Source organism: Actinosynnema sp. NPDC050801 (assembly GCF_040673975.1).
In the GTDB taxonomy this organism is placed as follows: domain Bacteria; phylum Actinomycetota; class Actinomycetes; order Mycobacteriales; family Pseudonocardiaceae; genus Actinosynnema.
The window spans coordinates 368,126-479,175 of sequence record NZ_JBFAQZ010000004.1; the positions used below are offsets into that span (position 1 = coordinate 368,126).

Below are 111,050 nucleotides of genomic sequence, written 5' to 3' on the forward strand. Positions count from 1 at the left end.
CCAGTGGGGCGGACGCCGCGGCCTCGTAGCGGTGCAGGACCAGTTCGGCCACCTCGGGGTCCGGGCCGAGTGGCGGGGCGATGATCGCGTCCCCGCCGGCCAGCCGGGCCACCCGGTCCGGGAGGAAGCCCGGTGCCAGGAACCACGACGCCACGGCGATGCGACGGGCACCCTGGGCACGCAGGCGCGCCACGGCCGTGGGCACGTCCGGTTGCGCGGCGGAGGCGAAGGCCGCTGTCACGCCCGCCCAGCCGGAACCCGCGGCCCAGCGGGCGGCGATCGACGACACCAGGGCGTTGGCCGGGGGGTGCGACGAACCCGCGCCGGCCAGGACCACGCCCAGCGTGCGATCACGGGACCGGACACCGACCGACGCCAGCCGGCGCAACGCCGCCGACTCCAGCCGGGGATCCGGGCCGAGCACGTCGGAGATCGTCACGTCCAGGCCGGGCAGGCAGGCGTCCGCGACCGCGCTCGGCACGTCCACCCGCGCGTGGAAGGCCTTGCCCAGCAACAAAGGCACCACCACGGCCGAACGGTGACCGTCCGCGTACACACCACGCAGCACGTCACCCAGCAGTGGCACCGAAAGGTCCAGGAACGACCCGCGCACGTCCACCGACGGCGCCAACGCCCGCACCACGTCCAACAGCTCGTGCACGGTCGCCGCCGACCGGGGATCACGACTGCCGTGCGCCACGGCCACCAGCGCGGTCACAGGGCGCCCGTCAATCCGCGCGCCCGCAGCACCGCCCGCTCCAACGGCCGGAACACCAGCAGCTCGATGCCCACGCCCACCAGCAGGATCAGGAAGATCGCCGCGATCACCATCGAGATGTCGTTCAACGCCGACCCGTTGTGCAGGTACTGCCCCAGCCCCTCGCCGAGCTGCGGCGACGTGGCGATGATCTCCGCGGCCATCAGCGACCGCCACGAGAACGCCCACCCCTGCTTCAACCCGGCCAGGTACCCGGGCAGGGCGGCGGGCAGCAGGATGTGCCGTGCCGCGGCCATCCGACCGGCGCCCAACGCCTGACCGACCCGCGGCAACAGCGGCGGGATCTGGTCGACGCCCGACACCAGGCCGTTCGCGATGGACGGCACGGAACCCATCAGCACCACGAAGTAGATGGTCGCGGGCGTCGCGCCGAACCACAGGATGCCCGCCGGCACCCACGCCACCGACGGCAGCGACTGCAGGCCGGTCAGCAACGACCCGATGGCCGCGCGCACCACCCGCACCTTGGCGATCAGCAGGCCCAGTGGCGTGGCGATCACCACGGCGGTGAGGAACCCGAGCACGGCGCGGCTCACCGAGGTCCAGAGCACCTCGAACGCCCGGCCGGTCTCGATCGCCTCGGCCACCGCCGCCCACACCGACCCGGGCGCGGGCAGCTGGTACTCCGGCCAGAACGCCAGCGCCCACAACGCCTGCCACACGCCGAGCAGCAGGGCGAACGCGATCAGCGGCGGCACGGCCGTGCGGAGGAACCGCTTGCGGAACGACGGCCGCTGCTCACCGGACGGCGCGTCGAGCGCGTCCAGACCGGCGCCGACGGCCGCGAGGTCGGTGTCAAGCTGCGGCATGACCGCTGATCACCTCTCGCAGGTGGGTCGTGATGTCCTCGATGACGGCGGGCTCGTCGCAGTCCACGGTGGACCACTCGCGCACCACGCGGCCCGGGCGGGACGACAGCAGCACGACCCGCTGGCCCAACCGGACGGCTTCGCGCACGTCGTGCGTGACGAACACGATCGCCGTGGACGTCTCCCGCCACACCCGCACCAGCTCCGCCTGGAGCACGTCGCGGGTGATGGCGTCCAGCGCGGCGAACGGCTCGTCCATCAGCAGCAGACCCGGCGTGCCGTCCTCGGCGCTGCCGAGCGTGGACGCCAGGGCGCGCGCCAGTGCCACGCGCTGCCGCATGCCGCCGGACAGCTCGTGCGGGCGCTTGTGGCCCGCGCCGACCAGCCGGACCAGCGACAGCAGCTCGCTGGCCTTCTCCCGCCGCGGGCCCCGCTTCAGGCCCGCCAGCCGCAGCGGCAGCTCGACGTTGCGCGCCGCGGTCAGCCACGGCATCAGCGCGGCCTCCTGGAACATCACGGCGGGCCGCGACGTGGTCAGCTCGATGCGGCCGGAGGTGGGCGCGTCCAGCCCGGCGACCAGGTTCAGCAAGGTCGACTTGCCGCAGCCGGACGCGCCCAGCAGGCACACGAACTCGCCCGGGGCGACCGACAGGTCGACGCCGTCGAGCGCGACGACGCCGGCCGAGCCGTGGCCGAAGACCTTCCGCACCCCGGACAAGGTCACCGCGGCGTCCACGTCGGACAAGGCCGCTGGGGTCTCAAGCGTGGCGGTCATGGTGTGCCTGCCTTCCTCGAGTTACTTCTTGTCCAGCCCGGCGGTGTCCACGGTCGGCTTGCCCGCCGCCGAGAGCACCTTGTTCAGCAACGTGAAGTCGGCGAGACCGGCCACGTTCGCGGCCTCCTTCGCCACGCCCGCGGTGACGGCGTCCTGCGCCAACCGCGGGAAGCTCTTGGCCTGCGGGTCCAACGTCAGCTCGATGTTGTCGAACGCCCGGTCCAGCACCGGGTCGCCCAGCGCCTTGCCGGTGAGCTGCTTCAACGCGTTGTTGACGACCTGCTTGGCCTCGACCTCGTTGTTCAGCGCGAAGTCGGTGGCCGCGAGGTGGCCGCGCAGCAGCGCCTCGACCGTCTGCGGGTGCTCCCGCAGGAACTTCGCCCGCACGAGGATCACCGTGGTCGGGAACTCGCCGCCCTCCCACAGGTCCTTCTCGTCCAGCAGCACCTTCGCGCCCGCCTCCAGCACCAGCCGTGACGACCACGGCTCCGGCGCCCACGCACCGTGGATGTCACCGCGCTTGAACAGGTCCAGCGACTGCGAGTTCTCGACGTTGGTCACCTGCACGTCGAGCTTCTCGTCGGCCAGCCACTTCTTGAGCGCGACGTCCTGCGTGTTGCCCAGCTGCGGGCTGGTGAGGATCTTGCCGTTCAGGTCGGCGGGCGAGGTGATCTCGGGCTTGACCACGAGTTGCGCGCCGCCCGACGTGGCCCCGGAGACCAGCCTGACCGCCTCGCCGTTCGACTTGGCGTAGGCGTTGATCGCGGGGCCGGAACCGATGAACGACACGTCCAGCGAACTGCCGAGCAGCGCGTTCACCGCGTCGGGGCCGGCGTTGAACGTCTGGGTGGTGAGCTTGGTGCCGCCGAGTTCCTTGGCGAACAAGCCCTTGTCCACGCCGATCAGGGCGGCGGCGTGGGTGACGTTGGGGAAGTAGCCGAGGCGGACCTCCGCCGCGGCACCCTGGTCCTGGGCGCCGGCGGCGGTCTCCGCGCCGCGGTCGATCCGGGAGCACCCGGCGAGTGCGGTCAGTGCGGTCAGTACTGCCAGTGACGTGGTCAGGAAGCGGCGCTTGGTGTGCACGGGAGACCTCTCAGGGGCCGGGGGACACGAGGGCGTGGCTGTCGGGTTGGGCGGGATCATCGCCCTCGGTACAGCTGTCCACGCCGTCCACCTCCGGCAGCGGAGCACCCACGAGCCCCGCGGCCAGCGTGCTGCCGTCGGCGGCGTCGATGACCAGGAACGCTCCCGTGCGGCGGTCCTTCGTGTAGTCGTCCACCGGGATCGGCTCGGCGGTGCGCACCGCGACCTGGCCGATCTCGTTCAGCGCCAACGAGCCCGGCGCGTCGGTGCTGCCCAGCTTCTGCTCGTCGAACCGGGTGCGCAGCTCGGTGACGATCGCCTGCACGGTCCGGGTGCCGTGCTTGACCAGGACGCGGGCGCCCGGCGTCAACGCCTTCTCCGACAGCCAGCACACCGTGGCCTCGAACTCGTCGGTCACCCTCGGCGGCTGCCCGGCGGTGGCGATCAGGTCGCCCCGCGAGATGTCCAGCTCGTGCGCCAGCAGCAACGTCACCGACTGGCCGGCGACCGCCTCCCGCAACGGGCCGTCGGCGGTGTCGATGCCGGTCACGGTGGACCGCAGCCCGGCCGGGAGCACGGCGACCTCGTCACCGACCCGCACCGTGCCCGCCGCGACCTGGCCCGCGTAACCGCGGTAGTCCGGGTGCTCGGGGGTGCGCGGGCGGATCACGTACTGCACCGGGAAGCGGAACGGCGCGTCGTGCGCGTCCGGCTCAACCGGCACCGACTCCAGGTGCTCCAGCAGCGTCGGGCCGCCGTACCAGGGCGTCCGCGACGAGCGGTCCACCACGTTGTCGCCCGCCAGCGCGGACACCGGGATCCCCACCACAGCGTCCTCGGCGTACCCGAGGGCGGTGGCGTGCGCGGTGAACTCCTTGGCGATGCGGGAGAACGTCACCTCGTCGAAGTCCACGAGGTCGATCTTGTTGACCGCCAGCACCAGGCGCGGCACGCCCAGCAGCGCGAGCACGGCGGCGTGCCGGCGGGTCTGCTCGATGACGCCCTTGCGCGCGTCGACCAGCAGCACGCCGAGCTGCGCGGTGGACGCGCCGGTCACCGTGTTGCGGGTGTACTGCACGTGGCCGGGGGTGTCGGCCAGCACGAACGAGCGGTTCGGCGTGGCGAAGTAGCGGTAGGCCACGTCGATGGTGATGCCCTGCTCGCGTTCCGAGCGCAGGCCGTCGACCAGCAGCGACAGGTCGGGGGTGGTCAGGCCGCGGTCGGCGCTGGCCCGGTGCACCGCGTCCAGCGTGTCGGCCAGCACCGACTTGGTGTCGTACAGCAACCTGCCGACCAGCGTGGACTTGCCGTCGTCCACGCTGCCCGCCGTCGCCAACCTCAACAGGTCGCTCATCTAGAAGTAGCCCTCCCGCTTGCGGTCTTCCATGGCGGCCTCGGACAGCCGGTCGTCCGCGCGGGTCGCGCCGCGCTCGGTGAGCCTGCTGGCCGCCACCTCGGCGATGACGGTCTCGATGTCGGCGGCGTCCGACTCGACCGCGCCGGTGCACGACCCGTCGCCGACGGTCCGGTAGCGGACGGTCTTCTCGACCTTGTCCTCGCCCTCGCGCGGACCGCCCCACGGGCCTTCCGCCAGCCACATCCCGTCGCGCAGGTACACCTCGCGGCGGTGGGCGTAGTAGATCGACGGCAGCTCGATGCCCTCGCGGGCGATGTAGTGCCACACGTCCAGCTCGGTCCAGTTGGACAGCGGGAACACCCGGACGTGCTCGCCGGGGCGGTGCCGGCCGTTGTAGAGGTTCCACAGCTCCGGGCGCTGCCGGCGCGGTTCCCACTGGCCGAAGGCGTTGCGCAGGCTGAAGATCCGCTCCTTGGCGCGGGCCCGCTCCTCGTCCCGGCGACCGCCGCCGAACACCGCGTCGAACTTGTGACCGGTGATCGCGTCCAGCAGCGGCACGGTCTGCAACGGGTTGCGCGTGCCGTCGGGGCGCTCGGCCAGCCGACCGTCGTCGATGTAGTCCTGCACCTTGGCGACTTCCAGCCGCAGCCCGTGCTGGGCCACGACCTTGTCGCGGAACTCGATGACTTCCTCGAAGTTGTGCCCGGTGTCCACGTGCAGCAGCGGGAACGGCACCGGCGCGGGCCAGAACGCCTTGACCGCCAGGTGCAGCAGGAGGGTCGAGTCCTTGCCGCCGGAGAACAGGATCACCGGCCGGTCGAACTCGCCCGCCACCTCGCGGAAGATGTGGATCGCCTCGGACTCCAGGCGGCCCAGCGTGTCGAGAGCTGTCGGGGTCGTCATCCGTGCAACCCGCATTCGGTCTTGGCCTGGCCCGCCCACCGGCCGCTGCGGGCGTCGGCGCCCGGCAGCGGCTTCGCGGTGCACGGCGCGCAGCCGATGGAGGGGTAACCCGCCTGCACCAGGGGGTTCTCCAGGATCCCGTGCTCGGCGATGTAGGTGTTGAACTGCTCGTCGGACCAGGGCGCGATCGGGTTGATCTTCACCAGCCCGTTGCGCTCGTCCCACTGCACGATCGGCGTGTTCGCCCGGGTCGGCGCGTCCACGCGGCGCACGCCGGTGACCCACGCGTCGTAGCTCTTGAGCGTGCGCTGCAACGGGATGACCTTGCGCAGCTGGCAGCACCGGCTCGGGTCGGTCTGGTTCAGCAGGCCGAACTGCGCCTCCTGGTCGGCCACCGACTGCTCGGCCGCGGCGTTGACGATGTGCACGCCGGGGTAGACCAGGTCGACGGCGTCCCGCGTGCCGATGGTCTCGGCGAAGTGGTAGCCGGTCTCCAGGAACAGCACCTCGACGTCCGGCTTGACCTTGGTCGCCAGGTCGATCAGCACGGCGTCCTGCATGTTCGACGCGACGATCCAGCTCTCGCCGAACGTGCGGGCGGTCCACGCGAGCGCCTCTTCGGCACTGGCGTCCGCCAGCTCGACCGAAGCGGCCTCGGCGATCACCTTCAGTTCCTCGACCCTGGTGGGGGCGGTCATCGCTGCACCTCCTGAGGAAGGTTGAGACCAACGAACTTCACGGTGAACACGCGGCGACAGGAGGCGCACAGCCACGAGTAGCCGGGCTCCTCCTGCGGGCGAAGGTCCTCGTCGCCGCAGTAGGGGCAGTAGAAGGGGGTGGCCCTCTCGGTGCTCATGGCCGCTCCTCCGGAGACGGCGGCGCGGTCGCCGGGGAAGTTGGTCGTCCGAGCCCGGTTTCCGCCACCTCCGCAAGCTCCGGCGTCGGAAAGCGGCCTCGGACGACCAACGCGACCGCGCTCACTTGAGGTCACCCTCTTCCGCACGGGCGACCCACTGCGGGAACCGCTCGTCCGGCTCGCGCTTGGCGACGAAGTTGCGCACCACGCGCTCGACGTAGTCCGACAGCTCGGTGGCCGTCACCTTGTGGCCGCGCAGCTTGCGGCCGAACCCGGCGTCCAGGCCCAGCCCGCCGCCCAGGTGCACCTGGAAGCCCTCGACCTGGTTGCCGTCGGCGTCGGTGACGATCATGCCCTTGAGGCCGATGTCCGCGGTCTGGATGCGGGCGCACGAGTTGGGGCAGCCGTTGATGTGCACGGAGATCGGCTCCGTGACCCCCGCCACCACGTCGACCAGCCGGGACTCCAGCGCGGACACCAGGTCCACCGCCCGCGCCTTGGTCTCGACGATCGCGAGCTTGCAGAACTCGATGCCGGTGCAGGCCATCACGCCCCGCCGCCACGGCGACGGCTCGGTCTGCAACCCCAGCTTCGCCAGGTCGGCCTGGAGGTTCTTGACCTCTGCCTCGGGCACGTCCAGCACCACGAGCTTCTGCTGGGGCGTGAGCCGCACGCGGCTCGAACCGGCGCGCTCGACCACCTTGGCGATCTCGACCAGCGTGGAACCGGACACCCGGCCCGCGATCGGGGCCGCGCCGATGTAGAACAGGCCGTCCTTCTGCTTGTGCACGCCGACGTGGTCGCGCGGGATCGCGGGCACCTCCGGCGCGGGGCCGTCGACCAGCGTGCGCTTGAGGTACTCGGTCTCGAGGACCTCCCGGAACTTCTCCGGGCCCCAGTCGGCGACCAGGAACTTGATCCGGGCCCGGTGCCGCAGCCTGCGGTAGCCGTAGTCGCGGAAGACGCTGATCACGCCCTCCCACACGTCCGGCACCTCGTCGGACGGCACCCACGCGCCCAGCCGCTTGCCGATCATCGGGTTGGTGGACAGGCCGCCGCCGACCCACAGGTCGAACCCGGGGCCGTGCTCGGGGTGGTCCACGCCGACGAACGCCACGTCGTGGATCTCGTGCGCCACGTCCGGCAGGCCCGAGATCGCCGTCTTGAACTTGCGCGGCAGGTTCGAGAAGCGCGGGTCGCCGATGTAGCGGCGCAGGATCTCGTCGATCGCCGGCGAGCCGTCGACCACCTCGTCCTCGGCGATGCCCGCCACCGGCGAGCCGAGCACCACGCGCGGGCTGTCGCCGCAGGCCTCCATCGTGGTCAGGCCCGCGTCCTCCAGCTTCTGCCAGATCGTCGGGACGTCCTCGATGCGGATCCAGTGGTACTGCACGTTCTGCCGGTCGGTGATGTCGGCCGTGTCACGCGCGTAGGTCTGGGACAGCTCGCCGATCAGCGCGAGCTGCTGGGTGGTGAGCCTGCCGCCGTCGATGCGGACGCGCAGCATGAAGTACTCGTCGTCCAGCTCCTCCGGCTCCAACGTCGCCGTGCGGCCGCCGTCGATGCCGGGCTTGCGCTGGGTGTACAGGCCGTACCAGCGGAAACGTCCACGCAGGTCGGCCGGGTCGATCGAGTCGAAGCCACCGTGGGCGTAGATGTTCTCGATCCGCGACCGGACGTTGAGCGGGTTGTCGTCCTTCTTGCTCCGCTCGTTCGGGTTCAGCGGCTCGCGGTAGCCCAGCGCCCACTGCCCCTCACCTCGGCGCTGCTTGGTGCGCTGAGGCGTCGTCGTCGGGGGGACCATCCTCGTCCTCCGGGGTTTCGGGGCGCTGGTGCGCGTGCGAGTCCCGGTGGAGCTGTGGTGGGGGTCTCGTCAGCGCACCCGGCGCCGACGGGAACAAAAAGGCAGGCGCGGGTTATGCCGAACGACGGCACATCGCGCTGGAGACACGCCGGAAGTCGACGTGGCGGCGGACCACCAGGCGGACTCCGGTCGATGTCATGTCAGTCAGCGTGCCACGCGTCCACCTCGTGGTCCACCGTCATCCGCATCGTGGGACGGGGTTGCGCTGCTGGTAGATGGGACAATGGGGACCATGCCCTCCGCTCTGCCGATCGGTGATCCCGCGCCCTCCGACGGCTCGCTGCCCCCATCCGCGCTCACCGGTCTGGGTGACCGCCCGTTCGGGGTCTACGTGCACGTGCCGTTCTGCGCGACCCGGTGCGGCTACTGCGACTTCAACACCTACACCGCCGGTGAGCTGGGCACTTCCGCCTCGCCGGCGTCCTGGCTGGAAGGGCTGCGGCGGGAGTTGGACCTCGCGGCCACCGTGCTGGGCGACCCGCCGGCGGTGGACACGGTGTTCGTCGGCGGTGGCACCCCGTCGCTGCTCGGAGCAGCGGGACTGGGCCAGGTGCTCGACGCGGTGCGGTCCTCGTTCGGCCTGGCGCCGGGCGCGGAGGTCACCACGGAGTCGAACCCGGAGTCCACGTCGCCGGAGTTCTTCTCGGCCATCCGTGACGCTGGTTACACCCGCGTGTCGCTGGGGATGCAGTCGGCCGCGCGGCACGTGCTCGCCGTGCTCGACCGCGTGCACACGCCGGGTCGGCCGGTGGCCGCCGCGCGCGAGGCCCGCGCGGCGGGGTTCGAGCACGTGAACCTCGACCTCATCTACGGCACGCCGGGGGAGACGGTCGCCGACCTCCGGTCGTCGCTGGACGCCGTGCGCGACGCGGGTGTCGACCACGTGTCGGCGTACGCGCTGATCGTGGAGGAGGGCACGGCGCTGGCCCGCCGGGTCCGCCGCGGCGAGCTGCCGATGCCCGACGACGACGTGCTCGCGGACAAGTACGAGCTGATCGACGCGGCCATGACCGAGCAGGGCCTGACCTGGTACGAGGTGTCGAACTGGGCCGCGTCGGCCGAGGCCGCGTGCCGGCACAACCTGCTGTACTGGCAGGGCGCCGACTGGTGGGGCGCCGGACCGGGCGCGCACAGCCACGTGGGCGGCGTGCGCTGGTGGAACGTCAAGCACCCGGCGAAGTACGCCGAACTCCTGGCCGCCGGCACCTCACCCGCCGCGGGCCGGGAGGTCCTCGGCGACGACGACCGCCGGGTGGAACGGGTGCTGCTGGAACTGCGCCTGTCCACCGGCCTGCCGCTGGACGTGCTCGACCCCGACGGCCATGCCGAGGCCAAGGCCGCCGCCGCCGACGGCCTGCTCGACCAGACCGCCCTTGACGAGGGCCACTGCGTGCTCACCGACCGGGGCCGCCTGCTCGCCGACGCCGTGGTGCGCCGGCTCACGTGATCACTTCGGCTGTCGGACCCCGTCGGCACCTTCACGCCAGGGGTTCCCCGTGGCGGGGACCTGGGCGAAGCCGTTCTTCGAGCGTGATCGACACCGACTCGCCGATCGTCCGGTAGCCCAACGGCCCGTACAGGCGGGTCACCTTCCCGTCCGGCTCGGTCTCCAGGAACGGCGTGCAGCCCGAGTCGAAGACCCGCGCGGTGAGGTCGGCGCACACCACCGACGCGATGCCCCGCCCCCGGAACGACGGCAGCACCGCGATCCCCGCCACCTGCGACAGCCCGTGCCGCGGCGCGGTGTGCGCGCCCGCACCCGCGGCCACACCGTCCAGCCGGGCCAGCACGACCACCCCGTCGTCGCGCAACAGCGACCGCTGCCGCGCCACGTCCTGCGCCCCGGCCACCCCGCCCACGCCGAACGCCGTGTTCTGCACCACGGACACCGCCAGCAGGTCGTCGTCCGAAGTCACCGCCTCGACCGTCAACCCGGCGGGCACCGGTGGCGCGACCAGCTCGTCGACCGCCATCACCGGCAGCAGCTGGTCCGCGGTGAACCCGGCCGCCGCCAGCGCCGCGTCCACCACCGGCGAGGGCCGCAGGTACTCCAACCTCGGCGTGCGCGCCCGCGCCCGGAAAGCCGTGACCAGGGCGTCCACCTCGGCCCGGGTCGGCGCGGCGCCCTCGTCGGGCACGGCGTAGTTCATGAACGGGCTGTCGCTGTGCGCGTCGAAGCGGACCAGGAACGGTCCGACGCGTTCGGCATCGGCCCTGATCGCGTCGCGCAGGGCGGCCTGGACGAGGGTGAGCACACCGGAAGCTACCGGCCGCCGCGAGCCCGGTGACGGGATTTTCCGATACTGGCCCGAACCTCCGTAAACTCAAGGTGAAGCAGCATGCCCCAGCCCGGAGGTGACGCGCGTGAACGCCGATGAGCGCCGGTTCGAAGTGCTGCGCGCGATCGTCGCCGACTACGTGTCGAACCAGGAGCCGGTCGGCTCGAAAGCCCTGGTGGAACGGCACAACCTGGGCGTTTCGAGCGCGACCGTGCGCAACGACATGGCCTCCCTGGAGGAGGACGGGTACATCACGCAGCCGCACACCAGCGCGGGCCGCGTGCCGACCGACAAGGGCTACCGCCTGTTCGTGGACCGGCTCAGCGAGGTCAAGCCGCTGTCCACGCCCGAGCGCAAGGCCATCCAGAACTTCCTCGAAGGCGCCTACGACCTGGACGACGTGCTGCGCCGCAGCGTCCGCCTGCTGGCCCAGCTGACCCGCCAGGTCGCCGTCATCCAGTACCCGACGCTGAGCCGGTCCACGGTCCGGCACATCGAGGTGCTCGCCATCACACCGGCGCGGCTGATGCTGGTGCTGATCACCGACACCGGGCGGGTCGACCAGCGCTCGGTCGACCTCGGCGACGTGATCACCGAGGAGAACGTGGCCCGCATCCGGTCCATGCTCAACGGGGCCATGGTCGGCAAGCGCCTGTCCGACGCCTCGGCCGAGGTCGCGAAGCTGCCCGACGAGTCGCCGGGCGAGCTGCGCGACATCGTGCTGCGGGTCAGCACCGTGCTCATCGAGTCGCTGGTGGAGCACCCCGAGGAACGCCTGGTACTGGGTGGCACGGCGAACCTCACCCGCAACGTGGCAGACTTCCCCGGTTCGCTGCGGCAGGTGCTCGAGGCGCTGGAGGAGCAGGTCGTGGTGCTCAAGCTGCTCGCCGCGGCCCGTGACCCGGGCCGGATCCTGGTGCACATCGGCGAGGAGAACGAAGCGGCGGAGATGCGCAGCACCTCGATCGTGTCCATCGGCTACGGCAGCCGGGACAACCTGCTCGGCGGCATGGGCGTGGTGGGGCCGACCCGCATGGACTACCCCGGCACGATGGCGGCGGTCCGAGCGGTCGCCAACTACGTGGGGGAGATCTTGACCGGACGGTGACGGCGGGGGAACACCGCGGTCCCGAAGGACGTTTCGCAAGCGAGCGAGCGCGTGTCGAAGCGCGTTCGCAGGAGGAAACACGGTGGCGAGGGACTACTACGGCACGCTCGGGGTCGCCAAGAACGCGACTCCCGACGAGATCAAGCGCGCCTACCGCAAGCTCGCGCGGCAGCTGCACCCCGACGTCAACCCCAACGAGGAAGCGCGCTTCAAGGAGGTGACCGCCGCCTACGAGGTCCTGTCGGACCCGAGGAAGCGGCAGGTCGTCGACCTGGGCGGCGACCCGTTGGAGCCCGGCGGCGGTGGCGGCGGCATGCGCGACCCGTTCGCGGGATTCGGTCTCGGCGACATCATGGACGCGTTCTTCGGCGCGGGCGGCGGTGGCGGGCGCGGTCCGCGCAGCCGCGTGCAGCCCGGCTCCGACGCGCTGATCCGGCTGTCGATGACGCTGGAGGAGTGCGCGGCGGGCGCTTCGCGCGAGCTCACGGTCGACACGGCGATCCTGTGCGACCGGTGCGTGGGCAGCGGGTGCGCGGACGGATCGTCCCCGGTGCGCTGCGACACGTGCGGCGGGCGGGGCGAGGTGCAGTCGGTGCAGCGCTCGTTCCTGGGCCAGGTCGTGACGGCGCGGCCGTGCCCGGTGTGCCGCGGCCTCGGCGAGGTCATCCCGGACCCGTGCCAGCAGTGCGCGGGCGAGGGCCGGGTGCGCTCGCGGCGCACCATCTCGGTGCAGATCCCGGCCGGCGTGGCCGAGGGCATGCGGGTGCGGCTCGCGGGCCAGGGCGAGGTCGGCCCCGGTGGCGGACCGGCGGGCGACCTGTACGTCGAGGTCGAGGAGGTGCCGCACGAGGTCTTCGAGCGTGACGGCGCGAACCTGCACTGCTCGGTGCGCATCCCGATGACCACCGCGGCGCTGGGCGCGGTGCTGCCGTTGCAGACGTTGGACGGCGAGGAGGAGCTGGAGATCGAGCCCGGCACCCAGCCGAACACCGAGCTGGTGCTCACCGGGCGCGGCATGCCCCGGCTGCGCTCCAGCGGGCGCATCGACGGCCGCGGTGACCTGCACGTGCACCTGGAGGTCGTCACGCCGACCAAGCTGGACGCCCGGCAGGCCGAACTGCTGCGCGAGCTGGCCGTCGTGCGCGGCGAGGACGAGCCGACGCTCGCGCACAACGGCAAGGGCGGCGGCGGGCTCTTCTCGCGGCTGCGGTCCGGCCGCAACCACCGGTGACCCTGCCGGTCTTCCTGGTCGCCGCGCTGCCGTCGGGTGACGAGGCCGTCCTGGACGGCCCGGAGGGGCGGCACGCGGCGACCGTGCGCCGGTTGCGCGCGGGGGAGGAGCTGGTGCTCTCCGACGGCACCGGCGCCCAGGCGCGGTGCGTGGTGTCGGAGGCGTCCAAGGACTCCCTGCGGCTGCGCGTGGTCGAACGGTGGGTCGTGCCGGAGCCGTCCGTGCGGGTGGTGGTGGCGCAGGCCCTGGTGAAGGGCGACCGGGGCGAGCTGGCCGTGGAGCTGGCCACCGAGGCGGGCGTGGACGGCGTCGTGCCGTGGCGTGCCTCGCGCTGCGTGACCAAGTGGGAGGACGGCCCGCGCGGGGCGAAGGCCCTCGAACGCTGGCGCAGCACCGCCCGTGAGGCGGCCAAGCAGGCCCGCCGGGCGCGCGTGCCGTCGGTCTCCGAACCCGTTTCCACGTCCGGGCTGGCGCGGTTGGCCTCGTCGTCGGCGGTCACTTTGGTTTTGCACGAATCAGCTTCGGTGGCCATCGGATCGGTTCAGCTGCCCACTTCGGGTGATGTGCTGCTGGTCGTCGGACCGGAAGGTGGCATCACCGACGAGGAATTGTCCACGTTGACCGGGGTGGGTGCGCACGTAGTGCGACTGGGACCTGCCGTACTGCGAGCGTCGACCGCGGCGGCGGTGGCTTTGGGTGCGCTGGGTGTGCTGACCGATCGCTGGCGGTAATTGGGCGTGCTCCCTTCTGGCGAACACCTGACATAGGGGTTACCCTCATGGCAGAGGGGTCGCATTGGTCTACCGTGATCGGCTCCTCGCCAGACTCGCCGGACACCTCCCCCCTCGGTCCGGCGCCGCCGCGTCGCGGTGGGACGACCCCCAGGTCCCACCGCGACGCGGCCTCTTTTTTGCGTCCAAGGGGTTTCGATTGCGCATCGTCTACGGACCGCACCCGAGCCAGTTCGGTGAGTTTTCCACGCCGTCCGGTGAATCGTTTCCGGTCATCGTGGTAATCCACGGCGGGTTTTGGCATCAGCGTTATGGATTGGAACTCGGCCGCCCGTTGGCCGCTGACCTGGTCATTCACGGCGTCGCCGCGTACAACGTGGAGTACCGGCGGGTAACCGCGGGTGGCGGTTGGCCCGCCACCGGTGACGACGTGCTGGCCGCCATCGACGCCCTCGACCCCGCGCTGGGCCCCGTCGTCACGCTGGGTCACTCCGCCGGCGGCCACCTGGGGGTCTGGGCCGCCGCCCGCCACCCCCGGGTCATCGGCGCCGTGGCCCAGGCAGGCGTCCTGGACTTCCTCCAGCACCCGCAGATCACCCGGCGAGCCGCCGAACTGCTGGGCGGCACCCCCGCCGAGGTCCCGGCGCTCTACGCCGACGCCTCGCCGGCCGCCTGCCTGCCCATCCCGAAACCGCTGGTCCTGATCCACGGCGAGGACGACGAGGACGTGCCGTTCGCCCAGAGCGAGGCGTTCGCCGAGTCGTCCGGCGCCGAGCTGATCGCCCTCCCGGCCACCGACCACATGTCCCTGATCACCCCGGGCACCACCGCCTGGACCACCTGCCGCGACGCCGCCCTGCGCCTGGCCCGAACGTAGAACTCGGGGTACCCGAACGTTCGACTCGCGCGACCCGGACGTTCGACTCGCGCGTGTCCTACGTTCGGAACGCGCGTGTCCTACGTTCGGGTACCCCGAGTTCAACGCTCAGGACGGCGTGACCGGCCGGGTGGGTAGCCTGCGGAGCCATGTCCGACTGCCTGTTCTGCCGCATCGTCGCCCACGAGATCCCGGCGACCGTGGTGCACGAGACCGACACCACGCTGGCGTTCCGCGACATCGCCCCCCAGGCGCCGACGCACGTCGTGCTCGTACCCAAGGTGCACGCCCCGGACGCCGCGGCACTGGCCGCCGCCGCGCCCACCGTGCTGGACGACCTGTTCCTGGCCGCGGGCGAGGTGGCCAAGTCCGAGGGCGTCGCCGACAGCGGCTACCGGCTGCTGTTCAACACCGGCGCGGACGCGGGCCAGACCGTGTTCCACGCCCACCTGCACGTGCTCGGCGGACGGCCGCTCGGCCCCCTCGCCTAACCCAGCGCCTGCATCACCGGCGCGTGCAGCCGCGCACGGTCGCCTCCGAGCGCACCCCGCACCATCAGGTCGACGGTCGCCCGGGGCACCACGCCGTGCGCCTCCAGCCACGCCGCCAACGCCGGGTCCCGCACGTCCACCCGCACCGTCGCGCCCACCGCCAGGTCCGCGATCAACTCCGCCGCCCGCCCCGCCGACGGCGCCACCACCGGCCCGATCATCGACACGGCCCCGTTCCGCCACATCGCCGCGAACCCGTCGTCGGCCACCCTGACCTGCGACGCGAACCCGAACAGCTGCTCCCACACCGCCGACCGGTCGGCGCCGAACACCTCGGCGTCGACCGCCACCACCTTCGCCCGGTCACCGGCCTCCAGCGGCCGCGACGTGCCCGACGCCGTCCCGCGGAACGCCCCGACGTGCGCGGTCACCGAACCCACCGAGCGGAACCCGAGCTTCTCGTACAGCGGCTTGCCGTACGAAGTCGCGTGCAGCGACACCACCGGCGTGCCCGCGAACGCCAGGGCGTGCTCCACCAACCGCCGCCCCAACCCGCGCCCACCGTGACCGGTCGCCACCAGCACCATGCTCACCGCCGCGTGCTCGTCACCGAATCGGGTGACGATCGTGGTGCCGACCAGCGCACCACCGTCGAACAGCCCGAAACCGGTTCCAACCCGCAGCAGGAACGCCCACTTGGCCGACTCCTCGGGCCACCGCCGGTCCGACGCCAGGCGGACGCACGCGGGCAGGTCGTCGGGGGTCAGCACGCGCATCGTCACCACGACGTCGAGTACACCCGCCGTGTCCAACCCGTTTCTTACTCCGGTGCGGACTGTCGGTGGGGACGGCTAGCATCGAGCCGGTAGGTCGAATTCACCAGAGCACGGCGCGAACGCGCAGGAAGAGGGCCCGAGGCCACGTGGCCGGTACCGCTGACAACACGCCGCAGGCAGCAGCCACCACCGCGGCCGACGCCCAATCCAAGTTCGCCGTGCCCGACGGCGCGGTGCTCGCCCTGCTCGGGTCGCGTGACGAGAACCTCCGGCTCGCCGAGGAACTGCTGGTCGCCGACGTGCACGTGCGCGGCAACGAGATCACGCTCTCCGGCCAACCGGCCGACGTGGCGTTCGCCGAACGCGTCTTCTCCGAACTGGTCACGTTGGCCAGCCGCGGTCAGCAGGTCGGCCAGGACACGGTCCGCCGCACGGTCGCGATGCTGTCCGCCGGCACCGCGGAGTCGCCCGCCGAGGTGCTCAGCCTCGACATCATCTCCCGGCGCGGCCGCACCATCCGGCCCAAGACGCTGAACCAGAAGCACTACGTGGACGCGATCGACCAGAACACCGTGGTGTTCGGCATCGGGCCCGCGGGCACCGGCAAGACCTACCTGGCCATGGCGAAGGCCGTGCAGGCGCTGCAGGCCAAGCAGGTGAACCGGATCATCCTCACCCGGCCGGCGGTCGAGGCGGGCGAGCGGCTGGGCTACCTGCCGGGCACGCTCTACGAGAAGATCGACCCGTACCTGCGCCCCCTGTACGACGCGCTGCACGACATGGTCGACCCGGAGTCGATCCCGCGCCTGACCCAGGCGGGCACGATCGAGGTCGCCCCACTGGCCTACATGCGTGGTCGGGCACAACCGGTGTTCACCAACGTGCTGACGCCTGAGGGCTTCCGGCCCATCGGCAGCCTCCAGGTCGGTGACCTGGTCGTCGGCTCGAACGGCGAGCCCACGCCGGTCCTCGGTGTCTACCCACAGGGCGTGAAGGACATCTACCGGGTGATGGCCCAGGACGGCGCTTCGACGCTGGCGTGCGGCGACCACCTCTGGACGGTGCGCACCAGGTCCGATCGCCGCCGCAACAAGCCGTGGCGCGTCCTGGAGACCAAGGAGATGATCGGCAACCTCCGCGCCGCCCACGCGCGCCGGTACGAGTTGCCGCTGCTCAGCGCCCCGATCCGCCACCCGGAGCGCGAGGTCCCGATGGACCCGTACGCCTTGGGCCTTCTGCTCGGAGATGGTTGTCTGACCGGATCGACCACACCTTCTTTCGCAACCGACGACCCCGAGTTGGCGGTCGCGCTCCAGTCGGCTCTGCCCGGTGTCGCGGTCAAGTGGAAGGACCGGGTGAACTACACCCTCAACCGGGTGAAGTCGCCGGGTGATGTCGTCACGTTGGAGAACCCCGTCACCGGGGCACTCCGGGCGATGAGCCTGCTGGGCACACGTTCGCACACGAAGTTCATCCCGGAGATCTACCTCGTCAACACGGCCGAGGTGAGGCTGGCGCTGCTCCAAGGTCTGCTGGACTCCGACGGCGGACCTGTCACGCAGGCCGGGCGCACCTGCCGTATCCAGTACACGACCACATCCACCCAGCTCAGGAACGACGTCGTCCGCCTGGTCCGGTCGCTGGGCGGTGTGGCCTACTCGCGCACCCGCGTGGCGGAAGGAAGGCAGCCGGGCTTCGCGAACGGTCGGTCGGTGGGCTACACCCACGACGCGCACGTCGTCGACATCCGGTTGCCCGAGGGTGTCGAGCCCTTCCGTCTCGCACGCAAGCGGGAGAAGTACCGCGCGGCGGGTGGCGATGGGCGTCCCATGCGGTTCATCGACAGCATCGAACCCGCGGGCCGGACGGAGGCGGTGTGCATCCAGGTGGCCGCGGCGGACTCGCTGTACGTCACCGAGGACTACCTGCTGACGCACAACACGCTGAATGACGCGTTCATCATCCTGGACGAGGCGCAGAACACGACGCCCGAACAGATGAAGATGTTCCTCACCCGGTTGGGCTTCGGCTCGAAGATCGTGGTGACCGGCGACGTCACCCAGGTCGACCTGCCCGGTGGGCAGCGCAGCGGGTTGAAGGTCGTCCGGGACATCCTGGAAGGCGTCGAGGACGTCCACTTCTCCATCCTGACCAGCAGCGACGTGGTCCGTCACCGGTTGGTCGCGGACATCGTGGACGCCTACGAGAAGTGGCAGGTCGAGCAGGACGAAGGTGACGCGGCCGACCAGCACCAGCACCACGCCGGACCCGGTGCGAGGTCACGCGGGCAACGCCGGGGACGATAGGCGCCGTGAGCATCGAGATCGCGAACGAGTCGGGCGTGCACGTGGACGAGCCGTCCATCGTCGCCGCCGCCCGGTTCGCCCTGGACCGGATGGGCGTCAGCCCGTTGGCCGAGCTGTCCGTCCTGCTGGTGGAGCTGGACGTGATGGCGGACCTGCACCAGCGCTGGATGGACCTGCCCGGCCCGACGGACGTGATGGCGTTCCCGATGGACGAGCTGGACTCGGCGCGGCGCCCCGACGCGGCGGGCCTCGGCCCGGCGCTGCTCGGCGACATCGTGCTGTGCCCGGACTTCGCCAAGGACCAGGCCAAGAAGGCGGGCCACAGCCTGCTGGACGAGCTGCACCTGCTGACCGTGCACGGCGTGCTGCACCTGCTGGGCTACGACCACGCCGAACCGGCCGAGGAGCGGGAGATGTTCACGCTGCAGAACCGCATCCTGGGCGACTTCCGCACCGCGGCGGCCGAGGCGGAGCGCAAGTCGGCGCAGCGCGAGGCCGACTCGAAGCTCCTCGGGGCGGTCGGCCTGGAAGACGCGGACCGGCCCGAGCCGACAGCCTGAGGCGGGCGAGGTGATAGGCAGTTCCGCCGGCCTGCTGGTGCTGGCCGTGGTGTTGGTGTTGTCGGCCGGCGCGTTCGCGGGTGTGGACGCGGCGCTGGGCACGGTGTCACGGGCGCGCGTCGAGGCGTTGCAGCGGCAGGGCCGGGCGGGTGCCGGGCAGCTGATCCAGCTGCTGGCCGACCGGCCGCGGCACGTGAACCTGCTGCTGTTGCTGCGCCTGGGCTGCGAACTGGCGGCGACGGTGCTGGTGACCGTGGTCTGCCTGGGGCTCATCACCACCGACTGGGTGGCCATGCTGGTCGCCGGGCTGAGCATGCTCGTGGTGTCGTACGTGCTTGTCGGCGTGGGTCCGCGGACGATCGGCAGGCAGCACCCGTACGCGGTGAGCCTGTTGGCGGCCGGCCCGATCCGGGTGCTCGGCCGCGTGCTGGGGCCGTTGAGCAAGCTGCTGATCCTGGTCGGCAACGCGATCACGCCGGGCAAGGGCTTCCGCGAGGGCCCGTTCTCGTCCGAGGTCGAGCTGCGCGAGCTGGTCGACATGGCGCAGGAACGCGGCGTCGTGGACGAGGGCGAGCGGGAGATGATCCACTCGGTCTTCGAGCTCGGCGACACGATCGCGCGCGAGGTGATGGTGCCGCGCACCGAGATCGTGTGGATCGAGCAGACCAAGTCGATCCGCCAGGCGCTGGCCCTGTCGCTGCGCACCGGGTACACGCGGGTGCCGGTGATCGGGGAGAGCGTCGACGACATCGTCGGCGTGGTGAACCTCAAGGACCTGGTGCGGCTGACGTTGGCCGAGGAGCCGAACGGCACGTCGGTCGCGGAGGTGATGAAGCAGGCGTCGTTCATCCCGGACTCGAAGCCCATCGCGGACCTGCTGCGGGAGATGCAGCTGTCCCGCAACCACCTGGCGGTGGTGGTGGACGAGTACGGCGGCACGGCGGGGCTGCTCACCATCGAGGACATCCTGGAGGAGATCGTCGGTGAGATCACCGACGAGTCGGACACCGACGACCGGCCGCCGGTGGAGCACCTGACCGACGGTTCGGTGCGGGTCAGCGCCAGGTTGCCGGTGGACGACCTGGACGCGTTGTTCGGCACGGAGCTGGACGACCACGAGGTGGAGACCGTCGGCGGCCTGCTGGCCCAACGCCTGGGTCGCGTGCCGCTGCCGGGCACGGAGGCCGAGATCGCGGGCCTGCGGATGCGGGCCGAGGGCGGCAAGGACGAACGCGGGCGGATGCGCATCACCACGGTGCTGGTGCGTCCGGCGAACAACGGCGACAACAGCGAGGGGACCAGCGGTGAGTGACCTCGACCCCGAGGACCAGAAGATCGTGACGCTGGCGCGTTCGGCGCGGGCCCGCACGGGCGCGGCGGAGGGCGCGGCGGTCCGCGACACCGATGGCCGGACCTACGCGGCCACCACCGTCGCGCTGCCGTCGCTCAAGCTGACCGCGCTCCAGGCGGCCGTCGCGGCGGCCGTGTCGAGCGGGGCCGAGGGCTTGGAGGCGGCGGCCGTGGTCACTGCGGCGGGTGCCGTCGACGGGGATTCGCTGGCCGCTGTCCGGGACTTGACCGCCGGCGCGCCCGTGCTGCGCGCCGACGCGTCCGGTGTGGTGCAGGAGACCGTGTAGGCGCTCTCAGAGCAGCACGCCCGCGCGGCCGAGGTCGTGGTTGAAGTACGCCGAGAGGGTCGACGCGGACGCCCGGTGGACGATCGCCTGCGAGGCGGGGTCGAGCACCAGGTAGTCCCCGTCGTACCCGGCGACGGTGAGGAAGTGCGGCACGTTGCGGCCGGACCACGGCAGGCTGACCATGTTGCCCGCCATGATCGCCGGACGGCCGTTGCGGACGTGGGTGAGCACCCGGTTGAGGTCGTGGAACACCACGGTCGCGCTCACGCCGTTGCGCGCCAGGGCCAGCTTGACGTCGGACTCGTTCGTGCCGAACTTGTTCGGGTCGTTCCACGTCGGGTCGTAGCCCATGTCGGACCGCGCGCGGTTGATCGCGTCCACCGGGCGGCTCGCGTTCCACGACCGCGGCGTCACGCCCGCCGCGAGCAGCGCGGACACCACGCTGGCCGGCCCGCAGTCCTCGCCCTGGTTGGGCTGGCCGTGGAACTGCGACACCGGCACCAGCCGCCCCGACTGGGTGCCGCAGTCCGGCACGCCCGGGATCCGGTAGTCGTAGCCGGTGGCCATGTAGGCGTCGGCGAGGTAGCCGCGCAGCGCGGGCACGTAGTCCCACAGGTCGCTGGTGAACCCGCGCGTGTTGGTCACCGACTGGCCGCGCACCTGGCACGAGATGTCGACCCGCTGCCCGTCCCACACGAGGCCGAGCGACGAACCGGCCGAGGTCGGCGCGGACCGGACGTTCAACCCGTCGCCGTCGGTGTTGCCGACCGTGGCGGGTGCCGCCGACGCGATGCCCGCGCCACCGACCAGGGTGGTCGCCACCAACACGGGTAGGAGCAGGGAGCGGAGCAGTCGCTTCACGGGTGCCTCCACGCGGTTACCGGCTGATCACGAGGGGTGAGAGTCGGTCCTGCGGTAGGAGGTTCCGCGCTGCACGACGGCGACTTCGTGGTCACGCAGGCGGCGGTTCGTTCCCCGGCGGGCGAGGAACGTGATCGTCGGGGAACGAACCGCCGCGTGCGCGACCGCGCGGGTCAGGCCGGCGGGCCGGCCAGGCCGAGCTGCGTCAGCATGCTCAGGTTGTCGGTGTAGGTGTTGAACTCGGTGATCTTGCCGTTGCGGGCCCTGAAGAAGAACGAGCCCCGGAAGGTGCACTCCCGCCCGGTCGGCGCGACGCGCCGGCCACCGCCGAGGTCCAGCTCGCCGGTGTTGGTGCCGTGGAACTCCAGCTCGCCGGCCACCGCGTCGTCGCCGACGATCCGGTTGGTCACGCGCAGCCGCATGTCCGGGAACGCGGTCCGCCAACCCCGGAGGTACGCGCGCGCCGAGTCCCGGTCGCGGATCGGTTCCGGCGCGGTGTCGTCGATCCACACGAAGTCGTCCGCCAGCGCGTCGACGAAGGCGTCGACGTCGCCCCGGTTGAACGCGTCGTTCTGCTGGTCGTCCAGGCGGGTGAGGTCGGCCGCGGTCATGCCGCCCCCCTCGTGCGCGGGGCCGTCCGGGGCGGTGAGCTGGGTCATCAGCCCGAGGGAGTCCGGGTGGGTGTGGAACTCCCTGATCTTGCCGTGCTCCGTGCGGATGAACACCGTCGCGCGGGTCGAGATCTTCTTGCCGGTCGGCGGGATGCGCTGGTCGCCGAAGTCCAGCGGGCCCCGGTTGGTGCCGGTGAACTCGACCTCCGAGGCGATCGAGTCGTCCCCGATGACCCGGTTGATCTCGCGCATGTGCATGTCCGGGAACGCGGTGAACCAAGACTCGGTGTACCGGCGCGCCTCCTCACGGCTGCGCATCGGCGTCGGCCGGGTGTCGTCCACCCACTCGAACTCGTCCGCGAACAGGCTGAGGAACGCGTCCGGGTCGTGGCGGTCCCACGACGCGATGCCCGCGTCGTCCAGGCGTGCGAGCTCTTCCTTCGTCGTCATGTTCCCTCCTGCGGACGGTCAGGCCGGTGCGGACGAACCCGCGAGGCCGAGCTGGCTCATCATGGTCAGGTTGTCGGAGTGGCTGTGGATCTCCTGGATCTTGCCGCCGCGGGCCTTCATGAAGACGTTCACGCCCGCGCTGATCTTGCGGCCGGTCGGCGCCAGCCGGGTGCCGCCCATGGTGAGCGGCCCGGTGTTGGTGCCCTTCAGCTCCAGCTCGACGGCCATGCCGTCGTCGCCGATCACCCGGTTCTTCTCCTGGACCCGCATGTCGGGGAACGCGGTGAACCAGGACTCGGCGTACCGGCGTGCCGCGTCACGGGAGTGCAGTGGCTTCGGCTCCATGTCGTCGATCACCACGCAGTCCTCGGTCAGCAGGTTCGCGAAGCCGTCCGCGTCGTGCTGGTCCCAGGCTTGGACGCACGCTTCTTCCAGGCGTGCGAGGTCGTTCGTTGGCATCTCAGCCTCCTCGTCGAGGTGCTCGATTGCCCCATCAGGCTCCGCCCGTTCGCCCGTTCGCACTAGTGTCGTAGGTCACATCTTTTCGGCCTGGGTGTGCGGACCACCCCCACCCGCGCGGTGGATCCGGGGTGACCGGGGACAATGGGTGGATGGATGGTTACCGCTCCGGGTTCGCGTGCTTCGTCGGCCGCCCCAACGCAGGCAAGTCGACGTTGACCAACGCGCTGGTCGGGACCAAGGTCGCGATCACGTCGAGCAAGCCGCAGACCACCCGCCACACCATCCGGGGCATCGTGCACCGCGAGGACGGCCAGCTGGTCCTCGTGGACACCCCCGGCCTGCACCGGCCGCGCACCCTGCTCGGTCAGCGCCTCAACGACCTGGTCCGGGAGACGTGGACCGAGGTGGACGTGGTCGGGTTCTGCGTGCCCGCCGACCAGAAGGTCGGCCCCGGCGACAAGTTCATCGCCGCCGAGCTGGAGAAGATCGCCAAGCGGACCCCGGTCATCGGCATCGTCACCAAGACCGACCTGGTCGGCCAGCAGCAGGTCGCCGAGCAGCTGCTCGCGCTGCAGAAGGTGATGGACTTCGCCGACCTGATCCCGGTCTCGGCCGTGGACGGCTACCAGGTCGACGCCCTGGCCGACCTGGTGCTGGGCAAGCTCCCCGAGGGGCCGGCCCTGTACCCGGACGGCGAGCTGACCGACGAGCCGGAGCTGACGCTGGTCGCCGAGCTGATCCGGGAGGCCGCGCTGGAGGGCGTGCGCGACGAGCTGCCGCACTCGATCGCCGTCGTGGTCGAGGAGATGCTGCCCCGCGAGGGCCGCGACGACCTGGTGGACATCCACGCCAACGTGTTCGTGGAGCGCCCGAGCCAGAAGGCGATCATCCTGGGCCACCGCGGCGAACGCCTCAAGCAGGTCGGCATCACCTCGCGCAGGCACATCGAGAAGCTGCTCGGCACGCGCGTCTACCTCGACCTGCACATCAAGATCGCCAAGGACTGGCAGCGCGACCCGAAGCAGTTGCGCAGACTGGGCTTCTAGGAAGGCTGGGGTTGCGGAGGTGGCGAACCTCTACCGGGACACCGGGGTGGTCCTGCGGGTCCAGAAGCTCGGCGAGGCCGACCGGATCATCACGCTGCTCACCCAGAAGCACGGCAAGGTGCGCGCGGTGGCCAAGGGCGTGCGCCGCACGTCGTCCCGGTTCGGCGCGCGGGTGGAGCCGTTCGGGCACGTCGACGTGCAGTTCTACCCCGGCCGGTCGCTGGACGTGATCACCCAGGTGGAGACGCTGGACGCGTTCGGCGTGGTCCTGGTGGACGACTACCAGCGCTACACCGCGGGCTGCGCGGTGCTGGAGACCGCCGACCGGCTCACCCCCGAGGAGGGCGAACCCGTCCTGCGGCTGTACCTGCTGGTCACGGGCGCGCTGCGGGCGCTGGCGGCCAAGGAGCGGGACGCCTCGCTCATCCTCGACGCCTACCTGATGCGGGCCATGGCGTTCGCGGGCTGGGCACCGGCGGTGGACGAGTGCGCGCGTTGCGGCGACCCCGGCCCGCACAAGGCGTTCAACGTGCACGCGGGCGGCATGGTGTGCCCGCGGTGCCGCCCACCGGGCAGCGCCTCGCCGTCGGCCGACACCCTGCGCCTGCTCACCGCGCTCCTGCACGGCCGGTGGGACGTGGTGGACGGCATACCCGTGGTCGCGCGCCGCGACGCGAGCGGCCTGGTCGCCGCGCACTTGCAGTGGCACCTCGAACGGCAGCTGCGCTCGCTGCCGTTGGTCGAGCGAAAGGCGCAGCCGACCGACGGTTAGAGTCGCCTGCCGCACGAAAGCCCTCCCGAAACGCCTTCCGCAGTCCACCCCCTGAGAGGACAGCCATGCTCCGCCGACGGCGGGTCGAGCGCGTCCAGCGCGTTCCCCGACCCCCGGAACCGCACCCCACCGGCGCCACGCCCCCGGTGCTGCCCGCCGACCTCGTGCCCCAGCACATCGCGATCGTGATGGACGGCAACGGCCGCTGGGCCAACCAGCGCGGCCTGTCCCGCATCGAGGGGCACAAGCGCGGCGAGGCCGTCGTGGTCGAGGCCGCCAAGGGCGCCATCGAGATGGGCGTGAAGTGGCTGTCGCTGTACGCGTTCTCCACCGAGAACTGGCGGCGCAGCCCGGAGGAGGTCCGCTTCCTCATGGGCTTCAGCCGTGACGTGATCCGCCACCGCACCGACGAGCTGGACGAACTCGGTGTGCGGGTGCGGTGGGCGGGCCGCCGGCCCAGACTGTGGCGCAGCGTCATCAAGGAGCTCGAAGTCGCCGAGGAGCGCACGAAGGACAACGACGTGCTGAACCTGGCGATGTGCATCAACTACGGCGGGCGGGCCGAGATCGGCGACGCGGCGCGGGAGATCGCCCGGCTGGCCGCGGCGGGCGAGCTCAACCCGGAGAAGGTCGACGAGCGCACCCTCGCCAAGCACATGTACCAGCCCGACATGCCGGACGTGGACCTGTTCATCCGGCCGTCCGGCGAGCAGCGCACCTCGAACTTCCTGCTGTGGCAGTCGGCGTACGCGGAGCTGGTGTTCCAGGACATCCTGTGGCCGGACTTCGACCGGCTGGACCTGTGGCGTGCCTGCGAGGCGTTCGCCATGCGCGACCGGCGCTTCGGTGGCGCCGTGGACAAGCCCGACGTGGAGGATTCTTAAGTGACCGACCTGGACGCCAAGGTGACCGCGGAACTGCTCACCGCGGCCCGCGAGGCGTTGGAGATGTTCCACGAGGTGCACGTCGACGACGACGGCGCGCTGAGCTTCCAGCACGCCGAGGTGCCGTGCGCCGTGCAGGCCATGCGGCTGGCCGAAGGCCTGACCGTGCTCAGCCTGACGTGCGTGGTGGCCTGGGACCTGCCCGACGACGGGAAGCTCGCCGTGTCCGCCGCCGAACGCGCGGGTCAGGGCCTGTTCGGCACCCTCGGCGTCGTGCGCACCGAGCGTGGGATGGATGTGACGTTGCGCTACGCGTTCCCGGCCGAAGGGCTCAAGCCGGAGCCGTTGAGCACGCTGCTGATGTTGGTCGTGTCCACTGCCTCGCAGCTGCGCAACGAGCTGCTGGCCGGAACCGGGGACGGTGCCTGATGGCTGGTGTGATCGTGTACGAGCCCGACGACGAGTCGGACGTGGAGGGCCTGCCGTGGGCCATCACGTTCGAGGCGTCGGCGGGGGAGGAGTGGGCCTCGTTCGTGTGCGGGCCCTACGAGCGGGACTTCGCGGTCAAGCTGGCCGAGGAGGTGCTGGGCGCGAGCCGCGGCGTGACCGCCGTGGTCGAGCCGCTGCTGCCCGTGACGGAGGCGGTGGACGTGCTGGCCACGATCGCCGAGCTGCGTGACGAGGAAGAGGTGTCGCAGTAGTCGCCGGTCCGTGATCCCCCGCTCGCTCGCCGTGGCCGGTCCCCGTCGGTGACCGGTCACGGCGAGCGGCGTTCGGCACAGCTCGATCACGACACCGGTGCATTCGCGTCCGATCGACTACAGAGGACGCATGTCGAGCTTCTTGCGCCTGACGACGGCGGTGTCCACCGCGGTGCTCGCGGTCTGCGCCGTGGTCGTGACGGTCCACCTGCTCTCCGGCGGCGCCGTCCGGGTCGAGCAACTGCGCACCTTCGACGCGCTGGAGCTGTCCACGAGCGTGGCCGCCAGGGTGAAGGAGCAGTACCCCGGCACGGGCCTCGACTGGACCTCCAGCCCGCCGCCCTGCCCGGCTTCCGTGGCGATCAAGGAAGGCGTGACGTTCACCTGCACGTTCCGCGACGACGACAAGAGCCGGCAGGTCCGGGTGGTCGTGAAGGACACGTTGAGCGGCGAGCTCGAGGTCAGCGCCCCGACCTCGTGACCGGGGCTCCTACCCGTCCGCTTGCTCCAGCACCTCGTAGCCGACGAAGGTGAACATGCGCGCGCCCGTGGTCAACGGCCGTGGTTCGCCCCGGAAGCGGTGTGCGCCGGCGCCGTAGTCCTCGGCCGGGTCGGACAGCCAGCGGCGCTCGAAGCCGCGGTCCTCGAACCAGTCGCAGATCGTCGGCACGAGGTCCGGTGCGCCGCGGTGGCGGGTCCAGACGACGGTGCCGCCGGTCGCGCACAGCTGCGCGCAGTGCTCGACGGTCCGCTCGACGTCCTCGTCGGTGATGTTGCCGAACACGCCGCAGACCAGCACGAGGTCCGCCGGCGCGAGGTCCCGGTAGTGGTCGGTGAGCGAGGCGTCGGCCGTCAGCACCTCCACCCCGGTCAGGCCCGCCGCCCGGGCCGCCGCCTCGGCGACCGCCGCGTTGCGCGGGTCCAGCTCCACCAGGAGTGCTCGGACATCACCCCGCCGGGGATGGTCGGCGAGCACCTCCAGCAGGTCACGCCCCTGGCCCGCGCACAGGCTGAGCACCCGCAGCGGGCCGGGCGGGCTGTCGTCCAGCGCGGCCCGGACCTGCGCCTGGACGGCTCGCAGCCGCCGCGCCAGCCCGGAGTCGGGCCGGTCGTAGTCGCCGTGCCACTCGTGCCAGTCCACGGCACGAACCTACCGGCGGTGGCGGTCCGGTGGCCGGCGGTCGAAATCCCGACGTAGGTCGGTGAGCCGTCGGCGTGAGTTCTGGCATCATCTCGAAAGTGACAATCACCGGCGAGATCCGCGGTTCGCGCCAGCGCCGTCCGCCACCGCGCTGGAAGGTCACTTCGCTGGAAGTGCTCTGCGCGCTGCTCGTGCTGGCGCTGCTGCTCCAGGACTGGCTGGTCGGCGTGCTCGACGTGCCGGTGCTGCGCACGGCGTCCACGGTGTTCGTCGCCGTGTGCGTGCAGGCGCTGCCGTTCCTGGTGCTGGGCGTGCTGATCAGCGGCGCGATCGCGGCGTTCATCCCGGCGAGCGCGCTGCGCCGGGCGTTGCCGAACAAGACCGCGCTGGCCGTGCCCGTCGCCGGTGTCGCCGGGGTGGCGCTGCCCGGCTGCGAGTGCGCGTCCGTGCCCGTCGCCCGCCGCCTGATGCAGCAGGGCGTGGCGCCCGCGGTGGCGCTGACGTTCCTGCTCGCCGCGCCCGCGGTGAACCCGATCGTGCTGGTGTCCACGGCCGTGGCGTTCCCCAACGCGCCGATGATGGTGCCCGCGCGGTTCGTCGGCGCGCTGCTCACCGCCGTGGTCATGGGCTGGCTGTGGACCCGGTTCGGCAAGGCCGACTGGATCGCCGAACGCGCGCTGCGCCGCCTGCCCGACCACGACGGCACGTCCCGCTGGGTGGTGTTCGCCGAGACCGCGCGGCACGACCTGGTCGACGCGGGTGGGTTCCTGGTGCTCGGCGGCGTGTTCGCGGCGGCGTTCAACGTCCTGGTTCCGCAGGCGTGGCTGGAGACGCTGGGCGGTCAGCTCGTGCTGGCCGTGGTGGTGCTGGCGCTGCTGGCCGTGGTGCTGGCGCTGTGCAGCGAGGCCGACGCGTTCGTCGCGGCCTCCATGTCGGCGCTGCCGCTGCTGCCCCGGCTGGTGTTCCTGGTGGTCGGCCCGGCGGTCGACGTCAAGCTCATCGCGCTGCAGGCGGGCGCGTTCGGCAAGTCCTTCGCGGCCCGCTTCGCCCCGGCCACGTTCGTGGTGGCGATCGCGTCGGCCCTGGCGGCGGGAGCGGTGTTCCTGTGAGGCGTGCAGACCATGAGGCGTGAGACCCAGAACATCCTGCTGGTGCTGCTCGGCGGCGCGCTGCTGAAGCTGTCGCTGACCGGCACCTACCTGCGGTACGTCAAGGAGTCGTTGCAGCCGTGGCTGGTGGTCACCGGCGGCGTCATGGTGGTGCTCGCCCTGGTGTCGATCGCGCGTGACATCCTCGCCGGCCAGGGGCGGGCCGGCGAGCACGGCGCGGCCGAGCCCAGTGGCGTCGAGCACGCCGGGCACGAGCACGGCACGTCGCGCAGCCCGTGGATGCTGCTGCTGCCGGTGCTCGCGGTGTTCCTGATCAGCCCGCCGGCGCTGGGCGCCGACACGGTCAACCGGTCCGACCGCAACGCCGCCCAGGAGGCCAAGGCGTCGAGCGGGTTCGCGCCGCTGCCGTCCGACGACGTCATCCCGCTCACCATCAGCGAGTTCGTCACCCGCACCGCGTGGGACGACTCCGGTTCGCTCGACGACCGCACGGTCAAGCTCACCGGGTTCGTGGTGCGCAAGGACGGCGACGTGTTCATCGCCCGGCTGACCATCTCGTGCTGCGCCGCGGACGCCTCGCCGGTCAAGGCGAAGGTGGTGGGTCAGGACTTCGCCGCGCTGCCCACCGACCAGTGGATCGAGGCCACCGGCCGGGTGGTGCCCGGCTCGGCGACCAAGGAGAGCGCGTTCGTGCCGACGTTCACCGTCTCGGAGGTGCGGCCGATCGCCACGCCCGAGGACACCTACGAGGGCTGAGCCGCCGGAGGCTGACCGTCCGCGCAGCACTCGCTGCACGTGCCGAAGATCTCCACGGTGTGGCTGACCTCGACGAACCCGTTCTCGGCGGCGACCCGGTCGGCCCACTTCTCCACCGCCGGGCCCTCGACCTCCACCGTGCGCCCGCAGCCGCGGCACACCAGGTGGTGGTGGTGGTGCTGGGAGCAGCGGCGGTAGATGGCCTCGCCGGAGTCGGTGCGCAGCACGTCCACCTCGCCCGCGTCGGCCAGCGACTGCAGCGTGCGGTAGACCGTGGTCAGGCCGATGCCCTCGCCGCGCTTGCGCAGCTCCTCGTGCAGTTCCTGGGCCGAGCGGAACTCGCCGAGCGAGTCGAGCAGCTTGGACACGGCGGTGCGCTGCTTGGTCGAACGCAGCCCGGGGACCGCGGTGGTCGGACGCTCGCTAGTGGTCACATCTCCTCCGTCCGGGGGGTCCGGTCGGTCTGGTTGATACCACGCGGGCCCTCCTCCACGTGCGTCACCGCGTCCACCACGATGTGGGCGAGGTGCTCGTCCACGAGCCGGTAGACGACCTCGCGGCCGTGCCGCTCGCCGTGCACCACACCGGCGGCCTTGAGCACCCGCAGGTGCTGGCTGATCAACGGCTGGGCCACGCCCAGCGCCTCGACCAGCTCGTGCACGCACCGGTCCGCCTCGCGCAGTTGCAGCACGATCGCGATCCGCACCGGTGCGGCGAGCGCGCGCAGCAACTCGCCGGCGGCCGACAGCGTCCGGGTGGACTTCCGCGGCGCCGGTGGTGGTACGCGGCGTTCCGGGGAGTGGACGTGTTCGCCCCGCACTCCGACCGTCACGGCGCCTCCCACGTGGTATGGATTTTCACCACCGATACTACGGCGCTAGAGCACCGACACCGTGATGAGCACCAGCACGGCCAGCACGAGCAGTCTCAACACGCGTGCGCTCGGCGTGAGCAGGGACCAGGTGACGGCCAGCAGCGTCGCCACACCGAGCGCCAGGACGCCCAGCAGCAGCGCCCCCATCGTGCCCCGGAGCCACACGCCCAGCACGAACAGCGCCAGGACCACCAGGAACGCCACCGGCGCGGGAACCCGCGAGAGCGGTCCGGCACCGGGGATCAGGGTCCGCTTCATCTCACCAGCCACCGTGGCATCCTTGCACCGTGCTGCTCGTGTGCCGTTTCACCGTGGCGGAAACCGGGGTCGAGGCCTTCACCGAGCGCGTCGACCGGGCGTTGTCGCTGCTCACCGCCCAGCCGGGCTGCCGGCGGGCCCAGCTGTCGCGGTCGACCGACGAGGCGGACCGGTTCGTGCTGACCGCCGAGTTCGACTCGGTCGTGGCCTACCGGCGGGCGATGTCCCCGTTCGAGGTGCGCGAACACGTCATCCCCCTGCTGTCCGAGGCGACCACCGACGAACCGGCCGCCTACGAGCCGCTGCTGATCGCCGCGGACGGCGAGGTGCGCCGTGAGGTGAGCCTGCTGGCCCACGACGCCGGCACCGTCCGCCTCGGAGAGGCCGCCGGTCCCACCACTCCGCGCTGATCCGGTGGCGGCGCGGGCGTGACCCGGTCGCCCGATGGCGATACGACGGCTAGGACTACCCTGGTAAGCCCGTTTCCCGTCCCTCTTCTGCATCTCCCGATGGAGTGTCCGTGGCAGCCGATCGCATCGAGACCGTCGTCAGCCTGTGCAAGCGCCGCGGGTTCGTCTACCCGTGCGGCGAGATCTACGGCGGCACCAGGTCGGCCTGGGACTACGGTCCGCTCGGCGTCGAGCTCAAGGACAACATCAAGCGCCAGTGGTGGAACTTCATGGTGCGGGGCCGCGAGGACGTCGTCGGCCTGGACTCGTCGGTGATCCTGCCGCGCGAGGTGTGGATGGCGTCCGGGCACGTCGAGGCGTTCGTCGACCCGCTGATCGAGTGCAACTCGTGCCACAAGCGGTTCCGGCAGGACACGATGGTCGAGGAGTACGCCGAGCGCACCGGCAAGCAGGTCGCCGAGGGTGACGTCACCGACATCCCGTGCCCCAACTGCGGCACCCGCGGCCAGTACACCGAGCCGAAGATGTTCAACGGCCTGCTCAAGACCCACCTCGGCCCGGTCGAGACCGACGAGGGCCTGCACTACCTGCGCCCGGAGACCGCGCAGGGCATCTTCACGAACTTCCTGAACGTGCAGACCACGTCGCGTCGCAAGCCGCCGTTCGGCATCGGCCAGATCGGCAAGAGCTTCCGCAACGAGATCACGCCGGGCAACTTCATCTTCCGGACCCGCGAGTTCGAGCAGATGGAGATGGAGTTCTTCGTCGAGCCGGGCACGGACGAGGAATGGCACCAGTACTGGATCGACGAGCGCAGCCGTTGGTACACCGAACTGGGCATCTCCAAGGAGAACCTGCGGCACTACGAGCACCCCAAGGAAAAGCTGTCGCACTACTCGAAGCGCACCGTCGACATCGAGTACCGGTTCCGGTTCGGTGGTCAGGAGTGGGGTGAGCTGGAAGGCATCGCCAACCGCACCGACTTCGACCTGAACACCCACTCGAACCACTCCGGCGTCGACCTGTCGTACTTCGACCAGGCCACCAACTCGCGCTACCGGCCGTTCGTGATCGAGCCCGCCGCGGGCGTCGGCCGGCCGATGATGGCGTTCCTGCTGGAGGCCTACACCGAGGACGAGGCGCCCAACGCCAAGGGCGGCGTGGACAAGCGGGTCGTGCTGCGGCTGGACCGCAGGCTCGCGCCGGTGAAGGCGGCCGTGCTGCCGCTGTCGCGCAACGCCGACCTGTCGCCGAAGGCCAAGGACCTGGCCAACGCCCTGCGCAGGCACTGGAACATCGAGTTCGACGACGCCGGCGCCATCGGCCGCCGCTACCGCAGGCAGGACGAGATCGGCACGCCGTTCTGCGTGACGGTCGACTTCGACACCCTCACCGACCACGCCGTGACGGTGCGGGAGCGCGACACCATGTCGCAGGAGCGGGTGTCGATGGACCAGCTGGAGGGCTACCTCGCCGCCCGCCTGATCGGCGCCTGACTCCGAGCGGTCACCCGGGTCGCGGCAGGCGGTGCACGAGCCTGGCCAGTTCGGCGTCCACGTCGACGTCGAGCAGGCGCAGCTTGCGCTCCGCCTGCTCCCGGACCTCGGGCCCGAACAACGGCTCGTACCAGGGCAGCAGGACCCACATCTCGACGCTCGTGTCGAGTCGCCGCAGCTCCTTGAGCCGCCACAGGCCGTAGGACGGCTGCGGGTCGAGCACGAGGCGGCGCGCGGCCTCCACCGCGCCGTGCTCGACGAGCATGCCTCGGAACACCGTCGCGTCGTAGCCGAGCCGAGCCAGCTCGACCACGCCGCGAGCCATGTCCTGGTGGAAGTGGAGGGCGAGAACCTGTGCGGAGTCGTCCATGCTCCTGCATCGCGCGCGCTGCGCGGTGCGTTGCTCAGGAGGCCGCGCCCGCGCGGTGTTCGGACGGGCTCATGCCGCGTTCCCGTTTGAACGCCGTGCTGAGCGCGAACGCGGTGCTGTAGCCGACCTGGTGGGCCACGGCGGCCACGGTGGTGGTCGGTTCGCGCAGCAGGTCCGCGGCCAGGGTGAGGCGCCAGGTCGTCAGGTAGGCCATCGGCGGTTCGCCGACCAGTTCGGTGAACCGCCTGGCCAGCGCCGCCCTCGACACGCCGACCGCCTCGGCCAGCCCACCCACCGTCCACGGACGGGCCGGGTCGCCGTGCAGCAGGCGCAGCGCGCGCCCCACCACGGGGTCGGCGTGCGCCGAGTACCAGGTCGGCGTCTTCGCCTCCGGCCGGCAGAACCACGACCGCAGCACGGAGATCAGCAGCAGGTCGAGCAGGCGGTCCAGCACGGCCTCCTGGCCCGGTTCGTCACGGGCGATCTCGTCCGCCAGCAGCGGCACCAGCGGCAGTTCGGCGCGTGGCACCACGAGGAACGGCGGGAGCACGGACAGCAGCCGTCGGCTCACCTCGCCGTCCAACTGGTAGGTGCCGCTGAGCATCACCACGGACCCGTCGGCGTTCGCGCCCCACGTGCGCACGCCCAGTCCCCACTGCTCGCACAGCTCCGACCCGTCCGGCGTGGTGCTGATCTCGCCCGGGTGGATCACCGCCTGCACGGGCGTCGCCGGGTCGTCGGCCAGCGTGTACGGGTCGGGCCCGCGCAGCACCGCCACGTCACCGGCGTGCAGCGGCACGGGGTCGTCGTCGTGCGGCAGGAGCCACCCGTCGCCGCGCACCAGCGCTACCGCGGTCAACGGCGCGCGGTCCTCGATGCGCAGCGACCACGGCGGGTCCAGGACGGTGCGCATGAGGAACGCGCCACGGGCACGCGGCCCGTCCAACAACCCGGCAAGAGCGTCCACGGGTACCAGCCTAGAGACGCTCGCGTATGCGTTCGAGCCGTTGAGCAATGGAAAGTCCAGGAACGGTCGACTTGACTGGGCTCATGTTCCCCACGGTGACGATCGTCGCGGCCCTCGGCTGCGGGATGATGGCTGGAGTCTTCTTCGCGTTCTCCGCGATGGTCATGCCCGGTCTGCGGCGGGCCGAGCCCGCGGTGGGCGTGGCCGCCATGCGGGTGATCAACCTCGCCGTGGTGAACCCCGCGTTCATCGGGCTCTTCCTCGGCACGGCGGTCGTCGGCGTGGTCGCGGCGTTCGAGGGCGACCCGTGGGCGTGGGCGGGCGCGGCGCTCTACGTGCTGGGCGGCATCGTGCTCACGGCCGCCTTCCACATCCCCCGCAACAACGAGCTCGAACGGCTCGGCACGGCCGAGTACTGGGCCCGCTACCTCCGCGAGTGGGTGCCCGCGAACCACCTGCGGGCGCTGCTGTCCCTGGCCGCCGCGGCGTCGTTCACCCTGGCAGCCCTCAACTAGCGCCGCAGCCCGTTCACCGGCCCGGGCGGCCGCAGCACTTCTTGTACTTGACGGCCGAGCCGCACCAGCAGGGCGCGTTGCGGGCGGGCGGCCAGTCGACCGTGCCACCCTCCTCGACGATCTCGTTCAGGCAGGCCATGCGTGTGCCCTCGTCGGCGGGATCACCGCCGGTCCTGGCCGCGAAGTCCGCGAGCCGGGCGACGGTCAGCGGCACCATGGTGATCCGGGCTGCACCGGACTCGGCCAGCTCGCGGTTGGCGTCCTCGCGGTTGGCGACGACCACGTCCACGTCGGCGTGCTGCACCACCTGCGGCCAGGTGTCGTGCGCGCGGGCGATCTCGCCGCGAGGCCAGAACAACACCCGCACCTCCTGCGGCGTCGCCCGTGGCGTCAGGGCGGTGGCGAAGTCCTCCGCCCGGTCTGCCAAGGACTTGACCGACTCGTCCAGCTCGTCCGGGGGCATCGCCAGGGCTTGGCGCACGCGTCGCCGGCCGGCCAGCACGTTGTTGGCGTAGGAGGCGAACCCGAACTCGCCCTCCCGCTGCGCCATCTCCTCCTGGGTCAACCGGGACACGGCCATGGTGAACCAGGTCAGCGCCTCGTCGAGCGCCCCGCGTCCCTCCAGCAGCTCGGCGGCCAAGTGGTACGGCGCCGGTGATGGCGGCCGCTCGCGCCGAAGGGTGTCGAGCTGCGTCCGGGCCTGCTCGACCCGGCCGAGGTCGAACAGCACGTCGGCCAGCGCTACGCGGGCCTCGTCGGCGTCCTCACCACCCTCGGCGACGACCTGCTCCAGGAGCGCGACGGCACGTTCGTCATCGCCTGCTCGGCGCCACGTCTCGGCTGCCTCCACCAGGATCTGCGCCCGCTCGTCCGGGTACTGCTCCAGGTCGGCTTCCAGTTGTGCGGCGATGTCCGCGGCCGTGGTGGTCTTCACCTCCCGCAGGATATTGCGGTCACTCACGGTGATTACAGCCCCGGTTGATGATCTGCGTCACAAACCTTCGAGTGAATATTCGGGCGGACTGCACGGAGACGGTTCCGGATTCACCGCCACGTCACCCCGCTTTGTGACACTTGATCGCAGGCGCAGTTCATCGGGGGGTGTCATGGCGCGTGTCGTTGTCGTCGCAATCGCCTTGGTGCTCGTCGCCGTGCTCGCGCCGTCGCCGTTCGGGCACATCGGCGTCGTGCGCGCGGCCCCGGTCGGGCACGCCGTGGTCGGATCGGAGGAAGAACCCGCCCGCGAGTGCCGCAACGGGCCCGAGCCGCGATCTTGGTCCACCAGGTCGTGGCCGGGCAGACCCGCCGCACGCCCTTGTCGCGACGTTCCCGGCACGACCCGCCGCACCACCGCGAGCCCGGCCCCGCCCGTCGGGCGAGGCCGCGAAGAACACCTCCGCTCTTGGACGAGACCATCGGCTCTGCAGGTGTTCCGGAACTGATCGGCACCCCACCGCCGGTAGATCGCATCGTCCGACCACAGACGAGTGGGGTAAATCGAATGGCTTTCCGTCAACAGCTCCAGCCTGCCCGCGCATATCCGCCTCGCGTATCCCGGAAAATGGGACGAGGGTGCGCCGGTCGGGCCGAACCTTTCACCCGAACGCACTCACGCACAGTGAACACCCTGGGGGTTGACGCGTGAGCACCCGGACCGAACGACCGGCGCCGCGGACCCTCTGGCCCGACGTCGGCGCGTCGTTGGTGGTGTTCCTGGTGGCGCTCCCGCTGTGCGTGGGCATCGCCGTCGCCTCCGGCGTCCCGGCGGAACTGGGCATCATCACCGGCGTGGTGGGCGGCCTCGTGGTCGGCCTGCTGCCCGGCAGCACCATGCAGGTCAGCGGCCCGGCGGCGGGCCTGACCGTGCTGGTCGCGGACACCGTCGCGGCGCACGGCGTGCGCGCGCTGGGCCTCATCGTGCTCGGCGCAGGCCTGCTCCAGGTGGCGATGGGCCTGCTGCGGCTGGGCCGCTGGTTCCGCGCCATCTCGCCCGCCGTGGTCCAAGGCATGCTCGCCGGCATCGGCCTGGTGCTCGTGCTGGGCCAGCTCTACCCGTTCGCCGGGCAGGGCCAGCCCGCCTCGACCGGTGAGAAGTTCGCCGGCCTGGCCGACCTCGCCCGGACCGCGCTGACGACGGCGGTCGGGTTGAGCGGCCTGGCCGTCGGCGTGTTGACGCTGGTCGTGGCGTGGTTGTGGAAGCGCACGCCGTGGCGCGCCGTGCCGGGGATGCTGGTGGCCGTCCTGGTCGCCTCGGCGGTGGGCGTGCTGCTCCCGTTGCCGCGCATCTCGGTCGGCTCGCTGACCGACGTCGTGGCCCTGGTCGACTTCTCCCCGCTGGACGCGGGCGTATTGGGCGCGATGCTGACGTTCGCCCTCGTGGCGTCGGCGGAGAGCCTGTTCAGCGCGGCGGCCGTGGACCGCATGCACAGCGGGCCGCGCACGAGGTACGACCGGGAACTGGTCGCGCAGGGCGTCGGCAACGCGCTGTGCGGTGTGCTCGGCGCGCTGCCGATGACCGCCGTGATCGTGCGCAGCGCGACCAACGTGGACGCCGGGGCCCGCACCCGGCTGTCCCGCGTGCTGCACGGCGTCTGGCTGCTCGTGTTCGCCGTGCTGCTGCCGGGCGTGCTGTCGTACGTCCCGCTTGCCGTGCTGGCGGCGTTGCTGGTGCAGGCGGGCTGGAAGCTCCTGTCCCTCAAGCAGGTCCTGACCCTGGCCCGCGCGGACCGGGCGGAAGCCGCCGTCCTGGTGCTCACCGCGGGCTTGATCGTCCTGACGGACCTGCTCACCGGCACGCTCGTCGGCCTGCTGGCGGCGGTGGTCAAGACGGCCTGGGACATGTCCCGCCTGACCGTCACGGTGACCGCGAACGGCGACGACCACCACCACGTGGCGGTGCGCGGCAACGCGACGTTCCTGAGGTTGCCGGGCTTGCTGGAAACCCTGGAGGCCGTGCCGGACAGCAGGCACGTCCGCGTCGACCTGACCGGCGTCCGCCACCTCGACCAGGCGTGCGGCCAGGCGATCGACCACTGGGCCGCGCGACGCGGCAGCGTGGAGCTCATCCACCCGGTGGCGGTCTCCGACTGAGTCGGTCCCCGGCGCGGCGATCCCGCGCCGGGGCCTACAACGCGGTCCGCCGGGCGTGGTTGGCGTGCTTCCGCGCCGCGAATCCGTGCGCCTCCACCAGCAGGGGCCGGATCGCGTCGAGCGTCGCCTCGCCCGGCGACACCACGCAGACCCAGTGCTGCGAGGCGTAGACCGGGTGCGGCATCACGCGATCCCGTTCCGCGTAGTCGAATCCGCTCTGCAGCACGCCGTCGGCGTCGCGCTCGGTCGGCACGGCCCCGAACATCGCCGTGTAAGTCGCTTTGGTCAGCCCGATGTTGAGCCGATAAGCCCCCGGCTCACCCAGCTCGGACACCCGCTCGTAGTTGTCGTCGGTCACGATCGTCACGAACGGCAGCTGGCGCTCCGGCGGAAGATCACCGTCGGGGTCGTAGAGGAAGAACGCGTCACCGGCCGCCTCCACGACGCGGATCCCGGTGAACGTCGAGCTGATGAGCTCCTTCATTTCATCGGCAGTCACACCTTCAACGATATCTTTGAAGTCCTTTGTGAGACTTTGCTCGAGAGCGCCGGACAAGCTGCCTGACAGGCGCGTTGCCCGCTCGCCAAAGCCTCAAGTCGAGGTTGCTGCTTCAGCCGGCTGCCGTGAGCCCGGCCAGCAGGGCCGAGGTGACGGCGGTCAGGCGGTCCTTCGCGGACTGCTCGGCGACACCCGTCTGGACGGACAGGACGGCGACGGCGTGGCGGTCGGCGACGACGCCCGCGCTGTGCAGGTAGAAGTCCGCCGGCAGGTACCACATCCAGCCCTGCTTGGCGTAGGTGCGGGCATCCGCGTCGACGCCGGGCGCGAGCAGGCCGTACGCCTGGTCGAAGCCGTCGGCGGCGGTGGGGGAGGCGGCGGACAGGGCGGTGACGATGAAGTCCCGGTCGGCGGCCGGCAGGTCGGTCGTGATGTACCGGTAGAGCCGGACGACGTCGTTCGCCGACATCTCGACGTCGCCCCACTGCGAGGCGTCCGCCGGGGCACTGGTGGCGGTCAGGCCCGCCTGCGCGGCGACGCGGTCGATCGCGCCCATGCCGTCGTGCAACGTCCACAACGCGTTCATGGCGTCGTCGTCGCTCAGGCCGAGGGCGCGTTCCAGGCGATCGAGGTCGGCCGACGGCACCTCACCGGACGTCAGCACGTCCACGGCCACCAACAGCTTGCTCAACGACGCCGAGCGGAACGGGGTGTCGGCGGCGTGGCCGGCCGCCGCGCCGGTGTCGAGGTCGAGCACGGCCAGCCCGAGGTCGGTGCCGGCGGCGGCCTCGACCGCCCGCGCCACCGCCGCCGAGAGGTCCGGGGCAGGTGCCTCGGCGGTGCGTGGCGCGGCCGGACGCGGGGTTTCCACCGGGGTGGCCACGGGCGGTGACGCCTGTGCGGTGCACTCCGGTTGCCCCGGGTGCACCACCGCGGCCATGCCGGCGATCAGCGCGACCGCGACCACCGACCAGCGTCTTCCCACACCTCAACGGTCCGTTTCACAACCGCCTGATGTCGAGCGATTCCTCCTGTGCGGTTGCTGAAGACTCGTCGCGGGTCACGACGTACGCGCCGCCCGTCGACCGCTCGGACACCGCCTCCACCAGTTCCGTGCCGCGGTAGACGAGCCCCGCGCCGTCGTCGGTGCAGTGCGTCACCGGCAGCGCACCGGACGCCACCGCCGCGTGGATCGTCGGCCGGCGCGCCGCCTCGCTGTCGTAGTGCACGCCGTTGCCGTACGGCAGGAAGCCCAGGCCGTTGGTGATCACCCGCAGCTCCGGGCCGAACGAGTCGGTCGACCCGCCGAGGAACCAGCAGATGGACCCGGCGGACACGCCACCGAGCACGACGCCGTCCTGCCACGCCGTGCGCAGCGCCGACCCCAGGTCGTGCACCGCCCACACGGCCAGCAGGTTCGCCACCGAACCACCGCCGACCCACACCACGTCGTGCGAACCGAGGAAACCCGGCACGTCGGTCGTCGGCGGCATGGTGAACAGGTTCAGGTGCGAGACCTCCCAGCCCGCCAGTTGCCCCGCCTCGGAGAGGTCGGCGTTGAACCACCGCTGATCCCCCGCGGCCGTGCCGATGTGGCACAGCCGGGGCTTGCGGCCGTGCACGCCGGACAGGTCGACGGCGTGGTGGACGAGTCGGTGGAACTCCAGGTGCGTGCGTCGCCCGACGCGGAGCCCACCCGAGGTGGCCACGATCGTCGGCTGGTCTGCTGCCATGGGAGCGATCCTGGCAGCGGTCGCTCCGGAGCGGGTATGGGATTATCCGGGGTGTGACGTTCCTGCCGAGACTCCGCAGGCTGGTGACCCGCGCCGTCCTCGGCGGCCTCGTGATCGGGATCCTCGTGGTCGGCGGCACGGCGTTCCGCGTGTGGCAGGTGGCCCGCGAGGACGACCGCACGCACGCCGACATGGCCGTGGTCCTGGGCGCGGCCCAGTTCAACGGCGTGCCGTCGGACGTGCTGGAGGCACGGCTGGAGCACGCCCGACGGCTGTACGAGCAGGGCGTGGTCGGCTACATCGCCACCACCGGCGGCAGGCAGCCCGGCGACAACTTCACCGAGGGGCAGGCCGGCCGGATCTGGTTGGAGGAGCACGACGTCCCCGCCGACCGGATCCTCGAAGTCGGCGAGGGCACCGACACGCTGGGCAGCATCCGGGCGCTCGCCGCCGCGGCCAAGGCGAAGTCCCTGACCACCGCCGTGATCGTCAGCGACCCGTGGCACTCGCTGCGGGCGCGCACCATGGCCGAGGACGAGGGCCTGTCCGCCTGGACGTCCCCGACCCGCAGCGGGCCGAACGTGCAGACCCGCGAGACCCAGCTGTTCTTCATCCGCCGTGAGACCGGCGCGCTGCTCTACTACCACCTGACGAGGGCTCCGGCGGGCGCGTTCGACGGCATCCTGCTGTAGTGCCCTTACCCTGGGCGGATGAGGCCGGGCACATGATCCAGGGCTACACCGGGCACGACTCCGCGCGGCTGCTCCCGGAGCGGCCCAAGGTGGCGGTGCTGCCCGGAGCGCGCACCGAGCGCCGCTCGCCGTTCTCCCGGGACCGGGCCCGGGTGCTGCACTCCGCGGCGCTGCGCAGGCTCGCGGGCAAGACCCAGGTCGTCGGTCCCGGCGAGGGCGCGGAGGTGACCGGTGTGCCGCGCACCCGGCTCACCCACTCGCTGGAGGTCGCCCAGATCGGCCGCGGCATCGGCGAGGAGCTGGGGTGCGACCCGGACGTGGTCGACACCGCGGGCCTCGCCCACGACATCGGGCACCCGCCGTTCGGGCACAACGGGGAACGCGCGCTGGACGAGCTGGCCGGGCCGTGCGGCGGCTTCGAGGGCAACGCCCAGACCCTGCGCATCCTGACCCGGCTGGAACCCAAGACCGCCAAGGGCCTCAACCTGACCCGCGCGTGCCTCGACGCGGCCACCAAGTACCCGTGGACCCGCCGTCCCGGGATGGTGAAGTTCGGCGCCTACGACGACGACCTCGCCGTGTTCACCTGGGTGCGCGAAGGCGCGCCGGACCGGCGGCGCTGCCTGGAGGCGCAGGTCATGGACTGGGCCGACGACGTCGCCTACTCCGTGCACGACGTGGAGGACGGCGTGCTCGCGCACCGGATCAGCCTGTCCGCCCTCGGCGACCCGGCGGAGCGCGCGGCCATCGCGGGCCTGGCCGCCAAGCACTTCTCCGACGAGCCGGTGTCCGTGCTGGAAGCCACCGCGACCGAGTTGCTCGGCCTGCCCGTCATCGCCGAACTGGCCGAGTACGACGGCTCGCTGCGCGCCCAGGTGGCGTTGAAGCGGCTCACCAGCGAGCTCGTCGGCCGGTTCGCCTCGGCCGCCGTCGGCGCGACCCGCGAGGTGCACGGTGACGGTCCGCTGAGCCGCTACCGGGCCGACCTGGTCGTGCCGCCCCGGGTCGCGGCCGAGGTGGCGCTGCTCAAGGCGGTCGCGGTGCGGTACGTGATGAGCGACCCGTCCCGACTGGCCATGCAGGCGCGGCAGCGCGAACTGGTCGCCGAACTGGTCCACCTCCTGCTGATGCGCGCCCCGGACACCCTCGACCCCGCGTTCCACCCCGCGTGGGCCGCCGCGGGCACGGACGCCGAACGGCTGCGCGTCGTGGTCGACCAGGTCGCCTCGCTCACCGACGCCCAGGCCGTGGCGTGGCGGCGGGCGCTGGCGAACGGCAGCCCCGAACCCCTGTGACCGGTGGCACACTCGACGTCATGGCCGATGAGCCGACCAGACCGCCAGGCCGTCCGTGGCCGTGGCGCCGACCGACCCGCGACCCGGTGCACGTCGGTGGTGAACTGCCGTACGACGGGCGCCCCGGTGGGTGGGACGACGACCCCGACGACGGTTCCGCCGGGGTGCGCGAACCGCGCCACCCCCGGCCGCTCGGACCCACGAGCGGCGCGGGCGAACGTCCGATCCCGGACGACCCGATAGTGGTTAAGGAGACCTCGTGCCTGATCGAGCGCACCTGACGTTCGCCCTCACGCTCCACGACGCCGTCGCGCCCGACCGCACGCGCAACGCCTGCTGGTCGCCGTACTCGGTGGCGAGCGCGCTCGGCATGACCGCGCAGGCGGCGCGGGGCGAGACGGAGGCGGAGCTGGTCGCGCTGCTCGGCGCGGACCACGCGAAGGTACTCAAGGGCGCGGTGGTCGGGGACGACGCCGAGTTCGCCGTGGCCAACACCCTGTGGGCGTGGCAGGGGCTGCCGCTGCACGAGGGGTTCCTCACCGACCTCGCCGGGTGGCCCGGCGCCAAGGCCCGCTCGGCGCCGTTCGCCGAGGACCCCGAGGGCTCGCGCAAGCTGATCAACGACGACGTGGCCGAGACCACGCACCAGCTGATCCCCGAGCTGCTCGACGCGGGCTCGATCACGTCGGACACGGTCGCGACCCTGGTCAACGCGCTGTACCTGAAGTGCGCGTGGCGCGAGGAGTTCCCCGAGCACGACACCGCCGACCTGCCGTTCCGCGGCGCCGGGGACGTCGCGACCATGCGCCGTGAAGGCTCCATGCGGTACGCCCGGCGTGACGGGTGGGAGGCCGTGGCGCTGCCCGCGCGCGGCCAGGTGGAGGCGGTCGTGCTGCTGCCCGACGGCGAGCTCGGCGGCACGGAGGGCGTGCCCGAGGTGCTGGCGGCGTTGGACCACGACCGGGTCGAGCTGTTCCTGCCCAAGCTGGACCTGTCCGTGAACGTCTCGCTCGCCGAGGCGTTGCAGCAGGTCGGCGTGCGCACGATGTTCGACCGCGCGGCCGCCGACCTCACCGGGCTGAGCCCCGACCCCCGGCTCTACGTGGACGACGTGGTGCACGAGGCCGTGCTGCGGCTGGACGAGCGGGGTTTCGAGGGCGCCGCGGCGACCGCCGTGGTGATGCGGATGACCTCGTTCATCCCGGCCGAACCCGCCCGCACCGTCCGCGTCGACCGGCCCTACCTGCTGCTGGTCCGGCACGCCGACACGGGCGCGATCTTCTTCCTCGCCCAGGTCGCCAAGCCGTGAGTTGATCCTCCCGGAGCTGTCACGTCCCGGGCTCCCTCCTCGTCCACCGGGTGAAGACCCGAAACGAGGAGGGGACATGCCCAGGATCCCGGTCGTCACCACCAAGCAGGCCAACCCGCTGGTGCGGCTCGCCTACCGGTTCGCCAAGCGGCGGTTCGGTGCGGTGCCGGAGCCGTTCACGGTGGCCGCCCACCACCGCAAGCTGTTCGTCGCGAGCGCGCGGCACGAGATGGCCTTGGAGAAGGCGGCCAAGACGCTGCCCGCGTCGTTGCGGGAACTGGTGCAGTACCTGACCGCGGTCAAGCTCGGCTGCTCGTGGTGCGTCGACTTCGGCACCATGCTGATCAAGCACGACGGCCTGGACGTCGACCGGCTCAAGGAGATCCACGACTACCGGACCTCGGACTCCTACACCGAGCTGGAGAAGCTGGCCCTCGCCTACGCCGACGCGATGACCGAGACGCCCACCGCGGTCACCGACGAGCAGGTCGCCGAGCTCGACCGGCGGCTGGGGCACCAGGGCCTGGTCGAGCTGACCTACCTGATCGCGGTGGAGAACCAGCGCGGCCGGTTCAACTCGGCGTTCGGCATCACCGACCAGGGCTTCACCTCGGGTGACGCCTGCCGGGTGCCGCTGCCGTAACCGGTCTCAGGGGCTCTCGGGGAACGGCACGTGGCTGAGCTTGTCCGGGTTCGACATGTCGTACACGCCGGCCACCTTGCCGTCCCGCACCACGACCGCCTCGACCCTCGGCGTGAGCTCGCCCTGGGCGCCGAACACCAGCCCGACGTCGCCGTTGACCAGCGCGGGCCGCCCCTCGACCGCGCCGTACCGACGCATCAGACCGAGGATGAAACGCGCCACCTTGTCCGCACCGCTGACCACGCGGGCCGCGGTCCTGGCCTTGCCGCCGCCGTCGCCGACGAGCACCACGTCCGGGTGCAGCAGGCCGATCACCGCGTTGACGTCGCCGGTGGCCAGGGCCCGGAGGAACCGTTCGAGCACCTCGCGCTGCTCCTCCAGCGCCACCCTCGGCGGCGGGTCGGCGTCGGCGGCCGCCTTGCGACCGCGCGAGGCGTGCTGACGGGCCGTCGCGACCGTGCAGCCCAGCGCGTCGGCGATCTCGGCGAACGGCACGCTGAACGCGTCGTGCAGCACGAACGCCACCCGCTGCTCGGGCGTGAGGCGGTCGAGCACGACCAGGGCGGCCAGCCGCACACCGTCGTCGCGCACCACCGCGTCCAACGGGTCGTCCTGACCAGAGGTGACCAGCGGCTCGGGCAGCCACTGCCCGACGTACCGCTCCCGCCGCACCGCCGCGGACCGCAGCCGGTCCAGGCAGATCCGGCCCACCACGGTCGTCAGCCAGCCGCGCAGGTCCCGGATGTCGGCCCGGGCCTCCTGGCTGAGGCCGGTCAGCCGCAGCCACGCCTCCTGCACCGCGTCCTCGGCGTCGGCGACGCTGCCGGTGAGCCGGTAGGCCACGCCGACCAGGTGGGAGCGGTGGCCGGTGAAGGTCGAGGCCAGCGTCTGCCCGGCGGTCAAGGTCTCCTCGCCTGCGGTCACGAGCACCAGTCTGCCAGCACTAGACTCGCTCGACGTGGCAGGACGCATCCGGGAGAGCGACGTCGCACTGGTGCGTGACCGGAGCCGGATCGACGAGGTGGTAGGTGACCACGTCTCCCTGCGCGGAGCCGGCGCCGGCGCGTTGAAGGGCCTGTGCCCGTTCCACGACGAGAAGTCGCCGTCGTTCAACGTCCGTCCCTCGCACGGCACGTTCCACTGCTTCGGCTGCGGCGAGGGCGGCGACGTCATCGCGTTCGTGATGAAGATCGAGCACCTCGGGTTCGTGGAGGCCGTCGAACGGCTGGCCGACCGGGCGGGCATCCAGCTCACCTACGAGGGCGGCGGCGCGACCGTCCAGCGCGACCGCGGCACCCGCAGCAGGCTCATCGAGGCGCACCGGGTCGCCGCCGAGTTCTACGCCGAGCAGCTGGCCACGCCGGACGCCTTGGCCGCACGGGAGTTCCTGGCCGAACGCGGCTTCGACGAGGCCGCGGCCCGCACGTTCGGCTGCGGTTTCGCGCCCGGCGGCTGGGACAAGCTCACCAAGCACCTGCTCGGGCGCGGGTTCGAGCTCACCGAGCTGATCAAGTCCCAGCTGACCAAGGAGGGCAGGCAGGGACCGATCGACCGGTTCCACCGCCGGCTGCTGTGGCCGATCCGGGACATGGGCGGCGAGGTCGTCGGCTTCGGCGCGCGCCGGATCTTCGACGACGACCCCATCCAGGCCAAGTATCTCAACACCAGCGAGAGCCCGATCTACAAGAAGTCGCAGGTGCTGTTCGGGCTGGACCTGGCCAAGCGGGAGATCGCCAAGCGCAGGCAGGCCGTCGTGGTCGAGGGCTACACCGACGTGATGGCCATGCACCTGGCGGGTGTGCCCACCGCGGTCGCGTCCTGCGGCACGGCGTTCGGCGCGGACCACATGAACGTGCTGCGCCGGCTGCTCATCGACGACTCGATGAACGGCGAGGTGATCTTCACCTTCGACGGCGACGCGGCCGGGCAGAAGGCGGCGCTCAAGGCGTTCGAGGGCGAGCAGGCCTTCTCCGCGCAGACCTACATCGCGATCGCGCCGGACGGCATGGACCCGTGCGAGCTGCGGCAGGCCAAGGGTGACGTGGCGGTGCGCGACCTGGTGGCCCGCCGCACGCCCCTGTTCGAGTTCGCCATCAAGACGCGGCTGAAGGACTACGACCTGGACTCGGTGGACGGCCGGGTCGAGGCGCTGAAGGTCATGGTGCCGTTCGTGGCGCAGATCAAGGACCGGGCCAAGCGGGACGGCTACGCGACCCGGCTGGCCTGGTGGGTCGGCTGGGACGACGAGTCGGCCGTGGTGCGCCGGGTGCGGGAGACGGCGACCGGCCGTGCGCCCGCGCCGTCACGTCGTGCCGCCGCACCTGTCGACCCGAACCAGGGCTCGCTGGACGTCGACGGGCCGCCGCGCCCCGACCCGCGCGACCCGGCGCTGTGGGCGCAGCGGGAGGCGTTGAAGGCGGCGTTGCAGCTGCCGGAGATGGCCGGGCCGTACTACGACTCGCTGCCGGACGAGGCGTTCACGCACCCCGCGTACCTGGCGCTGCACCAGGCGATCCGGCAGGCGGGCGGCGCGTCGTCGGGGCTGTCGGGACCGGCGTTCCTGGACGCGGTGTCGCAGGCGTGCAAGCAGCAGGCCGTGCGGTCGGTGCTGACCGAGCTGTCCGTGGAGGCCCTGCGGGTCAAGGCGGACGACGAGTACCGGTACGTGCAGAGCGTGCTGGCGCGGTTGCAGCAGATCCTGGTGGCCGGGCAGATCACCGAGATCAAGTCCCGGCTGCGGCGGGTGTCGCCGGTGGAGGAGCCCGACGAGTACCGGGCCCTGTTCGGCGACCTCATCGCGCTGGAGGACTACCACAAGGCGTTGGGCCAACAAGCGGTGGGCGGGCTGTGATGGGGCTGTTCCGGAGAGTTTTCGGCTCGGGTGCACCGGAGGGGTTCACCGGGGCGCTGGAGGCCGAGGAGCACGTCCTGGCGTCGGCCGCGGTCGGCTCGGACTGGCTCGTGGCGACCTCGTACGGGCTGTGGGTGCCGGAACCGGCCGGCCCCCGCCGGGTCGGGTGGCACCTGATCAGCAAGGCGACGTGGAGCGGGAACGCGCTGGCGGTGATCGAGGCGGTCGAGGACGGCACGGCGGGTGAGGCCGTGCTGCTGCACGACCTCGCGCCGCGGCGGTTCCCGCTGGAGTCGCCGGGCAAGGTGCCCCAGGTCGTGCACGAGCGGGTGACCGGGTCGATCAGGACGCGGGAGCACAACGCGACGGTCGGCGCGTGGTTCGTGCAGCGCAAGGTCGCCGGTCGCGACGGCGTGGTGCTGCAGGTGCGGCCGGACCCCGGCGCCGACGTGGAGCGCATCCGGGAGGTCGCGGCCGCGGTGGCGGCGAAGATCACGCAGCTTCGGGGCTGACTGGCCCGGTTCGCAGTACGCGCGTACTGTTGCAGTACGTACGTACTGTTACTGGGGGTGCGCATGTGGGATCCGGGCAAGTACCTGGCGTTCGCCGACCACCGCTCACGGCCGTTCCACGAGCTGGTGGCGCGGGTCGGGGCCACGTCGCCGCGCCGGGTGGTCGACCTCGGCTGCGGTCCGGGGAACCTGACCGGGACGTTGGCCGAGCGGTGGCCGTCGGCGGTGCTGGAGGCGCTGGACTCGTCACCCGAGATGGTCGCGGCGGCGCGGGCGCGCGGGGTCGAGGCGCGGGTGGGCGACGTGGCGTCGTGGGAGCCGGAGCCGGACACCGACGTGGTGGTGACCAACGCGGTGCTGCAGTGGGTGCCGGGGCACGAGGACCTGCTGCGCAAGTGGGTGCGGACGCTGCCGTCCGGCGCGTGGCTGGCGATGCAGGTGCCCGGCAACTTCTCCGGACCGTCGCACGAGCTGGTGCGGTCGCTGGTGCGGTCGTCGTGGCCCGGGTTGCGCGGGTTGCTGCGGCCGTCGCCGGTGCTCGACCCGAAGGGGTACGCCGAGGTGTTCGACGGCTGTTCGGTGGACGCGTGGGAGACGACGTACCTCCAGCGGCTGGAGGGGGAGGACGCCGTGCTGGAGTGGATCACCGGAACGGCGCTGCGGCCGATCCGGGCGGCGCTGGGGGACGGTGAGTGGGCGGTGTTCCGGGGCCGGTTGGCGCCCATGCTGCGGGAGGCGTACCCGCGCCGGGCGGACGGCACGACGTGGTTCCCGTTCCGCCGGGTCTTCGCCGTGGCGCGGGTGCCGTGACGCGCCGTGGCCGCCCCGGTTCGGGGCGGCCACGGCGACGTCTCGGTGCTCTATTCGGTGCTCCGGTTGGTGCTAGGGCCCTAGTTGGTGCGCGGGATGACGGGGTCGCGCCGGTGGCCGTTGGCGTGCGGCTGGTGCCGGCCGAAGCCCGTCTTCTCGCCCACCTTGGCGCGGACGATGCCGGCCGCGCCCTGTACGGCCGGGTGGTCGGAGAGGGAGCGGTAGGCGCGCACGATCTGGTCGTAGCGCTGGCGTCCGGCGCGCGCCCCCAGGACGTAGCCGACGGCGGCGCCGAGCAGGATGCCCTTCATGTCCGATGTCCTCTCGTGGAGATCGTGCCTGGTCACACCCTTCCTACCCGACGAGGAGGGGGGCGTGCGCGAGCACTGTTCCGGATGCGCTAGAGTTACGTCCTGTCGGGCCGGGCGGCCCGGCCTACAACAGAACATTCCCCCTTAGCTCAATGGCAGAGCATTCGACTGTTAATCGAAGGGTTACTGGTTCGAATCCAGTAGGGGGAGCGCGATGGCACCCCAGGTCGGTCGACCTGGGGTTTTGTCGTCCTCATGGGGTCCGGGTACCCGCGAGTCACCCGATTGTCACTCCCTTCGCGCCGGTTTCTTGGGGCAGGCTGAGCCGCATGGCCGACCGCTTCGCCAACCGTCGCCGGATCACGTCCCTGGACCCCGAGCGGGACCACGTCGAGATCATGCGCATCTCGTCCGGGTACGAGTTCCCCTGGGACTACGTGCGGTCGCTGGAGTTCGCCCTGTTCCGGACCTACTGCGTGCCGTCGATCTCGGCCCTGCTGGCGCGGACGGGCGAGTTCGAGCGCAGGCCGCAGAAGCGGTACGACGACACGGCGTTGCTGATGGCGGAGCTGGTGGAGCACGGCTACGACTCGCCGCGGGGCCGTGAGGCGCTGCGCGTGGTGAACCGGCTGCACGGGCGGTACGAGATCTCGAACGACGACATGCGGTACGTGCTGTCGACGTTCATCTTCGACCCGATCGAGTGGATCACGCGGTACGGCTGGCGGCCCCTGACCGACCACGAGCGGCTGGCCGCGTTCCACTTCTACACCGCGGTCGGCGTCCGTATGGGCATCAAGTCCCTGCCGTCCACCTACTCCTCGTACCTGGGGTTCAAGCGGGAGTACGAGCGGGAGAACTTCACCTACAGCGACACCAACCGCGCGATCGGCCAGTACACGCTGGACCTGTTCTGCTCCTGGTACCCCGCGCCGCGCGCCCTGACCTCCCGGGCGGTGCTGGCGATGCTCGACCGGCCGATGCTCACCGCCTTCGGCTTCCGCCCGCCACCACCGCTGCTCACCGCCGTCGCGCACGCGGCCCTGCGCACCCGCGCCCACACCGTCCGCATGCTCCCGCCGCGCAGGACACCACGCCTGACCAACGACCCGGGGAACCGCACGTACCCGGGCTACCCGACGGGCTACCGCCCGGCCGACCTCGGAGCCCCGTAGCCCTCCAGTGCACAGCTTGGTCACGCCGCCCGGGTTGTCGAGACGCGGCCGAGCTCCCCTCTGTACCCTCCGGAACCGCACGTCAGGGGGCGGTAGCTCAGCCGGTCAGAGCAGCGGACTCATAATCCGTCAGGTCGTGGGTTCGAACCCCACCCGCCCCACTGGTTTGATCAGCGCGAACCCAGCCTAACAAGATCGACTCGCGGAAGTGGTCGTGGTCTTGGTCGTGGGAGTCGCTTTCCGGCGCGCTGGATTCGGGCGGCGTGTTCCGCGACCAGTTTCCGGTTCCGGCGGTGTCCGTTCCTTCGAGAGCAGACCGCCCGACGGTCCGGCCGGCCTTCGGTCGGCCGCACCACCGTCGGCACCGCAGAGTGAGGAGCCACCATGCGAGCGATCCCGCAGGCCGGGGGGACCGACGCCTCGACCCGGACCGAGGACTCGGTCGCGGAGTTGCTCGGGCGGGCGCGGGACGGTGACGGGGAGGCGTTCCGCGTGCTCGTGGAGCCGTACCGGCGGGAGTTGCAGGTCCACTGCTACCGCATCCTCGGCTCGGTGCAGGACGCGGAGGACCTGTTGCAGGAGACGTTGCTCGCGGCGTGGCGGGGGATCCGGGGGTACGAGGAGCGGGCGTCGGTGCGGACCTGGCTGTACCGGATCGCGACCAACCGCTGCCTCAACGCGTTGCGGGCAGGCAGTCGGCGTCCCCACGACTCCGCCGCGTACCAACCGTCGGTGCCCTTGCCCGAGCCGTCGCACCGCCGGGCGGAGCCGAGTTGGCTCGAGCCCTACCCCGACGCGCTGCTCGACGAGATCGCCGACCACGTGCCGGGACCCGAGGCGCGGTACGAGGTCGGGGAGTCGGTGTCGCTGGCGTTCCTGGCCGCGCTGCAGCAGTTGCCGCCCAGGCAGCGGGCCGTGCTGGTGCTGCGGGACGTGCTGGGTTTCCGGGCCGCCGAGGTGGCGGCCATGCTCGACACCACCGGGAACGGGGTGACGAGCGCGTTGAAGCGGGCCCGCGGCGCGCTGGCGCGGGAACTGCCGGTGCACGACCGGGACAGCGCTCCGCTGCCGAACTCACCGCTCGAACGACGCATCGTGGACGACTTCACCCGCGCGTTCCAGGCCGGTGACGTCGACGCGATCGTGGACCTGCTGACGAACGACGCGCGGTTGACCATGCCGCCGATGCCGCTGGAGTACCGGGGCCCGGACGCCATCCGCCTCTTCCTGGCCACGGTGGCGTTGCGCGACGGGATCCGCTACGCGGTGATCCCGACCCGGGCCAACGGCCAACCCGCGCTGGGTTGCTACCTGCGCGACCCGCGGACGCCGATCCCGCACGCGCACGGGGTGCTGGTGCTGACCCTGGCCGGCGACCGGATCGCCGGCCTCACCCGCTTCCACGACAACGCGCTCCTGCCCGTCTTCGGGCTCCCGCGGTCGCTGCGCGCCTGATCGGCCGCGACGGACCGCGAGCGCGAGGACTTCCAACCGAGGGGGAACGGTGGGTACCGAAAGCGGACGGATGACGTCCAAGCAGGTGTGGACCTTGGGGCTCGCCTCACTGGCGTCGTTCATGATGGCCCTGGACAGCCTGGTCGTCACCACGTCGTTGAGCACGATCAGAGCGGACCTGACCGCGTCGGTGGAACAACTCGAATGGGTCGTCAACGCCTACAACCTCACGTTCGCGGTGTTGCTGCTGAACGGCGCGGCCCTGGGTGACCGGTTCGGTCGCCGTCGCGTCTTCACCACCGGCCTGGCGTTGTTCACTGTCGCGTCGGCGGCGTGCGCGCTGGCGCCGGACATCGTGTTCCTGATCATCGCCCGCGCGTTCCAGGGCGCGGGCGCGGCGATGGTGCTGCCGCTCTCGCTCACCCTGATCAGCGCGATCTTCCCGCCGCACCAGCGGGGCCGGGCGATGGGCCTCTACCTGGGTCTCACGGGTCTGGCGGCGTTCAGCGGGCCCTTCGTCGGCGGCGCCATCGCCGAGGGGCTCACCTGGCAGTGGATCTTCTGGCTGAACCTGCCGATCGGCGTCGTCGCGATCCTGCTCACCACGCGGCGGGTGGACGAGAGCACGGGCCCGAACGGCAAGCTGGACCTGGGCGGTCTCGGCCTGGTGACGGCGGGAGCGTTCGGCCTCATCTGGGCGCTGGTCCGGGGCAACGCGGCGGGCTGGGGCAGTGCGGAGGTGATCGGCTCGGCCGTGCTCGGCGCCGTGCTGGTGATCGCGTTCGTGCTGTACGAGAACCGCACGTCCCAGCCGATGGTCCCCATGGGCTTGTTCACGCTGAGGGCCTTCGTCGCGGCCAACTCGGCGAACCTCCTCGTGTTCGCCTCGCTGTACGGCACGATGTTCTTCCTCGCGCAGTACTTCCAGGTCGTGTGGGGTCACGGGCCGCTGGTCGCCGGGCTGCTGGTGATGCCGTGGACCGGCACGCTGATGGTGTGCGCGCCGATCGCCGGCCGCCTGGTCGACCGGGTCGGCGAGCGGAGGTTCGTGGTCGGCGGCCTGTTCCTCCAGGCGGTGAGCACGGCCTGGATCGCCTTCGTGATCGACGCGCACACGAGCTACCTGGACATCGTGCCCGCGCTGGTCATCGGGTCGGCCGGCACCACCATGGCGATGCCCGCGGCGCAGAAGGCGGTCGTCGGCGCGGTGCTGCCGGGGCAGATCGGCCAGGCGTCCGGCGTGTTCATGATGCTGCGGATGTTCGGCGGCGTGTTCGGCACCTCGGTGTCGGTCGCGGTCTTCGGCGCGGTGGGCGGTTACGCGACGGCCGAGGCGTTCAGCGAGGGTTTCTCGGCGTCGATGACGGCGGTCGCCGTGCTCGCGTTCGTCGGCACGCTCGCCGGTCTGGCCATGCCGGGCAGGCGACGGGGGCAGCGCGGCGGTGGTCACCCGGTAGCACCGGAGGTAGCATCGACGGTATGAAAATCAGTGTGAGCCTCCCCGAGGAGGACGTAGAGTTCGTTGATCGCTACCTGCGGCAACACCGGAGCGCCTCCCGATCGTCGGTGATCCACCAAGCGATCACGTTGCTGCGCGAGGCGGGTCTGGAGAACGCCTACGCGAGCGCGTGGGAAGAGTGGGAAGCCGGAGGAGACGCCGAGATGTGGGACGTGACCGCGCCAGACGGTGTCCTCGATGCGGCGAGGTGACATCTACTGGGTGGACCTGGACCCGGCGCAGGGCGCCGAGGCCAACAAGATCCGCCCGGCCGTGGTCGTCAGCAACGACGCGGCGAACCGGGTCGCCAGACGGGGCGGCCGGGGTGTGGTGACCGTCGTGCCCATCACCTCCAACACCGCGAAGGTGTACCCGTTCCAAGTGCTGCTGCCCGCCAAGGACTGCGGGCTCGGCGCGGACTCCAAGGCGCAGGCCGAGCAGGTGCGCACGGTCGCCGCGGCCAGGCTCCGCGCCCGGATCGGCGGTCTGCCGCCCGCGGTGCTCAAGCAGCTGGACGACGCCCTCCGCGTGCACCTGTCCCTCTGAGCGCCACCCATCCTCGCGCCGATCACGCGCGCCGGAAGACCGCACGCCGCTCAACCAACGAATCGCTCACCCGCGCGTTTGCCACGCGCGCCGGAATACCGCCGGGGCCGTCCGGAGACGGCCCCGACAGCCTCCGTCACCCCAGGACGTGGATGGCGCCCGCCGGGCACAGGTGCGCCGCTTCACGCGCCGCCTTCTCGTGCTCGCCGGTGGGGGAGGGTTGCAGCAGCACGACCGTCCCGTCCACCTCGTCCTGGTCGAACACCGCCGGGTCGGTCAACGCGCACATCCCCGACCCCGCGCACCGGTCCGGATCGACTTCGACCTTCACGAGAACTCCACCGGCAGCTCGTGCACCCCGTAGATCGCCATGTCGTCCCGCATCCTGACATCCTCGGCGGGCACCGCGAGCCGCAGGTCGGGGAACTCCCGGAACAGCGCCGAGAACCCGACCCTCATCTCGATCCTGGCCAGCTGCTGACCGAGGCACTGGTGCACGCCGTGGCCGAACCCGATGTGCCCGGCCGCGGACCGGGTGACGTCGAACTCGTCCGGCCGGTCGAACCGCGCCGGGTCGCGGTTGGCGGCGGCGACGGAGATCGAGACCGACTCGCCGGCCCGGACCACCACACCACCGATCTCCACGTCCTCGATCGCGGTGCGGAGCGTGCCGAACTGGACGATGGTCACGTACCGCATCATCTCCTCGACCGCGTTGTCCACCAACGACGGGTCGGCGCGCAGCGCCGCCAGCTGATCGGGGTTGCGCAGCAGCAACAACGTGCCGATGCCCAGCATGTTCGCCGTGGTCTCGTGACCGGCGACGAGCAGCAGCAGCCCCATGTTGGCGACCTCGGAGTCGGTCAGCTCGCCGGTGGCGATCAGCCCGGACAGCATGTCGTCGCCCGGCGTGACGTGCTTGCGCCTCGCCAGCTGGAGCACGAAGTCCTCCAGCCGCTCGAACGCCGCCATGATCTCCTCGAACGTCGAGTCCAGGCTCAGCGCCTTGGCGGTGTCCTGCTGGAACGACTCCCGGTCCTCGTAGGGCACCCCCAGCAGTTCGCAGATGACCATCGACGGCACCGGCAGCGCGAAGTTCGCCACCAGGTCCGCCGGTGATCCGGCGGCGCGCATCGCGGCCAGGTGCTCGGCCACGATCTGCTCGATCCGGGGCATCAGCTGGTTCATCCGCCGCACGGTGAACTGGCCCGTCAGCAGCTTGCGGTACCGGGTGTGGTCGGGCGCGTCCATCCCGATGAACATGCCCGGCTTGGCCGGCGGCCGCTGCGTGACCGGCTGGCCGGCGAGCAGCCGCGGTGAGTGCTGGAGCTCGGACCGGCTGCTGAACCGCCGGTCCGAGTGCACCTCGCGAGCCAGCTCGTAACTGGTCACGAGCCACCCCAGGTGGCCGTCGGGGAACTTCATCCTGCTGATGGGCGCCCGTTCGCGGAGCAACCCCAACTCCGCCGGCGGGTCGAACGGGGTGCTGCGTTGGGTGGGCAGCTCTGAATACAGCGTTTCGGTCATCTCGCACACCTCCCAGTGCGTTAGGGGACCTTCTTCGCAACATACAGAAGTTTCACGAAGCCATGAAGGAAATATGCCGTGGGGGAACGGTCCTAGTACGGCTGATAGCAGGTGTGCTACAAACGGCCCAAGAACTCTGACAGGGGGAGGTGAGGGTCCTTGGTCATCGAGGTGCGCGATCTGCGGATGCGCTACGGCACGACGGACGTGCTGCACGGGGTCGACTTCACCGCGGATCCGGGTGAGGTGGTGGCCCTGCTCGGGCCCAACGGCGCGGGCAAGACCACGACGATCGAGATCCTGGAGGGCTTCCGGCTGCCCTCCGACGGCCACGTCCGGGTGCTGGGCGTCGACCCGGCCACCGGTGACGAGGCCTGGCGCGCCCGGCTCGGCGTGGTGCTCCAGTCGTGGCGCGACCACGGCCGCTGGCGGGTGCGCGAGCTGCTGCACCACCTCGGCCGCTACTACGCGCCCTACGCCACGCCGCACCAGCCGCGGCCGTTCGCCACCGACGAGCTGATCGAGACCGTCGGCCTGACCGAGCACGCGCACAAGAAGATCAGCAGCCTGTCCGGCGGCCAGCGGCGGCGGTTGGACGTGGCGATCGGCATCGTCGGCAAGCCGGACCTGCTGTTCCTGGACGAGCCGACGGCCGGGTTCGACCCGCACGCGCGCCGGGACTTCCACGACCTGGTGCACCGGCTGGCGGACCTGGAGGGCATGACGATCCTGCTCACCACGCACGACCTGGCCGAGGCGGAGAAGCTGGCCGACCGGATCCTGGTGCTCGCGGGCGGCCGGATCATCGCCGACGGCAGCCCCGACCAGCTCGGCCGCCAGGTCGCGGGCAAGTCCGAGATCCGCTGGACGCAGGGCGGCATGCGGCACGTGCACACGGCCGACGACGCGACGGCGTTCGTGCGCGACCTGTTCCGGCAGCACGCGACCGGCATCTCCGAGCTGGAGGTGCGGCGCAGCACGTTGGAGGACACCTACATGGCCCTCGTGCAGCGGCACGAGAGCGGTCATGCGACCGACGAGGAGGTGGCGCTCCGGTGAACGCCAAGGCACAGGCCGTCCGGCTCGGCGTGGACCGCGGGCTGCGCGAGTTCCGCCACTCCATGGGCAGCTCGGACCAGTGGTACAACGTCTTCACCGGGCTCGCGGCGCTGACCGTGCTGTGGTTCCAGCGCGACACGCAGGTCGAGGGCTCCGGCATCACGCTCGCCGCGCTCACGCTGCCGGGGCTGCTCGGCATGGGGATCGTGTTCGGCAGCCTGGTCGGGCCCGCGGGGCAGCTCTCGATGAACCGCGAGGACGGCACGCTGCTGCGCGCCAAGGCGGTGCCCGGCGGCATGGTCGGCTACCTGGTCGGCCGGGCCGTGCAGACGTCGCTGGACTCCCTGTCCGGTCTGCTGGTCGTGCTGGTGCCGGGCCTCTTCCTGGTGAACGTCCTGGCGGACGCGGGCGTGGACGGCGTGCTCGGCCTGGTCGCGGTGCTGGCGCTCGGCATGGCCTCGATGCTGCCCTGGGGCGCGGTCGCCGGGTCGATCACCAAGAGCCCGGGTGGCGCGATGGGCATCACCATGCTGCCGATGATGGGGATCGTGGCGATCTCGGGCATCTTCTACCCGATCACCGCGATGCCGGGGTGGCTGCAGGGCGTGGCGCAGGTGTTCCCGGTGTACTGGGCGGGTCACGGCGCGCGGGCGGCGCTGCTGCCGGACGCGGCGGCGGCCGCGGAGCTCGGCGGGTCCTGGCGGATCCTGGAGATGATCGGCGTGCTCGGGGTGTGGGCGGCGGTCGGCTTCCTGCTTGCACCTACGATCCTGCGTCGGATGGCCCGCCGGGAATCCGGAGCGGACATGGAGCAGCGCCGGCAGGCGGCGTTGCAGAGGGGCGTGGGGTGAGCGAGAGCGTCTACAACCGCATCGCGATGCTGCGCGCGGAACGGGGTGTGTCACGCCGGCAGCTCTCCGAGGCGTTGGGCATCCACTACCAGACCGTGGGCTACCTCGAACGGGGCGAGTACAGCCCCAGCCTGTACCTGGCGCTGCGCATCGCGCAGTACTTCGAGGTGCCGGTGGAGGTCGTGTTCTCGACCGACCCGTTCCCGCGGTTGGGCAGCAACTCCGAGCGATCGGCGTAGGCGGGCCCGGGGGCGGCGCCGTGGCGTCGCCCCCGACGCCACTCACCTCCCGAGCACGCCGCGCAAGGCCGCACGGATCGCCGCGGTCAGCTCGGCCCGGCTCTCCGGCGTGCCCGGTGCCGGTGCGCCCAGCGCGCCCGCGCCGACCAGCCGGTCGAACAGCAGCCCGTCCACGAACGCCACCAGCTCCCGGCTCTGCCGCTGCGGGTCCGGCGCGCCCAACGCGGCCAGCAGCTCCCGCGCCTGGGCCCGGGGCCGTTCCCCGTGGGCCAGGATGCCGCGCAGCTCGGGGTGGTGGGTGGCCTCCAGCAGGCACGCGTACCGGGCCAGCGTGCGCTCGCGGCCGGTCGTCATCCACTGGTCGAGCACGTGCGCGACGCCCTCCGCGAGCCGGTCGGGGTCGAGCGTGACGTCCACCGCCGCCGCGACCACCTCGGCGTTGTCCAAGTCGGCCAGCCGTTGCACCACGCCCTCGACCAGCGCCTTGCGGGTGCGGAAGTAGGCCGAGGTCGAGCCGGTGGGCACGCCCGCCCGGGCGTCGACCGCGCGGTGGGTCAGCCCGCGCATGCCCCTGGTGGCCACCACGTGGATCGCCGCGTCGGCGAGGGCGGCCATGCGCTCCGTCACGGTGTCGTCCTCCTTCTACAGCTGTAGAGTACCGATCTCTACAGCTGTAGAAGGAGCGGGCATGAAAGCGGTCGTGGTGGGAGGTGGCCTCGGTGGGGTCACGGCGGCGGTGGCGCTGAGGCAGGTCGGGTGGGACGTCGTCGTGCTGGAGCGCGCGCCGGAGTTCGGCGAGGTCGGCGCGGGTGTCGGGGTGATGCCGAACGCGATGCGGGCGTTGGCCGCGCTGGGGTTGGCCGACGACGTGCGGCGGATCGGCACGCCCAGGGTGGCGGGCGGCCTGCGCGACCCGGAGGGCCGGACGCTGACGCACGTGGACGCGGCGCGGGTGGAGCACGTCGTGGCGGTGCACCGCGCCGACCTGCACCGGGTGCTGCGGTCCGCGCTACCCGAGTCCTGCCTGGTCACGGACGCCGACGTGCGGTCGGTGGACGACCTGGACGCCGACCTGGTCGTCGCCGCGGACGGCATCCGCAGCCGCGTCCGGGAGGCGTTGTTCCCGGCGTTGCCCCGGCCGGTGTACGCGGGCACCACGGCGTGGCGCAGCGTGACGACGGCCCGGTTCCCGCTCGACCTCGGCATCGGTCAGACCCTCGGTCCGGGGCGGGAGTTCGGCGTGCTGCCGCTGGGCGACGGCCGGGTCTGCTGGTACGCGGCCGCGGTCGCACCCGCGGGCGGGCGTTCGGACGACGAACTGGCCGAGGTGCGCCGGCTCGTCGGCGACTGGCACGACCCGATCCCGGACCTGCTGGACGCCACCCCGCCCGGGACCGTGCTGCGGCACGACATCCACGAGCTGGCCACGCCGCTGCCGACCTACGTGAGCGGCCGCGTGGCGCTGCTCGGCGACGCGGCCCACGCGATGACGCCCTACCTGGGCCAGGGCGCGTGCATGGCGATCGAGGACGCCGTGGTGCTGGCCGCCGCGTGCGCCCGCGCCGACGACGTGCCGACCGCGCTGGCCGAGTACGACCGGCAGCGCCGGCCCCGCACGCAGGCGATGGCCAGGGCGTCGAGGGCGGTCGGTCGGGTGGGGCACAAGCTGCGCAACCCGGTGGCCGTGGCCTTGCGTGACGCGGTGATGCGGGCGGTGCCGGCCGGGGTCGGCCTTCGCGGCATGGCGAAGTTCCTGGCGTGGACCCCGCCGTCGCTGTCGCCCGATAGGGGAGAAATCACTGGTGATGTAAATCACAAGTAACTGCCGCAATTCGAGCGGATAACGATCCAATATCACTCGTTTTCGCAGGATGTGTCACTCTTTTGCGCGATCAAGCACTCACTGTCCGGCACCAGCGGTGCGGGGTGAACCCCACCCGGTGCCCGGCACGGCGGTGCAGCAACCCCGAAAGGGCAACTACGGTGTCCCGCCATGGCCCCCGTCCCCTCGTGTCCGGCTGAAGCCATTCCCCTGCGCGACTCCGCCGCCCCCGTCCACGCCCCCGTCCGCGCCGTCGACCTCGCCGAGGCCGACGAGTTCATCCGCCTGCACCACTCCGAGCACCCCGAGCTCGGCCACCCCGAGCTCGGCCCTGTCGAACACCGCCTCGCCGAGGTGCACGCCGAGGTCGCCGCCACCGGCACGTACCGCCACACGCCCGACGAGCTCACGTTCGGCGCGCGGGTGGCGTGGCGCAACAGCGCCCGCTGCATCGGCCGGCTGTACTGGCGCAGCCTCAAGGTCCGCGACCTGCGCGACCTGCGCGATCCGAAGGAGATCGCGGACGAGTGCGTCGAGCACCTCAAGCTCGCCACCAACGGCGGCAAGGTCCGCCCCGCCATCACCGTGTTCGCGCCGGACGAGCCGGGCAGGCCCGCGCCGAGGATCCGCAACGAGCAGCTGATCCGCTACGCGGGCTACCTCGGCCCGGACGGCGGCGTGCTGGGCGACCGGCGCAACGCCGAGCTCACCGAGCAGGCCATCGGGATGGGCTGGCGCCCGCCCGCTCGACGAGGCCCGTTCGACGTGCTGCCGCTGATCGTGGAACGGGAGGACACCGAGCCCGCCCTGGTCGAACTGCCGCCCGACGCGGTGCTGGAGGTGCCGATCGGCCACCCCGAGCTGCCCTGGCTGGCCGACCTCGGGCTGCGCTGGCACGCCGTGCCCGCGATCAGCAACATGCGCCTGCGCATCGGCGGCATCGACTACCCGGCCGCGCCCTTCAACGGCTGGTACATGGGCACCGAGATCGGCGCCCGCAACTTCGCCGACGTGGACCGGTACGACCTGCTGCCCTACCTGGGCAAGCGGATGGGCCTGGACACCTCGTCGGTGCAGACGCTGTGGAAGGACCGGGTGCTGGTCGAGCTGAACCGCGCGGTGCTGCACTCGTTCGCGGCGGCGGGCGTGACCATCACCGACCACCACACCGAGTCGGACCGGTTCCTCACCCACATCAAGAAGGAGGAGGCCGCGGGGCGCACGTGCCCGGCGGACTGGACGTGGATCGTGCCGCCGATGTCGAGCGGCATCACCAGCGTCTTCCACCGGTACTACGACAAGCGCGAGCTGGTGCCGAACTTCTTCGCCAACGACACCGAAGGCGTCTGCCCGGTCATCCACTGACGCATACACCGACGCGTCCGGGCACGCCCCGGTCTCAGCAAGACGTATGTACGGTTAACGTCAACGCCCACGTGTGGCGTAGATCACCTTCAGCGGTCTAGGGTGACTCTCCGTGAGAGTGGGCATACCCGTCGAGTCGCGGCCCGCCGAGCGCCGCGTAGCCGGTCTACCGGAAACGGTGACCACGCTGATCGGTGCCGGACTCACGGTCGACGTGCAAGCCGGAGCGGGCGCACACGCCCAGGCCTCCGACGCCGCCTACCGCGCAGCCGGTGCGAACGTCATCGCCGACCACCCGGCCGGTCTGTCCGACGTGGTCGTCTCCGTCCAACCACCGACACCCGAGCAGGCCGCCGCCCTGCGGGAGGGCGACATCACGATCAGCTTCCTGCAGCCGAACGGCGAGCCGGAGCTGATCGAGGTGCTCAAGGCCAACAAGGTCACGTCGTTCAGCCTCGACCTGCTACCCAGGGTGACCAGGGCGCAGTCCGCCGACGCCCTGTCCTCGCAGGCCCTGGTGGCGGGCTACCGCGCGGTGATCGAGGCGGCCAACCGGCTGCCCAAGTTCCTGCCCATGTTCACCACGGCCGCGGGCACCATCCCGCCGGCCAAGGTGCTCGTCCTGGGTGCGGGCGTGGCGGGGCTCCAGGCCATCGCCACCGCGCGCCGGCTCGGCGCCGTGGTCGAGGCCTACGACGTGCGCGCGGCGGCCAGGGACGAGGTCAAGAGCCTCGGCGCGAGGTTCCTGGAACTGGACCTCGAAACGCAGCAGGGCGTGTACGCGCAGGCGCAGTCGGAGACGTTCCTGGAACGCCAGCGCGAGCTGATCGCGGACCGGGTCGCCGCCTCCGACGTGGTGATCTCCACCGCCGCCATCCCGGGCCGCAAGGCGCCCGTGCTGGTCACCGACGACATGCTCAAGGCGATGGCACCCGGCTCGGTCGTGGTCGACCTGGCGGCCGAGTCCGGCGGCAACGTCACCGCGAGCAGCCCCGGTGAGGAGATCCGGGTCGGCGAGGTGCTGGTCTACGGGGCGCGGAACATGCCGAGCACCATGCCCGTGCACGCCAGCAGGCTCTACGCGCGCAACGTGGCCAACCTCCTGATGATGATGACCAAGGACGGCCGGGTCGTGCCGGACCTCACCGACGAGGTGCTGGCCGGCTGCTGCCTCACGCACGCGGGCGAGCTGAGGAGGGAGCTGTCGTGATCGACCTGTTGACGATCTTCGTGCTGGCCGTGTTCGTCGGCTTCGAGGTCGTGTCGAAGGTGTCCACGATCCTGCACACGCCCCTGATGTCGGGCGCGAACGCCATCCACGGCGTGATCCTGGTCGGCGCGATCCTGATCACCGGCCGCGCCGAGCACGCGCTGGAGATCGCGCTCGGCCTGGCCGCGGTCTTCCTGGCCACGGTCAACGTGGTGGGCGGCTTCGTGGTGACCGACCGGATGCTGGAGATGTTCAAGGGCCACAAACCGACCAGGGCGATCAAGGCCGAGGCCGACCGGGGCCGGGGCGACGGGCACGGGGGGACCGGGAAATGAGCCCCACCTGGGTCCAACTCGCCTACCTGATCGCCGCCCTGTGCTTCGTGCTGGCGCTCAAGGGCCTGAGCACGCCGAAGTACGCCCGCGCGGGCAACCTGCTCGGCGCGGCGGGCATGGCGCTGGCCGTGGTCACGGCCTACGTCCACGGCGCGGTCCACAACGGACTGCTGATCCTGCTCGCGGTGGCCGCGGGCGTGGTGGTGGGCATCCCGGCGGCGCGGTCGGTGAAGATGACCGCCATCCCGCAGATGGTGGCGCTGTTCAACGGCGTCGGCGGTGCCGCGGCGGCCCTGGTGGCGTTGACCGAGTTCCTCGCGGTGCCGCACGGCTCGGTGTTGTTCCAGCTCGCCACCGTGCTCACGGTGCTGATCGGCTCGGTCAGCTTCTCCGGCAGCGTGGTGACCTTCCTCAAGCTCCAGGAGGTCATGACCACCCGGCCGGTGCTGCTGCCCGCCGGTCAGCTCCTCGGCATCGGCGTGGCCGCGGTGAGCGCGCTGCTGGCCCTGTGGGTCGTGCTGACCGGGAGCGGCGTGGTGCTGGTGCTGCTGGCGCTGGCCGGTCTCGCGCTGGGCGTGCTGTTCGTGCTGCCGGTGGGCGGCGCGGACGTGCCGATCGCGATCTCGCTGCTCAACGCGTTCACCGGCCTGGCCGTCGCCGCGTCGGGTTACGTGCTGGCCAACACCCTGCTGATCGTCTCCGGCACGCTCGTCGGCGCGTCCGGCACCATCCTGACCCGGTTGATGGCCCAGGCCATGGGCCGGCCGCTGACCAACATCCTGTTCGGCGCTTTCCAGACCACCACCGCGACCGCGGGCACCGACGAACAGCGCACCGTGCGCGCCGGCACGGTGGAGGACGTCGCGATCCTGCTCGGCTACGCCCACTCCGTGCTGGTGGTCCCCGGTTACGGCCTGGCCGTGGCGCAGGGGCAGCACGCGGCGCGGGAACTGGCGCAGGTGCTGGAGCAGCGCGGCATCACCGTGCAGTACGGCATCCACCCGGTCGCGGGCCGGATGCCGGGCCACATGAACGTGCTGCTCGCCGAGGCGGACGTGCCCTACGAGAACCTCAAGGAGCTCGACGACGTCAACCCCGGCATCGGCAGCGTCGACGTGGTGCTGGTGGTCGGCGCGAACGACGTGGTCAACCCCGGCGCGCGGGACGAGCCGAGCAGCCCGATCTACGGCATGCCGATCTTCGACGTGGACCGGGCGAAGGCCGTGGTGTTCATGAAGCGCTCGATGCGGCCGGGCTTCGCGGGCGTGGACAACAGCCTGCTCTACAACCCGAAGACCACCATGCTGTTCGGCGACGCCAAGGAGTCGCTGACCAAGCTGCTGGCCGCGGTGAAGCACGTCTGAGCCCCCGCGGGCTCAGGTGCCGGACAGCTCGTAACCCGGCACGGCGGGCGCGAGGTGGTCGCCGAACGCGGCGTCCACCTCGACCCGCGCCCACCACGCCGCCCGCTCCTCCGTGGCGACGTCCGGCACCAGCACGGACACCCCGGACGACCGGACCAGGCCCACCATCCGCGCCACCGCGTCGTGCAGGAACGACTCGGGCCGCTCGGCCAGCCTGCGCACCACCGACGGGTCGAGGACCAGCGCGTCCACCGGCAGCTCGTCCAGCAGCGACAGCTCGGCCTGCCCGCCGTTGAAGCGGGTCAACCCGGCGGCGACCCCGTTGTCCCGCAACACCTGCGCGTTGTCGTCGTCGACGCCGTGCAGCATCGACCGGGCGTCCAGGAAGATCCGCAGCCGGGACGCGGGCAGGCCGGTCTCGGTCAACGTCCGCTTCACCGTGCGCACCAGGTCCTCGTCGCGGGACTGCATCGGCGACAGCTCGAAGTGCAGCGTGCCCAAGCCGGACGACCGCGCGGTGTCGGCCGCCGCCTCGCGCAGCGCCCACTGGCCCAGCGCCAGGGACAACCCGGTCTCGTCGGCCAGCCGCACGCACTCGTCGTGCCCGAGGTCGTCCCAGCGCAGCCTGGCCACGTGCCCGAGCACCCGCCGGTCGGCCAGGGTCACCAGGGGCTGGTACTCCAGTTCCAGCTCGTGGTCGGCCAACGCGCCGGGCATCCGCGCGGCCCGCGCCTGCCGGTCCCGGAACCGCTGGTCGGCGTGCCGGTCGTAGGGCAGCCACTGCCGCTTGCCGGACGCCTTGGCCCGGCGCAGGGTCGCGTCGGCCGCGCGCAGGATCTCGGCGACGTCCCACCCCGCCGGTGGTCGGTCGACCACGCCGATGGTGGCCGACACGGCCACGCCGTCGGCCATCGGCCGTTGCAGCGCCTCGTTGATCCGGTCCACCACGACGGGCACGGACGGCGTGGTCGGCGAGTTGTCCACCACGATGGCGAACTCGTCGCCGCCCACCCGGGCGACCAGCGCGGTCTCGTCGGCCACCGCGGCTTCCAGCCGGCGGCCCACCTCGGTGAGCACCCGGTCGCCGACCGCGTGGCCGAGGCCGTTGTTCACCGCCGAGAACGCGTCCAGGTCCAGGTGGTAGAGCGTGATCCCGCCGCGCGACGTGCCGTGCAGCGCCTCCAACCGGGAGACGACGCGCTGCCGGTTGGACAGGCCGGTGAGCGAGTCGTGCAGCAGCTGGAAGTCCAGGTTCTTGCGCAGCAGGTGCAGCTCACTGACGTCCTCGGCCATGGTCACGTAGTACGCGGGCTCGCCGTCCGCGTCGCGCAGCAACGACACCGCCAGGTGCACCCACACCGGCTCGCCGTCCTCGCGCAGCAGCCTCCGCTGCGCGCGGACCCGCACCGCCCGGCCGTCGCCGACCGCCTGGTACGTGCTCGCCAGCGCCTCGGCGTCGGCCGGGTCGAACAGCTCGACCAGCCGCCGCCCGGTCAGCTCGGCGCGGTCACGGCCGACCATCTCGGCCAGCGCCTCGTTCGCCTCGACGCACTCGCCGTCCAGGTCGGTGATCGCGATGCCGAACGCGGAGGAGTCGAACACCTCCCGGAACCGGGCCTCACTGACCTCGAGCACCCGCTCGGCCCGCCGCTTGGCGGCCATGAGCGCGCGCGTGACCTCCTCCTGCTGGTCGAACGCGTCCATCCGCATCGAGGTGGCGAAGGCGGTGCTCAGGCTGCCCAGGATCGCGACGACCTTCTCCGCCAACCGCGGCACGTCCTGGAGCTCGGGGGTGAACAGCAGGGCGTGCCCGAGCACCTCCACCGTGCGCTGCAACGTCTCCGGGCCGGTGAAGTGCGCCTCGACCAGCCGGTCGCCCACCACGGCGACGGGGTCGACGGTGAACGGCTCGGCCTGGACCGCGTCGGCGATCACGTCCACCAGGTCGAGCAGGTACAGCTCGATCTCGATCGGTGACATCGGCACGTACGCGGTCGGGTAGACCGCGCGCATCCACTCGCGCGCGATGTCCTGCCGCCGGGTCCTAGCGGGTGGTGCCACGTCGGCTCACCTCTTGCGACCCACGCCGGCGAAGATGCCCGCCCGGTCGGCGTCCTCGTCGACGGCGCCTTCCTCGGGCCGCCACCGCGGCAGTGCGACCACGCCCGGCTCGACCAGGTCGAAGCCGTCGAAAAGGGCGGTGATCTCGGCGCGGGTGCGGGGGAACATCGGGTTCGCGCTCGGGCGCATCACGGCCACGATCCCGGCCATCTCGTCGGGCTGGAGGTCGGCGGTGAACTGGGACAGGGCCAGGTAGCTGCCCGGCGCCACGGCGTCGCGGTACGCGGCGATCACGCCCGCCGGGTCGCGCTCGGGCGGCACGAAGTGGAACACCCCGACGGCGAGCACGCCGACCGGCTCGGCGAAGTCGATCAGACCCGTGTCCCGGGCGCCGTCGAGCACCGCGGCCGGGTCGGTCATGTCCTCCTGCAGGATGGTCGTCAGGTCGTCGTGCTCCAGGAGCATCAGGCTGTGCGCGACCGCGATGTCCTCGTAGTCGACGTACACCACGCGTGACCCGGGCGCGGCCTTGCGCGCGATCTCGTGCACGTTGCCGACGGTCGGGATGCCCGAGCCCAGGTCGAGGAACTGCCGCACGCCCGCGTCGACCAGGTGCAGCACGGCCCGGCGCAGGAACGCGCGGTTGAGCCGGGCGATGGTGCGGGCGTTGGGCTGGGCGCGGAGGAACTTCTCCGCGAGCTCGCGGTCAGCCGCGAAGTTGTGGCCGCCGCCGAGCAGGTAGTCGTAGAGCCGGGCGGCGCTGGGCAGGCCGGTGTCGACCTCGTCGGGGACCCATCCCAGCCGATCCACCACCGCCCCCTCACCCGTGTGCGTGCCGGCCCGAGCCTTCGCCCCTGTGGGGCGAGATTACTGATCCGGCCCGGCTCGTGGGCGGCGAGAAGACGCCTTGTCCCCGATCGGCGTAGAGGCCCTCGGCGAGGCGAACACCGAGCGTGCGTCGGAAGATCCGCCAGGCCCGCCCAAGGCTTGCGGGAACAGCGGCACGACCACCGCGAACGCGCTGCGGAGCGCCCGGCGAGGTGCACCGGGCCACCACCTGGTCCAGCGTCACTCCGTGGGAGGACATATCCCGACCCAGTACCATTCGCGCATGTCAGACGAGGCACGCTCGCTCACCGACGTGGTCACGAGGCTCCGGCGGGCACTGCGCACGAGCATCCGGTCGGAATGGCCGTGGGACTCCCTGCCGATGGCGCAGGTCGAGCTGCTCCAGACGCTCGCCGAGCGCCCTCCGATGCGCGTGGGCGACCTCGCGGCCGAGCTGCGGCTGGCGCCGAACACGGTCAGCGGCCTGGTCGGCCAGCTGATCGAGGGCGGCCTGGTCGAGCGGGGCGGCGACCCCAGTGACCGCCGCGTGGCCCGGCTCTCGGTGACGCCGCAGGGGCACGAGCAGCTGGCCGTCTGGCAGGCCGCGCACGAGAAGCGCATCGGTTCGGCGCTGGACAAGCTCGACCCGGCCGAACGCGCCGACGTGGTCCGCGCGCTGGCCGCCCTGGACCACCTGGTGGATTACCTGCGTGCGCACTGAACTGCGGGTCCTCACGGCCGTCGCCCTGGGTGGCGGCATCGGCGGCGTGGCCCGCTACGGCCTGGCCGCGGTGGTCCACGGCCCCTGGGGCACGCTGCTGATCAACGTGGTGGGCTGCGCGCTGATCGGGGTGCTGATGGTCCTGGTGCCGCGCCTGCACCCGCTGGCGCGGCCGTTCCTCGGCATCGGCGTGCTGGGCGGCTTCACCACGTTCTCGGGCTACGCGCTGGACGCCGTGCGGCTGGGCGGCCTCGCCGCCTTCGCGTACCTGCTCGCCACCCTGCTCCTGGCGCTGGGCGCGACCTTCGCCGCCATGGCCGTGACCCGCAGGGTGTCGTCGTGACGGTGCTGCTGGTCTTCGTCGGCGCGGCGGCGGGCGCGTCGCTGCGGTACGCGACCGGCCGGTTGCTCCGCAAGTCGTTCCCCTGGGCCACGTTCGCGGTGAACGTGGTGGGCTCGTTCGTGCTCGGCTGCGTGGCGGGGGCCTCGCCGGACCTGGTCGCGCTCGTCGGCACCGGCCTGTGCGGCGGCCTGACGACCTACAGCACGTTCAGCTACGAGACGATCCGGTTGACCGAGGACGGCCGCCACCGGCAGGCGTTCGCCAACGTGGCCGGCAGCATCGCGGCCGGCGTGGCCGCGGCCGCCCTCGGCTACGCCCTCACCCGATGATGTAGCGGTCCCGCTCGCCCGGTGCAGTCCGACGGCAGGCCTGGGCATTTCGCGAGTATCCATCGTGGACAGACAACCCGATCGGGTGGTCATCCGGGCACTCAGGCTGGGATCGACGGCTCCACGTGGCGGGCCGTCCCGCTCGCCCATAACGTCTGCCGGCAGTGGTCGGGACGGCCGGGCCGGTCGATGGCAAGTCCACTGTGGACTCGAGAGGTGTGGCCATTCGTCCCTGCTCGCACAACACATCTCGATCACCGGGCACACCGGCCGAGTCGTACCGGCCCGGTCGATTGATCGACGGGAAGGCGATACGGATGGATGGCAAACCTGCGGACGCGGTCGTCGGCGAGGCCCGCCGTCGCCGGTGGGTCGCGATCGTGGCACTGGGCGCAATGGTGGCTACCGTGACCATGATCGGCGCGCTGTCGAGACCACCCGAGGCGCACGCTGTCGAGGCGCCGGTGGACCTCGGTGTGGCGGAGACCTTCTCGGTGCTGGGCGGTCAGTCGGTCACGAACACCGGTGAGACCGTCTTGAGCGGAGACCTCGGCGTCAGCCCAGGCACCTCCATCACGGGGTTCCCCCCGGGCACCATCGGTGGAACCAGGCACGAGAACGACGCGGTGGCGGCTCAGGCGCAGGCCGATCTGACGGTCGCCTACAACGACGCAGCGGGACGTGCCCCGACCGGGCAGGCGCTCCCCGCGGACCTGGTCGGGCTGACGCTGGTGGGCGGCGTGTACCAGGCATCCGGGGCGACCGAGTTGAACGGGACGCTGACCCTCGACGGCCAGGGCGACCCGAACACGGTCTGGATCTTCCAGATCCCCTCCACCTTGATCACCGGTTCGGCGAGCGTGGTCAGCCTGATCAACGGCGCCCGCGCGTGCAACGTCTTCTGGCAGGTCGGCAGCTCCGCGACGCTCGGCACGAACTCCGACTTCGTGGGCACGATCATGGCGCTGACCTCGATCACGGTGAACACGGGCGCTGACGTCCAGGGCCGTGCGCTGGCGCGCAACGGCTCGGTCACGTTGGACGACAACACGTTCACCACGGACGTGTGCGAGCCCGTTCCGACGACGACCACAACCACCACGACCACGACGGACACCACCACCACCACCACGACGGACACGACGACGCCGACGACGACCACCACCACGGGTACGACGGCGCCGACGACGACCACCACCACGGACACGACGACGCCGACGACGACCACCACCACGGGTACGACGGCGCCGACAACGACCACCACCACGGACACGACGACGCCGACGACGACTACCACCACGGGTACGACGGCGCCGACAACGACCACCACGACGGGTACGACGGCGCCGACAACGACTACTACGACGACGGGCACCACCACGACCACGACGGGCACGACGACCGGTACGACGGCGCCGACGACGACCACCACGACCGGCACGACGGCGCCGACAACGACTACCACGACGACGGGCACCACCACGACCACGACGGGCACGACGACCGGTACGACGGCGCCGACGACGACTACGACGACGGGCACCACGACAGGCACCACCACGACCACCACGACCGGCACCACGACCGGCACGACGACGACCGCACCGACCTCGACGAGTGCGCCTACCAGCGCGACGAGCACCGACTCGTCGACCGCTACCACCACCACGACGTCGGGTCGTCCAACCACCCACCCCGAAGGTCCGGTACCACCAGGGCACGTTCCGCAGCACCCGACCGAACTCGCCGACACGGGACCGAACACCCCGCTCGGCATGCTGGTCAGCATGGGCGCACTGCTCTTGGCGCTCGGCGCGGCGCTCCTCTGCCTCGGGCGTCGGCGAGCACGGTGGAACAGGTAGCCGTGTGAGCCGGTGATGTCCCGGTCGGTGCCGAGCACGTGCACCGACCGGGCATCTCCCGCTCGGCCCGGCTACGCCCTCACCCGCTAGCCGACAACCTCCGCAGCACGTCCGGCAGGTCGCCGGGGTGCACGACGCCGAGCCGCTGGGTGGCACGGGTCAGCGCCACGTAGAGGTCGCTGGCGCCGCGCGGCGACTCGGCCAGGATGCCCGCCGGGTCGACCACCAGCACCGAGTCGAACTCCAGGCCCTTCGCGTCGGTCACCCCCAGCACCACCACCTGCGCGTCGAGGTCGTCCGAGGCGCCCGGCACGGCGGCGCGCAGCGTCGCCACCGACGCCGACGGCACGATCACCGCCAGCTTGCCGTCGTCGATCTCGGCGAGCTCCTTGTCGACCACCGACGGCAGCGCCTCGGTCAGCGACGGCACCCGCAGGCTCCACGGCTCGAACCCGCTGTCCCGCACCGACGTCGGCGGCACCAGGTCCGGGTCGACCGAGGACAGCACGTCCGCCGCCACCGCCATGATCTCCGACGGCGTCCGGTAGTTCACCGTCAGCTCGGTCAGCTTCCAGCGGTCCATCACGTACGGCGACAGCACCTCGTGCCAGGACGACGCGCCGGCGATGTCACCGGTCTGCGCGATGTCGCCGACCACGGTCATCGACTTCGACGGGCACCGGCGCATCAGCGTCCGCCACGCCATGGGCGACAGCTCCTGCGCCTCGTCCACGATGATGTGCCCGAACGTCCAGGTCCGGTCTGCCGCCGCGCGCTCGGCCGCCGTCTCGTAGCGCTCCGCGCCGTGCCGCTCGGCCAGCCGGTAGGCGTCGACGAGGTCGGTCGCCATCAGGATGTCCGGGTCGGCGTCGTCCTCCAGGTCGAGGATGTCGAGCACGCCCTGCGCGTAGTCGATCGCCTGCCGCCGCTGCCGCTCGGCCCGCGCCTTGGCCTCGGTGTCGTCCTCGCCGAGCAGCTCCGCGGCCTCGTCCAGCAGCGGCACGTCGGCGGGTGTCCACTCGGCGCCGCGCGGGCGGGCCAGCAGTTCGCGCTCGGCGGGCGAGAACTTCGGCGTGGCCTTGGCGATCAGCTTCGGCGTCGCGTAGAGGTCTTCGAGCAGCTGCTGGGGCGACAACGTCGGCCACAGCTTCTCCACGGCGGCCTGCACGCCGGGGTCCTCCCGCAGCTCGCGCCGGATGTCGTCGATGTCGGCCTGGTCCAGCAGGTGCCTGCCGAGCCGGGACACCGCCTGCGACGCCAACGTGGAGATGATCTCCCGCTGGAACGTCCGCCGTGCCTCGTTGTGCGGGCGTCGGGTCCGCCTCGCCCGACCGCGGGCGTCGGTGATCGCCCGCCGGTCCAGTCGCAGCACGTCCTGCTCGAACGGCACCTCGACCAGGCCCGGCGCCTCCTGCCGGTCCCGGATCGCGTGCGCGACCACGTCCGCCATCTCGCTGCGGCCCTTCAGCGCCGCCACCTCGGCCGGCTCGCGGCCGACCGCGGTCAGGCCCGGGAACAGCTCGCCGACGGTCGACAGCAGCACACCCGTCTCACCCAGCGACGGCAGCACCTGCCCGATGTAGCGCAGGAACGTCGCGTTCGGCCCGACCACCAGCACGCCGCGCTTCGCGAGCTGCCGCCGGTGCGTGTAGAGCAGGTACGCGGCGCGGTGCAGCGCCACCGCGGTCTTGCCCGTGCCCGGACCGCCCTGCACGACGACCACGCCGTTCAGCTCGGTGCGGATGATCTTGTCCTGCTCGGCCTGGATGGTCGCGACGATGTCGCCCATCTGGCCGGTGCGGCTGGCGTTCACCGCGGCCAGCAGGGTGGCCTCGCCGGTCAGGCCGTCGGACCGGCGGTCCGGGTCGACCGAGTTGATGTCCAGCACCTCGTCGTCGAAGCCGACGACCTTGCGCTGCTTGGTCCGCAGGTGCCTGCGCATCCGCACGCCCTCCGGCGCGGCGGCGGTGGCCAGGTAGAACGGGCGGGCGGCGGGCGCGCGCCAGTCCATCAACAGCGGTTCGTACTCCTTGTCCTCGTCGAACAAGCCGATCCGGCCGATGTAGAACCGGTCGTCGGTGTCGAAGTCGAGCCGGCCGAAGCACAACCCGTTCTCCACCGCGCTGTACTGCGCCAACTGGTCGGAGTACATGGCCACCGAGGTGTCCCGCTCGGAGCGCATCTGGTGCGTGCCACCGGTTTGCCGCAGCGCGCCGGCCAGGCGCTTCGAGCTCTGGTCGCGGAGGTCGTCCAGCCTGCCGTACAGCATCGACACGTATTCCTGCTCCGACTCGGTTTCCGCGAGCCGGAGGTCATCGGAGGGGCTTGACAACGTGCCTCATTTCTGGATAGCGTGGTTTATCAGCCTGTGTCGCAATCGGCTGACGGTTCCCTGCGCCCGTCATGCGCAGAACGTCTAATCTACTACACGTTCTTCGCGCCGGTGTGTGAACGAGTCCGCTGCCGCGACCGGGGTCCGTGACGTGCGAACGCCGCCGCCGAGCGGGTGCTCGACGACGGCGTCCGGTGTGCGGAGGGGTGCGGCGGGCTACAACCGGGTGGCCACGAAGCGGCCGATGGCGTCCATGCCCTGCGCGTTCGGGTGCAGCGGCGCGGCGGGACCGGTCGGTGCCAGGCCCTCGAACCACCTCGCCCGCGCGGGCGCGCACGCGTCGTGGCCCACGCTCGGCGGCGCGATGTCGACGAACGACGCGCCGTGTGCGGCCGACTCACGGGCGAACACCGCGTTGAGCCGGTTGACGCTGCCCTGGAGGTAGTCCGCGTCCCGGGCCCAGATCGGCTGGTCCGGGTAGCAGCCGCCGGGCCGGATGTAGGTGCCGTAGCCGACCACCACGACCCGCGCCTCGGGCGCCCGGGCGGAGATGAGGTCGAGCGCGGCGGCGAACTCGGCCGCGTAGGCGTCGATCCGCTCGGCCAGCCGGTCCTGCCCACCGGCGGTGAGCCGGTCCCGGCACGACGTCCCGAGCGGCTCGGGCAGCAGGTTGAGGCAGCCCACCGCCTCGCCGACCAGGCCGATGTCGTTGCCACCGATGGTGAGCGTCACCAGGTCGGTCGACGGGCTCAGCGCGTCCAGCTGGGGCTCCTGCGTCCCGTCGGCGGTCGACTGCGGCCCGCCCAGGTCATCGGTCACCGCGCCCGAGCACGTCACGTCGGTGAGCCGGGCGCCGATCCGCTCGGCGAGCACGGACGGCCAGTTGCGCGTCGAGCGCAGGCAGCCCGGCGCGCTCATGTCCTGCTCCGGGATGAGCGGCCCGGCGGCGGCCGAGTCGCCGAGCGCGACATACTCGGCGCCCGGTTCGGCGGTCGACTCGGGAGTCGGTTCGGCGGTCGCCGCGCCGGTGGTCCAGGTGATCGACAACACTGCCAACAACGCCGGTAGCAGTCTGCGCACGACCGCCTCCTCTTCGTGATCGGGTGGTTTCCGGGGACATGATGTGGCCCGCACCGCCGAAGAGGGCCCGGGAGCCGCCGCGGATTCACCCGGGAGGGGCCGGAGAGGACACCAACCGGTCATCAACGGCCGCCCGCCGCACGAGCGCCGCCACGATCGGCTACCGGCCGCACCGGGTAGCGGCGCCGGCCGGTCCCGATTCGACCAAGCCCGCGGACCCGCACCACGTCGGTGCCGCACCGGCGGCACGCCGGGTGAGGACCCGGCCACCCGATGAGCGGCTGTCCGAGGGCACGTGGGTGAAACCCGATCGCGGGCCCTGATCACTCCGGCACGCTGGGAGGGGTGAGGGAGAAGCGCCAGGAGTTCGCGCGGCTGTGCCGGATCGTGGTGGACCGGCCGCGGTGGCAGCTCGGGTTCGCGGTGGTCGTGTCGGTGTGGTCCCTGGCGTGGGTGGCGGGGCAGGCGTTCGGCGGCCCGAGTCCGCTGGAGGTGCTGCCGGTGCGCTGGGCGGGCCTGCCGACGGGGTGGCTGGAGGTGACCCGCGGGTGGTTCGACGGCCGCACCGGGTTCCTGGCCGTGGCGGGTGGCCTGCTGTGGGCGATGACGAGCGCCGGCCGGCAGGCGTCGGCGCTGCTCGGCTGGCTCGCGGTGATGGCGGCGGCCGAGGACGTCGGCTACGTCGCGGTGCGGTGGGCGTTGCTGGTGTTCGCGGCGTTCCTCGCGGTGATGGGGTTGGTGTCGATCGCCGGGCGGCGGGCGTTCGTGGTCGACCGGGTCGCGGTCATCCCCCGGGACGTGGCGCGGGCCGGTGCCACGGCGGTGGCGTTGTCGGCGGTGGTGCCGCTGGTCGCGCCGGGTCTGGTGCTGGCCCGGCTGGTCAGCCCCTACGTGACTCGGCCACCACGCCGCCGGGTGGGGGCGCCGATCGTCCGCGCGGCTTCCACCGAACGGCCGACGGCCGGTGAAACGCCCGGTGAACTGCCCGAACCCGTCCCGGCGCAGCGCGGATCGCGCTGAGCGGCCGGTCTGATTTCGAGATAGGTCAGGGCACGCTAATAGTTTTGCACCCCAACAATCAGAACAGGAAAGCTGAGCGAACCTCACATCACATTCCGGAATCGTCTGTTTGGGCTTACCGGTCCGTATCCATCAAGATGTGCGCGTGCCAGAAAATCCCGCCGAAAACCGCTTAGCCAAGGTGATGCGTCGGCAGCCCGTTCAGCAGCGCGGCGCCGCCACGGTGTCCGCGATTGTCGATGCCTGCGCGACACTGCTCAACGACTACGACTACGACGACATCACCACCGCCCGGATCGTCGAGCTAGCAGGCGTGCCCATTGGATCGTTCTACCAATACTTCCCGGACAAGCGTTCTGTGGTGCACGCGCTGGCGCTGCGAGGTATGGAGGAGTACCTGGGACGGGTCGAAACGCTGTTCACGGAGGGTCGGCTCGCCCACGACTGGCGGGAAGCGGTGCAGCAGGTCGTCGGCATCTACCTGCGGATGCTGGTCGAGCTGCCCGGCTTCGGCCGGGTGCGGTTCAGCGACCTGCTCGACGGCCACCGGCTCGACGCGTCGGTCGACCAGTACGAGTTGATGGCCGAACGGCTGCGCGACCTGTTCCTGGGCCGCTTCGCGGTGCGCGGCGACGCGCCGGTCACGCTGACGTTCCGGATGGCCGCCCAGACCGCCGACGCGATGTTCAAGCTGGCCGAACGGGTCGAACCCGACGAGCGCCCGGTGGTGCTCCGCACCGCCGACGGCGTGATCCTGACGATGTTGGCCGGAGTCTTCGACCCCGCCTGACGATCTCGGCCGAGCCTGACGACCTCGGCCACGCGTGACTTGCCGCGCCGGTCCGAGTGGTGTGGGGTGGACCGGTGAGCGACGACTTCGACGTGATCGTGATCGGCGGCGGCCCGGTGGGCGAGAACGCCGCCGCCCGGACCGCCGCCGGTGGGCTGCGGACCGCGTTGGTGGAGGCCGAGCGGGTCGGCGGCGAGTGCTCGTACTGGGCCTGCATGCCGAGCAAGGCGTTGCTGCGCCCCGGTCACGCGCTCGCCGCCGCCCGCCGGGTGCCCGGTGTGCCGGTCGGGGAGCGGCTCGACCCGGTGCAGGTGTTGAAGCGGCGCAACAGCTTCACCTCCGACTGGGACGACTCGGGCCAGGTGGAGTGGGCCGAGGGCGCCGGGCTGACCGTGGTGCGCGGCCGCGGCAGGCTGGTCGGTGAGCGCCGGGTCGAGGTCGACGTCAGCGGTGTGCAGGCCGGTGGGCGAGTGGACGGCGACCGCCGCGTGCTGACCGCGGCCAAGGCGGTCGTCGTGTGCACCGGCAGCGTGCCGCGCATCCCGTCCCTGCCCGGTTTGTCCGAGGTGCCGTACTGGACGTCCCGCGAGGCGACCGCCGCGCAGGAGGTGCCGGAGTCGCTGGTGGTGCTCGGCGGCGGTGTGGTCGGCGTGGAGATGGCGCAGGCCTGGGCGCGGCTCGGCTCGACCGTCACGCTGGTCGTCTCCGGGGAACGGCCGCTGCCGAAGTTCGAGGCGTTCGCGGGCGACCTGGTCGCCGAGGGCCTGCGGGAGGACGGCGTCCGGGTCGTCACCGGTGTCAAGGCGACCGGCGTGTCCACTTCGGACGGGCAGGTGTCGTTGCGGCTGTCCGACGACACCTCGGTGACCGGCGCGCACCTGCTGGTCGCGACCGGCCGCCAACCGGCCACCTCCGACCTGGGCGTGGAGCAGTTCGGCTGCACGGCGGGCGAGGCGCTGGAGGTCGACGACACCGGCCGGGTGTCCGGAGTGGACTGGCTGTACGCGGCGGGCGACGTCACGGGCCGCGCGTTGCTGACCCACCAGGGCAAGTACGCCGCGCGTGCGGTCGGCACGGCGATCGTCACCGGCGCCACCGACCCCGAGCCGTGGACCGCACCGGTCGCCACCGCCGACCACACCGCCGTGCCGCAGGTCGTCTTCACCGACCCCGAGGTGGCGTCCGTGGGGTGGTCCGAGGCGCAGGCCCGCGAGGCGGGGCTGGACATCCGGGTGATCGACCTCGACATCGCGGTGGCCGGGTCGTCGCTGCACGCGGACGGCTACCGGGGCAAGGCGCGGATGATCGTGGACGAGCGCAAGCGCACGCTCGTCGGCGTCACGTTCGCGGGCCCCGACGTGGCCGAGTTGATCCACGCGGCCACCATCGCGATCGTCGGCGAGGTCACCGTGGACCGGTTGTGGCACGCCGTTCCGGCGTACCCCACCATCAGTGAGGTGTGGTTGCGGCTCCTTGAGGCCTACGGTCTCTGACGCTGCGTGCACGGTGTGTCAGCACATCGTGTACACCTGCGCCGAGTGCCGTAGCGATCGTGCTGCCATAGGGACTCTTAACCTCAAAATGCGGCTTCAGCTCATTACACTGCGGATGTGACCAGGGGATCCGTGGCTCTCGCGCTAGGCGCGGTGCTGTGGTGCGCCTTCGTCATCGCGTCCACGTTCCTGCCCGGTGGGCCCTCGTGGTCGCCGGTCGCGGTGTACCTGCCCGGGTTCCTGATCCTGCCGGTCGTGGTCCACACGTTGTGGCGGGCGCGGTCCAGCGCCTTGCTCTGCCTGGCCCACGTGCCGAGGTCGGTGCTGTTCACCGGGTTCGTGATCGCGGTGGGCGGCTGGATGTTCTCGTTCGGCGCGATCGCGGGCAAGCCGGGCACCGAGACGTTGTGCGCGGTGGCCGGTCTGGTGATCGTGCTGCACGTGTCGTTCGGGTTGATCGGCGTCGGCATGGTGCGCACCGGTCGTTGACCGCGGTCGTTCCCGTGGTGGTGGCGCTGTGGTGGTCGTTCTGTGGTGGTCGTGCGGCGGCCGTCACCGCTGGGTGGCTACTACTGCTGGGTTGCCGGTAGGCGCAACGCCTGCTCGGCGATCTCGGCCAGCTTGGGGTCGGCCGGGTCCTGGTCGCCCTCGACCCACACCACCTGCGTGATGCGCAGCTGCGCGCCCTTCACCGACACGCGGATCGCCGACCGGTCGAACGACGCCGGACCGCCCGCCCAGCCCTTGCCCTCCTTCACCAGCGCGGTGACGCCGCCCGAACCCGCCGCCGACGCGACGGCGTGCAGCTCGCCCGCCCTGGTCGCGTCGGGGAGGCTGAGCTCGGCGATCGCGACGCCCGCCCGGCGACCGTCCACTGTGGTCTCGTACTGGGCGCGCCGCAGCTGCATGCACATGTGCCCGGACAGCCACGCGCGCACGTCGCCGAACGCGTGCCCGGCGCAGTCGTCGGTCCGGTCCGCGCCGCGCGGCGAGAAGTTCCGGCCGTCCACGACGACCGTGGTCGGCTGCGGGGACGGCGTGGTGGACGTCCCGCCGTCCGCGGTGTCGCCCGACGACAGCGAGGCGATCAGCGCGATGATCAGCAGCACCGCGACGACCACACCGCCCACGTACGGCAGCAGCTTGCGGCTGAGAGGCACCGCGGGCGTGATCTTGGGCAGCAGCATGGTGCTGGCCGACGCCAGGTCGGCCGCCGCGTCCGAGAAGCCCTCGGCGATCAGCTGCTGGCGGGTCGGCGGCGCGCCGGTCGGCGCCAGCACGGCGGCCAGCTTGGCGGCGTGCTCGGCCGAGCAGGGCCGGTCGCTGGTGGCCAGTTCGCGGGCGGCGGCGAGCAGCGTGGTCGGCTTGGGGTGCAGGACGCGCACCCCCCGGTTGAGGTCCACGGTCGGTTGCACGACCTGACCGACGTAGGGGCCGACGGCGACCACGGTGGTCACCGGCAGCGGCTCGCCGCGCATGTCCTGGATGCGGCGGGCGACGGCGGTGGTGGCCTCCAGCGCCTCGGCGGCCGGGCTCGTCGCGCCGTCGGGGCGGGTCAGCGGCCAGCCGTCGATCTTCCACTGGCCGTTCAGCGGCGCCTCCAGCCGCATGGCCGGGTCGGGCAGGTCGACGCCGACGACCACGAGGACGCCGCGCGGCAGCACGATCACGGCGTCCAGCTCGCGCGGGCAGTCCGGCGGTCGCACGCCGAGCAGCGCGACACCGCCGAGCACGGCGTCGCCGTTGCCCCACGTGCTCAACGCCGCGCGCACGTCGGCGCCCACGGCCGAGGGCTCGGCCCCGAGTCGGATCATCCGCACAGGATCACCACGAGACCACCACAGGACCACACCGTTCGACGTTCGCCGACGCTCTCCACGGTTGGGCGTTCCACACGGTCGGACACGGTAGCGCCGTTGGGGGACGGCTTCGCGCGCGCATCGCTCGATATGACGTTGCGTGACAACCATCACCTGAACGTGTGACTCGTTAGGGGGTTTGATCACCCTGCATTGGAGGTTCGCCCGTGATGCGCAAAGCCGCCCTGCTCGCGGCGGGAACGCTGGCACTGTCCGTAGCGGTAGCCCCTTCCGCCTCGGCCGGCCTGCTCGCCCCCGTCTCGACGTCGCTCGCCAGTCAGCTGTCCGGTGGTCAGATCGGAGCCGGGCTCCCGAGCACGGTGTTCGTCCACGGCTCCGACCTCGCCGCCGCCGAACGCGCGGTGCGCGACTCCGGTCTGAGCCGCATCACCAGCTTCGACCGGATCGGCGTGGTCGCCGCCCGCGGCACCGCCGCCCAGATCACCGCCGCGCGTGCGGCGACCGGCGTGACCTACGTCGAGGCGAACCGGCCGATCGAGTTCACCGGCTCCACGTCGCACACCGCCACCCGCGGCCTGGCGGCGCGTCAGACGTTGACCGGTGCGAACGGCCTGGCGCTGGACGGCACCGGGGTCACCGTCGCGGTGATCGACTCCGGCGTCGACCCGACGCACCCGATGTTCAAGCAGGCCGACGGGCAGACCAAGATCGTCCGCAGCCTCAAGAGCGTCTGCCTGGACGAGGCGAGCACCGGCACCGGCTGCATCCTCGACGTGCCCACGTCGGTGGACACCGACCTGCTGGCCGTCGGCGGCCACGGCACGCACGTGACCGGCATCGCGGTCGGCGGCGACACCACGTTGACCGACGGCACGGTGGTGCGCGGCGCGGCGCCGGGTGCGAAGGCCGTGGTGATCTCGACCGGCGCGGTGCTGTTCATCATCGGCGCCGACGCGGCGCTGAACTGGGTGCTGGAGAACCACCGTGCCCCGTGCGGCGCGGGTGTCCCGGCGTCGGTGTGCCCGCCGATCAAGGCGGTCAACAACTCCTACGGGCCGTCCGGCGGCGGCGCGTTCGACCCGAACTCGACCACGGCCAAGCTCCAGCGGGCGTTGGCGGCCGAGGGCGTCGTCACGGTGTGGGCGAACGGCAACGACGGCGGCGACGGCAGCGCGAACCTGTCCAACCCGGCCGGGCAGGACCCGACGCCCGGCGTGCTGTCGGTGGCGTCGTACCACGACCTGGGCACCGGGACGCGTGACGGCGCGGTGTCGGAGTTCTCGTCGCGGGGGCTGGTGACCGACTCGTCGACGTGGCCGGACATCTCCGCGCCCGGTGAGGACATCACGTCGGCGTGCCGGCCGTACCTGGTGATCTGCGCGACCGGGTTGCAGCCGCAGAACGGGCCGGGGCTGCTCGACGTCGGCACGTTCAACACGATCAGCGGGACGTCGATGGCGGCGCCGCACATCACCGGCATCGTGGCGCAGCTGTTCCAGGCGGATCCGGCGGCCACGCCGGCGCAGGTCGAGGCCGCGTTGAAGTCGACGGCGCACAAGTACGGCGCCGGGTACCAGGTCGTGGGTCCGTACACGACGAGCCACGACAAGGGGACCGGGTTGGTCGACGTGGTGGCGGCGGCTCGGGCGCTGGGTGCGGCGTGATGCCTGCCGGTCGAGTGGTTGCTGTCGAGCGGTGCTCGTCGGGTGGGTGCTCGTTGAGTGGTGCCGGTCGGTTGGTGCCGGTGTCGGTGGCGGGTGATGTGAGTTCGGCGTGATGTCGGTGACGAGTGATCTTGAGTGATCACGTGAACGTGTCCGGGTGATCCCGGAAAGTGACCTCGCGGTCCGGTCTCGGGCCGCGAGGTCGCCGATTTAGGGTCGAAAGTCCTGTATCTGCCCCGGCCGGGTGAGGAACGGGATGGTTCTTATGGCGGACCGCTGCCGCAGCGGGCAGAATGACCAAGTCGGGAATTCGCAAGATCGTCCGCATCCTCGAGAGGTCGTAGGGGAAGACGTCCCTCGTCGAGTAGCGGAGGTCAGCTGTGAGCACCCGTGGCAGCAGCAGTGGCGTGGTCTACGTCCACTCGTCGCCGTCTGCGGTCTGTCCGCACGTCGAGTGGGCGATCTCGGGCACCCTCGGTGAGCGAGCGGACCTCAAGTGGGCGGCGCAACCCGCGGCGCCCGGTCAGTTGCGCGCCGAATGCAACTGGACCGGCGACGTCGGCACCGGTGCCAGACTCGTGTCCGCGCTCAGGGCGTGGCCGATGCTCAGGTTCGAGGTGACGGAAGACCCGAGTCCTGGTGTGGACGGCGTGCGGTACTGCTTCGCGCCCGTGTTGGGCCTGTGGCATGCGCGTACCAGCGCGAACGGCGACATCGTCGTGTCGGAGGACCAACTGCGCACCCTGGCGGCGCGGAGTAGAGGTGGTGAGTCGTTCGCGCACGGCGTGGACGAGATCCTCGGCGCGGCTTGGGACGATGCGCTGGAGCCGTTCCGGCGGGCGGGCGACGGCGCCCCGGTCACCTGGCTGCACCGCGTGGGCTGAACCCCACCCCCTCACCTCCAACCCCAGCGTGTCCTACGTTCAGAACGGGCGTGTCCTACGTTGGGAACGCGCGAGTCGAACGTTCAGGACCCGCGAGTCGAACGTTCAGGACCCGTGAGTCGAACGCTCAGGACGGGCGAGTCCTACGTTCGGGACGCGCGAGTCGAACGTTCAGGACCCGTGAGTTCTACGTTCGGGAGCAGGGGTGGTGGTTGGGTCCGGCTCGATTTGACATGGGGCCCTTACGGGCACCCCAGGCAGGCCAAAGCCGGGCAGGCACGGCGGGGAAAAGCGTCCCGCCGTGCCTGCCCGGCTTCGTCCAGCCTAAGGCACCCGAACCCATGTCAAATCGGGCCTCGGTGGGGGTGTGCCGGGTCCGTGGTGGTGGTGTTGGTGTGGTTTTTAGGGGGCGGTTGGGGTTGGTTGCCAGGCGGCCATCAGGTCGCGGTAGAGGGGGGAGGTGGCCAGTAGGTCTGTGTGGTTGCCGAGGAGCGGGGGGCCGCCGTCCATGACCAGGACTTGGTCGGCGCGCAGTGCGGAGGAGAGGCGGTGGGCGATGACGATCAACGTGCCGTTCCTCGCGGCGAACGCCTGTTCCACGAGGGCTTCGGCGGCTGGGTCCAGTGCGGAGGTTGCCTCGTCGAGGATCACGACGTCCGCGGTGGAGGCGTAGACGCGGGCGGCGGCCAGTTGTTGGGCTTCGCCGGCGGAGAGGCCGCCCGCGGAGTGGCCGAGGGTGCCGGCCAGGCCGCCCAGTTGTGCCAACAGGTCCGCGGCGCCGACGGCTTCCACGGCTTGCAGCAGTGTTGCGTCCGACGCTGACGGTGCGAACAGCGCCAGGTTCTCCCGCACGGTGCCGGTGAACAGGTACGTCTCCTGCGGAACGAGGGCGATTCGTTGGTGTCGCACCTCCGGCCTCACGGACCGCACCGGCACGCCGCCCAGTCGCACGACGCCGGCCTGGGGCTCCACCAGGCCCGTGACGAGACCGGCCAACGTCGACTTGCCGATGCCGCTCGGACCCACCACGGCGAGGTGCGAACCCTCCGGCAGGACGAGGTCCAGCGAGCGCACCACGGGCTCGGCCGTCGCACTCCAGCCGAACGTCACGCCGCGCAGCTCGATCCCGTACCCCTCGGGCACGGCGTCGCCGGACGGTGGTTCCACCGGTGGCGCGGCTTCCGCCAGCCGCCGCAACGCCACCACGAGTCGCAGCACGATGGAGCTCGTCGTGTCCGCCAGCCGCCGCAACGCGGGCTGCACGCTGGTGCTCAGGTAGACGACCGCGCCCAGCACCTCGCCGACCGTCAACGTCCCGGCCCGCACCATCCCCGGCGCCACCAGGAGCAGCAGCACGAGCGGCGCGAAGCCGCCCAGGGCGATGACGATGCCGCGCAGCGCGGTGGCGAACGCCATCCGCACCGTCGCCGAGGCCTGCGCGTCGACCTGCGTCATCACGTCGCGGTGCGCGTGCTCCGAACCGCCGACGGCGACCACGTCCCGCACGCCCACGAACACGGTCCCGGCTACTGAAGCGGCCTGTTCGTCGGCCAGCACGAGCCGTCGCTGGCCGCGCGCCAACGACGGCAGGAGCAGGCCGAACAGCACCAGCGCCGCCACCACCGGCAGGATCACCAGCCACGCCAACGACGACACCGTCGCCGCCAGGCCGATCAGCGCCGCGGTGGTGGTGACCAGCAGCGCCCGCGCCTGCACCAGCACGCCGGCGGTGGCGTCGCGCACCACCTCGACGTGCCGGGTGATCCGGGCGACCGCGCTCGCGTCCGGCTGCCGCGTCTGCGACCCGGCCCGCAGCACACCGCGCACGACCTCGCGCACCAGCGCGTCGCGCAGCGGCTCGACCACGGCACCCAGGCGCACGAAGACCTGCCGCAACCCGAAACCGCCGAGGACGGCCACGGCGGCGAACAACAGCAGCCACGCCACGCCGACCCCCGGCCGGCCGGCCGCGAAGCCCTGGTCCACCGCCAGCCCGACCAGGCGGCCGGACAGCAGCGCGGGCACGCCCTCCAGCACCGACCAGCCGAGCAGCACCACGATGCCGCGCCGCTGGTCGCGCAACGCCCGCAGGTAAGCCATCAGCCGAACACCGCCCGGTACTCGTCGTCCTCCCACAGGTCGCAATGGGGTCCCGTCGCGCGCACTCGGCCTTCGTCCAGCCAGACGACGACGTCCGCACGGCGTGCGGTTGCCGCGCGGTGCGTCACGACGATCCGCGTCCGACCCGGCAACGCCGTCTCCACCGCACGTTCCACAGTGGACTCGGTGACCATGTCGAGGCTGGCGGTGGCGTCGTCGAGCACGAGGATGGCCGGATCGCGCACGAACGCCCTGGCCAGGCCGAGCCGTTGCGCCTCACCGCCGGACATCGGGGCCGTGGACATCGGCGTTTCGTAGCCCTGGGGGAGTCTGACGACGACGTCGTGCACCTGCGCGGCGCGGCAGGCCGCTTCGACCTCGGTCCGGTCCCGGGAGGTGCCGTACCGGACCGCGTCGGCGACCGTGCCGCCGACCAGCGCGGGCCGCTCGAACGCGTAGCCGACGGATCCTCCGCGCCGCACGTCCCCGGTCGACGGCCGGACCAGCCCGCCGATCACCGCCGCCAGCGCCGACTTGCCCGACCCGGACCGGCCGACCACGGCGACGAACGTCCCGGCCGGCACGGTCAGGTCCACGTCGTGCAGCGCTCCCTGCACGTTCACGCCGGTCAACGCCACCTCACCGGGGGCGGAGCGCACCGGTTCCGGCTGCGGGGCCACGGGCGTCGACAGCACTTCCTCCAACCGCCGCGCGGACGCCCGCGCCCGCTGCAGGGCCGTCAACAGGGTGGTCTGCCCGACCACCGTCATCCCCAGCGCCACGTACCCGAGCGCGGCCAGCACGTCGCCGACGCTCAACCGGCCCGCGACGACGCCGAACCCGGCGGCGGTCAGCACGGCCAGTTCCACCGCGGGCAGCAGCAGTCCCGCTCGCCAGATCATCCTGGCCTGCGTGCGCCACATGCCCACACCGGCGGCGGTCAGCCGGGGCAGTGGGCGCAGCACCCGTTCGGCCTCCTGGTCGGACCGACCGGAGGCGGCGATGGTGCGCAGGCCGCCGACGGCGTCCACCAACCGTGCGGACAACTCGCCGGACACCTCCTGGTAGGTCGCCACGTCCGCGGCCGTCAGCCGCAGGTGCGACCGCACCAGCAGCGCGGCCAGCGGCACGCTCAACAGGAACACCACGGCGAGCCGCCAGTCCAGCAACGTCAACGCGGTGATCGCGCCCGCCGCCGTGACCACGGAGATGCCGAGGTTCACCGCGAGCACCGCGACACCACCCGCGATCGCGCTGTCGCCGGTCAGCCTGCTCACCGCGTCGCCCGCCTCGAACCGCGCCGGGTGACCCAGCGCGAGCAGGTGGGCGGTCAGCCGGTGGCGCAGCCACGCCGCGCCACGTGCGGTGATGGCCGCGGCCAGCACCACACCGATCGCGTCGCCGAGCACTTCCACGCCCGCGAGCCCGACCAGCCACAGCACCGTGCCGCTGTCCAGCCGGCCGTCCAGCGCCATGTCCACGGCGGAGGCCAGCGCGGTGGGCAGCAGCAGCCCGGCGGCGGTGGCCGGCAGCGCGTTCAACGCCAGCAGCAGCCACCGCGGATCGCGCCGGATGACGGTGGACAGCACCACGATCTGGAACTCCTAGCTCATCGCCGCGCTCAGGCGCATCATGTGTCCGGGGGGTCCGGCGATACCCCGCCGAACCCCCCGCGAGGTCGCGTCGACCGTTCGCGTCCTCATTTCCCGGCCATCACGCTCTTCGATCTCCGGGGAACCAGGACGCGGACGGTCGGCTTTCAGGCGACCGAGCCCGCTGCCTGCGAGGCAGCGGCAGTATGCCCGGGTGAGCGGCGCACTTCGATTGCGCCGCTCACCCGGTTGTGTGACAGGTGTCAGCAGAGGACCAGGCTGACGGTGGAGTGGCTGCAGGGGAGCAGCAGGGAGGCGTTGGAAGCGGTCGTGCTGCCGCCGCCACCGCCGCTGCTGCCGCCGGTCGCCATCGCGTTCGACTGGGCCTCAGGGGTCTCGAGGTCCTGCAGGTCGAGGATGAAGTCCATGGTGACTCCTCTGTTCGGGGGATCTAAAAGGGTTGGTGCTACCGACCGGTGAGGGTCGGGGCTGTGAGGAACGGCAGCACGGGTGTGCCGTCCAGGGTGGCGCCGAGCGCCAGCAGCACGCCCGCGCCGCCGGTGTCGACGTCCATCGAGAGCCGCCGCAGCTGGATGCCGGGGAACGCCAAGCCCTCTTGGTAGGGCACGGCGTGCCAGGACAGCGCGGCGAGGTGCCGGTCGATCGCGTGCCGGGGGCCGTTCGCGTGGGCGAGCGTGGCCAGCAGGCCGGCCCGGCCGAGCATCAACGCCGGTTGGATCACGAACTCGCCGGTCGTGCTGCCGACCAGCTCCGGCAGCCGTTCGACCACCGGCAGGTCCGGCGCGGCCAGGCGGAACTCGTTGAGCACCAGGGCGATGCCCGCGCTGCCGACGCCGACGTACGGCAGGGTTCGGAAGTTGCCGTCGCGGACCTGCGTCGAGCCGTCCAGCGCGGTCATGGTCTCGGCCAGGTCCCGCTCCAGGGCGCGGACGCCCAGGTCGAGCCAGCGGCGGTCGTCGGTGTGCTGGAACAGGCGGAGGAACAGCAGCGCCGGACCCGACCAGCCGTGCTCGAAGCCCGCACGTGCCTTCGGGCCGGGCGGCTCGGCCTCCGCGAGCGCGGTGTCGAGCCGTTCGCCCAGTTCCAGCGCCTGGGTGGCGTAGGTCTCGTCGTCACGCGTGCCGGCGAAGTGCAGGAGGTTCAGGCCGATGCCCGCCAGGCCCGCGCTCAGGCCGTGGTCCTGGGTGTCGGGCACCACCTCGGCGTAGGAGCGGACGAGCTCCTCGGCCAGGTCGTGGTGGCCGAAGTTCTCCAGCACGTGCGCGATGCCGTGCGCGCCGGTGAAGAAGCCGGGCTCCTTCGGCGGATCGCGGCGCACCGAGTCCAGCAGCCACTGCTCGTGCTCGGGGAAGCGGCCCATGCCGGTCACGTCCAACGCGTGCAGCACACCCGCCGCGCCGTAGCCGAACCCCGCGCCGCCGATCTCGAACTGCTCCACGTCACCGGGGAACAGCCGGTCCGTGCGCTGGGGCGTGGCGCTGGCCAGGATGCCCGCGGCGATGGACTTGCGCACCACGTTCCAGTCCGGTTCGGGCACGTCCAGCACGGTGGTCGTGGGGCCGGCCTGCGCGTCGCGCCGCGTCAGGGCGCCGAGGATCTTCGCGCAGTACTCGTCGGACAGGCCGAACCGCCGTTGGACGAAGTCCACGTGCGAGCGCAGCTTCGTCGGCGCCAGGTCGATCACCGCGTTGAGCGGCAGGAAGACGTAGAGGCGCAACGCGGCCAGCGCGTGCTCGTCGATCTCGAAGCCGGTGCGGTCCGGCGGCGCCTGGAACCCGGGCGAGCCGAGCGTGGGCTTGCCGTTCTCCTCGATGCCGAACGCCAGCTCGAAGTCGATCAGCGACACCACGTCGTCGTCGTCCACCAGGACGTTGAGCGGGTGCAGGTCGCTGAACACGACACCGCGCTCGTGCACGGCGGCCATGATCCGCTCGACCTCGGCGATCAGCTTCAACGCCCGGCCGGTGTAGGCGGTGATCGCCTCGTCGGTGACCTCGTGGTGGGTCAGCGGGTAGTTGTTGCCCAGCCACTGGCCGAGCGGGCGGCCCGACACCCGCGACATGGCCACGAAGTCGTGCTCCCACGCGGTGAAGTGCTCGTACACCTCGGGCACGCCGGGCACACCGGCCACCTTGGTCAGCATCGCGTGCTCGCGGCGCAGCCGGGTCACCGCGTCGACGTTCTCGCGGTCCAGCCCGGCGTGCGGTCTGGCCTCCTTGAGCACGACCGGTCTGTCGTCGGCCTTGCGGATCGCCTCGTACACGCCGCCGCCGTTGGAGAAGTGCAGCGACTGCACCACCCGGTACGGGAACGCGTCGGCGTCACCGGCGCGCCGCGCGGCCAGGTGCTCCTCCAGGCACGCGGGCAGCTTCACCCAGTCCGGCACCCAGAACGTCGGTTTGCGCTGGTCGGGCACGAGCGCGCCGTCCGGCCCCTCGATGGCCAGGACGCGCTTGCCGTCCTGTTCCAACCACTGCTCGACGAACCCGCCGTAGCGGACGAACAGCGGGCCGGCGCCGTAGCGCAGGTCGCTCAGGATGTACGCGCCGGACTGGCCCTTGAGGATCTCCGACAACTCGACGAGCGTCGATTCCAGTTCGGCGTCGTCGGCCGGGTAGATCGTGATGAGCTTGCCGCTGCCCTCGCGTGGCGCGTATTTCGAGTTGCGGGCCAGCACGATCGACTGGGTGCGCAGGTATTTGAACGGGATGCGGCGCGCGATCAGGTACTCGTAGGACTTCAGCAGCACCTCGCCCGCGTTCAGCACGGTGGCTGAGACGTGCACCTTCCAGCCCTGCTTGGGCAGGACCACACCGTCCGGGTGGATGTGCCGCCAGATGTTGCGGTCGCCCTGGGTCCAGCCGGCGGGCAACGCGGGGAGCACCTGGGAAAAATCGTCTTCGGCGGTTTCCGCGTGGCTTTGCACGTCGTAGAACAGACGGTCCGCGAAGCAGTAGGCCTCATAGCGGAGATCCACGGGTTTTCGCCTCCTTGCGATTTATCCGACCGGCATATTTCCGCACGGGGGAGTGGAAAAGCCAATCCACCATTTCGGGGGGTGTTGTCGTCCGTTCGTGCGAATGAGGAATCCTCGGATCGGCACTACTGGTGGGCATAGGCGATCCGAGGTCACCCGATCGCCATGTTTAACGGCACGGACGTGCGGAGAACGGCTACCGTGGGCGGCTAAACGAAACCCGATCGTTCTTCACGTTGACCGGTGCTCACCTGCGGTTTCAAGGTTATTCCGCCGGACCGCGGAAGCGGTTACGGACCGTGTCGCAAGGGCTGGTCGGGGGCGTGTGTCCACAATTCGGGACGGGGTGGACCCGATATCTCGGGAAAGGGAGTATCACTTCGTGCGGGCCCATTGTGAGTAGCTATATCGGTACGGTCAAACCGCACTCTGCGGGGTTGCCGCTACCCCGTCCGGGTGATTACCCGCGCGTACGGACGCTGTGGCACGCTCCTGTTGTGTCCGCACGCCTGCTGCTGCCCGCCGTGCTCCTGATCGCCGCCGCCACCGCGGGCGTCGGTGTGCTGGCACGCGAGGTCTACCAGCGGCCGGCGGCGGCCCAGGGCGACCAGGTCGCGGCGCCCGGTTCGGGGCCGTCGAGTTCGGTTCCGCGCAGCGCGCAGCCCGGCAACGCCGCGGTGCAGCTGAGCGGCGACGCCTCGCAGCACCCCGACGGGCCACGCGTGCGCGAGGTGCTCCAGCAGTTCTTCGACGCGATCAACGGCCACGACTACGAGCAGTGGGCCAAGACGGTGACCGCGCACCGGGTCCGCGAGACGCCGAGGTCGCAGTGGCTGTCGGACTACGAGAGCTCGCGGGACGGGTCGATCCTGGTGCACCGGATCGAGTCGGTCTCACCGACCAGGCTGCGGGTGCTGATGACGTTCACCAGCACGCAGGACGTCGCCAAGGCACCGGCCGAGCTCCGGGCCGACTGCATCCACTGGCGCGTGGTCTACCCCTTGCAGGAGGAGCGCGGCGCGCTGCGCGTCGACCTGGGCACCGAGGGCTCGACCTCCCAGTTCACGGCCTGCTGACACGGCGGTGGGGTCGCCCCCCGACGGAACGACCCCACCACCGAAACCGGCCCCCTACAGCGGGATGTTGCCGTGCGCGCCCCGACCGGCCGGCGCCGCCGCGAGGGCCTGCGCCAACTTCCGCCGCGTCCTGGTCGGCTCGACGACCTCGTCCACCACGCCGATCGCGATCGCGCGCTCCACGCCGCCCGCGATCCGCTCGTGCTCCTCGACGAGCTGGGCGTGCAACGCCTCGCGCTCCTCGTCCGGCACGGCGGCCAGCTTCTTGCGGTGCAGGATGCCGACCGCGGCCTTGGCGCCCATCACGGCCACCTCGGCGATCGGCCAGGCGAACACGGCCGTCGCGCCCAGCGAGCGGGAGTTCATCGCGATGTACGCGCCGCCGTAGGACTTGCGGGTCACCAGGGTCACCCGCGGCACGACGGCCTCACCGAACGCGTGCAGCAGCTTCGCGCCCCGCCGCACCACGCCGTCCCACTCCTGGCCGACGCCCGGCAGGTACCCCGGCACGTCCACCAGCACCAGCAGCGGCACGCCGAACGCGTCGCACATCCGCACGAACCGCGCCGCCTTCTCCGCCGACAGCGAGTCCAGGCACCCGCCCTTGCGGATGGGATTGTTCGCGATCACGCCGACCGTGCGGCCACCGAGCCGGCCGAGGCCGACCACGATGTTCGGCGCCCACTTGGCCTGCAGCTCCTCGAACGAGTCGACGTCCAGGATCGCCCGCACCAGCGGCTTGACGTCGTAGGCCCGCTGCGGCTGCTCCGGCAGCAACGCCCGCAGGTCGTCGCCGTCGGGCACCGAGTGCAGGTCGAACACGCCGGGCTGGGCGAACAGCCCGGTGATCCGCCGCGCCCGCTGGTAGGCGTCCGGCTCGTCGTCCGCGATCACGTGCACCACGCCGGACTTGCGCCCGTGCGCCTCCGCGCCGCCCAGACCGTCCATGTCGATCTGCTCGCCGGTCACCGACCGGACCACGTCCGGCCCGGTCACGAAGACCTTGCCGGCCGGAGCCATGATCACCACGTCGGTCAGCGCGGGGCCGTAGGCGCCGCCACCGGCCGCCGGGCCGACCACCACGGAGATCTGCGGCACCCGGCCGGACGCCCGGATCATCGCGGCGAACATCTGGCCCATGCCGTCCAGCGACTCGACGCCCTCCGGCAGCCGGGCGCCACCGGAGTGCCAGACGCCGATCACCGGGGTGCGCTCGCGCACCGCGATGTCGATCGCCTCCACGATGTGCCTGCACCCCTCCGACCCCAGCGCGCCGCCCATCCGCGTGGCGTCGCTGCAGTACGCGACGACCTTGGCGCCGTTGATCCGGCCGCGCACGGCGAACATGCCGCTGCCGTCACGCGGCCGCAGCGGCGCGATCGAACCGGGGTCGAGCAGTTGCGCGAGCCGGACCTCCGGGTCGCGCGGATCGGTTTCGCCGCCCGCACCCGGGTTCGCCGGTCGGGACGCAAGGGCAGTCATCGCGAAGCTCCTCGTGTGAACGTCTGCGGCACGGGGTCGTCAGGCCTGGGTGAAGACGAGCGAGACGTTGTGCCCGCCGAACCCGAACGAGTTGTTGACCGCGGCGATCAGGTCGACCTTGCGCGGCTCACCGGTGACGACCTCCAGCTGGACCCGGGGGTCCTGGTCCTCCAGGTTCAGCGTCGGCGGCACGATGCCGTCGCGCACCGACAGCAGCGTGGTGATCGCCGCCACCGCACCCGAAGCCCCGAGCATGTGCCCGTGGTTGCCCTTGGGCGCGGTCAGCACGGGGTGGTCGCCGATCGCCCGGCGCACCGCCTGCGGCTCGATCACGTCGCCCACCTTGGTGGACGTCGCGTGGCAGTTCACGTGGCCGATGTCGGTCGGGTCGACGCCCGCCGAGCGGAGCGCCTTCGTGATCGCCCGCGACTGGCCGATGCCCTCGGGGTCGGCCGCGGTGATGTGGTGCGCGTCGGAGCTCATGCCGATGCCCGCGAGCTTGCCGTAGATCCGGGCGCCGCGCGCGCGGGCGAAGTCCTCGCGCTCCAGCACCACGATCCCGGCGCCCTCGCCGAGCACGAAGCCGTCCCGGTTCACGTCGAACGGGCGCGAAGCGCGCTGCGGCTCGTCATTGCGGCTGCTGAGGGTCCGGGCCTGGATGAAGCCGGCCATGGTGATGGTGGTGATGCACGCCTCGGCGCCACCGGCCACGACCACGTCCGCCTCGCCGGACTTCAGCATCCGGAACGCCCAGGCCAGCGCCTCGGAGCCGGACGCGCACGCCGAGACCGGCGCGTGCACGCCCGCGCGTGCCTTCAGCTCCAGGCCGACGTGCGCGGCGGGGCCGTTCGGCATGAGCATCGGCACCGTCAGCGGCGAGACCTTGCGCAGCCCGGAGGCCTCGATCAGGTCGTCCTGCTCCAGCAGCGTCATCGCGCCGCCGATGCCGGTGCCGATCACGACGCCCAGCCGCTCGGGGTCGACGTCGTCCTCGCCGAACCCGGCGTCCGCCCACGCCTCGCGGGCCGCGACCACCGCGACCTGCTCGCTGCGGTCCAACCGGCGGGCCTCGACGCGCGGCAGCACCTCGGTCGGCTCGACCGCCAGCGGCGCGGCGATCCGCACGGGCAGGTCGAACTTCTCGGCGAAGCCGCCCACCAGCGACTTCACGCCGCTGTGGCCGGCCAGGAGCGCATCCCAGGTGGAGGCGACATCGCCACCGAGCGGGGTGGTGGCACCCAGCCCGGTGACGACGACGTCGTTGCTACCGGTCATGCGTTGCTGGCGATGTAGTTGACCGCATCGCCCACGGTCTTGAGGTTGGCCAGCTCGTCGTCCGGGATCTTCACGCCGAACTTGTCCTCGGCCTGCACGGCGATCTCCACCATGGACAGCGAGTCGATGTCCAGATCGTCCACAAAGGACTTGTCAGCCGTCACGTCGGCCGCCTCGACACCGGCGACCTCCTCGACGATCTCGGCGAGCCCCTTCTGGATGTCCTCGTTGCTCACTGAAAGTCCCTTCCTTCTTGCTTCGCCGGCTGGTTGGTCCCACCGGAGTCTCGAATTGCGGTCACGGCAGTCGGACGACCTGTCCCGCGTAGGACAGGCCGGCCCCGAAGCCGACGAGCAGCGCCACGTCACCGCTGCGCACCTCTCCCGCCGCGCGCATGTGGTCCAGCGCGAGCGGGATCGAAGCGGACGAGGTGTTGCCGGAGTCCACGATGTCACGTGCGATCACGAGGTCTTCACGCGCACCCTTGGCCCGCAAGCGCTTCGCGATGGCCTCGACGATGCGCAGGTTCGCCTGGTGCGGCACGAACACGTCCACATCGGACACCTGGAGGCCGGCCAGCTCGACCGCCTTGAGCGCGATCGGCGCGATCTGCGTGGTGGCCCAGCGGAAGACCGACTGGCCCTCCTGGAAGATGAACGACGCCCGGTCCTTGATGTAGATCATGTCGACCAGGTCGCCCGCGCTGCCCCACGACACCGGGCCGATGCCCGGCTCGTCGGCCGGTCCGACGACCGCCGCGCCCGCGCCGTCGGCGAAGATGATCGCGGTCGACCGGTCGTCGGCGTCGACCCAGTCGGTCAACTTCTCCGCGCCGATGACCAGCACGTGCTTCGCGGTACCCGCGCGGACCATGTCCGACGCGGTGCCCAGCGCGTAGCAGAAGCCGGCGCACGCGGCGTTGAGGTCGAACGCGGGCGCGCCCTTGACCCCGATCCGGTCGGCGACCTGCGCCGCCGCGTTCGGGATCTGGGTCGGCATGGTGCAGGTGGCCACGATGACCGCGCCGATGTCGGTCGGCGCGAGCCCGGCGTCGGCCACGGCCTTGGCGCCCGCCTCGACCGCCATGTCCACCAGCCGCTCGTCCGGCTTGGCCACGCGGCGGTTGGCGATGCCCACCCGGTCGCGGATCCACTCGTCCGAGGTGTCCATGCGCAGGCTCAGGTCGTGGTTGCTGACGATCGTCTCGGGCTGGTAGCTGCCCAGGCCGAGGATCCGGGTGCCGACCGTGCCGGTCGGCATCGAGAAGGTGGTCACCGGGCCACCTCCGCCGGTGTCCCGGTGATCATCGCGACGACCTGGTCGAGCTGGTCGGGGGTCTTGAGGCCCAAGGTGGGGGTGCCCTTCAGTTCGCGCTTGGCCAGGCCGGTCAACGCGCCCGCGGGCGGCAGTTCGACCACCGCGCTCACGGCGTGCCCGGCCAGGGTTGCCTGGCAGGCGTCCCACCGCACGGGGCGGGTCACCTGGGAGATCAGTCGGCTCAGCACCTCGGCGCCGTCGGACACGAGCGTGCCGTCGGCGTTGGACAGCAGCGGCAGCGCGGGGTCCTTCACCACGGTCCCGGCGGCACGGGCGCGCAACGCCTCCTCGGCGGGCGCCATGAACCGGGTGTGGAACGCGCCGGCGACCTGCAGCTTGCGGATCTTCGCCCGGTCGGGCGGCTGTTCCGCGAGCCGGTCCAGCGCCTCCAGCGGGCCGGCGGCCACGATCTGGCCCGCGCCGTTGCGGTTCGCGCCGACCAGGCCCAGCTCGTCCAGCCGGGCCAGCACCTCGTCCGGCTCGCCGCCGAGGACCGCGGCCATGCCGGTCGGCGTCAACGCGCAGGCGGCGGCCATCTCGGCGCCGCGCACGGCGGCGAGGGCCACGGCGTCGTCGCTGCTCAGCACGCCCGCGATGGCGGCGGCGGCCAGTTCGCCGACGGAGTGCCCGCCGACCACGGTGTCGCCCGGCAGCTCGACCCGGCGGCGCAGGTCCTCGAAGGCCAGCAGGGCGAGCGCCACCACCAGCGGCTGGGTGACGGCGGTGTCCTTGATCTCGTCCGCGTCCGCGGTGGTGCCCAGCCGGGCCAGGTCCAGACCGGTCGCCTCGGACCACGCGGCAACGCGCTCGGCGGCCCCCTCGACTTCGAGCCAGGGGGCGAGCATGCCGGGTGTCTGGGACCCCTGTCCGGGGGCGAGGAGCGCGATCACCTGCTCACTGAACACGCTCGCGGTCGTTTCCGGTGATGTCGCCACTGACGAAACCGAGGACCCTGGCTTGTAGGGTCTCTACAAATGTGACTCGTAGATGAACGTAGAACGACGGCCCGTGTTGTCCATCCCCGCCCAAACCGGACATGCGTCGTCCGTCACACCCGGTGGGGCGTCCCCCGCCCGGGTCACCACAACCCGCGGGCGCGGGCCAGCCTCCCCACGGAGAGCGCCACCCGCAGCACCAGCGCGTCACGCGGGTCGTTGGCGTTGCGCCCGGTGAGCTCGGTGGCCCGCTTGAGCCGGTAGCGGACCGTGTTCGGGTGCACGAACAGCTTCCGCGCGCACGCCTCCAGCACACCGCCCACCTCCAGGAAGGCGTCCACGGTCTCCAGCAGGGCGCCGCCCGCGTCCTCCAGCGGCCGGGCCACCCGGTCCACCAGCTGCCACTCGGCCTCCGGGTCGCCCGCCAGCGCCCGCTCCGGCAGCAGGTCGAGCGAGCGCACCGGCCGCGGCGCCGCCGGCCACCCCACCACCGCGCGCAGACCGGACAACGCGTCGCTCGCGCTGCGGTGCGCGTCGGCCAGGCTCGTCACCGTCGGTCCGGCCACCACCGGGCCCGGCCCGAACGCGTCGGAGATCCGCACCAGCGACTCGCCCCGTTCGGTCTCCCCGCCCAGCACCACCACCAGCCGGGAGCCCTGCACGCTCAGCAGCACCGGCCGCCCGATCCGGGCCGCCCGGCTGCGCACCTCGAACACCACCGCGGGCGGGTCGTCCGACGGCGGGTTGCCCACCAGCACGGTCGCCTCCGCGGCCGGGTCCCAGCCCAGCGCGGTGGCCCGCGACAGCAGCGACTCCTCCGCGTCGCCACGCATGATGCCGTCGACGACCAGGGCCTCCAGCCGGGCGTCCCACGCGCCGCGCGCCTCCGCCGCCGCCGCGTAGGAGGTGGCCGCCGAGAACGCGATCTCCCGGCCGTACCGCAGCACGCCCTCGGTCAACAGCGCGCGCTCGGCCTCGTTCTCGGCCAGCTTGGGCAGCAGCTCCTCGAACAGCTCCAGCGCGATCCGCACCAGCTCCACGGTCTGGCGCAGGCTCACCCACCGCGAGATGTCCTTGGGCGCGGAGCGGAACGCCTCGGCGGTCAGCCGGATCGCCTGCTGCGGGTCGTGCAGCCAGGACACGAACCCGGCGACCCCGTTCTGGATCAGCAGCAGCACCCCGGCCCGCTGGTCGGCGGGCATCCGCCGGAACCACGGCAGGCGTTGCTCCATCTCGGCCACGCTCGCCGCGGCCAGGTCGCCCGACGCCCGTTGCAGCGTTCGCAAGGTGGCCCGCGACAACGCGGTTGAGCTGGTCATACCCCACACGATCGCACGGGCGCCGCCGGCCGACACCAACGAGTGACTCGACCTGACGCTCCGCGCCGATCGTCCTACCGTCGGTTCCGTCGTCGCAGACCGGCTCGCTCGGGAGGGTGTTCGTGCGCAGGTACATGTCAGTCGGCCTGGTGGTCGCCGCCGTGCTCGCGACGGCGGTCGTGCCGTCGTTCGGATCGGGTCGCGGCGACCCGCTGGCCGAGTTCCACTCGCAGCAGCTCACCTGGTCGCCCTGCAAGCAGCTGCTGGAGTGCGCCGAACTGGTCCTGCCACTGGACTACACCCGACCGGAGGCCGACCGGATATCCCTGGTCATCAGCCGCCGCAAGGCGACGGACCCGGCGCGCAGGCGCGGTGTCCTGGTGCTCAACCCCGGCGGGCCGGGCGGTTCCGGCCTGGGCATGCCGACGTTCCTGGCCAACACCGAGCCGGCCAAGGTGTACGACCTGATCGGGTTCGACCCGCGCGGCGTCGGCGGTTCGACCGCGCTGACCTGCCGCACGGTAGCCGAACTGGCCACCGTCGACACCCGACCGGCTGATTCGGAGTTCCCGAAGTGGGCCGCCGAGGCGAGCGCCGCCGAGGACGCCTGCCACCGCTCGGCGGGCGGCATCCGGCCGTTCGTCAGCTCCGCGAACACCGCGCGCGACCTCGACGTGGTGCGGGCGGTGCTGGGCGAGGAGAAGCTCAACTACCTGGGCTACTCCTACGGCACCTACCTGGGCGCGGTGTACGGCAGCCTGTTCCCGGCGCGGCTGGACCGCAGCGTGCTCGACTCGTCCGTGCACCCGGAGTGGATCTGGCGCGAGCAGTTCCGCGCCCAGGCGGTGGCCTACCGGCGCAACGTCGAGACGTGGGCGGACTGGGCGGCGCGGCACCACGACCGGTTCCAGCTCGGCACGACCGCCGACGCGGTGATGGACACCGTCGAGGGGGTCGCGACCGCCCTCGCGGCGAACCCGGTCGGCGACCACACCCGCACCCGCTTCGACGCGGCCGTCGGTGTCGGCGCGCGTTACCGTCCACTGTGGGCCGACCTCGCGGCGGCAGTGGTCGAGCTTCGGGCCGGCTCGCCGTCCGAGGTGAGCGCGCTGATGTCCGGCGAGGCGGAGAACGACCTGGTGTCGGGCGTGTTCAACACGGTGACGTGCGAGGTCGACTGGCCGACCGACCTGGAGACCTACTACGAGGACATGCGCGTCTTCCGCGACCGCTACCCGTACGGCTTCGGCGTCCTGCGCGCGGCGCCGACCACCTGCGCGTTCCGCAGCTTCACCCCGCCCGAGCCCGCCGTGGCGCTCAAGCGGGAGGGCTACCCGGTCGGCGTGATCGTGCAGGCCGAGGGCGACACCCAGACGCACTACGAGAGCGGGCCCGCCATGGCGGAGCGGCTGGGGCACAACCTGATCACCGTGCGGGACGAGGGCAAGCACGGCATCTACGGCGGCGGCAACGCGTGCGTCGACCGGCTGGTGAACCGGTACCTGATCGACGGCGTGCTGCCCGCCAGCAGCTCCTACTGCCCCGGCGACCAGAGGCCCGCGGTGAACCAGGCGACGTCGCCGCAGCACGTCCGGGCCTACCTGGACGGTCGGGGCCTGTCCGCCGGGTTCTGACCGGCGAGCCGGTCGGCACCCGGCCCGTGCGAAAACGCCCGGCGCGAGAACATCGCGCCGGGCGTTTCCCTCTCCCCGGTCCCCACCGGTGATTCCACTCTGGACCGCCGACGCGAGAACCGCCACGTCAGTCACCCTTTCGTGCCACCACTTCAGGTTGCCGGGTGATGCGCACTGGGAAACGATCCCGACCACAAGCGAAAAGCGAAGGAGGGGCGTCGTGGGCTCCCAGATCACCGATGGACTCGGACAGGCGTGGACGATGGTGGCCACGTTCGTGCCGAAACTCCTCGGCTTCCTGCTGGTTCTCCTCATCGGGTGGCTGATCGCCAAGGCCCTCGCCAAGGCCGTCGGGTTCCTGCTCAAGCGGGTCGGGTTCGACCGCCTCGTCGAGCGCTCCGGCCTGGGCGGCGCGATGTCGAAGTCCCCGATCGACGCCTCCAACCTGATCGTCAAGCTCGTCTACTACTTCGTGCTGCTGATCGCGCTGCAACTCGCGTTCGGCGTGTTCGGCACTGGCAACGCGGTGAGCGCCCTGCTCAACGACGTCATCGCGTACCTGCCGCGCATCGTGGTGGCGATCGTCCTGGTGCTCGTCGCCGCCGCGATCGGCAAGGCGCTGCGCGGCCTGGTCACCGGCGCGCTGGGCGACCGCCCGTACACCAAGATGCTGGGCGGCATCACGTACGGCTTCATCGTCGCGCTGGGCGTGATCGCCGCGCTCAACCAGCTCGGCATCGCCGTCGCCGTGACCATGCCGGTCCTGATCACGGTGCTGGCCACGGTCGCGGGCGTGATCGTGATCGGCGTCGGAGGGGGCCTGGTCCGCCCGATGCAGCAGCGCTGGGAGGGCTGGCTCAACCGCATCCAGCAGGAGTCGGCGAACATCGCGCCGGCGCCGCGCCGGTCCCAGGACCCCGTGACGGGCCGTTCGCAGGAGCCGGTGACGGCCGCGGCCCGCTCGGCCCGGCAGACCGCCCAGGTGGACCCGCCGACCCCGCCCGCGGGCATGCCGATGCCGCCCGCCGACAGCCGCTGACCTCCCGGCGACGACGCTTCCGCACGCGACAGGCCCCCGCCGAGCACCGGCGGGGGCCTGTCGCGTGGTGCGGATCAGCCCAGCTCGTCCAGCACGTCCGCCCAGCTCACGTACGCGAAGCCGGTGGTCGGCAGGTCGCCCGCCGCCGGGGTGCGCTCGCCGTCGTGCACGACCAGCAGGCCCTCCCGGTAGTCCGGGCCGAGGTCGGCGGTCACCAGGTGCGCGCCGTCGGAGTGCTCGACCGGGTCGTTGCCCCGGCCGCCGCCCACCACGAACTCGCCGACGTAGGAGTTGCGGCCGGTCCGCTCGTAGGCCACGAACCGCGAGTCGCCCTGGCTGGACGCGATCAGGTACCCGTCGCCGACGGTCAGCCCCTCGGCGTCGGCCGTCAGGTGCTCGCCGCCGAAACCGGGGTCGGCGCCCGACACCGAGCACTCCTCGGTCTCCGGGTCGTAGGTCTGCGGCACCCCGAACGAGCGAACCTCGTCGATCAGCACGGGCCTGCCGAACCCGGTCGCCCGCAGCGGCACGCGCCAGATGCCGACGTCCTCCTGCGCCGCGTACAGCACGCCGTGCTCGGAGTCGACCACCATGCCCTCCAGCTGCGGCCGCTCACCCGGCTCGCCGCACGGCGTCCAGGTGGTGCCGTTGGGCAGCCGGAACGACGCGGGCAGGTCCAGCGTGGACACGACCGACGTGCCGACCGAACCGGACGGCCCGGCCGTCACGCGCAGCAGCGCCAGCCTGGTCTCGCTGCGCCGGTTGGTCACGACCACCGGCGTGCGGCCGACGAACCCGGCCGCCAGCCCGTAGGCGGTGCGCTGGTCGTCCACCTCCTCCTCGGACGAGGAGAACACCGGCTGCGCGCCCGGGTCCGTCACGTCCCGCACCACCGCCGCGCCGGCCGCCGCGCCACGTCGGTCGACCTCGTAGACCCGGATCCGGTCCCGGCCGCGGTCACTGACGAACGCCAGGTCACGGGCCCGCCCGCCGACCGGCACCCCGCCGACGCGAACTCCGCTGATCACGTCGACGTTGTTGAACCGGCCCGGCTTCGCGCCCGGCGTCGGCGGCGCGGGCGCGGGGTAGGTGCCCAGCGTCCGACCGGCCAGGTCGAACGCGGCCAGCCCGCCCTCCTTCAGGGTGCCGAGCACGACGCTCTGCCGGGCCGAGCGCGGGTGCACCCAGATCGCCGGGTCGTCGGCGTCGGCGTTGGCCGGCTGCCCCGAGGCGTCGTCGACGAACGCGCGGGTCTGGGTGACCGGCACGACCACGTCGGGCCCGGGTGAGGAGGCGATGAGCAGCGGCACCACCGCGGCCATGAGCAGGATTCGCATTCGGCGGAAGCTACCGACCGGTGGTGTACCGGGCCTGAAGTCGAGGTGACCATCCGGACCCGGGTTCTCGGTTATTGCCCAGGTGTGCGTTCGATCACCTCAGGAACAGCCCGACGCGCCATGATGTTCCGACGCGATGAGAGACATGCGCTCCGGGGCTCGGTGGAAATCCGAACCGGCGGTGATAGCCCGCGACCCGCCCACCAGGGCGGTTGACCCGGTGGAATTCCGGGGCCGACGGTGAAAGTCCGGATGGGAGGCGCGCATGCCGCCTGGCTTGCCATGCCCCGGAACGGCTTGTCCGGGATGGAGTACGTGGTGCACGTCTTGATGGAGCAGGGCTTCACGGTGTTCGGGCAGAAGGTCTCCTGGGCGGAGTTCATCGGCCAGGTCTTCGCGCTGGTGGTGGTCTACCTGGCGCAGAAGCGCTCGTTGTGGACGTGGCCCGTGCAGCTGGCCTCGGTCTCGCTGCTGTTCGTGGTGTACATGTCCGCGCAGCTCGGCGGCACGGCCGCGCGCCAGGTGGTGATCGCGCTGATCACGCTCTACGGCTGGTGGGCGTGGACGCGCCGGCGTGACCCGGTGTTCGGCGTGGTCGTCCGCAAGGGCACCGCGAAGGAGCGCCTCGCCGTGGTGGTCGCGTTCGTCCTGGGCACGATCGGGTTCGCGCTGCTGCTGGACGCGCTGGACGCCTCGTGGGCGCCGTGGCCGGACGCCGCGATCTTCGTCGGCACGGTCCTGGCGTTCACCCTCCAGGGGTTCGGCCTGGTCGAGTTCTGGCTGGTGTGGCTCGTGGTGGACGCGATCGGCGTGCCGTTGCAGATCCAGTCGGGGCTGTGGTTCAGCGCCCTGGTCTACACGATCTTCGCCGTCCTGGTGATCCGCGGCTGGATCGACTGGAACCGCGCCGCCAAGCGCACCACCGCCCGGGTCGGGGCGGCCACGACCTAACGCCGCCCCTGCTCGGCCTCGGCCATGTTCTCGGCGAGCCGGTCCAACGACTCGGTGACCGAGTCCGGGTTCCGCAGCACGTGGTGCAGGCTCTCCTGCATCACGCTGGTCAGCGTGTCGTAGTGCGCGGACGGGCGCCGGGCCCTGGCCGTCAGCAGGCTGTCCCGCAGCACGGGTGGCACCAGGCCCGGCTCCTCGTACAGGGATTCGAGGGTGGGGGCGAACCCGGCGCGTTCGGCCATCAGCCGCTGGTTCTCCACCCCGGTGACGAACGCGATGAACTTGCGGGCGGTCTGCTGGTTGGCCGAGCACCGCGACACGGCCAGGTTCCAGCCGCCCAGCGCGCTCGGACCCGGCAGCTTGGTCGTGGCCCACTTCTCCTTGACCTGCGACGCGTCGCCGTCGAGCCGGGGGCCCGCGAACGGCCAGTTGCGCATGAACAACGCCCGGCCGGCCTCGAACTCGTCGAGGGAGGTGATCTCGTTGTACTCAAGGGCCTCGCGCGGGATCCAGCCCTGTGCGACGCCGTCGGCCAACGCCCGGACGCCGTCCTTCGCCTGCGGCGAGTCCGGGTGTTCCAGCTCGCCCTGATGCGCCCAGATCGCCTCGGCGGCGTTCACGGTCAGGCCCTCGTAGCGGCCGAGCTGGGCCACGTAACCCTTCAGGCCGAGGCGCCGCCCGATGGTGCTCGCCTGCCACCTCAGCTCGGCCCACGTGGTCGGCGGGTCCACCCCCGCTTCGGCCAGCAGGTCCTTGCGGTAGTACAGCAACCCGGCGTCACTGCGCCACGGGACGGCCCACAGCTTCCGGCCGTCGGCCGACGTCGCCGTCCGCACCGCCTCCGGCAGCATCCGGTCCACCTCGAAGTCGGCGGGGTCCAGCGGCACCAGGTGCCCCGCCGCGGCGAACGGGGCCGTCCACACCATGTCCACGGCCATCACGTCGTAGCAGTCCGGACCGCCGCGCACGTCCGCCAGGTCCTGGGCGCGGGCGGTCAACTGGGCTCGGTGGCCGTCCGTGGTGGTCGGCATCTCCACGAACACCGCGCGCTCGCGCCGGTCCGCGCGCTCGTTCCAGCGCTTGACCAGCTCGCGCACCTGTTGGCCCGCGGTGGTGTCGCGGCCGTCCACGAAGGTGATCGGCCCCGTACCGTACTTCGCGTCGTCTTCGACCGGGGTCGTGCAGGCCGCCAGGAGCACCACCAGCGGCACGAGAACTCGGATCACGTCATCCTCCCCATGCGGCGTGCGCTATGGCGTCCAAGGCGTCGTCCTGGCGCTCAGGCGGACCGGAGCCGTTTTTCTCGACGATCTCGTGGCAACGCCCGCCGTGGGCGTTCGCGGCGGCGTAGAGGGCCGCTGAGGGCCCGCACGACCCGTCGGTGAACCCGATGGCGACCACCTCGACCGGACCGCCGACGGTCCTCACCGCCGGGGCCGGAGCTCGGGACGCCAGTACCACGACGGCCGCGCCCCGTTGGACGCCTTCCTCGACCACGCGCTCCGACAGCGGCAGGGCGATCACCTCGTCCTGTCGACCGGCCAGCAGCCGCACCTGCTGGAGGAACAGGTCCGCGTCGGGGGAGCCGTCCCCGGCCACGGCGATCACCCGTCCCTGGCTCGCAGCGGTCCATGCATCGCGCATCGTCCGCGCGTCCAGCTCGACCAGCAGCGTCTGCGGCTGGCCGGGGCGCACCCCCGGTCCCGCGTCCGAGCCGACGTTCCAGTCCACGTCCCGGAACCCCGACCGCCGGAACTGGTCCTGGGCGTGCACCGACAGCAGGTACTCCCGGAACCGGTCCACGATCCCCCGTCGCCGCTCGTTCGCCGGCCGGGTCGGCCGCTCGATCTCCACGAACGGGTGGTCCAGCACCAGCGCGCCGTCCTGCGGGTAGAGCACCCGGCACCCCTTCGTGCCGGTCACGGCCTTCTCCGAGCCGACCAGCACCACGTCACCGGCGCAGGGCTGCTCGGCTGTCGTGCTCCGGGTGGCCTCGTGGAGCCGGCGCGCCGCCTCCGACGTCTTCAGGAACAGCCCGCCCAACTGGTGGTGCGCCAGCGCGGCGGCGGCGACCACACCGACTCCCGACGACGTGTCCACCGCGGCCGGTCGCCCCGCGTACCCCCAGTCGAACTCGTCGTCCGACGTCGCGATCCGGGCGGCCAGCTCCTCCGACGCGCCCAGCACCACCGGCGACACCGCCACACTCCCGCGCGGGCGCAGCACCGTGTCGGTGCGCGTGCGCAGCGCCGCCTCGACGGACCGGACCTCCGCGGTGCTGTCCGGCAACCACACGTGCGGCTCGGGGCCGACGCCGGTGAGGTCGCTCGCCGACCAGCCCCGACCCAGCGCGGCCGCGGCCTTCTCGTCGTCCACGGGGCCGCTGAACACCAGCGCGTCGAGCTCCTTGCACTCGAGGGCGTTGTGCCCCCGCGAGTCCTTCTCGAACTCCAGCGCGATCGAGCGGACCACTCCCTCGGACTCGCGCGACGTCAGCACGTTCAGCTGGACCGGGGACGGGCACGGCGGCACGGCGGGCGGCGCGGTGCCGAACGCGTTCGTCGCACCGGACAGCACCAGCAGCGAGGCCAGCACGAGCCGGGCCCAGGGCGGCTCCGACCGCTTGCGGTGCTTGTGCTTGACGGGCTTCGGCTTCGGCTTCGGCGGTGGCGGCGCCGCGCCGCCGTTCGGCACGTGCAGCCACGCGTGCCCGCGGACCTCCTTGACGTCCACGTCGACCCGGCGGAACGACTCCGGGTCCATCGCCGGGTCGGGCCGCACCACGTCGTCGTAGAACCGGTCGGAGACGATCAGCGCGAACAACGCGGTCGAGCGGTCCAGCGCGTCGCGCAGCGGCTTGGCGTCGAGCAGCCGGAACGCCAGCGTCACCTCGTCGCCGACCACCCCGTGCTCGTCGTGTTGCACCTCGCCCGCCGTGATCGCGATCCGCAGCCGGATCCGGGCCTCCTCGTTGCGGATGGCGTTGTACCGGCGCAACTCGCCCAGCAGGGCGTGCGGCAGGCCGCCGACCACCCGGCTCTTGGGCACGTCGGCGGGCACGAGCACGAACACGCCGTCGCCGCGGTCCTCGTGGTGGGTCGCCGACCAGTCCAGCCCGCTGTCGTCGAACGCGGCCTCCAGCGCCGCGTACAGCCCGCGCCGGATCTCCTCCTGGGGACGGCGCAGCCGCTGCCCGAACCCGGACACGTCCACGACGACCACCGTGCGGTGCAACGCGTGTTGTGGCTGCGTCCCCACTGCGACCCCTCGTTGGAACGCCGGATTGTGGGGCAAGTCTATGGGCCCGATCACAGCGCGCATCGGCAACCGGGATATTTCCGCAGGTCGGCCGCATTTCTGCGGAAAGCCGAAGGGGCGGTCCGCCACCGCGGACCGCCCTTTCGGGTCTGTCGACGATCAGGCCAGGCCGGCGTCCGAGGTGGACGGGCCCGCCGCGCTCACGTCGTCGATCTTGTACTTGCGGGCCGCCTGCACGACCAGCGACTGCTGGATCTCGCCGCGCTTGGCCAGCGCCGCCAGCGTGGCCACCACGACCGACTCGGCGTCGACCATGAAGTGCCGCCGCGCCGCCGGCCGGGTGTCGGAGAACCCGAACCCGTCCGTGCCCAGGGTGGTCATGTCCGTCGGCACGTACGGCCGGATCAGGTCCGGCACCGCGCTCATCCAGTCCGACACCGCCACCACGGGGCCCGCCGCGTCGGCCAGCACCTGCGTGACGTAGGGCACGCGCGGCTCCTGGTCGGGGTGCTGCAGGTTGTGCCGGTCGACCTCGACCGCCTCGCGCCGCAGCTCCGAGTACGACGTCGCGGACCAGACGTCGGCCTGCACGCCCCACTCCTCGGCCAGCATCCGCTGCGCCTTGATCGCCCACGGCATCGCCACGCCCGACGCCATCAGCTGCGCCCGCGGACCGCTCTGCGCCGGCGCCACCTGGTACCGGTACAGGCCCTTGAGCAGGCCCTCGACGTCCAGGTCCGCCGGCTCGGCCGGCTGCTGGTAGGGCTCGTTGTAGACGGTCATGTAGTAGAAGATGTTCTCGGCGTTCTCGCCGTACATCCGCCGCAGGCCGTCCTTGACGATGTGCGCCACCTCGAACGACCACGCCGGGTCGTACGCCACCACGGCGGGGTTGGTGTGCGCCAGCAGCAGCGAGTGCCCGTCCGCGTGCTGGAGGCCCTCACCGGTCAACGTGGTGCGGCCGGCCGTGGCGCCCAGCACGAAACCACGCGCCATCTGGTCCGCCGCGGCCCACAGGCCGTCACCGGTGCGCTGGAACCCGAACATCGAGTAGAAGATGTAGATCGGGATCATCGGCTCGCCGTGCGTGGCGTACGACGTGCCCGCCGCGGTGAAAGACGCCGTCGACCCGGCCTCGTTGATGCCCTCGTGCAGGATCTGACCCTGCTCGCTCTCCTTGTACGCCAGCATCAGCTGGGCGTCCACGGAGGTGTACATCTGCCCGTTCGGGTTGTAGATCTTCTGCGCCGGGAACATCGAGTCCATGCCGAACGTGCGCGCCTCGTCCGGGATGATCGGCACGATCCGGCCGCCGATCTCCGGGTCCTTGGCCAGGTCGCGGACCAGCCGGACGAACGCCATCGTGGTGGCGACCTCCTGCTTGCCCGAGCCCCGCTTGATCACGTCGTAGACCTTGTCGCCGGGCAGCACCAGCGCCTTGGACTTCGTCCGCCGCTCCGGCACGAACCCGCCGAGCTGCTTGCGCCGCTCCAGCAGGTACTGGATCTCCGGGGAGTCCTTGCCGGGGTGGTAGTACGGCGGCAGGTACGGGTCCAGGTCCTTGTCCTCGATCGGGATGCGCAGGCTGTCCCGGAAGAGCTTCAGGTCCTCGTGGGTCATCTTCTTCATCTGGTGCGTGGCGTTGCGCGCCGCGAAGTGCGGGCCCAGGCCGTAGCCCTTGATGGTCTTGGCGAGGATGACCGTCGGCTGGCCGTGGTGCTCCACCGCCGCCTTGTACGCCGCGTAGACCTTGCGGTAGTCGTGGCCGCCGCGCTTGAGGTTCCACACCTCGTCGTCCGACATCGGCGAGACCAGCTCCTTCGTGCGCGGATCGCGCCCGAAGAAGTGCTCCTTGACGTACGCGCCGTCGTTGGCCTTGTAGGTCTGGTAGTCGCCGTCCGGCGTGGTGTTCATCAGGTTGACCAGCGCGCCGTCGCGGTCGGCGTGCAGCAGGGAGTCCCACTCACGGCCCCAGATGACCTTGATGACGTTCCAGCCCGCGCCGCGGAAGAACGCCTCCAGCTCCTGGATGATCTTGCCGTTGCCGCGCACCGGGCCGTCGAGGCGCTGCAGGTTGCAGTTCACCACGAAGGTCAGGTTGTCCAGCTGCTCGTTGGCCGCGACCTGGAGCAGGCCGCGCGACTCCGGCTCGTCCATCTCGCCGTCGCCCAGGAACGCCCAGACGTGCTGGTCGGAGGTGTCCTTGATGCCGCGGTCGCGCAGGTAGCGGTTGAACCGCGCCTGGTAGATCGCGTTCATCGGGCCCAGGCCCATGGAGACGGTCGGGAACTCCCAGAAGTCCGGCATCAGCCGCGGGTGCGGGTACGACGGCAGGCCGCCACCCGGTCCGGCGTGCGAGAACTCCTGGCGGAAGCCGTCGAGCTGCTCGGCGCTCAACCGGCCTTCGAGGAACGCGCGGGCGTACACGCCGGGCGAGGCGTGACCCTGGATGAACACGTGGTCACCGCCGCCGGGGTGGTCCTTGCCCCGGAAGAAGTGGTTGAAGCCGACCTCGTAGAGGCTCGCGGACGACGCGTAGGTCGAGATGTGACCGCCGACGCCGACGCCGGGCCGCTGCGCGCGGTGCACGGTCATCGCCGCGTTCCACCGGACCCAGGCCCGGTAGCGGCGCTCCACCTCCTCGTCGCCGGGGAACCACGGCTCGCGCTCGGTGGGGATGGTGTTCACGTAATCCGTGCTGGTCAGCGACGGGACGCCGACGTGGCTCTCCCTGGCCCGCTCGAGCAGCCGCAGCATCAGGTAGCGGGCGCGCTGCTGCCCGCCGCCCTTGAGCGCGGCGTCGAACGACTCCAGCCACTCCGCGGTCTCCTCCGGGTCGATGTCGGGGAGGTGGGCGGCCAGACCGTCACGGATGACGCGTACCCGCTCGGGGGGGTTCTGCGGGGCCAAGGGATCTCCTCGTTCCGGTGTCTTCTGTCTCCATCGTCGCCTGCTGGTCACGGTCCCGTCACCTCTACCGGTGAGTAACTCTGGATCGTTTCCTTCGCGCGCGCGAATAGGAGGTGTGTAGAGCGTGCCTCATCCGGTCGGAGTACCGCACTCGGGGGTACCCGATGCGGCGTGTCTTGGCTGTTACGGTTGCGCGTGGCGGGGCAGACAGTGTTCGCTAGCCGCGACTGGTAGTGACATCGCGCGGCAGTCGTACCCCGGCTGCCGCTCTTGTGTACTTGGAGGAGTGGAAGCCGTGGTCGCCGCGGAAGACGCCGGCAAGATCGGTGTCGCCGACAGGCTCGGGATCGAACCGGGCAGCGTGGTCCAGGAGATCGGCTGGGACGAGGACGTCGACGACGACCTCCGCGCCGCGATCGAGGAGCGGGTGGGCGGTGATCTGCTCGATGAGGACTCCGACGAGGTCATGGACGTGGTCTTGCTCTGGTGGCGCGAGGAGGACGGCGACCTGGCCGACGCCTTGATCAACGCCACCACGGCCCTGGCCGACGACGGCGTGATCTGGGTGTTGACGCCCAAGACGGGGCGGGACGGTCACGTCGAGCCGAGCGACATCGCCGAGGCCGTGTCCACCGCGGGGCTCGCCCAGACCTCCAACATCACGGTGAGCGGTGACTGGTCCGCGACCAGGCTCGTCTCCCCGAAGTCGGCCAAGACGAAGCGCTAGCCACGACGAGTCGCCGACCGCCCATGCCCTAGGCTCGACGGCGGGCTCCCCGATCGGGTGGAGCCCGTTCTTCGGGTTGCCCGGCTTCGGTTCGCGTCGGTCCGTCCCGGTTCGTCTTGGTGGAGGGTTGAATTGGTCGAGGTTGGCGCTCTGGCCCCGGACTTCACGCTCAACGACTACAACAAGCAGCCCGTGACGCTCTCCTCGTTCCGCGGGGAGCGCAACGTGCTGCTCGTGTTCTACCCGTTCGCGTTCAGCGGCATCTGCACCGGCGAGCTGTGCCAGGTGCGCGACGAACTGGCCGCGTACGAGGACGAGAACGTGCAGGTCATCGGTGTGTCCGTGGACACACCGTTCAGCTTGAAGGCGTGGGCCGCCCAAGAGGCCTACCAGTTCCCGCTGCTGTCGGACTTCTGGCCGCACGGCCAGGTGGCGCAGGCCTACGGCGTGTTCAACGAGAAGGCGGGCCTGGCCAACCGGGGCACGTTCCTCGTCGACACCGCCGGCGTGATCCGCTACGCCGAGGTCAACGCCCCCGGCGAGCCCCGCGACCAGGAAGCCTGGAAGAAGGCCGTCGCCGCCCTGGCCTGATACCTTCTGGCGCCGGCCAACCCACCCGCCGGCGCTTCGGGGGCGCGTAGCTCAGCGGAAGAGCACTCGGTTTACACCCGAGCGGTCGCAGGTTCGAATCCTGCCGCGCCCACTGTGCTGGTGCGGGGGTGCAACCCCCGCGCCCCGCCCGGCGGGCTCCGCCCCCGGACCCCCGCCGTGGCTGTCGCCCCTGGCCCCCATGTCGAGGGCTGCGCTTCCGCGCTTCGCGCCTTCGCTTCGCCCCCTGAGCGCGATCTTCCGCACCGCGTGTGTCCGCCGCACGCCTATTCGGCTGAACTGTTGGCCGAGCCGGTTTCCGACAGGGACCGACGCAGCACTTCACCACTTGCCGTGCAGCCGCCCTGCGGCTTGTGCGGAGGTCGTCGGTCAGTGACGTCCTCCGCACAAGCGTGGTCACTCTGAGCGCGCGCTGTGCCGGTCGGCATGCGGGATCGCAAATGGCGGTACGTCCGATGTCGCGCCGTCCAGCCAGACGAGGTGCAACTGCTTGATGTCCGCCAGACCGGTGCTCACCGCGAACACTGCCAAGGCGGTCTCGGGACTCTGCGCGGACAGTCGGAAGTCGCCTTCGACGGAGTTGACGTCGGCGCGGCTGTCGAAGGCCAGGCCGTAGCCCGCGACCCGGGCGGCGTGTTGGTCGCCCCATTCCTCGACGATCGCGAACACTCGCGGCGCATCTTCGCTCGCGAGGTTGAGCATGTGGCGTTCGAACGCTTCGCGCGTCAGCGAAACCTCGGCCAACTCGTTCACGCTGCCTCCTTCGCGACCACCGCGACCGGGCCTGTGAACTCGTCGCCGAGTAGCACCGCTTTGCCCATGTCATCACGGGAGACCAGCCAGCTAGCTGCGGTGTTCCCAAGGGCGGCCGGTGGCAGCGGCGGTGTCGTGCCGTCCAAAACCGCCTCCCGCCCTTCTCGCGGCTGGGTGTCCGACGTGCTGCTCACCATTGTGTTGCCCCTCTGCTCGGATCTTCATCAGCGTCGGGAACGACGTCGGCCGCGGTGGGCACCACCTCGAACAGGTCGCTGAACTCCATCGGCGTGAGAGCGGCCAACGCACTGCCGATGAACGTCGACCCGGGCTGAAGGGCACCACTCAGAACCCGGGCCACCGTGGACCTGTTGACGCCCATCGCCTTCGCCAGCGCGTAGTCCGATCGGAACCCGGCGAGCTCCACGGCCTTGGTGAACGAACGTCGACGTAGCTGGACCGTATGCGGCGCCATCTCACTGCCTGTCATCGACCAGGAAGGTCTCACCCGTGGCTTCACGCGCGATGCCCTCGGCAAGCTCACCGAGATCCCGGGCCAAAGCCGCCTCAACCTCGACCAAGCCCTCTCGATACCGAGGCTCCTCGTCGTCCCGGACGGTATGGACGCTCTCGTCCGTCAACCGCACGATGTACCGCCCGAGCTTCGTGTTGACGCTGGTCAGCCAGATGTTGATCAGCAACTCGTCTTTGGTCACCGCACACCTCCGCACAGGCGTCGTTCCCGATCAGTGCCACTCGGAGTCGAGTGGCGATGACCAAGTTAACGAGTACTGAGCGTGACAAGTCGTACAAAATGTGTGACGAGCCGCCAGCTACGCTGACGTCCGATCGATGGCGAAAGACCAGCGGAGGGAGTCGGATGCCCGGCACTCCTGACCGGATCGGCAAGCGCGTCCGCTACTGGCGCCTGCGCCGCAACCTCGGCCGCAAGCAGTTCGCCGACATGATCGGTCGCTCGACGTCGTGGCTGGACAAGGTCGAGTCGGGTGAGCGCGACCTGGCCCGCATCCCGACCATCGAATTGGTGGCGGACGCGTTGTCCATCGACCCCACCGTCCTCACTGACGCACCAGCAGCGGCCCGTGCTGCGGACTGCGTGGACACCGCGGAGGTCATGGCGCTTCGGGCCGCGCTGGGCCGCTACCCGGGCTTGGCGGCATCGGCCGAGGAGCCGCCTGCGGTCGCCAACCTCGCCCGCCAGGCTGACTACATCAACCATGCCTGGACGTCTTCACACTTCACGACCGTCGCCCAGCACCTCCCGAAGCTGCTGGAGGCCGCGCAGATCGCTACCACCACCGCACCTGCGGCCGAACAGGTCCCCGCTCACCGAGTCCTCGTCACGGCCTACCGCATCGCCTCGTCGGTGCTGCTCAAGTTCGAGAGCCACGACATCGCCTGGCTGGCGGCTGACCGAGCAATGCACACCGCGCTTGCCGTGGACGACACCTGGTCACAAGCCCGAGCCACCCGCAGCGTCGCCCGAGCCATGACCGCCGCGCGCCAAGGCACCGAGGCCGTCAACGCTCTCTTGGACATGTCCGAGCGGATGCGCTTCGCAGTACCCGAGAACCCGGGCAGCCTGCTTCCCCTCCACGGCATGCTCTACCTGACCGCTTCGATCACTGCCGCGAAACAGGAGAACGCCGCCTTGGCATTGGCGATGCACGAGGAAGCAACGCGGGCCGCCGAACGCATGGAACCCCACTACGACACCAGCGACACCCAGTTCGGCCGGACCAACGTGGCGATCCACCGCGTCTCGGCACTCGTCCGCCTTTACGAGGCCGAGTCGGCGCTTCGTTTCGCGGAGAACATCCCGGCCGGTGCGATCAACGCCCTGCCTCCGGAACGGCGCGCCAACTACCTGCTGGACCTGACTCAGGCCAACACCCGCAGCGGCAAGTACGCGGCGGCCACCCGCGCCCTCTCCCAAGCCGAACGCATCGCCCCACAGGAAGTCCGTTGTCGACCGGTAGCTCACACCCTGCTGCGCACCCTGCTGTCCGTCACCACCGGTGAACCAGCCCGCCAAGTCCGTCAGATGGCCCACCGAGCCGGAGTCCCCGCATGACCGAGCGAGTCCTGTACCTGATGGTCTGCGGCGCCGGCCCGGCCGACCACATCGAGGTCGCCATCGATCTCGCCCAGGACAAGGGCTGGTCGGTCCACTGCGTAGCCACTCCCGCCGCCGCCGAGCACTTCCTCGACCTGGACAAGCTGGAGCACCTCACCGGCCACCCCGTCCGCACGGGCTACCAGCGCCAAGGACGGCCGGCGCTACCCAAGGCCGACGCCGTGGTGGTCGCGCCGGCGACCTACAACACGATCAACAAGTGGGCCGCCGGCATCGCCGACACCTACGTGCTGACGCAGCTCGCCGAACTCACCGGCCTCGGCGTACCGATCGCCGTCCTGCCCTTCGTCAACACAGCCCTCGCCGCCAACCCCGTCCTCCACCGCAGCATCGACGTTCTGCGGTCGTCCGGCGTGAAGGTGCTGTTCGGAGAGGAGGGCTTCCGACCACACCCGCCGAGGACCGGCGGCAAAGTGATGCCTCACTACCCGTGGCACCTTGCCCTCGATGCTGTCCAGTAAGTGCTGCGCTGCGTTCGCCGCATGCGGTCTGGTTGCCGGGCTCGATGGTCGGCCGCGGACGACTCCGGTCGGTAATTGAATAGAACTCACTTTTCCTGCCATGCGCGTTATCGAATCAGAGGGCATGTGCGTTACATCGTGAGCGTCCGGATAACGGTCGGGTACCTGCTGTAACGCATGTCCGGAGGTTTGCGATTCTCCGGCGTACATCGAATTTGAGGAAGTGCGCCATGGAACAGCAACAGGCCTCATACCCGCAGCCGTACCCCCACCAGGTCGTGGCAAAGCCGACCAAGTTCGGTGCGCTCGCGTGGACAGCCCTCATTCTCGGCGTCGTCGGCATTGTCGGCTCGCCCATCATCATCTTCAACAACCTGACCGCCGTCGTCGCCGGTGTCGGTTTCGTGCTCGGGTTCATCGCGCTCTTCGGCACCAAGAAGATCATCGCCGTGATCGGTGTCGTGCTCTGCGTGCTCGGCATCGTCTTCACGGTCATGGCGCAGAAAGCGGCGGTGGAGGAGTTCGACGAGATCATCAACGGCTCGACCAACCAGGGGCAGGTCAGTGACGGAACCGACAGTGCCGCGCCCGCGGAGCAGAAGCCCGAGACCGCACAGGCGCCGCCCACCTGGGGGCAGCGCTACACCTGGGCCAATGGCCTGGCCGTCGAGGTCTCCACGCCCGCGCCGTGCACGCCGAGTCGGTACGCGGCGCCGTCGAACATCGTCCGCGCTGCGAAGGTCACCGTGACCGTCACCAACGGCACCGACAAACCGTTCGATGCCGGGTTGCTCTCGTTCGGTGGCGATGCGCAGTTCGACGGTCGGAAGGCGGAGACGGTGTTCGACTCCAGTGGCGAATGCGGCGGTGGCGGTGCGGAGAACGCCACGGTGCTCCCCGGCAAGGCTTTCACGTACGAAACGGCTTTCGCCGTCGGTGCGCAGCCCGGGGAACTCCAGATCACCCTGCGACCCGATTTCGGTTCCGACAAGGCGGTGTTCGTCGGTCAGGTGTGAGCGCGACTACCCGGGCCGGCTATGGGGTGACGGTCGTTCGGGTCAGACCCGACAGGTCTGCTTCGGAGCGTTCGACGGTGGTGAGCACGTCGCCGACCGCGATCCGGCCCGGCTGGAGGACGGCGTACTTCGCGCCGAACGCGACGCCGTCCGGGGTGCGGCGGTAAGTGGCGAGGGTGCGCAGCGGTTCGGGACCCGACCGGTTGCCGGTCAGTTGGTCGACCGTCGTGACGACGCAGCGGATGGCGGGCTTTGCGTAGCCGAGTTCGACCGCACCCGTGGTGAGGCGGAGGGCGTGGTCTTCCTCGTGGGCTTCCCAGTCGTCGACCACGATGTTCGGGCGGAAGCGGTCGGTGGGGATTGGCGGGGCGCCGTTGGCGGTGATCCGGGCGTTAAGGGCGCGCAGCGAACTCGTGGACAGCAAGTGCACCGGGCAGCTGTCGGCGTAGCCGGACGTGCCGGGGGTGAGGCCGTCGGTGACGCGGTGGTGTTCGGGCGGTGCCAGCACGAGCCTGCTCGGTTTGCCGAGTACGGCGGTGAGCCAGGTGGCGACCTCCTCGCCCTGGTCGATGCCCGTGTAG

Annotated in this window: 114 protein-coding genes, 3 tRNA genes, 3 pseudogenes and 1 riboswitch (2 of these 121 running past the window's edge); of the genes and pseudogenes, 67 read left to right on the plus strand and 53 right to left on the minus strand. The window is 71.5% G+C overall.

Translation table 11 applies throughout. The features are described from left to right. The 10 genes from AB0K14_RS12125 to AB0K14_RS12170 all read right to left on the minus strand — a co-directional run. Positions 1-718 carry the 5' portion of a sirohydrochlorin chelatase gene (locus AB0K14_RS12125; protein WP_360453055.1) on the minus strand. It extends 14 nt beyond the left edge of the window, so the window shows 718 of its 732 coding nt (coding positions 1-718); its start codon is at positions 716-718; the stop codon falls past the left edge of the window. After that, complete coding sequence (locus AB0K14_RS12130; RefSeq protein ID WP_360453057.1) at positions 715-1,587, minus strand: ABC transporter permease; 873 nt, start codon at positions 1,585-1,587, stop codon at positions 715-717. The genes AB0K14_RS12125 and AB0K14_RS12130 overlap by 4 nt, the downstream gene beginning before the upstream one ends. Continuing rightward, positions 1,574-2,362, minus strand: coding sequence for an ABC transporter ATP-binding protein (locus tag AB0K14_RS12135; RefSeq protein ID WP_360453059.1), 789 nt, complete (start codon positions 2,360-2,362; stop codon positions 1,574-1,576). Before AB0K14_RS12135 ends, AB0K14_RS12130 begins: the two co-directional genes overlap by 14 nt. Before the next feature lie 21 nt (positions 2,363-2,383). Continuing rightward, positions 2,384-3,445 carry an ABC transporter substrate-binding protein gene (locus AB0K14_RS12140; RefSeq protein ID WP_360453061.1) on the minus strand — a complete coding sequence of 354 codons (1,062 nt, stop codon included), beginning with the start codon at positions 3,443-3,445 and terminating at the stop codon, positions 2,384-2,386. Positions 3,446-3,455: 10 nt separating this feature from the next. Further along, positions 3,456-4,799 (minus strand): GTP-binding protein, encoded by a 1,344-nt coding sequence (locus AB0K14_RS12145; protein WP_360453063.1) that lies wholly within the window; start codon positions 4,797-4,799, stop codon positions 3,456-3,458. After that, complete coding sequence (gene cysD, locus AB0K14_RS12150; protein WP_360453065.1) at positions 4,800-5,705, minus strand: sulfate adenylyltransferase subunit CysD; 906 nt, start codon at positions 5,703-5,705, stop codon at positions 4,800-4,802. After that, positions 5,702-6,403, minus strand: coding sequence for a phosphoadenylyl-sulfate reductase (locus AB0K14_RS12155; RefSeq protein ID WP_360453067.1), 702 nt, complete (start codon positions 6,401-6,403; stop codon positions 5,702-5,704). Before AB0K14_RS12155 ends, cysD begins: the two co-directional genes overlap by 4 nt. After that, positions 6,400-6,561 carry a hypothetical protein gene (locus AB0K14_RS12160; RefSeq protein ID WP_033437321.1) on the minus strand — a complete coding sequence of 54 codons (162 nt, stop codon included), beginning with the start codon at positions 6,559-6,561 and terminating at the stop codon, positions 6,400-6,402. The genes AB0K14_RS12155 and AB0K14_RS12160 overlap by 4 nt, the downstream gene beginning before the upstream one ends. A gap of 121 nt (positions 6,562-6,682) precedes the next feature. After that, complete coding sequence (locus tag AB0K14_RS12165) at positions 6,683-8,365, minus strand: nitrite/sulfite reductase (protein ID WP_360453070.1); 1,683 nt, start codon at positions 8,363-8,365, stop codon at positions 6,683-6,685. Between the two features lie 112 nt (positions 8,366-8,477). After that, positions 8,478-8,564: a putative leader peptide gene (locus AB0K14_RS12170; RefSeq protein ID WP_360453279.1), complete on the minus strand. Its 87-nt coding sequence runs from the start codon at positions 8,562-8,564 to the stop codon at positions 8,478-8,480. 93 nt (positions 8,565-8,657) lie between these two features. Here AB0K14_RS12170 and hemW point away from each other — a divergent pair, with 93 nt between their 5' ends. Then, complete coding sequence (gene hemW / locus AB0K14_RS12175; protein ID WP_360453072.1) at positions 8,658-9,872, plus strand: radical SAM family heme chaperone HemW; 1,215 nt, start codon at positions 8,658-8,660, stop codon at positions 9,870-9,872. Positions 9,873-9,903: 31 nt separating this feature from the next. On the opposite strand, the gene AB0K14_RS12180 is transcribed toward hemW, so the two are convergent. Next, positions 9,904-10,680: a GNAT family N-acetyltransferase gene (locus AB0K14_RS12180; RefSeq protein WP_360453075.1), complete on the minus strand. Its 777-nt coding sequence runs from the start codon at positions 10,678-10,680 to the stop codon at positions 9,904-9,906. Positions 10,681-10,789: 109 nt separating this feature from the next. Between AB0K14_RS12180 and hrcA the strand changes: the two genes are divergently transcribed. From hrcA to AB0K14_RS12205, 5 genes are all read left to right on the plus strand, one after another. Further along, positions 10,790-11,812 carry a heat-inducible transcriptional repressor HrcA gene (gene hrcA, locus AB0K14_RS12185; RefSeq protein WP_360453078.1) on the plus strand — a complete coding sequence of 341 codons (1,023 nt, stop codon included), beginning with the start codon at positions 10,790-10,792 and terminating at the stop codon, positions 11,810-11,812. Between the two features lie 82 nt (positions 11,813-11,894). Further along, the gene (gene dnaJ / locus AB0K14_RS12190) at positions 11,895-13,043 is read left to right on the plus strand and encodes a molecular chaperone DnaJ (RefSeq protein ID WP_360453081.1); all 1,149 of its coding nucleotides are present in this window, start codon (positions 11,895-11,897) and stop codon (positions 13,041-13,043) included. Further along, positions 13,040-13,774: a 16S rRNA (uracil(1498)-N(3))-methyltransferase gene (locus AB0K14_RS12195; RefSeq protein ID WP_360453084.1), complete on the plus strand. Its 735-nt coding sequence runs from the start codon at positions 13,040-13,042 to the stop codon at positions 13,772-13,774. Before dnaJ ends, AB0K14_RS12195 begins: the two co-directional genes overlap by 4 nt. A 199-nt stretch (positions 13,775-13,973) precedes the next feature. Next, positions 13,974-14,651: an alpha/beta fold hydrolase gene (locus AB0K14_RS12200; RefSeq protein WP_360453086.1), complete on the plus strand. Its 678-nt coding sequence runs from the start codon at positions 13,974-13,976 to the stop codon at positions 14,649-14,651. A 149-nt stretch (positions 14,652-14,800) separates the two neighbouring features. After that, a complete protein-coding gene (locus AB0K14_RS12205; RefSeq protein ID WP_360453089.1) occupies positions 14,801-15,142 on the plus strand; it encodes a histidine triad nucleotide-binding protein in 342 nt (113 codons plus the stop codon). Here AB0K14_RS12205 and AB0K14_RS12210 read toward each other — a convergent pair. Further along, positions 15,139-15,918 carry a GNAT family N-acetyltransferase gene (locus AB0K14_RS12210; RefSeq protein WP_360453282.1) on the minus strand — a complete coding sequence of 260 codons (780 nt, stop codon included), beginning with the start codon at positions 15,916-15,918 and terminating at the stop codon, positions 15,139-15,141. The two genes, AB0K14_RS12205 and AB0K14_RS12210, sit on opposite strands and share 4 nt — an antisense overlap. Before the next feature lie 146 nt (positions 15,919-16,064). Between AB0K14_RS12210 and AB0K14_RS12215 the strand changes: the two are divergent. From AB0K14_RS12215 to AB0K14_RS12240, 6 genes and pseudogenes are all read left to right on the plus strand, one after another. Then, positions 16,065-16,778, plus strand: a pseudogene (locus AB0K14_RS12215) (PhoH family protein); the annotation flags it as partial. A 576-nt stretch (positions 16,779-17,354) separates the two neighbouring features. Further along, a pseudogene (locus AB0K14_RS12220) lies at positions 17,355-17,588 on the plus strand (LAGLIDADG family homing endonuclease); the annotation flags it as partial. A gap of 270 nt (positions 17,589-17,858) precedes the next feature. After that, positions 17,859-18,224 (plus strand): annotated as a pseudogene (locus tag AB0K14_RS12225) (PhoH family protein); the annotation flags it as partial. Between the two features lie 5 nt (positions 18,225-18,229). Beyond that, positions 18,230-18,784 (plus strand): rRNA maturation RNase YbeY, encoded by a 555-nt coding sequence (gene ybeY / locus AB0K14_RS12230; RefSeq protein ID WP_360453092.1) that lies wholly within the window; start codon positions 18,230-18,232, stop codon positions 18,782-18,784. A 13-nt stretch (positions 18,785-18,797) separates the two neighbouring features. Further along, the gene (locus tag AB0K14_RS12235) at positions 18,798-20,096 is read left to right on the plus strand and encodes a hemolysin family protein (RefSeq protein WP_360453285.1); all 1,299 of its coding nucleotides are present in this window, start codon (positions 18,798-18,800) and stop codon (positions 20,094-20,096) included. Then, positions 20,089-20,421: a cytidine deaminase gene (locus AB0K14_RS12240; RefSeq protein WP_360453095.1), complete on the plus strand. Its 333-nt coding sequence runs from the start codon at positions 20,089-20,091 to the stop codon at positions 20,419-20,421. The genes AB0K14_RS12235 and AB0K14_RS12240 overlap by 8 nt, the downstream gene beginning before the upstream one ends. Positions 20,422-20,427: 6 nt before the next feature. On the opposite strand, the gene AB0K14_RS12245 is transcribed toward AB0K14_RS12240, so the two are convergent. The 3 genes from AB0K14_RS12245 to AB0K14_RS12255 all read right to left on the minus strand — a co-directional run bounded on the left by AB0K14_RS12245 (position 20,428) and on the right by AB0K14_RS12255 (position 22,802). Next, a complete protein-coding gene (locus AB0K14_RS12245) occupies positions 20,428-21,282 on the minus strand; it encodes a C39 family peptidase (RefSeq protein WP_360453098.1) in 855 nt (284 codons plus the stop codon). 173 nt (positions 21,283-21,455) lie between these two features. Then, entirely contained in the window at positions 21,456-22,343 is an 888-nt protein-coding gene (locus AB0K14_RS12250; protein ID WP_360453101.1) for an ester cyclase, read from the minus strand. An 18-nt stretch (positions 22,344-22,361) separates the two neighbouring features. After that, positions 22,362-22,802 carry an ester cyclase gene (locus AB0K14_RS12255; protein ID WP_360453104.1) on the minus strand — a complete coding sequence of 147 codons (441 nt, stop codon included), beginning with the start codon at positions 22,800-22,802 and terminating at the stop codon, positions 22,362-22,364. Between the two features lie 152 nt (positions 22,803-22,954). On the opposite strand from AB0K14_RS12255, the gene era reads away from it, so the two are divergent. The 6 genes from era to AB0K14_RS12285 all read left to right on the plus strand — a co-directional run bounded on the left by era (position 22,955) and on the right by AB0K14_RS12285 (position 26,689). After that, positions 22,955-23,851 (plus strand): GTPase Era, encoded by an 897-nt coding sequence (gene era, locus AB0K14_RS12260; protein WP_360453107.1) that lies wholly within the window; start codon positions 22,955-22,957, stop codon positions 23,849-23,851. Positions 23,852-23,870: 19 nt separating this feature from the next. Continuing rightward, positions 23,871-24,623 (plus strand): DNA repair protein RecO, encoded by a 753-nt coding sequence (gene recO, locus AB0K14_RS12265; protein WP_360453109.1) that lies wholly within the window; start codon positions 23,871-23,873, stop codon positions 24,621-24,623. Positions 24,624-24,688: 65 nt separating this feature from the next. Next, the gene (locus AB0K14_RS12270; RefSeq protein ID WP_360453112.1) at positions 24,689-25,507 is read left to right on the plus strand and encodes an isoprenyl transferase; all 819 of its coding nucleotides are present in this window, start codon (positions 24,689-24,691) and stop codon (positions 25,505-25,507) included. Then, positions 25,508-25,936 (plus strand): YbjN domain-containing protein, encoded by a 429-nt coding sequence (locus AB0K14_RS12275; RefSeq protein ID WP_360453115.1) that lies wholly within the window; start codon positions 25,508-25,510, stop codon positions 25,934-25,936. Then, positions 25,936-26,208 carry a hypothetical protein gene (locus tag AB0K14_RS12280; RefSeq protein WP_360453117.1) on the plus strand — a complete coding sequence of 91 codons (273 nt, stop codon included), beginning with the start codon at positions 25,936-25,938 and terminating at the stop codon, positions 26,206-26,208. The genes AB0K14_RS12275 and AB0K14_RS12280 overlap by 1 nt, the downstream gene beginning before the upstream one ends. 130 nt (positions 26,209-26,338) lie before the next feature. Next, positions 26,339-26,689, plus strand: coding sequence for a DUF4333 domain-containing protein (locus AB0K14_RS12285; RefSeq protein ID WP_360453119.1), 351 nt, complete (start codon positions 26,339-26,341; stop codon positions 26,687-26,689). Between the two features lie 9 nt (positions 26,690-26,698). On the opposite strand, the gene AB0K14_RS12290 is transcribed toward AB0K14_RS12285, so the two are convergent. Then, complete coding sequence (locus tag AB0K14_RS12290; protein ID WP_360453122.1) at positions 26,699-27,349, minus strand: class I SAM-dependent methyltransferase; 651 nt, start codon at positions 27,347-27,349, stop codon at positions 26,699-26,701. A 98-nt stretch (positions 27,350-27,447) separates the two neighbouring features. On the opposite strand from AB0K14_RS12290, the gene AB0K14_RS12295 reads away from it, so the two are divergent. Continuing rightward, on the plus strand, positions 27,448-28,458 hold the full coding sequence (locus tag AB0K14_RS12295; protein WP_360453125.1) for a permease: 1,011 nt from the start codon (positions 27,448-27,450) through the stop codon (positions 28,456-28,458). A gap of 12 nt (positions 28,459-28,470) precedes the next feature. After that, a complete protein-coding gene (locus AB0K14_RS12300) occupies positions 28,471-29,214 on the plus strand; it encodes a TIGR03943 family protein (protein WP_360453128.1) in 744 nt (247 codons plus the stop codon). On the opposite strand, the gene AB0K14_RS12305 is transcribed toward AB0K14_RS12300, so the two are convergent. From AB0K14_RS12305 to AB0K14_RS12315, 3 genes are read right to left on the minus strand one after another with little or no spacing between them, the layout of a single operon-like run. Continuing rightward, positions 29,202-29,648: a Fur family transcriptional regulator gene (locus tag AB0K14_RS12305; protein ID WP_360453131.1), complete on the minus strand. Its 447-nt coding sequence runs from the start codon at positions 29,646-29,648 to the stop codon at positions 29,202-29,204. The genes AB0K14_RS12300 and AB0K14_RS12305 overlap by 13 nt on opposite strands. Continuing rightward, the gene (locus AB0K14_RS12310; protein ID WP_360453134.1) at positions 29,645-30,046 is read right to left on the minus strand and encodes a metalloregulator ArsR/SmtB family transcription factor; all 402 of its coding nucleotides are present in this window, start codon (positions 30,044-30,046) and stop codon (positions 29,645-29,647) included. Before AB0K14_RS12310 ends, AB0K14_RS12305 begins: the two co-directional genes overlap by 4 nt. A 45-nt stretch (positions 30,047-30,091) precedes the next feature. Next, positions 30,092-30,358 carry a hypothetical protein gene (locus tag AB0K14_RS12315; protein WP_360453137.1) on the minus strand — a complete coding sequence of 89 codons (267 nt, stop codon included), beginning with the start codon at positions 30,356-30,358 and terminating at the stop codon, positions 30,092-30,094. Between the two features lie 17 nt (positions 30,359-30,375). Here AB0K14_RS12315 and AB0K14_RS12320 point away from each other — a divergent pair, with 17 nt between their 5' ends. Then, positions 30,376-30,756 carry an antibiotic biosynthesis monooxygenase family protein gene (locus AB0K14_RS12320; RefSeq protein WP_360453140.1) on the plus strand — a complete coding sequence of 127 codons (381 nt, stop codon included), beginning with the start codon at positions 30,376-30,378 and terminating at the stop codon, positions 30,754-30,756. 110 nt (positions 30,757-30,866) lie between these two features. Then, on the plus strand, positions 30,867-32,252 hold the full coding sequence (locus AB0K14_RS12325) for a glycine--tRNA ligase (RefSeq protein ID WP_360453143.1): 1,386 nt from the start codon (positions 30,867-30,869) through the stop codon (positions 32,250-32,252). Between the two features lie 10 nt (positions 32,253-32,262). Here the strand turns inward: AB0K14_RS12325 and AB0K14_RS12330 are convergent, their stop codons facing one another. Then, the gene (locus AB0K14_RS12330) at positions 32,263-32,622 is read right to left on the minus strand and encodes a hypothetical protein (protein ID WP_360453146.1); all 360 of its coding nucleotides are present in this window, start codon (positions 32,620-32,622) and stop codon (positions 32,263-32,265) included. Positions 32,623-32,656: 34 nt separating this feature from the next. After that, positions 32,657-33,589: an AraC family transcriptional regulator gene (locus AB0K14_RS12335; RefSeq protein WP_360453149.1), complete on the minus strand. Its 933-nt coding sequence runs from the start codon at positions 33,587-33,589 to the stop codon at positions 32,657-32,659. A 95-nt stretch (positions 33,590-33,684) separates the two neighbouring features. Between AB0K14_RS12335 and AB0K14_RS12340 the strand changes: the two genes are divergently transcribed. Beyond that, positions 33,685-34,104: an anthrone oxygenase family protein gene (locus tag AB0K14_RS12340; RefSeq protein WP_360453152.1), complete on the plus strand. Its 420-nt coding sequence runs from the start codon at positions 33,685-33,687 to the stop codon at positions 34,102-34,104. Positions 34,105-34,117: 13 nt separating this feature from the next. Here AB0K14_RS12340 and AB0K14_RS12345 read toward each other — a convergent pair whose 3' ends face one another. After that, positions 34,118-35,038 (minus strand): tetratricopeptide repeat protein, encoded by a 921-nt coding sequence (locus tag AB0K14_RS12345; protein WP_360453156.1) that lies wholly within the window; start codon positions 35,036-35,038, stop codon positions 34,118-34,120. Between the two features lie 707 nt (positions 35,039-35,745). Between AB0K14_RS12345 and AB0K14_RS12350 the strand changes: the two genes are divergently transcribed. Further along, positions 35,746-37,194: a SulP family inorganic anion transporter gene (locus tag AB0K14_RS12350; protein WP_360453159.1), complete on the plus strand. Its 1,449-nt coding sequence runs from the start codon at positions 35,746-35,748 to the stop codon at positions 37,192-37,194. A 34-nt stretch (positions 37,195-37,228) separates the two neighbouring features. Here the strand turns inward: AB0K14_RS12350 and AB0K14_RS12355 are convergent, their stop codons facing one another. The 3 genes from AB0K14_RS12355 to AB0K14_RS12365 all read right to left on the minus strand — a co-directional run bounded on the left by AB0K14_RS12355 (position 37,229) and on the right by AB0K14_RS12365 (position 39,426). After that, entirely contained in the window at positions 37,229-37,693 is a 465-nt protein-coding gene (locus AB0K14_RS12355) for a DUF6194 family protein (protein WP_360453162.1), read from the minus strand. A 112-nt stretch (positions 37,694-37,805) separates the two neighbouring features. Further along, on the minus strand, positions 37,806-38,678 hold the full coding sequence (locus tag AB0K14_RS12360; RefSeq protein ID WP_360453164.1) for a hypothetical protein: 873 nt from the start codon (positions 38,676-38,678) through the stop codon (positions 37,806-37,808). Between the two features lie 16 nt (positions 38,679-38,694). Next, entirely contained in the window at positions 38,695-39,426 is a 732-nt protein-coding gene (locus AB0K14_RS12365; RefSeq protein WP_360453167.1) for a peptidase E, read from the minus strand. A gap of 53 nt (positions 39,427-39,479) precedes the next feature. Between AB0K14_RS12365 and AB0K14_RS12370 the strand changes: the two genes are divergently transcribed. The 5 genes from AB0K14_RS12370 (at position 39,480) to AB0K14_RS12390 (ending at position 43,365) form a co-directional block, all read left to right on the plus strand. Further along, the gene (locus tag AB0K14_RS12370; RefSeq protein ID WP_360453170.1) at positions 39,480-40,118 is read left to right on the plus strand and encodes a YdcF family protein; all 639 of its coding nucleotides are present in this window, start codon (positions 39,480-39,482) and stop codon (positions 40,116-40,118) included. Between the two features lie 32 nt (positions 40,119-40,150). Further along, positions 40,151-41,413, plus strand: coding sequence for a deoxyguanosinetriphosphate triphosphohydrolase (locus tag AB0K14_RS12375; RefSeq protein ID WP_360453288.1), 1,263 nt, complete (start codon positions 40,151-40,153; stop codon positions 41,411-41,413). Positions 41,414-41,433: 20 nt separating this feature from the next. After that, complete coding sequence (locus AB0K14_RS12380; RefSeq protein WP_360453171.1) at positions 41,434-41,694, plus strand: hypothetical protein; 261 nt, start codon at positions 41,434-41,436, stop codon at positions 41,692-41,694. Continuing rightward, complete coding sequence (locus AB0K14_RS12385; RefSeq protein WP_360453175.1) at positions 41,673-42,722, plus strand: serpin family protein; 1,050 nt, start codon at positions 41,673-41,675, stop codon at positions 42,720-42,722. The genes AB0K14_RS12380 and AB0K14_RS12385 overlap by 22 nt, the downstream gene beginning before the upstream one ends. Before the next feature lie 76 nt (positions 42,723-42,798). Beyond that, positions 42,799-43,365 carry a carboxymuconolactone decarboxylase family protein gene (locus AB0K14_RS12390; RefSeq protein WP_360453178.1) on the plus strand — a complete coding sequence of 189 codons (567 nt, stop codon included), beginning with the start codon at positions 42,799-42,801 and terminating at the stop codon, positions 43,363-43,365. A 6-nt stretch (positions 43,366-43,371) separates the two neighbouring features. Here AB0K14_RS12390 and AB0K14_RS12395 read toward each other — a convergent pair whose 3' ends face one another. Next, positions 43,372-44,289, minus strand: coding sequence for a sigma-70 family RNA polymerase sigma factor (locus AB0K14_RS12395; protein ID WP_360453181.1), 918 nt, complete (start codon positions 44,287-44,289; stop codon positions 43,372-43,374). A gap of 34 nt (positions 44,290-44,323) precedes the next feature. Here AB0K14_RS12395 and dnaG point away from each other — a divergent pair, with 34 nt between their 5' ends. The 3 genes from dnaG (at position 44,324) to AB0K14_RS12410 (ending at position 47,538) form a co-directional block, all read left to right on the plus strand. Next, positions 44,324-46,216: a DNA primase gene (gene dnaG, locus AB0K14_RS12400; RefSeq protein WP_360453184.1), complete on the plus strand. Its 1,893-nt coding sequence runs from the start codon at positions 44,324-44,326 to the stop codon at positions 46,214-46,216. Further along, a complete protein-coding gene (locus AB0K14_RS12405) occupies positions 46,216-46,728 on the plus strand; it encodes a hypothetical protein (RefSeq protein WP_360453187.1) in 513 nt (170 codons plus the stop codon). Before dnaG ends, AB0K14_RS12405 begins: the two co-directional genes overlap by 1 nt. Before the next feature lie 63 nt (positions 46,729-46,791). Then, complete coding sequence (locus AB0K14_RS12410) at positions 46,792-47,538, plus strand: trans-aconitate 2-methyltransferase (RefSeq protein ID WP_360453291.1); 747 nt, start codon at positions 46,792-46,794, stop codon at positions 47,536-47,538. 80 nt (positions 47,539-47,618) lie between these two features. On the opposite strand, the gene AB0K14_RS12415 is transcribed toward AB0K14_RS12410, so the two are convergent. Continuing rightward, positions 47,619-47,849, minus strand: a complete 231-nt coding sequence (locus AB0K14_RS12415; RefSeq protein WP_360453190.1) for a hypothetical protein — start codon at positions 47,847-47,849, stop codon at positions 47,619-47,621. Between the two features lie 138 nt (positions 47,850-47,987). Here AB0K14_RS12415 and AB0K14_RS12420 point away from each other — a divergent pair. The 7 genes from AB0K14_RS12420 to AB0K14_RS12450 all read left to right on the plus strand — a co-directional run bounded on the left by AB0K14_RS12420 (position 47,988) and on the right by AB0K14_RS12450 (position 52,523). Then, positions 47,988-48,059: transfer RNA gene (locus AB0K14_RS12420), tRNA-Asn, on the plus strand. 119 nt (positions 48,060-48,178) lie between these two features. Further along, a complete protein-coding gene (locus tag AB0K14_RS12425; RefSeq protein ID WP_360453193.1) occupies positions 48,179-49,024 on the plus strand; it encodes an oxygenase MpaB family protein in 846 nt (281 codons plus the stop codon). Positions 49,025-49,110: 86 nt separating this feature from the next. Continuing rightward, positions 49,111-49,185, plus strand: a tRNA-Ile gene (locus AB0K14_RS12430). A 223-nt stretch (positions 49,186-49,408) separates the two neighbouring features. After that, complete coding sequence (locus tag AB0K14_RS12435; protein WP_360453196.1) at positions 49,409-50,479, plus strand: sigma-70 family RNA polymerase sigma factor; 1,071 nt, start codon at positions 49,409-49,411, stop codon at positions 50,477-50,479. A gap of 70 nt (positions 50,480-50,549) precedes the next feature. Further along, on the plus strand, positions 50,550-51,962 hold the full coding sequence (locus AB0K14_RS12440; protein WP_364337958.1) for an MFS transporter: 1,413 nt from the start codon (positions 50,550-50,552) through the stop codon (positions 51,960-51,962). After that, positions 51,959-52,189: a ribbon-helix-helix domain-containing protein gene (locus tag AB0K14_RS12445; RefSeq protein WP_360453202.1), complete on the plus strand. Its 231-nt coding sequence runs from the start codon at positions 51,959-51,961 to the stop codon at positions 52,187-52,189. Before AB0K14_RS12440 ends, AB0K14_RS12445 begins: the two co-directional genes overlap by 4 nt. Then, positions 52,176-52,523 carry a type II toxin-antitoxin system PemK/MazF family toxin gene (locus tag AB0K14_RS12450; protein WP_360453205.1) on the plus strand — a complete coding sequence of 116 codons (348 nt, stop codon included), beginning with the start codon at positions 52,176-52,178 and terminating at the stop codon, positions 52,521-52,523. Before AB0K14_RS12445 ends, AB0K14_RS12450 begins: the two co-directional genes overlap by 14 nt. 136 nt (positions 52,524-52,659) lie before the next feature. Here AB0K14_RS12450 and AB0K14_RS12455 read toward each other — a convergent pair whose 3' ends face one another. Both AB0K14_RS12455 and AB0K14_RS12460 read right to left on the minus strand, forming a co-directional pair. Further along, positions 52,660-52,854 carry a ferredoxin gene (locus tag AB0K14_RS12455; RefSeq protein WP_360453208.1) on the minus strand — a complete coding sequence of 65 codons (195 nt, stop codon included), beginning with the start codon at positions 52,852-52,854 and terminating at the stop codon, positions 52,660-52,662. Beyond that, positions 52,851-54,050: a cytochrome P450 gene (locus AB0K14_RS12460; protein ID WP_360453211.1), complete on the minus strand. Its 1,200-nt coding sequence runs from the start codon at positions 54,048-54,050 to the stop codon at positions 52,851-52,853. The genes AB0K14_RS12455 and AB0K14_RS12460 overlap by 4 nt, the downstream gene beginning before the upstream one ends. Positions 54,051-54,236: 186 nt before the next feature. Between AB0K14_RS12460 and AB0K14_RS12465 the strand changes: the two genes are divergently transcribed. From AB0K14_RS12465 to AB0K14_RS12475, 3 genes are read left to right on the plus strand one after another with little or no spacing between them, the layout of a single operon-like run. Continuing rightward, on the plus strand, positions 54,237-55,109 hold the full coding sequence (locus tag AB0K14_RS12465) for an ABC transporter ATP-binding protein (RefSeq protein ID WP_360453294.1): 873 nt from the start codon (positions 54,237-54,239) through the stop codon (positions 55,107-55,109). After that, positions 55,106-55,960 carry an ABC transporter permease gene (locus tag AB0K14_RS12470; RefSeq protein ID WP_360453214.1) on the plus strand — a complete coding sequence of 285 codons (855 nt, stop codon included), beginning with the start codon at positions 55,106-55,108 and terminating at the stop codon, positions 55,958-55,960. The genes AB0K14_RS12465 and AB0K14_RS12470 overlap by 4 nt, the downstream gene beginning before the upstream one ends. Further along, the gene (locus tag AB0K14_RS12475; RefSeq protein ID WP_360453217.1) at positions 55,957-56,199 is read left to right on the plus strand and encodes a helix-turn-helix transcriptional regulator; all 243 of its coding nucleotides are present in this window, start codon (positions 55,957-55,959) and stop codon (positions 56,197-56,199) included. Before AB0K14_RS12470 ends, AB0K14_RS12475 begins: the two co-directional genes overlap by 4 nt. A gap of 42 nt (positions 56,200-56,241) precedes the next feature. Here AB0K14_RS12475 and AB0K14_RS12480 read toward each other — a convergent pair whose 3' ends face one another. Next, the gene (locus AB0K14_RS12480; RefSeq protein ID WP_360453220.1) at positions 56,242-56,826 is read right to left on the minus strand and encodes a TetR family transcriptional regulator; all 585 of its coding nucleotides are present in this window, start codon (positions 56,824-56,826) and stop codon (positions 56,242-56,244) included. A gap of 61 nt (positions 56,827-56,887) precedes the next feature. Between AB0K14_RS12480 and AB0K14_RS12485 the strand changes: the two genes are divergently transcribed. The 5 genes from AB0K14_RS12485 to AB0K14_RS12505 all read left to right on the plus strand — a co-directional run bounded on the left by AB0K14_RS12485 (position 56,888) and on the right by AB0K14_RS12505 (position 62,295). Continuing rightward, positions 56,888-58,021, plus strand: a complete 1,134-nt coding sequence (locus AB0K14_RS12485; protein ID WP_360453223.1) for an FAD-dependent monooxygenase — start codon at positions 56,888-56,890, stop codon at positions 58,019-58,021. Positions 58,022-58,192: 171 nt separating this feature from the next. Then, positions 58,193-59,386 carry a nitric oxide synthase oxygenase gene (locus AB0K14_RS12490; protein WP_360453226.1) on the plus strand — a complete coding sequence of 398 codons (1,194 nt, stop codon included), beginning with the start codon at positions 58,193-58,195 and terminating at the stop codon, positions 59,384-59,386. 118 nt (positions 59,387-59,504) lie between these two features. Then, the gene (locus AB0K14_RS12495) at positions 59,505-60,596 is read left to right on the plus strand and encodes an NAD(P) transhydrogenase subunit alpha (RefSeq protein WP_360453297.1); all 1,092 of its coding nucleotides are present in this window, start codon (positions 59,505-59,507) and stop codon (positions 60,594-60,596) included. Then, positions 60,554-60,931, plus strand: coding sequence for an NAD(P) transhydrogenase subunit alpha (locus AB0K14_RS12500; RefSeq protein ID WP_360453300.1), 378 nt, complete (start codon positions 60,554-60,556; stop codon positions 60,929-60,931). The genes AB0K14_RS12495 and AB0K14_RS12500 overlap by 43 nt, the downstream gene beginning before the upstream one ends. Beyond that, complete coding sequence (locus tag AB0K14_RS12505; RefSeq protein WP_360453229.1) at positions 60,928-62,295, plus strand: NAD(P)(+) transhydrogenase (Re/Si-specific) subunit beta; 1,368 nt, start codon at positions 60,928-60,930, stop codon at positions 62,293-62,295. Before AB0K14_RS12500 ends, AB0K14_RS12505 begins: the two co-directional genes overlap by 4 nt. A gap of 12 nt (positions 62,296-62,307) precedes the next feature. Here the strand turns inward: AB0K14_RS12505 and AB0K14_RS12510 are convergent, their stop codons facing one another. Continuing rightward, complete coding sequence (locus AB0K14_RS12510) at positions 62,308-64,356, minus strand: EAL domain-containing protein (protein WP_360453232.1); 2,049 nt, start codon at positions 64,354-64,356, stop codon at positions 62,308-62,310. 6 nt (positions 64,357-64,362) lie between these two features. Then, the gene (locus AB0K14_RS12515) at positions 64,363-65,169 is read right to left on the minus strand and encodes an SAM-dependent methyltransferase (protein WP_360453235.1); all 807 of its coding nucleotides are present in this window, start codon (positions 65,167-65,169) and stop codon (positions 64,363-64,365) included. A 298-nt stretch (positions 65,170-65,467) separates the two neighbouring features. Here AB0K14_RS12515 and AB0K14_RS12520 point away from each other — a divergent pair, with 298 nt between their 5' ends. The 4 genes from AB0K14_RS12520 (at position 65,468) to AB0K14_RS12535 (ending at position 68,439) form a co-directional block, all read left to right on the plus strand. Next, positions 65,468-65,905, plus strand: a complete 438-nt coding sequence (locus AB0K14_RS12520; protein WP_360453238.1) for a MarR family transcriptional regulator — start codon at positions 65,468-65,470, stop codon at positions 65,903-65,905. After that, positions 65,895-66,248, plus strand: coding sequence for a CrcB family protein (locus AB0K14_RS12525; RefSeq protein ID WP_360453241.1), 354 nt, complete (start codon positions 65,895-65,897; stop codon positions 66,246-66,248). Before AB0K14_RS12520 ends, AB0K14_RS12525 begins: the two co-directional genes overlap by 11 nt. Then, on the plus strand, positions 66,245-66,577 hold the full coding sequence (crcB, locus tag AB0K14_RS12530) for a fluoride efflux transporter CrcB (RefSeq protein WP_360453243.1): 333 nt from the start codon (positions 66,245-66,247) through the stop codon (positions 66,575-66,577). Before AB0K14_RS12525 ends, crcB begins: the two co-directional genes overlap by 4 nt. Positions 66,578-66,894: 317 nt before the next feature. Further along, positions 66,895-68,439 carry an ice-binding family protein gene (locus AB0K14_RS12535; protein ID WP_360453246.1) on the plus strand — a complete coding sequence of 515 codons (1,545 nt, stop codon included), beginning with the start codon at positions 66,895-66,897 and terminating at the stop codon, positions 68,437-68,439. 79 nt (positions 68,440-68,518) lie between these two features. Here the strand turns inward: AB0K14_RS12535 and AB0K14_RS12540 are convergent, their stop codons facing one another. Then, positions 68,519-70,708, minus strand: a complete 2,190-nt coding sequence (locus tag AB0K14_RS12540; RefSeq protein ID WP_360453303.1) for a UvrD-helicase domain-containing protein — start codon at positions 70,706-70,708, stop codon at positions 68,519-68,521. 279 nt (positions 70,709-70,987) lie between these two features. Next, on the minus strand, positions 70,988-71,851 hold the full coding sequence (locus AB0K14_RS12545) for an SGNH/GDSL hydrolase family protein (protein ID WP_360453248.1): 864 nt from the start codon (positions 71,849-71,851) through the stop codon (positions 70,988-70,990). A gap of 345 nt (positions 71,852-72,196) precedes the next feature. On the opposite strand from AB0K14_RS12545, the gene AB0K14_RS12550 reads away from it, so the two are divergent. From AB0K14_RS12550 to AB0K14_RS12565, 4 genes are all read left to right on the plus strand, one after another. Continuing rightward, positions 72,197-72,871 (plus strand): hypothetical protein, encoded by a 675-nt coding sequence (locus AB0K14_RS12550; RefSeq protein ID WP_360453251.1) that lies wholly within the window; start codon positions 72,197-72,199, stop codon positions 72,869-72,871. 184 nt (positions 72,872-73,055) lie between these two features. Further along, a complete protein-coding gene (locus AB0K14_RS12555; protein WP_360453254.1) occupies positions 73,056-73,661 on the plus strand; it encodes a TetR/AcrR family transcriptional regulator in 606 nt (201 codons plus the stop codon). A 74-nt stretch (positions 73,662-73,735) separates the two neighbouring features. Then, positions 73,736-75,154, plus strand: a complete 1,419-nt coding sequence (locus AB0K14_RS12560) for an NAD(P)/FAD-dependent oxidoreductase (protein WP_360453257.1) — start codon at positions 73,736-73,738, stop codon at positions 75,152-75,154. A gap of 117 nt (positions 75,155-75,271) precedes the next feature. Then, on the plus strand, positions 75,272-75,643 hold the full coding sequence (locus tag AB0K14_RS12565; protein ID WP_360453260.1) for a hypothetical protein: 372 nt from the start codon (positions 75,272-75,274) through the stop codon (positions 75,641-75,643). 80 nt (positions 75,644-75,723) lie between these two features. Here the strand turns inward: AB0K14_RS12565 and AB0K14_RS12570 are convergent, their stop codons facing one another. Next, positions 75,724-76,968, minus strand: a complete 1,245-nt coding sequence (locus AB0K14_RS12570; RefSeq protein ID WP_360453263.1) for a hypothetical protein — start codon at positions 76,966-76,968, stop codon at positions 75,724-75,726. 215 nt (positions 76,969-77,183) lie between these two features. On the opposite strand from AB0K14_RS12570, the gene AB0K14_RS12575 reads away from it, so the two are divergent. Continuing rightward, on the plus strand, positions 77,184-78,638 hold the full coding sequence (locus tag AB0K14_RS12575) for a S8 family peptidase (protein WP_360453306.1): 1,455 nt from the start codon (positions 77,184-77,186) through the stop codon (positions 78,636-78,638). 380 nt (positions 78,639-79,018) lie between these two features. Further along, complete coding sequence (locus AB0K14_RS12580; RefSeq protein WP_360453265.1) at positions 79,019-79,522, plus strand: DUF3145 domain-containing protein; 504 nt, start codon at positions 79,019-79,021, stop codon at positions 79,520-79,522. 402 nt (positions 79,523-79,924) lie between these two features. Here the strand turns inward: AB0K14_RS12580 and AB0K14_RS12585 are convergent, their stop codons facing one another. The 4 genes from AB0K14_RS12585 to lanKC form a co-directional block, all read right to left on the minus strand. Next, positions 79,925-81,622, minus strand: coding sequence for an ABC transporter ATP-binding protein (locus tag AB0K14_RS12585; protein WP_360461537.1), 1,698 nt, complete (start codon positions 81,620-81,622; stop codon positions 79,925-79,927). After that, entirely contained in the window at positions 81,622-83,214 is a 1,593-nt protein-coding gene (locus tag AB0K14_RS12590; protein ID WP_360461534.1) for an ABC transporter ATP-binding protein, read from the minus strand. The genes AB0K14_RS12585 and AB0K14_RS12590 overlap by 1 nt, the downstream gene beginning before the upstream one ends. A 263-nt stretch (positions 83,215-83,477) precedes the next feature. After that, entirely contained in the window at positions 83,478-83,642 is a 165-nt protein-coding gene (locus tag AB0K14_RS12595) for a SapB/AmfS family lanthipeptide (RefSeq protein ID WP_360461531.1), read from the minus strand. A 38-nt stretch (positions 83,643-83,680) separates the two neighbouring features. Then, entirely contained in the window at positions 83,681-86,212 is a 2,532-nt protein-coding gene (lanKC, locus tag AB0K14_RS12600; protein ID WP_360461528.1) for a class III lanthionine synthetase LanKC, read from the minus strand. 497 nt (positions 86,213-86,709) lie between these two features. Between lanKC and AB0K14_RS12605 the strand changes: the two genes are divergently transcribed. Continuing rightward, positions 86,710-87,288 (plus strand): hypothetical protein, encoded by a 579-nt coding sequence (locus AB0K14_RS12605; protein ID WP_360461525.1) that lies wholly within the window; start codon positions 86,710-86,712, stop codon positions 87,286-87,288. A gap of 54 nt (positions 87,289-87,342) precedes the next feature. Here AB0K14_RS12605 and AB0K14_RS12610 read toward each other — a convergent pair whose 3' ends face one another. The 6 genes from AB0K14_RS12610 to AB0K14_RS12635 form a co-directional block, all read right to left on the minus strand. Beyond that, complete coding sequence (locus AB0K14_RS12610) at positions 87,343-88,770, minus strand: carboxyl transferase domain-containing protein (RefSeq protein WP_360461522.1); 1,428 nt, start codon at positions 88,768-88,770, stop codon at positions 87,343-87,345. A gap of 39 nt (positions 88,771-88,809) precedes the next feature. Continuing rightward, positions 88,810-90,045 (minus strand): beta-ketoacyl-[acyl-carrier-protein] synthase family protein, encoded by a 1,236-nt coding sequence (locus tag AB0K14_RS12615; protein ID WP_360461519.1) that lies wholly within the window; start codon positions 90,043-90,045, stop codon positions 88,810-88,812. Continuing rightward, entirely contained in the window at positions 90,042-90,281 is a 240-nt protein-coding gene (locus AB0K14_RS12620; protein WP_053720023.1) for an acyl carrier protein, read from the minus strand. The genes AB0K14_RS12615 and AB0K14_RS12620 overlap by 4 nt, the downstream gene beginning before the upstream one ends. A gap of 61 nt (positions 90,282-90,342) precedes the next feature. Further along, positions 90,343-91,305: a beta-ketoacyl-ACP synthase III gene (locus tag AB0K14_RS12625; RefSeq protein WP_360461549.1), complete on the minus strand. Its 963-nt coding sequence runs from the start codon at positions 91,303-91,305 to the stop codon at positions 90,343-90,345. Positions 91,306-91,316: 11 nt separating this feature from the next. Further along, positions 91,317-92,267 (minus strand): ACP S-malonyltransferase, encoded by a 951-nt coding sequence (locus AB0K14_RS12630; protein WP_360461516.1) that lies wholly within the window; start codon positions 92,265-92,267, stop codon positions 91,317-91,319. 173 nt (positions 92,268-92,440) lie between these two features. Then, positions 92,441-93,616: a helix-turn-helix domain-containing protein gene (locus AB0K14_RS12635; RefSeq protein WP_360461513.1), complete on the minus strand. Its 1,176-nt coding sequence runs from the start codon at positions 93,614-93,616 to the stop codon at positions 92,441-92,443. A 122-nt stretch (positions 93,617-93,738) separates the two neighbouring features. Here AB0K14_RS12635 and AB0K14_RS12640 point away from each other — a divergent pair, with 122 nt between their 5' ends. Continuing rightward, on the plus strand, positions 93,739-95,250 hold the full coding sequence (locus tag AB0K14_RS12640; protein WP_360461510.1) for an alpha/beta fold hydrolase: 1,512 nt from the start codon (positions 93,739-93,741) through the stop codon (positions 95,248-95,250). A gap of 220 nt (positions 95,251-95,470) precedes the next feature. Then, positions 95,471-96,289 carry a hypothetical protein gene (locus tag AB0K14_RS12645; RefSeq protein WP_360461508.1) on the plus strand — a complete coding sequence of 273 codons (819 nt, stop codon included), beginning with the start codon at positions 95,471-95,473 and terminating at the stop codon, positions 96,287-96,289. A 74-nt stretch (positions 96,290-96,363) separates the two neighbouring features. Here AB0K14_RS12645 and AB0K14_RS12650 read toward each other — a convergent pair whose 3' ends face one another. Then, positions 96,364-97,626 (minus strand): phytase, encoded by a 1,263-nt coding sequence (locus AB0K14_RS12650; RefSeq protein WP_360461505.1) that lies wholly within the window; start codon positions 97,624-97,626, stop codon positions 96,364-96,366. A gap of 144 nt (positions 97,627-97,770) precedes the next feature. Then, positions 97,771-97,894, plus strand: a riboswitch (FMN riboswitch). A gap of 38 nt (positions 97,895-97,932) precedes the next feature. Between AB0K14_RS12650 and pnuC the strand changes: the two genes are divergently transcribed. Continuing rightward, the gene (pnuC, locus tag AB0K14_RS12655) at positions 97,933-98,577 is read left to right on the plus strand and encodes a nicotinamide riboside transporter PnuC (RefSeq protein WP_360461546.1); all 645 of its coding nucleotides are present in this window, start codon (positions 97,933-97,935) and stop codon (positions 98,575-98,577) included. Here the strand turns inward: pnuC and AB0K14_RS12660 are convergent. The 3 genes from AB0K14_RS12660 to aceE all read right to left on the minus strand — a co-directional run bounded on the left by AB0K14_RS12660 (position 98,574) and on the right by aceE (position 104,745). Then, positions 98,574-99,803, minus strand: coding sequence for an extracellular solute-binding protein (locus tag AB0K14_RS12660; RefSeq protein ID WP_360461502.1), 1,230 nt, complete (start codon positions 99,801-99,803; stop codon positions 98,574-98,576). The two genes, pnuC and AB0K14_RS12660, sit on opposite strands and share 4 nt — an antisense overlap. A gap of 1 nt (position 99,804) precedes the next feature. After that, positions 99,805-101,835 carry a hypothetical protein gene (locus AB0K14_RS12665; RefSeq protein WP_360461499.1) on the minus strand — a complete coding sequence of 677 codons (2,031 nt, stop codon included), beginning with the start codon at positions 101,833-101,835 and terminating at the stop codon, positions 99,805-99,807. 159 nt (positions 101,836-101,994) lie between these two features. Next, a complete protein-coding gene (aceE, locus tag AB0K14_RS12670) occupies positions 101,995-104,745 on the minus strand; it encodes a pyruvate dehydrogenase (acetyl-transferring), homodimeric type (protein WP_360461496.1) in 2,751 nt (916 codons plus the stop codon). Between the two features lie 295 nt (positions 104,746-105,040). Between aceE and AB0K14_RS12675 the strand changes: the two genes are divergently transcribed. The 3 genes from AB0K14_RS12675 to AB0K14_RS12685 all read left to right on the plus strand — a co-directional run bounded on the left by AB0K14_RS12675 (position 105,041) and on the right by AB0K14_RS12685 (position 106,175). Then, positions 105,041-105,472 carry a DUF3052 domain-containing protein gene (locus AB0K14_RS12675; RefSeq protein WP_360461494.1) on the plus strand — a complete coding sequence of 144 codons (432 nt, stop codon included), beginning with the start codon at positions 105,041-105,043 and terminating at the stop codon, positions 105,470-105,472. A gap of 132 nt (positions 105,473-105,604) precedes the next feature. Further along, positions 105,605-106,063 carry a peroxiredoxin gene (locus AB0K14_RS12680; protein WP_360461491.1) on the plus strand — a complete coding sequence of 153 codons (459 nt, stop codon included), beginning with the start codon at positions 105,605-105,607 and terminating at the stop codon, positions 106,061-106,063. A gap of 40 nt (positions 106,064-106,103) precedes the next feature. Continuing rightward, positions 106,104-106,175 (plus strand) — tRNA-Val (locus tag AB0K14_RS12685). A gap of 302 nt (positions 106,176-106,477) precedes the next feature. Here the strand turns inward: AB0K14_RS12685 and AB0K14_RS12690 are convergent. The 3 genes from AB0K14_RS12690 to AB0K14_RS12700 form a co-directional block, all read right to left on the minus strand. Continuing rightward, on the minus strand, positions 106,478-106,834 hold the full coding sequence (locus AB0K14_RS12690; protein WP_360461489.1) for a hypothetical protein: 357 nt from the start codon (positions 106,832-106,834) through the stop codon (positions 106,478-106,480). A 190-nt stretch (positions 106,835-107,024) separates the two neighbouring features. After that, entirely contained in the window at positions 107,025-107,324 is a 300-nt protein-coding gene (locus tag AB0K14_RS12695) for a transcriptional regulator (RefSeq protein ID WP_360461487.1), read from the minus strand. Further along, entirely contained in the window at positions 107,311-107,550 is a 240-nt protein-coding gene (locus AB0K14_RS12700) for a hypothetical protein (protein ID WP_360461484.1), read from the minus strand. Before AB0K14_RS12700 ends, AB0K14_RS12695 begins: the two co-directional genes overlap by 14 nt. 164 nt (positions 107,551-107,714) lie before the next feature. Between AB0K14_RS12700 and AB0K14_RS12705 the strand changes: the two genes are divergently transcribed. The 3 genes from AB0K14_RS12705 (at position 107,715) to AB0K14_RS12715 (ending at position 110,469) form a co-directional block, all read left to right on the plus strand. Further along, the gene (locus AB0K14_RS12705) at positions 107,715-108,929 is read left to right on the plus strand and encodes a helix-turn-helix transcriptional regulator (RefSeq protein ID WP_360461481.1); all 1,215 of its coding nucleotides are present in this window, start codon (positions 107,715-107,717) and stop codon (positions 108,927-108,929) included. Continuing rightward, the gene (locus AB0K14_RS12710) at positions 108,926-109,453 is read left to right on the plus strand and encodes a flavoprotein (protein WP_360461478.1); all 528 of its coding nucleotides are present in this window, start codon (positions 108,926-108,928) and stop codon (positions 109,451-109,453) included. The genes AB0K14_RS12705 and AB0K14_RS12710 overlap by 4 nt, the downstream gene beginning before the upstream one ends. Positions 109,454-109,683: 230 nt before the next feature. Beyond that, the gene (locus AB0K14_RS12715) at positions 109,684-110,469 is read left to right on the plus strand and encodes a hypothetical protein (protein WP_360461475.1); all 786 of its coding nucleotides are present in this window, start codon (positions 109,684-109,686) and stop codon (positions 110,467-110,469) included. A 19-nt stretch (positions 110,470-110,488) separates the two neighbouring features. Here the strand turns inward: AB0K14_RS12715 and AB0K14_RS12720 are convergent, their stop codons facing one another. Continuing rightward, positions 110,489-111,050 carry the 3' portion of an MOSC N-terminal beta barrel domain-containing protein gene (locus AB0K14_RS12720; RefSeq protein WP_360461543.1) on the minus strand. The gene runs 296 nt beyond the window's last position, so 562 of the gene's 858 nt are visible here — the last part of the coding sequence; the start codon falls outside the window, past its right edge; the stop codon is at positions 110,489-110,491.

What these genes read in the sequence shown, in the direction of transcription:
- AB0K14_RS12130 (WP_360453057.1), bottom strand. Translation starts at nt 1,587, where the DNA reads ATGCCGCAGCTTGACACCGACCTCGCGGCCGTCGGCGCCGGTCTGGAC.
- AB0K14_RS12135 (WP_360453059.1), bottom strand. Translation starts at nt 2,362, where the DNA reads ATGACCGCCACGCTTGAGACCCCAGCGGCCTTGTCCGACGTGGACGCC.
- AB0K14_RS12145 (WP_360453063.1), bottom strand. Translation starts at nt 4,799, where the DNA reads ATGAGCGACCTGTTGAGGTTGGCGACGGCGGGCAGCGTGGACGACGGC.
- cysD (WP_360453065.1), bottom strand. Translation starts at nt 5,705, where the DNA reads ATGACGACCCCGACAGCTCTCGACACGCTGGGCCGCCTGGAGTCCGAG.
- AB0K14_RS12155 (WP_360453067.1), bottom strand. Translation starts at nt 6,403, where the DNA reads ATGACCGCCCCCACCAGGGTCGAGGAACTGAAGGTGATCGCCGAGGCC.
- AB0K14_RS12160 (WP_033437321.1), bottom strand. Translation starts at nt 6,561, where the DNA reads ATGAGCACCGAGAGGGCCACCCCCTTCTACTGCCCCTACTGCGGCGAC.
- AB0K14_RS12165 (WP_360453070.1), bottom strand. Translation starts at nt 8,365, where the DNA reads ATGGTCCCCCCGACGACGACGCCTCAGCGCACCAAGCAGCGCCGAGGT.
- AB0K14_RS12170 (WP_360453279.1), bottom strand. Translation starts at nt 8,564, where the DNA reads ATGACATCGACCGGAGTCCGCCTGGTGGTCCGCCGCCACGTCGACTTC.
- hemW (WP_360453072.1), top strand. Translation starts at nt 8,658, where the DNA reads ATGCCCTCCGCTCTGCCGATCGGTGATCCCGCGCCCTCCGACGGCTCG.
- AB0K14_RS12205 (WP_360453089.1), top strand. Translation starts at nt 14,801, where the DNA reads ATGTCCGACTGCCTGTTCTGCCGCATCGTCGCCCACGAGATCCCGGCG.
- AB0K14_RS12210 (WP_360453282.1), bottom strand. Translation starts at nt 15,918, where the DNA reads ATGCGCGTGCTGACCCCCGACGACCTGCCCGCGTGCGTCCGCCTGGCG.
- AB0K14_RS12250 (WP_360453101.1), bottom strand. Translation starts at nt 22,343, where the DNA reads ATGACGACGAAGGAAGAGCTCGCACGCCTGGACGACGCGGGCATCGCG.
- AB0K14_RS12255 (WP_360453104.1), bottom strand. Translation starts at nt 22,802, where the DNA reads ATGCCAACGAACGACCTCGCACGCCTGGAAGAAGCGTGCGTCCAAGCC.
- era (WP_360453107.1), top strand. Translation starts at nt 22,955, where the DNA reads ATGGATGGTTACCGCTCCGGGTTCGCGTGCTTCGTCGGCCGCCCCAAC.
- AB0K14_RS12270 (WP_360453112.1), top strand. Translation starts at nt 24,689, where the DNA reads ATGCTCCGCCGACGGCGGGTCGAGCGCGTCCAGCGCGTTCCCCGACCC.
- AB0K14_RS12280 (WP_360453117.1), top strand. Translation starts at nt 25,936, where the DNA reads ATGGCTGGTGTGATCGTGTACGAGCCCGACGACGAGTCGGACGTGGAG.
- AB0K14_RS12285 (WP_360453119.1), top strand. Translation starts at nt 26,339, where the DNA reads ATGTCGAGCTTCTTGCGCCTGACGACGGCGGTGTCCACCGCGGTGCTC.
- AB0K14_RS12300 (WP_360453128.1), top strand. Translation starts at nt 28,471, where the DNA reads ATGAGGCGTGAGACCCAGAACATCCTGCTGGTGCTGCTCGGCGGCGCG.
- AB0K14_RS12330 (WP_360453146.1), bottom strand. Translation starts at nt 32,622, where the DNA reads ATGGACGACTCCGCACAGGTTCTCGCCCTCCACTTCCACCAGGACATG.
- AB0K14_RS12365 (WP_360453167.1), bottom strand. Translation starts at nt 39,426, where the DNA reads ATGGCAGCAGACCAGCCGACGATCGTGGCCACCTCGGGTGGGCTCCGC.
- AB0K14_RS12375 (WP_360453288.1), top strand. Translation starts at nt 40,151, where the DNA reads ATGATCCAGGGCTACACCGGGCACGACTCCGCGCGGCTGCTCCCGGAG.
- AB0K14_RS12380 (WP_360453171.1), top strand. Translation starts at nt 41,434, where the DNA reads ATGGCCGATGAGCCGACCAGACCGCCAGGCCGTCCGTGGCCGTGGCGC.
- AB0K14_RS12390 (WP_360453178.1), top strand. Translation starts at nt 42,799, where the DNA reads ATGCCCAGGATCCCGGTCGTCACCACCAAGCAGGCCAACCCGCTGGTG.
- AB0K14_RS12405 (WP_360453187.1), top strand. Translation starts at nt 46,216, where the DNA reads ATGGGGCTGTTCCGGAGAGTTTTCGGCTCGGGTGCACCGGAGGGGTTC.
- AB0K14_RS12410 (WP_360453291.1), top strand. Translation starts at nt 46,792, where the DNA reads ATGTGGGATCCGGGCAAGTACCTGGCGTTCGCCGACCACCGCTCACGG.
- AB0K14_RS12415 (WP_360453190.1), bottom strand. Translation starts at nt 47,849, where the DNA reads ATGAAGGGCATCCTGCTCGGCGCCGCCGTCGGCTACGTCCTGGGGGCG.
- AB0K14_RS12425 (WP_360453193.1), top strand. Translation starts at nt 48,179, where the DNA reads ATGGCCGACCGCTTCGCCAACCGTCGCCGGATCACGTCCCTGGACCCC.
- AB0K14_RS12435 (WP_360453196.1), top strand. Translation starts at nt 49,409, where the DNA reads ATGCGAGCGATCCCGCAGGCCGGGGGGACCGACGCCTCGACCCGGACC.
- AB0K14_RS12440 (WP_364337958.1), top strand. Translation starts at nt 50,550, where the DNA reads ATGACGTCCAAGCAGGTGTGGACCTTGGGGCTCGCCTCACTGGCGTCG.
- AB0K14_RS12445 (WP_360453202.1), top strand. Translation starts at nt 51,959, where the DNA reads ATGAAAATCAGTGTGAGCCTCCCCGAGGAGGACGTAGAGTTCGTTGAT.
- AB0K14_RS12450 (WP_360453205.1), top strand. Translation starts at nt 52,176, where the DNA reads ATGCGGCGAGGTGACATCTACTGGGTGGACCTGGACCCGGCGCAGGGC.
- AB0K14_RS12460 (WP_360453211.1), bottom strand. Translation starts at nt 54,050, where the DNA reads ATGACCGAAACGCTGTATTCAGAGCTGCCCACCCAACGCAGCACCCCG.
- AB0K14_RS12465 (WP_360453294.1), top strand. Translation starts at nt 54,237, where the DNA reads ATGCGCTACGGCACGACGGACGTGCTGCACGGGGTCGACTTCACCGCG.
- AB0K14_RS12485 (WP_360453223.1), top strand. Translation starts at nt 56,888, where the DNA reads ATGAAAGCGGTCGTGGTGGGAGGTGGCCTCGGTGGGGTCACGGCGGCG.
- AB0K14_RS12490 (WP_360453226.1), top strand. Translation starts at nt 58,193, where the DNA reads ATGGCCCCCGTCCCCTCGTGTCCGGCTGAAGCCATTCCCCTGCGCGAC.
- AB0K14_RS12505 (WP_360453229.1), top strand. Translation starts at nt 60,928, where the DNA reads ATGAGCCCCACCTGGGTCCAACTCGCCTACCTGATCGCCGCCCTGTGC.
- AB0K14_RS12520 (WP_360453238.1), top strand. Translation starts at nt 65,468, where the DNA reads ATGTCAGACGAGGCACGCTCGCTCACCGACGTGGTCACGAGGCTCCGG.
- AB0K14_RS12535 (WP_360453246.1), top strand. Translation starts at nt 66,895, where the DNA reads ATGGATGGCAAACCTGCGGACGCGGTCGTCGGCGAGGCCCGCCGTCGC.
- AB0K14_RS12540 (WP_360453303.1), bottom strand. Translation starts at nt 70,708, where the DNA reads ATGCTGTACGGCAGGCTGGACGACCTCCGCGACCAGAGCTCGAAGCGC.
- AB0K14_RS12555 (WP_360453254.1), top strand. Translation starts at nt 73,056, where the DNA reads ATGCGTCGGCAGCCCGTTCAGCAGCGCGGCGCCGCCACGGTGTCCGCG.
- AB0K14_RS12570 (WP_360453263.1), bottom strand. Translation starts at nt 76,968, where the DNA reads ATGATCCGACTCGGGGCCGAGCCCTCGGCCGTGGGCGCCGACGTGCGC.
- AB0K14_RS12575 (WP_360453306.1), top strand. Translation starts at nt 77,184, where the DNA reads ATGCGCAAAGCCGCCCTGCTCGCGGCGGGAACGCTGGCACTGTCCGTA.
- AB0K14_RS12585 (WP_360461537.1), bottom strand. Translation starts at nt 81,622, where the DNA reads ATGGCTTACCTGCGGGCGTTGCGCGACCAGCGGCGCGGCATCGTGGTG.
- AB0K14_RS12595 (WP_360461531.1), bottom strand. Translation starts at nt 83,642, where the DNA reads ATGGACTTCATCCTCGACCTGCAGGACCTCGAGACCCCTGAGGCCCAG.
- AB0K14_RS12610 (WP_360461522.1), bottom strand. Translation starts at nt 88,770, where the DNA reads ATGACTGCCCTTGCGTCCCGACCGGCGAACCCGGGTGCGGGCGGCGAA.
- AB0K14_RS12615 (WP_360461519.1), bottom strand. Translation starts at nt 90,045, where the DNA reads ATGACCGGTAGCAACGACGTCGTCGTCACCGGGCTGGGTGCCACCACC.
- AB0K14_RS12625 (WP_360461549.1), bottom strand. Translation starts at nt 91,305, where the DNA reads ATGCCGACCGGCACGGTCGGCACCCGGATCCTCGGCCTGGGCAGCTAC.
- AB0K14_RS12635 (WP_360461513.1), bottom strand. Translation starts at nt 93,616, where the DNA reads ATGACCAGCTCAACCGCGTTGTCGCGGGCCACCTTGCGAACGCTGCAA.
- AB0K14_RS12650 (WP_360461505.1), bottom strand. Translation starts at nt 97,626, where the DNA reads ATGCGAATCCTGCTCATGGCCGCGGTGGTGCCGCTGCTCATCGCCTCC.
- pnuC (WP_360461546.1), top strand. Translation starts at nt 97,933, where the DNA reads ATGGAGTACGTGGTGCACGTCTTGATGGAGCAGGGCTTCACGGTGTTC.
- AB0K14_RS12695 (WP_360461487.1), bottom strand. Translation starts at nt 107,324, where the DNA reads ATGACAGGCAGTGAGATGGCGCCGCATACGGTCCAGCTACGTCGACGT.
- AB0K14_RS12705 (WP_360461481.1), top strand. Translation starts at nt 107,715, where the DNA reads ATGCCCGGCACTCCTGACCGGATCGGCAAGCGCGTCCGCTACTGGCGC.
- AB0K14_RS12710 (WP_360461478.1), top strand. Translation starts at nt 108,926, where the DNA reads ATGACCGAGCGAGTCCTGTACCTGATGGTCTGCGGCGCCGGCCCGGCC.
- AB0K14_RS12715 (WP_360461475.1), top strand. Translation starts at nt 109,684, where the DNA reads ATGGAACAGCAACAGGCCTCATACCCGCAGCCGTACCCCCACCAGGTC.